Origin of the sequence: Amycolatopsis umgeniensis (genome assembly GCF_014205155.1) — a bacterium.
Classification (GTDB): Bacteria; Actinomycetota; Actinomycetes; order Mycobacteriales; family Pseudonocardiaceae; genus Amycolatopsis; species Amycolatopsis umgeniensis.
Genome location: NZ_JACHMX010000001.1, coordinates 8,699,503 through 8,814,845, shown reverse-complemented (window position 1 = coordinate 8,814,845; position 115,343 = coordinate 8,699,503). Strand labels below are relative to the sequence as shown.

At 68.8% G+C, this 115,343-nt stretch carries 92 protein-coding genes and 1 tRNA gene (2 of these 93 only partly in view); 43 read left to right on the top strand and 50 right to left on the bottom strand.

The genetic code is table 11. The features are described from left to right. Nucleotides 1–419: the 3' portion of a TetR/AcrR family transcriptional regulator gene (locus HDA45_RS40140; protein ID WP_184904492.1), read on the top strand. 196 nt of this gene lie to the left of the window's left edge; 419 of the gene's 615 nt are visible here — the last part of the coding sequence; its start codon lies off the left edge, out of view; the stop codon is at nt 417–419. A 206-nt stretch (nt 420–625) separates the two neighbouring features. On the opposite strand, the gene HDA45_RS40135 is transcribed toward HDA45_RS40140, so the two are convergent. The 7 genes from HDA45_RS40135 to HDA45_RS40105 form a co-directional block, all read right to left on the bottom strand. Further along, nucleotides 626–1,099 carry a bifunctional nuclease family protein gene (locus HDA45_RS40135; protein WP_005150031.1) on the bottom strand — a complete coding sequence of 158 codons (474 nt, stop codon included), beginning with the start codon at nt 1,097–1,099 and terminating at the stop codon, nt 626–628. Between the two features lie 218 nt (nt 1,100–1,317). Continuing rightward, nucleotides 1,318–2,079 (bottom strand): transcriptional regulator FtsR, encoded by a 762-nt coding sequence (ftsR, locus tag HDA45_RS40130; RefSeq protein ID WP_184904490.1) that lies wholly within the window; start codon nt 2,077–2,079, stop codon nt 1,318–1,320. Beyond that, complete coding sequence (garA, locus tag HDA45_RS40125; protein WP_016334077.1) at nt 2,076–2,543, bottom strand: glycogen accumulation regulator GarA; 468 nt, start codon at nt 2,541–2,543, stop codon at nt 2,076–2,078. Before garA ends, ftsR begins: the two co-directional genes overlap by 4 nt. Nucleotides 2,544–2,668: 125 nt before the next feature. After that, the gene (gene gcvH, locus HDA45_RS40120; RefSeq protein ID WP_184904488.1) at nt 2,669–3,052 is read right to left on the bottom strand and encodes a glycine cleavage system protein GcvH; all 384 of its coding nucleotides are present in this window, start codon (nt 3,050–3,052) and stop codon (nt 2,669–2,671) included. A gap of 88 nt (nt 3,053–3,140) precedes the next feature. Then, nucleotides 3,141–3,752 (bottom strand): cardiolipin synthase ClsA, encoded by a 612-nt coding sequence (gene clsA / locus HDA45_RS40115; RefSeq protein WP_378316648.1) that lies wholly within the window; start codon nt 3,750–3,752, stop codon nt 3,141–3,143. 37 nt (nt 3,753–3,789) lie between these two features. Continuing rightward, nucleotides 3,790–4,023, bottom strand: a complete 234-nt coding sequence (locus HDA45_RS40110; RefSeq protein ID WP_184904486.1) for a hypothetical protein — start codon at nt 4,021–4,023, stop codon at nt 3,790–3,792. A gap of 238 nt (nt 4,024–4,261) precedes the next feature. Then, complete coding sequence (locus tag HDA45_RS40105; RefSeq protein ID WP_246480944.1) at nt 4,262–4,552, bottom strand: hypothetical protein; 291 nt, start codon at nt 4,550–4,552, stop codon at nt 4,262–4,264. Nucleotides 4,553–4,592: 40 nt separating this feature from the next. Here HDA45_RS40105 and HDA45_RS40100 point away from each other — a divergent pair, with 40 nt between their 5' ends. Together HDA45_RS40100 and HDA45_RS40095 are read left to right on the top strand one after the other, a co-directional pair. Next, on the top strand, nt 4,593–4,841 hold the full coding sequence (locus HDA45_RS40100; RefSeq protein WP_005150008.1) for a hypothetical protein: 249 nt from the start codon (nt 4,593–4,595) through the stop codon (nt 4,839–4,841). A gap of 23 nt (nt 4,842–4,864) precedes the next feature. Continuing rightward, on the top strand, nt 4,865–5,242 hold the full coding sequence (locus HDA45_RS40095) for a hypothetical protein (protein WP_184904482.1): 378 nt from the start codon (nt 4,865–4,867) through the stop codon (nt 5,240–5,242). Between the two features lie 16 nt (nt 5,243–5,258). Here the strand turns inward: HDA45_RS40095 and HDA45_RS40090 are convergent, their stop codons facing one another. Both HDA45_RS40090 and HDA45_RS40085 read right to left on the bottom strand, forming a co-directional pair. Then, a complete protein-coding gene (locus HDA45_RS40090) occupies nt 5,259–5,654 on the bottom strand; it encodes a hypothetical protein (RefSeq protein WP_184904481.1) in 396 nt (131 codons plus the stop codon). A 57-nt stretch (nt 5,655–5,711) separates the two neighbouring features. Continuing rightward, nucleotides 5,712–6,599, bottom strand: a complete 888-nt coding sequence (locus HDA45_RS40085; protein ID WP_184904478.1) for a hypothetical protein — start codon at nt 6,597–6,599, stop codon at nt 5,712–5,714. 186 nt (nt 6,600–6,785) lie between these two features. On the opposite strand from HDA45_RS40085, the gene HDA45_RS40080 reads away from it, so the two are divergent. The 4 genes from HDA45_RS40080 to HDA45_RS40065 are packed head-to-tail and all read left to right on the top strand — an operon-like array spanning nt 6,786 to nt 10,550. Further along, complete coding sequence (locus HDA45_RS40080; RefSeq protein ID WP_184904476.1) at nt 6,786–7,754, top strand: adenylate cyclase; 969 nt, start codon at nt 6,786–6,788, stop codon at nt 7,752–7,754. 2 nt (nt 7,755–7,756) lie between these two features. Beyond that, on the top strand, nt 7,757–8,731 hold the full coding sequence (locus HDA45_RS40075) for a hypothetical protein (protein ID WP_184904474.1): 975 nt from the start codon (nt 7,757–7,759) through the stop codon (nt 8,729–8,731). Further along, nucleotides 8,728–9,921 carry an adenylosuccinate synthetase gene (locus HDA45_RS40070; RefSeq protein ID WP_184904472.1) on the top strand — a complete coding sequence of 398 codons (1,194 nt, stop codon included), beginning with the start codon at nt 8,728–8,730 and terminating at the stop codon, nt 9,919–9,921. The genes HDA45_RS40075 and HDA45_RS40070 overlap by 4 nt, the downstream gene beginning before the upstream one ends. Then, a complete protein-coding gene (locus tag HDA45_RS40065) occupies nt 9,918–10,550 on the top strand; it encodes an NUDIX hydrolase (protein ID WP_184904470.1) in 633 nt (210 codons plus the stop codon). Before HDA45_RS40070 ends, HDA45_RS40065 begins: the two co-directional genes overlap by 4 nt. Before the next feature lie 5 nt (nt 10,551–10,555). Here HDA45_RS40065 and HDA45_RS40060 read toward each other — a convergent pair whose 3' ends face one another. The 3 genes from HDA45_RS40060 to HDA45_RS40050 all read right to left on the bottom strand — a co-directional run bounded on the left by HDA45_RS40060 (nt 10,556) and on the right by HDA45_RS40050 (nt 14,134). Next, complete coding sequence (locus HDA45_RS40060; RefSeq protein WP_184904468.1) at nt 10,556–11,314, bottom strand: D-Ala-D-Ala carboxypeptidase family metallohydrolase; 759 nt, start codon at nt 11,312–11,314, stop codon at nt 10,556–10,558. Between the two features lie 234 nt (nt 11,315–11,548). After that, nucleotides 11,549–13,252, bottom strand: coding sequence for an AMP-binding protein (locus HDA45_RS40055; protein WP_184904466.1), 1,704 nt, complete (start codon nt 13,250–13,252; stop codon nt 11,549–11,551). Between the two features lie 39 nt (nt 13,253–13,291). Then, complete coding sequence (locus HDA45_RS40050; protein WP_184904464.1) at nt 13,292–14,134, bottom strand: crotonase/enoyl-CoA hydratase family protein; 843 nt, start codon at nt 14,132–14,134, stop codon at nt 13,292–13,294. A gap of 118 nt (nt 14,135–14,252) precedes the next feature. Here HDA45_RS40050 and HDA45_RS40045 point away from each other — a divergent pair, with 118 nt between their 5' ends. Next, nucleotides 14,253–15,143, top strand: a complete 891-nt coding sequence (locus HDA45_RS40045) for an alpha/beta fold hydrolase (protein WP_184904462.1) — start codon at nt 14,253–14,255, stop codon at nt 15,141–15,143. After that, nucleotides 15,133–15,681: a GNAT family N-acetyltransferase gene (locus HDA45_RS40040; protein ID WP_184904460.1), complete on the top strand. Its 549-nt coding sequence runs from the start codon at nt 15,133–15,135 to the stop codon at nt 15,679–15,681. Before HDA45_RS40045 ends, HDA45_RS40040 begins: the two co-directional genes overlap by 11 nt. Here the strand turns inward: HDA45_RS40040 and cobA are convergent. The 6 genes from cobA to rpmB form a co-directional block, all read right to left on the bottom strand. Further along, the gene (cobA, locus tag HDA45_RS40035; RefSeq protein ID WP_184904458.1) at nt 15,663–16,898 is read right to left on the bottom strand and encodes a uroporphyrinogen-III C-methyltransferase; all 1,236 of its coding nucleotides are present in this window, start codon (nt 16,896–16,898) and stop codon (nt 15,663–15,665) included. The two genes, HDA45_RS40040 and cobA, sit on opposite strands and share 19 nt — an antisense overlap. A gap of 54 nt (nt 16,899–16,952) precedes the next feature. Further along, nucleotides 16,953–17,360: an ankyrin repeat domain-containing protein gene (locus HDA45_RS40030; RefSeq protein WP_184904456.1), complete on the bottom strand. Its 408-nt coding sequence runs from the start codon at nt 17,358–17,360 to the stop codon at nt 16,953–16,955. A 65-nt stretch (nt 17,361–17,425) separates the two neighbouring features. Continuing rightward, nucleotides 17,426–17,674 carry a 30S ribosomal protein S18 gene (rpsR, locus tag HDA45_RS40025; RefSeq protein ID WP_184904454.1) on the bottom strand — a complete coding sequence of 83 codons (249 nt, stop codon included), beginning with the start codon at nt 17,672–17,674 and terminating at the stop codon, nt 17,426–17,428. Then, the gene (rpsN, locus tag HDA45_RS40020; protein WP_184904452.1) at nt 17,671–17,976 is read right to left on the bottom strand and encodes a 30S ribosomal protein S14; all 306 of its coding nucleotides are present in this window, start codon (nt 17,974–17,976) and stop codon (nt 17,671–17,673) included. Before rpsN ends, rpsR begins: the two co-directional genes overlap by 4 nt. Next, complete coding sequence (gene rpmG, locus HDA45_RS40015; RefSeq protein WP_221471368.1) at nt 17,976–18,143, bottom strand: 50S ribosomal protein L33; 168 nt, start codon at nt 18,141–18,143, stop codon at nt 17,976–17,978. The genes rpsN and rpmG overlap by 1 nt, the downstream gene beginning before the upstream one ends. Next, complete coding sequence (rpmB, locus tag HDA45_RS40010) at nt 18,143–18,379, bottom strand: 50S ribosomal protein L28 (protein ID WP_005149951.1); 237 nt, start codon at nt 18,377–18,379, stop codon at nt 18,143–18,145. Before rpmB ends, rpmG begins: the two co-directional genes overlap by 1 nt. 84 nt (nt 18,380–18,463) lie before the next feature. Between rpmB and mrf the strand changes: the two genes are divergently transcribed. The 4 genes from mrf to HDA45_RS39990 are packed head-to-tail and all read left to right on the top strand — an operon-like array spanning nt 18,464 to nt 21,199. Continuing rightward, complete coding sequence (mrf, locus tag HDA45_RS40005) at nt 18,464–19,717, top strand: ribosome hibernation factor-recruiting GTPase MRF (protein WP_184904450.1); 1,254 nt, start codon at nt 18,464–18,466, stop codon at nt 19,715–19,717. Continuing rightward, a complete protein-coding gene (locus HDA45_RS40000; RefSeq protein WP_101607577.1) occupies nt 19,714–19,971 on the top strand; it encodes a type B 50S ribosomal protein L31 in 258 nt (85 codons plus the stop codon). Before mrf ends, HDA45_RS40000 begins: the two co-directional genes overlap by 4 nt. Then, a complete protein-coding gene (gene rpmF, locus HDA45_RS39995) occupies nt 19,971–20,129 on the top strand; it encodes a 50S ribosomal protein L32 (protein ID WP_181774007.1) in 159 nt (52 codons plus the stop codon). The genes HDA45_RS40000 and rpmF overlap by 1 nt, the downstream gene beginning before the upstream one ends. Next, entirely contained in the window at nt 20,126–21,199 is a 1,074-nt protein-coding gene (locus HDA45_RS39990) for a GTP-binding protein (protein WP_184904448.1), read from the top strand. The genes rpmF and HDA45_RS39990 overlap by 4 nt, the downstream gene beginning before the upstream one ends. Before the next feature lie 203 nt (nt 21,200–21,402). Here HDA45_RS39990 and HDA45_RS39985 read toward each other — a convergent pair whose 3' ends face one another. From HDA45_RS39985 to HDA45_RS39940, 10 genes are all read right to left on the bottom strand, one after another. Next, on the bottom strand, nt 21,403–22,086 hold the full coding sequence (locus HDA45_RS39985; protein ID WP_184904446.1) for a DUF899 domain-containing protein: 684 nt from the start codon (nt 22,084–22,086) through the stop codon (nt 21,403–21,405). After that, on the bottom strand, nt 22,086–22,535 hold the full coding sequence (locus HDA45_RS39980) for an SRPBCC family protein (RefSeq protein WP_184904444.1): 450 nt from the start codon (nt 22,533–22,535) through the stop codon (nt 22,086–22,088). Before HDA45_RS39980 ends, HDA45_RS39985 begins: the two co-directional genes overlap by 1 nt. Further along, a complete protein-coding gene (locus HDA45_RS39975) occupies nt 22,532–22,864 on the bottom strand; it encodes an ArsR/SmtB family transcription factor (protein WP_184904442.1) in 333 nt (110 codons plus the stop codon). Before HDA45_RS39975 ends, HDA45_RS39980 begins: the two co-directional genes overlap by 4 nt. Further along, the gene (locus HDA45_RS39970; RefSeq protein WP_184904440.1) at nt 22,854–23,285 is read right to left on the bottom strand and encodes an SRPBCC domain-containing protein; all 432 of its coding nucleotides are present in this window, start codon (nt 23,283–23,285) and stop codon (nt 22,854–22,856) included. The genes HDA45_RS39975 and HDA45_RS39970 overlap by 11 nt, the downstream gene beginning before the upstream one ends. 75 nt (nt 23,286–23,360) lie before the next feature. Next, complete coding sequence (locus tag HDA45_RS39965) at nt 23,361–24,761, bottom strand: aminotransferase class V-fold PLP-dependent enzyme (RefSeq protein WP_184904438.1); 1,401 nt, start codon at nt 24,759–24,761, stop codon at nt 23,361–23,363. Continuing rightward, nucleotides 24,758–26,062 carry an MFS transporter gene (locus HDA45_RS39960; RefSeq protein ID WP_184904436.1) on the bottom strand — a complete coding sequence of 435 codons (1,305 nt, stop codon included), beginning with the start codon at nt 26,060–26,062 and terminating at the stop codon, nt 24,758–24,760. Before HDA45_RS39960 ends, HDA45_RS39965 begins: the two co-directional genes overlap by 4 nt. A 34-nt stretch (nt 26,063–26,096) precedes the next feature. Then, complete coding sequence (locus HDA45_RS39955; RefSeq protein ID WP_184904434.1) at nt 26,097–27,056, bottom strand: endonuclease/exonuclease/phosphatase family protein; 960 nt, start codon at nt 27,054–27,056, stop codon at nt 26,097–26,099. Between the two features lie 17 nt (nt 27,057–27,073). Further along, the gene (locus HDA45_RS39950; RefSeq protein ID WP_184904431.1) at nt 27,074–29,098 is read right to left on the bottom strand and encodes a neutral/alkaline ceramidase; all 2,025 of its coding nucleotides are present in this window, start codon (nt 29,096–29,098) and stop codon (nt 27,074–27,076) included. Between the two features lie 183 nt (nt 29,099–29,281). Then, the gene (locus HDA45_RS39945) at nt 29,282–30,307 is read right to left on the bottom strand and encodes an LLM class F420-dependent oxidoreductase (protein WP_184904429.1); all 1,026 of its coding nucleotides are present in this window, start codon (nt 30,305–30,307) and stop codon (nt 29,282–29,284) included. A gap of 12 nt (nt 30,308–30,319) precedes the next feature. Next, on the bottom strand, nt 30,320–31,240 hold the full coding sequence (locus HDA45_RS39940) for an oxygenase MpaB family protein (RefSeq protein WP_184904427.1): 921 nt from the start codon (nt 31,238–31,240) through the stop codon (nt 30,320–30,322). A gap of 90 nt (nt 31,241–31,330) precedes the next feature. Here HDA45_RS39940 and HDA45_RS39935 point away from each other — a divergent pair, with 90 nt between their 5' ends. After that, nucleotides 31,331–31,924, top strand: coding sequence for a TetR/AcrR family transcriptional regulator (locus HDA45_RS39935; protein ID WP_184904425.1), 594 nt, complete (start codon nt 31,331–31,333; stop codon nt 31,922–31,924). Here the strand turns inward: HDA45_RS39935 and dmpG are convergent. Both dmpG and HDA45_RS39925 read right to left on the bottom strand, forming a co-directional pair. Then, the gene (gene dmpG / locus HDA45_RS39930) at nt 31,915–32,949 is read right to left on the bottom strand and encodes a 4-hydroxy-2-oxovalerate aldolase (RefSeq protein WP_184904423.1); all 1,035 of its coding nucleotides are present in this window, start codon (nt 32,947–32,949) and stop codon (nt 31,915–31,917) included. The two genes, HDA45_RS39935 and dmpG, sit on opposite strands and share 10 nt — an antisense overlap. Beyond that, nucleotides 32,946–33,848 (bottom strand): acetaldehyde dehydrogenase (acetylating), encoded by a 903-nt coding sequence (locus HDA45_RS39925; RefSeq protein ID WP_184904421.1) that lies wholly within the window; start codon nt 33,846–33,848, stop codon nt 32,946–32,948. Before HDA45_RS39925 ends, dmpG begins: the two co-directional genes overlap by 4 nt. A gap of 41 nt (nt 33,849–33,889) precedes the next feature. On the opposite strand from HDA45_RS39925, the gene HDA45_RS39920 reads away from it, so the two are divergent. From HDA45_RS39920 to HDA45_RS39905, 4 genes are all read left to right on the top strand, one after another. Beyond that, nucleotides 33,890–34,657 carry an IclR family transcriptional regulator gene (locus HDA45_RS39920; protein WP_184904419.1) on the top strand — a complete coding sequence of 256 codons (768 nt, stop codon included), beginning with the start codon at nt 33,890–33,892 and terminating at the stop codon, nt 34,655–34,657. Between the two features lie 198 nt (nt 34,658–34,855). Continuing rightward, nucleotides 34,856–36,691 carry a glycosyl transferase gene (locus HDA45_RS39915; RefSeq protein ID WP_184904417.1) on the top strand — a complete coding sequence of 612 codons (1,836 nt, stop codon included), beginning with the start codon at nt 34,856–34,858 and terminating at the stop codon, nt 36,689–36,691. Nucleotides 36,692–36,715: 24 nt separating this feature from the next. Beyond that, entirely contained in the window at nt 36,716–37,558 is an 843-nt protein-coding gene (locus tag HDA45_RS39910) for a DUF4397 domain-containing protein (RefSeq protein ID WP_184904415.1), read from the top strand. Then, a complete protein-coding gene (locus HDA45_RS39905) occupies nt 37,548–38,135 on the top strand; it encodes a class F sortase (RefSeq protein ID WP_184904413.1) in 588 nt (195 codons plus the stop codon). The genes HDA45_RS39910 and HDA45_RS39905 overlap by 11 nt, the downstream gene beginning before the upstream one ends. On the opposite strand, the gene HDA45_RS39900 is transcribed toward HDA45_RS39905, so the two are convergent. From HDA45_RS39900 to HDA45_RS39890, 3 genes are all read right to left on the bottom strand, one after another. Continuing rightward, on the bottom strand, nt 38,118–39,227 hold the full coding sequence (locus tag HDA45_RS39900) for an LLM class flavin-dependent oxidoreductase (protein ID WP_184904410.1): 1,110 nt from the start codon (nt 39,225–39,227) through the stop codon (nt 38,118–38,120). The genes HDA45_RS39905 and HDA45_RS39900 overlap by 18 nt on opposite strands. A 185-nt stretch (nt 39,228–39,412) precedes the next feature. Next, on the bottom strand, nt 39,413–40,123 hold the full coding sequence (locus HDA45_RS39895) for an MBL fold metallo-hydrolase (RefSeq protein ID WP_184904409.1): 711 nt from the start codon (nt 40,121–40,123) through the stop codon (nt 39,413–39,415). A gap of 17 nt (nt 40,124–40,140) precedes the next feature. Further along, a complete protein-coding gene (locus HDA45_RS39890) occupies nt 40,141–40,665 on the bottom strand; it encodes a DinB family protein (protein ID WP_184904407.1) in 525 nt (174 codons plus the stop codon). A 41-nt stretch (nt 40,666–40,706) separates the two neighbouring features. Between HDA45_RS39890 and HDA45_RS39885 the strand changes: the two genes are divergently transcribed. Then, the gene (locus HDA45_RS39885; RefSeq protein WP_184904405.1) at nt 40,707–41,558 is read left to right on the top strand and encodes a DMT family transporter; all 852 of its coding nucleotides are present in this window, start codon (nt 40,707–40,709) and stop codon (nt 41,556–41,558) included. Here HDA45_RS39885 and HDA45_RS39880 read toward each other — a convergent pair. Next, nucleotides 41,539–42,576, bottom strand: coding sequence for a FecCD family ABC transporter permease (locus HDA45_RS39880; RefSeq protein ID WP_184904403.1), 1,038 nt, complete (start codon nt 42,574–42,576; stop codon nt 41,539–41,541). The genes HDA45_RS39885 and HDA45_RS39880 overlap by 20 nt on opposite strands. A gap of 35 nt (nt 42,577–42,611) precedes the next feature. Next, nucleotides 42,612–43,655 carry an iron chelate uptake ABC transporter family permease subunit gene (locus HDA45_RS39875; protein ID WP_184904401.1) on the bottom strand — a complete coding sequence of 348 codons (1,044 nt, stop codon included), beginning with the start codon at nt 43,653–43,655 and terminating at the stop codon, nt 42,612–42,614. A 103-nt stretch (nt 43,656–43,758) separates the two neighbouring features. On the opposite strand from HDA45_RS39875, the gene HDA45_RS39870 reads away from it, so the two are divergent. The 3 genes from HDA45_RS39870 to HDA45_RS39860 all read left to right on the top strand — a co-directional run bounded on the left by HDA45_RS39870 (nt 43,759) and on the right by HDA45_RS39860 (nt 48,388). Beyond that, entirely contained in the window at nt 43,759–45,435 is a 1,677-nt protein-coding gene (locus tag HDA45_RS39870; protein ID WP_184904399.1) for an ABC transporter transmembrane domain-containing protein, read from the top strand. Continuing rightward, nucleotides 45,432–47,189 (top strand): ABC transporter ATP-binding protein, encoded by a 1,758-nt coding sequence (locus HDA45_RS39865; protein WP_184904397.1) that lies wholly within the window; start codon nt 45,432–45,434, stop codon nt 47,187–47,189. Before HDA45_RS39870 ends, HDA45_RS39865 begins: the two co-directional genes overlap by 4 nt. Before the next feature lie 113 nt (nt 47,190–47,302). Next, the gene (locus HDA45_RS39860) at nt 47,303–48,388 is read left to right on the top strand and encodes an iron-siderophore ABC transporter substrate-binding protein (RefSeq protein WP_184904395.1); all 1,086 of its coding nucleotides are present in this window, start codon (nt 47,303–47,305) and stop codon (nt 48,386–48,388) included. Nucleotides 48,389–48,701: 313 nt separating this feature from the next. Here the strand turns inward: HDA45_RS39860 and HDA45_RS39855 are convergent, their stop codons facing one another. The 3 genes from HDA45_RS39855 to HDA45_RS39845 are packed head-to-tail and all read right to left on the bottom strand — an operon-like array spanning nt 48,702 to nt 72,556. After that, on the bottom strand, nt 48,702–48,911 hold the full coding sequence (locus HDA45_RS39855) for an MbtH family protein (RefSeq protein ID WP_125784230.1): 210 nt from the start codon (nt 48,909–48,911) through the stop codon (nt 48,702–48,704). Beyond that, a complete protein-coding gene (locus HDA45_RS39850) occupies nt 48,908–71,167 on the bottom strand; it encodes a non-ribosomal peptide synthase/polyketide synthase (protein WP_184904393.1) in 22,260 nt (7,419 codons plus the stop codon). The genes HDA45_RS39855 and HDA45_RS39850 overlap by 4 nt, the downstream gene beginning before the upstream one ends. Before the next feature lie 45 nt (nt 71,168–71,212). Then, nucleotides 71,213–72,556 carry a lysine N(6)-hydroxylase/L-ornithine N(5)-oxygenase family protein gene (locus HDA45_RS39845; RefSeq protein WP_184904391.1) on the bottom strand — a complete coding sequence of 448 codons (1,344 nt, stop codon included), beginning with the start codon at nt 72,554–72,556 and terminating at the stop codon, nt 71,213–71,215. Nucleotides 72,557–72,693: 137 nt separating this feature from the next. On the opposite strand from HDA45_RS39845, the gene HDA45_RS39840 reads away from it, so the two are divergent. The 7 genes from HDA45_RS39840 (at nt 72,694) to HDA45_RS39810 (ending at nt 80,580) form a co-directional block, all read left to right on the top strand. Further along, nucleotides 72,694–73,641 (top strand): methionyl-tRNA formyltransferase, encoded by a 948-nt coding sequence (locus tag HDA45_RS39840; protein WP_184904389.1) that lies wholly within the window; start codon nt 72,694–72,696, stop codon nt 73,639–73,641. Nucleotides 73,642–73,741: 100 nt separating this feature from the next. Beyond that, complete coding sequence (locus tag HDA45_RS39835) at nt 73,742–74,707, top strand: RNA polymerase subunit sigma-70 (RefSeq protein WP_184904387.1); 966 nt, start codon at nt 73,742–73,744, stop codon at nt 74,705–74,707. Next, entirely contained in the window at nt 74,707–75,144 is a 438-nt protein-coding gene (locus tag HDA45_RS39830; protein WP_184904385.1) for a PPOX class F420-dependent oxidoreductase, read from the top strand. Before HDA45_RS39835 ends, HDA45_RS39830 begins: the two co-directional genes overlap by 1 nt. Before the next feature lie 189 nt (nt 75,145–75,333). Beyond that, nucleotides 75,334–77,439 (top strand): alpha-galactosidase, encoded by a 2,106-nt coding sequence (locus HDA45_RS39825; protein ID WP_184904383.1) that lies wholly within the window; start codon nt 75,334–75,336, stop codon nt 77,437–77,439. 138 nt (nt 77,440–77,577) lie between these two features. After that, nucleotides 77,578–78,849: an ABC transporter substrate-binding protein gene (locus HDA45_RS39820; RefSeq protein ID WP_184904381.1), complete on the top strand. Its 1,272-nt coding sequence runs from the start codon at nt 77,578–77,580 to the stop codon at nt 78,847–78,849. A gap of 7 nt (nt 78,850–78,856) precedes the next feature. Continuing rightward, entirely contained in the window at nt 78,857–79,744 is an 888-nt protein-coding gene (locus HDA45_RS39815; RefSeq protein ID WP_221471367.1) for a carbohydrate ABC transporter permease, read from the top strand. Further along, nucleotides 79,741–80,580 (top strand): ABC transporter permease subunit, encoded by an 840-nt coding sequence (locus HDA45_RS39810; protein ID WP_184904379.1) that lies wholly within the window; start codon nt 79,741–79,743, stop codon nt 80,578–80,580. Before HDA45_RS39815 ends, HDA45_RS39810 begins: the two co-directional genes overlap by 4 nt. 92 nt (nt 80,581–80,672) lie before the next feature. Here HDA45_RS39810 and HDA45_RS39805 read toward each other — a convergent pair whose 3' ends face one another. Further along, the gene (locus HDA45_RS39805; protein WP_184904377.1) at nt 80,673–82,310 is read right to left on the bottom strand and encodes an ABC-F family ATP-binding cassette domain-containing protein; all 1,638 of its coding nucleotides are present in this window, start codon (nt 82,308–82,310) and stop codon (nt 80,673–80,675) included. A 146-nt stretch (nt 82,311–82,456) separates the two neighbouring features. Here HDA45_RS39805 and HDA45_RS39800 point away from each other — a divergent pair, with 146 nt between their 5' ends. Both HDA45_RS39800 and HDA45_RS39795 read left to right on the top strand, forming a co-directional pair. Next, nucleotides 82,457–83,347 (top strand): PaaX family transcriptional regulator, encoded by an 891-nt coding sequence (locus HDA45_RS39800; RefSeq protein ID WP_184904375.1) that lies wholly within the window; start codon nt 82,457–82,459, stop codon nt 83,345–83,347. A 35-nt stretch (nt 83,348–83,382) separates the two neighbouring features. Next, complete coding sequence (locus HDA45_RS39795) at nt 83,383–84,162, top strand: enoyl-CoA hydratase/isomerase family protein (RefSeq protein ID WP_184904372.1); 780 nt, start codon at nt 83,383–83,385, stop codon at nt 84,160–84,162. A gap of 4 nt (nt 84,163–84,166) precedes the next feature. Here HDA45_RS39795 and HDA45_RS39790 read toward each other — a convergent pair whose 3' ends face one another. Together HDA45_RS39790 and HDA45_RS39785 are read right to left on the bottom strand one after the other, a co-directional pair. Continuing rightward, nucleotides 84,167–85,066, bottom strand: a complete 900-nt coding sequence (locus HDA45_RS39790) for a CU044_5270 family protein (protein ID WP_184904370.1) — start codon at nt 85,064–85,066, stop codon at nt 84,167–84,169. After that, on the bottom strand, nt 85,059–85,661 hold the full coding sequence (locus tag HDA45_RS39785; protein WP_184904367.1) for an RNA polymerase sigma factor: 603 nt from the start codon (nt 85,659–85,661) through the stop codon (nt 85,059–85,061). The genes HDA45_RS39790 and HDA45_RS39785 overlap by 8 nt, the downstream gene beginning before the upstream one ends. Nucleotides 85,662–85,880: 219 nt before the next feature. Here HDA45_RS39785 and HDA45_RS39780 point away from each other — a divergent pair, with 219 nt between their 5' ends. Beyond that, nucleotides 85,881–88,100 (top strand): glycosyl hydrolase family 18 protein, encoded by a 2,220-nt coding sequence (locus HDA45_RS39780; RefSeq protein ID WP_184906521.1) that lies wholly within the window; start codon nt 85,881–85,883, stop codon nt 88,098–88,100. A gap of 68 nt (nt 88,101–88,168) precedes the next feature. Here HDA45_RS39780 and HDA45_RS39775 read toward each other — a convergent pair whose 3' ends face one another. Continuing rightward, the gene (locus HDA45_RS39775; RefSeq protein WP_184904365.1) at nt 88,169–88,876 is read right to left on the bottom strand and encodes an SDR family NAD(P)-dependent oxidoreductase; all 708 of its coding nucleotides are present in this window, start codon (nt 88,874–88,876) and stop codon (nt 88,169–88,171) included. Between the two features lie 42 nt (nt 88,877–88,918). Here HDA45_RS39775 and HDA45_RS39770 point away from each other — a divergent pair, with 42 nt between their 5' ends. The 3 genes from HDA45_RS39770 (at nt 88,919) to HDA45_RS39760 (ending at nt 91,446) form a co-directional block, all read left to right on the top strand. Continuing rightward, entirely contained in the window at nt 88,919–89,944 is a 1,026-nt protein-coding gene (locus HDA45_RS39770; RefSeq protein WP_184904363.1) for a beta-propeller fold lactonase family protein, read from the top strand. Nucleotides 89,945–90,063: 119 nt separating this feature from the next. Continuing rightward, a complete protein-coding gene (locus tag HDA45_RS39765; RefSeq protein WP_184904361.1) occupies nt 90,064–91,233 on the top strand; it encodes an alginate lyase family protein in 1,170 nt (389 codons plus the stop codon). 139 nt (nt 91,234–91,372) lie between these two features. Beyond that, nucleotides 91,373–91,446 (top strand) — tRNA-Pro (locus HDA45_RS39760). Nucleotides 91,447–91,578: 132 nt separating this feature from the next. On the opposite strand, the gene HDA45_RS39755 is transcribed toward HDA45_RS39760, so the two are convergent. Further along, a complete protein-coding gene (locus HDA45_RS39755; protein ID WP_184904359.1) occupies nt 91,579–92,985 on the bottom strand; it encodes a tyrosine-type recombinase/integrase in 1,407 nt (468 codons plus the stop codon). A gap of 645 nt (nt 92,986–93,630) precedes the next feature. On the opposite strand from HDA45_RS39755, the gene HDA45_RS39750 reads away from it, so the two are divergent. Further along, entirely contained in the window at nt 93,631–94,173 is a 543-nt protein-coding gene (locus tag HDA45_RS39750) for a DUF4145 domain-containing protein (RefSeq protein WP_184904357.1), read from the top strand. 614 nt (nt 94,174–94,787) lie between these two features. Here the strand turns inward: HDA45_RS39750 and HDA45_RS39745 are convergent. The 3 genes from HDA45_RS39745 to HDA45_RS39735 form a co-directional block, all read right to left on the bottom strand. After that, nucleotides 94,788–94,967, bottom strand: a complete 180-nt coding sequence (locus HDA45_RS39745) for a hypothetical protein (protein ID WP_184904355.1) — start codon at nt 94,965–94,967, stop codon at nt 94,788–94,790. A 490-nt stretch (nt 94,968–95,457) separates the two neighbouring features. Beyond that, complete coding sequence (locus HDA45_RS39740) at nt 95,458–97,233, bottom strand: DNA cytosine methyltransferase (protein WP_184904353.1); 1,776 nt, start codon at nt 97,231–97,233, stop codon at nt 95,458–95,460. 338 nt (nt 97,234–97,571) lie between these two features. Further along, nucleotides 97,572–101,384 carry a tetratricopeptide repeat protein gene (locus HDA45_RS39735; protein ID WP_221471365.1) on the bottom strand — a complete coding sequence of 1,271 codons (3,813 nt, stop codon included), beginning with the start codon at nt 101,382–101,384 and terminating at the stop codon, nt 97,572–97,574. 918 nt (nt 101,385–102,302) lie between these two features. Here HDA45_RS39735 and HDA45_RS39730 point away from each other — a divergent pair. After that, entirely contained in the window at nt 102,303–103,829 is a 1,527-nt protein-coding gene (locus HDA45_RS39730) for an alpha/beta fold hydrolase (RefSeq protein ID WP_184904349.1), read from the top strand. Between the two features lie 82 nt (nt 103,830–103,911). On the opposite strand, the gene HDA45_RS39725 is transcribed toward HDA45_RS39730, so the two are convergent. Both HDA45_RS39725 and HDA45_RS39720 read right to left on the bottom strand, forming a co-directional pair. After that, nucleotides 103,912–105,252, bottom strand: coding sequence for a lanthionine synthetase LanC family protein (locus HDA45_RS39725; RefSeq protein ID WP_343072264.1), 1,341 nt, complete (start codon nt 105,250–105,252; stop codon nt 103,912–103,914). Between the two features lie 100 nt (nt 105,253–105,352). Then, the gene (locus HDA45_RS39720; RefSeq protein ID WP_184904347.1) at nt 105,353–105,778 is read right to left on the bottom strand and encodes a VOC family protein; all 426 of its coding nucleotides are present in this window, start codon (nt 105,776–105,778) and stop codon (nt 105,353–105,355) included. Between the two features lie 192 nt (nt 105,779–105,970). Between HDA45_RS39720 and HDA45_RS39715 the strand changes: the two genes are divergently transcribed. Then, a complete protein-coding gene (locus HDA45_RS39715) occupies nt 105,971–106,933 on the top strand; it encodes a phosphotransferase family protein (RefSeq protein ID WP_184904344.1) in 963 nt (320 codons plus the stop codon). On the opposite strand, the gene HDA45_RS39710 is transcribed toward HDA45_RS39715, so the two are convergent. After that, nucleotides 106,917–107,831, bottom strand: a complete 915-nt coding sequence (locus HDA45_RS39710) for an RNA polymerase sigma-70 factor (RefSeq protein ID WP_184904342.1) — start codon at nt 107,829–107,831, stop codon at nt 106,917–106,919. The two genes, HDA45_RS39715 and HDA45_RS39710, sit on opposite strands and share 17 nt — an antisense overlap. Before the next feature lie 162 nt (nt 107,832–107,993). Here HDA45_RS39710 and HDA45_RS39705 point away from each other — a divergent pair, with 162 nt between their 5' ends. From HDA45_RS39705 to HDA45_RS39690, 4 genes are all read left to right on the top strand, one after another. Beyond that, complete coding sequence (locus HDA45_RS39705; RefSeq protein ID WP_184904340.1) at nt 107,994–108,488, top strand: carboxymuconolactone decarboxylase family protein; 495 nt, start codon at nt 107,994–107,996, stop codon at nt 108,486–108,488. A 26-nt stretch (nt 108,489–108,514) separates the two neighbouring features. Continuing rightward, nucleotides 108,515–109,273 carry an SDR family oxidoreductase gene (locus HDA45_RS39700; protein ID WP_184904338.1) on the top strand — a complete coding sequence of 253 codons (759 nt, stop codon included), beginning with the start codon at nt 108,515–108,517 and terminating at the stop codon, nt 109,271–109,273. An 18-nt stretch (nt 109,274–109,291) separates the two neighbouring features. Next, nucleotides 109,292–110,470, top strand: coding sequence for a cytochrome P450 (locus tag HDA45_RS39695; protein WP_184904335.1), 1,179 nt, complete (start codon nt 109,292–109,294; stop codon nt 110,468–110,470). Between the two features lie 101 nt (nt 110,471–110,571). Continuing rightward, complete coding sequence (locus HDA45_RS39690) at nt 110,572–111,132, top strand: dihydrofolate reductase family protein (protein ID WP_184904333.1); 561 nt, start codon at nt 110,572–110,574, stop codon at nt 111,130–111,132. 24 nt (nt 111,133–111,156) lie between these two features. Here the strand turns inward: HDA45_RS39690 and HDA45_RS42635 are convergent, their stop codons facing one another. Continuing rightward, a complete protein-coding gene (locus HDA45_RS42635; protein WP_343072263.1) occupies nt 111,157–113,397 on the bottom strand; it encodes a hypothetical protein in 2,241 nt (746 codons plus the stop codon). Nucleotides 113,398–113,714: 317 nt separating this feature from the next. Between HDA45_RS42635 and HDA45_RS39680 the strand changes: the two genes are divergently transcribed. Further along, a protein-coding gene (locus tag HDA45_RS39680; protein ID WP_184904331.1) for an AAA family ATPase crosses the window boundary here: on the top strand, nt 113,715–115,343 show its 5' portion. Its footprint extends 276 nt past the window's final position; 1,629 of the gene's 1,905 nt are visible here — the first part of the coding sequence; the start codon lies at nt 113,715–113,717; its stop codon lies off the right edge, out of view.

Genomic DNA, 115,343 nt, shown 5'->3' with positions numbered 1-115,343 from the left:
AGGCCGTGGTCACCACCGCGACCGGGATGAAGGACAAGTTCCTCGAGGAGCGGATCCAGGGCACGACCGACCGGGCCGGGCTGCTGCGCGGATATATCGAGGCGGAGATCGAGTTCCTCGGCTCGTACCCGGAACTGGTGCGGGTCATGGTCGAGATGGCCTCGAGCGGATCGGACGCCGAAGGCTGGTTCATGTCGGCGCCGATCGTCGAGGAGTTCCGCACCGGCCGGCTCGAACGCCAACTGCGACAGGGGCAGCAGGAAGGCGCTTTCGGCGACTTCGCGGCGGACGTGATGGCGCTGTCGATCGCACAGGCCATCGACGGCGTCGCCGCGAAGTTCGCCGCGGACCCGAAGCTGGACCTGGAGCGGTACGGGCGGGAACTGGCGGACCTGTTCACGCGGGCGACCGCCGCCTGAAGCGCCTGGGTGAACGCGCCTGGGGTCGACGTGGCTGAAGGGCGCTTTCCCCACATCGCATGAGGGAAAAGCGCCCTTCGCCGCGTGCCATGCGGCGAGGGGGCCCTTCAGTCCGACCCGCACCCACCGCGGCCGCGTTCACCGCACGCAAGAAGAAGGGGCGGCGCCACCGGCGCCGCCCCTTCGTTCGAGATCTCAGTATGTGATCACGTGTCCGCGCCGCGGAAGTCCTCCGGCGAGACGGAGTCGAGGAACTCGCGGAACTTCTCGACCTCGTCCTCCTGCTCGTCGGGGATGATGAGCCCCGCTTCCTCCAGCACCGCGTCCACGGCGTGGATCGGGACTCCCACCCGCAGCGCCAGCGCCACCGAGTCGCTCGGCCGCGCCGAAACCCTGATGTCGCCGTCGAAGACCAGTTCCGCGAAGAACGTGCCTTCCTTCAAGTCGGTGATGACGACCTGCTCCAGCTCGCGGCCCAGCGCCCCGATGACCTCCTTGAGCAGGTCATGGGTGAGCGGACGGGCCGGGCGGACTCCCTGCTGCTCCAACGCGATGGCGGTGGCCTCGACCGAGCCGATCCAGATCGGCAGGTAGCGCTCGCCCTCGGTTTCCCGCAGCAACAAGATCGGCTGATTCGCGGGCAGCTCCACCCGCACGCCGACGACGCGCATCTCGCTCATCGGGCTTCGCCTCCCTCTCGTGCGCACGGGCCGCAACGCTTGTCTCGACGATCAAGCGACGGTGATCCCGACGCTACCCGTCTTCCGAGCGCTGTGCTCGCTGTCCGGACATTCTCGGTTCGCCCTCGGCAAACCCAACTCTCACGGTACGGCATAGGGTCCCGAACATTCAGTCATTGACAAGTGGCCTCACAAGGGTTCCCGGACCCCGGAGCCGCTCAGCCGCCCGTGACGGCGCGTATTCCGGCCTTCACCAAGAGCGTATGTAACGCTACGGTCAGTGCGGCCAGCTCCCGGACGACCTCGTCGCCCCTCGCTTGCGCGTCCTCGTCACGGTGCCGATACACCGGAGTCACGATCTGCTCCAGCAGACCGACTTCGCGGTCGGCCGCGGCCCGGAAGGCACGCAGATGTCTCGGCTCGATACCGAATTCGGTCATCGCCTTCACGGTTTTCGCCACGAGGACGGCGTCCGGGTCGAAGAACCCCGCCGCGCCCGGGCGGACGAGACCGTATTGCCGCAGCTCAGCCAGGGTGGCGGCGTCGATGCCGGCCTGGCGGAGAAGATCTTCCTCGGTCAGCCTGATCTCGCGATCGGTCTCGAAGTCCCCGGGGGACGGCAGTCCGCCGTTCTCCCCCGGGGCGTCGAGCGAAACGAGTTTCCGCGGCGGTTTGGGGGCCGTCGCGGAAGGCGCGGCTCCCTGATCCGCCGCGTCCAGCTGTTCCTTGATGACCTTCAGCGGAAGGTAGTGATCCCGCTGGGCGGACAGGACGAATCGCAAGCGCTCCACGTCCGCCGGAGCGAACTGCCGGTACCCCGACGGGGTCCGGCCCGGCTGGACCAGACCTTCCGCCTCGAGGAACCGGATCTTGGAGATGGTGACGTCGGGGAAGTCGCCGCGCAGTTGTGCCAGCACGGCCCCGATGCTCAACCCATCGCGCTGCGACGCATCCCGATCAGGCCGCCCGGCCGCCGTCACCGTGCCCCCTGGCCCCCGGAACCCGGGCCGGTCAGGAAGACCAGGCGGAACTTGCCGATCTGCACCTCGTCGCCACCGGCGAGGACGGCCTGGTCGACCGGCTCGCGGTTGACGTAGGTGCCGTTGAGGCTGCCGACGTCGATGACGACGAACTCGCCGCCCTCACGGCGGAACTCGGCGTGCCGCCGGGAAACCGTGACGTCGTCGAGGAAGATGTCGCTGTCCGGGTGCCGTCCCGCACTGGTGGTGTCGCGGTCCAGCAGGAAGCGCGAACCCGCGTTGGGGCCGCGCTTGACGACCAGCAGCGCGGAACCCGCGGGCAGCGCGTCCACACCCTGGACGGGGGCCTCGGCAGCCGGAGGAGCCTCAGTGCCTTCGACGTCGGCCAGGAAGTCGGCCCGGAAGACAGAAGTCCGCTCCGGAGACTGCTCCGGGGGAACGCCGGGCCCGTCGTTCGTGCTCACCTGAGCTCTCCTAACGCATGTGTGTTGCCACTACTCAAGAACATGTGGAGGTCAAACGTACCGTGCCTGATCGAAACTCCGGTCCGCGGCTCCCCCTACTCTCACGGGAGGGCCGCGGCCTGCGGCTATTCCTTGATCAGTGCCTGGTACGCCTCGGCCTCGAGCAGGGATTCGACGCTGCTCGCGTCGTCGAGACGGAGTTCGATCAGCCAGCCCTCGCCGTAGGGGTCGCTGTTGATCAGCTCGGGCGATTCGGTCACCGCGTCGTTGACCGCGACCACCTCGCCGTCGAGCGGGGCGAACAGCTCCGAAACGCTCTTGGTCGACTCGACCTCGCCGAACGCGTCGCCCGAGCCGACCTGCTTGCCGACCTCGGGGAGGTCGACGAACACCACGTCACCGAGCTGGTCCTGGGCGTACTCCGTGATGCCCACGCGCACCAGACCGCCGTCGCGCACGGAGACCCACTCGTGCTCCTCGGTGTAACGCAGTTCTTCTGGAGTGGACAACGCCGCTCCCCTTTCTCATGCCCTCGCTCGAAACCGACGCGCGCAGTTTCGCATCCCGCCGGGGCACGCGCCCGGCGCCTCCCGCAAGCTAGCGGGGATCGGCCGTGCGCAGTGCCCGCACCGTCTGGACGACGTACAACACGCCCGAATAGACGTACAGGACCGCACCCCACGCCGTGAAGGCGTACCCGATCGGACGGGCGAACGCGGCGATGTCGGAGCCGCCCTGCGTGAGCAGCAGGAACGGGAAGGCGTACATCAGCACGAAGGTGGCGCCCTTGCCGATGTAGGTGACCTCCGGCGGGGCGAACCCGCGGTGCCTCAGCAGCAGTACGCAGACGCCCAGCACCGCCTCGCGGACGACCAGCGGGACCACCACCCACCACGGGACGATGTCGCGGATCAGGAAGGCGATGAGGGTCGCGAGGATGTAGAGCCTGTCGGCGGCCGGGTCGAGCAGCTGACCGAGCCGCGACATCTGGTTGAGCCAGCGGGCGAGTTTGCCGTCGAGCCAGTCGGTGAGCGCGCTGAACACGAGCAGCGCGAGCGCCCAGCCGTCTTCCTTGGGGCCGAGCAGCAGCCACAGGAAGACCGGCACCCCGGCGAGCCGGAGGATCGAAAGCATGTTGGGAACGTTCAGGGCCTGCCGCAGCAAAGAAGGCTCTTCGCTGGTCACGCTCGGTTCGGGGGGCGTACTCACCCGCTCAGCCTATCCAGCGGCGGCAGGTCCTCCCGCGTCAGCTCGCCCGGGTGTGGCTCCAGCCGCGGCGTTGCAGGTCCGCGCTGGTCAGCGCCACGGGCCTGCCCCGATGGTCGGTACCCATCCACCGGGTGTGCCCGGCGGAACTCTCCAGGACGTACGGGCGGCCGCCGCACCAGACGACGGTGCACGGTGCCGTGGGTGGCAGCTCCGTACTCGCCGGTGCGGTGGCCTCGAATGACGCGGGGTCGTTCTGTTCGTCGGTCTTCATCGCTCTCACGGTTTCGGTGACGGGGACTGGGACACGCCGGAGCGCTACCTTTGTTTTCGGCAGAACAGGGCCTGGCGTTAACGGCCGGGCGCCGGATTCGTCCGATCGGTTCGCGACGACAGCAGGGTGTCGCCACGCCGTGAACGGCATGTTAATTGTCCACAATGGACAGTGATTGGGCGGTCCTCGCGTACTCCCTCGCCGTCGGCGCGATAACCTCCCGCGAATCGAACGTGGCTCAATGCCACGGCTTCGGGACCGGCCGGGTCAGAATGGGCCGGCCACGACCGGCCGACGAAAGGATCGCCTTGCCCGTCTCGACGACCACGGGAACGTGGCGGCGCCTGTTCGCGGCCTGCGCCGTCGCCGGAACGCTCGCCGCCTGTTCGGGCGAAGACCCGCCACCGCCTGTCACCGCCACGCCGGCCTCGTCGTCCGCGATCCCTTCGAGCACGTCCAGCGCGTCGGTACCGCCGATCCCGTCGCAGACCGCGCCGAGTTCGTCCGCTGCCCCGAATCCCGCCCCCAAACCGAAACCAGCTGAACCGGTACAGGGTTCGTGCGGGACGGTGACCGCGGCGAGCGGGCTGACCCTGCAGGTGCTCAACGGGCCCGGCGTCTCTTGCGCGGACGCGACCGGGATCGTCGGCTCGTTCCACAAGAGGATCGCCGGACGCCAGTCCGCGGGCTCGGACGAGCCGGTCAGCGAGACCGTCGACGGATGGCTCTGCGTCTCCGGCGCCCCCGCCGCGCAAGGCGGCACCAGTTGCAGCAAGGGCGAGCAGAACGTGTTCGCCGCCGTCGTCCCCGTCGAATGAACCACCCCCGAGAAGAAGGGCCCATGAAGAGCCTCGCCGTACTTCCCGCCGCGCTCGCCGTCGTCCTGGTGAGCGGCTGCGGCGCCGATCCCGCCCCGTCGGCCGCGCAGACCCCGTCGTCCCCCGCCGTCACCCCGGCGCCCGCCGGAACACCGTGCGGCGAGGTCGCCGGACTCCAGGGCGCGAAGAACAAGGTCGTCGCCCACGGCAAGACCGACTGCGCCGAGGCGACACAGGTCTTCACGGACTACTTCACCAAGCTGACGCCCGCCGAAGCCGCTTCCCCGCAGGGTCCGGGACCGGTGGTGATCGGATCCTGGACCTGCGGGAGCGGGCCGAACGATCCGGTGACGAGTTGTTCCACCGAGGACGAGCGGCAGATCGAAGCGACCCGGCTCTGACGGCCGCCCGGCGGCGTCAGTTCTTCTGACGCCGCCGGACCGTGTCCAGCCGGTACAGGACGCCGAGGGCGATCGCCGCGGCCAGCAGCCCCACGCCGAACAGGCCGCCCACGGACATCGTCCAGATCAGCGAGGACCTCGACCGGTAGACGAATCCGTCGCCGGCGAAGATCCTGTCGCCCTCAGCGGCCTTGTCTCCCTCGATGCTCCCGCGATCGGTGCGCCCGTCGTCGAACCGCCACTCCCCCGAGCAGTAGGGAATCACCCCGCTCATCGGCGCCCCTCCCTCGGCGCACCCCGAGATCTCCGTGACCGTGACCTCCTCGCCGGTGTTCAATTCACGCACGTGGGCGCCGAAGTATCCCCAGGCGACACACAGCAGGAAGATGTACGGGACACCGGCCAGCAACACTCGAAAGAGAGTTCTCGAATTCCGCGGTTTGCCCGGCACTGAATTCCTTTCCTCGATTCACTGGAGCGCCAGCAGGACTTCCCGGTCGAGTTCGCCGACGACCAGGTACTTCGGCTGATACCCGGGCGGGACCACGAAACAGACGAGCCCCGTGGTGCCGTCGAAGGCGCCGGGAGCGCCCGCGCACTGCTCGACCCGCCGCGGAGAGCCGTGTTCGTCGGCTGACAGCTCGAGCGCCGTGTCCCCCAGGCGGGACGCCTCGATCCGCAGGGCGAGGACATGGAATCCGCTCAGCCACGCCTCGGCGCCTTCGGGCGACTCAGGCCTGCTGTCGAGCACACGCACGGCCGAATCACCGGAAGCGGCGGTCTGCCCCTTGCCGATCACCGGCGGCGGCCCCCACGCGTCGCGGCGATGCTCCCACAGGTTCGGCACGGGATCGGCCGCGTCGCGGTACGCCGTTCCGCCGAAACCGACCGGCGCCAGCACGACGTACGCGGCGAAGACGAACCCCGCCAGGAACGACAGCGACTTCCGCACGGTCACCGGCCTCGCCACCGAGTACACCACGACGGCACCGAGCACCAAGAGCGCTCCGCCGATCGACATCACCGTGATCCTCTCCCACGGATGGTGGGCTTCCACGACCTCATCGGCCCCGCGCACGGACAACACCCGGTCCGTCAGCGAAGAAATCCGGACGACCACCGGCTCCGCGAGACCGAAGGCCCGACCCGTCGGCAGTTCGATCGCGCGGCCGTCTTCGGTGACCGCCAGGGTCTCGTAGGTGGTGTGCGGACCGCTCTGTCCTTCGGTCGTCGTGGAATCCGATACGGAGATCACGGCGCGCGAGTCATAGGTTTCGGCCATTCCCTCGGCGGCCCATCGCCCGGCGAAAGCGGCGATGAATCCCAGGACGATTCCGAGCGCGAGCAGAACGGCCACCCACTGGTTTTTTCGCGACTGTTCCGGAAAGGTCACCACCCCCTGTTCGACCGTTCCAGTCTATTTTTCGAATCGTCCGAACGGCACGGGATTTGTACCTACACCACCATTCCCGCGGTCATTCCAGGCTCCCGGCCCGCCCGGGGCCCCTTGCGGGGCGAGGTAAGAGTCGTCTAGACTCAAACTATGCTCACCAGGGACGAAGCCGTGACGACGGTCGAGAACACGGTCGACGCGGCCACGCTGTTCGCCCGTCACCGCTATCGCGAATTGGCGGCCGCGCTCCACCCCGATCGCAATCCCGGCGACCCGAGGGCCCATCGGGCGGCCGCCGTCCTCAATCGCCTTCACACCGATTGGAAAAATGCCCGGCGCCAGACGGTCACCACCGCGACGTCGGCCTATACCCTCACCACTCCGCACGCGGTGGGCAGTATCGCGACGACCTACCGCACCACCGGCCCCCATCTGGTCAAACTCGTCCGCGATCCGGCGCTCAACCCGCTGATCCACGCCGAATGGACGGCGTTGCGCGCACTCGACGGCTTCACCGAACGGCACCGCTGGCTGCGCCCTTACTATCCGCGACTGCTCGACACCTCGGGGCCGGTGGCGCGGGGTGATCGCGCGTTCAGCGTCCTCGATCCGCTCGTCGACGGGTTCACCACGCTCGCCGACATCAGGAAAGCCTTCCCGGACGGTCTCGACGGCCGCGACTACGCGTGGATGCACCGGCGCCTCCTGCGTGCCGTGGCGGGCGCGCACCGCGCGGGTGTCGTCCACGGTCATCTCACCGCGGACAACGTGCTGGTCCACCCGGGACAGCACGGCATCGTCCTGGCCGGCTGGTCCTTCGCCGTCGAAGCAGCAACGCTCCCCCTGGCCACGGACAACACGGTCGGCTACCCGCCCGAAGTCCACAAGGGACGGTCGATGTCCGCGGCCACCGACGTCCACATGCTCCACAGCCTGATGCTTTCGCTGCTGGCGCCCGGGGAAACCCGTCAACGCGAGTTCGCCACGTGGTGCACGCAGGACGACCCGGCACAGCGCCCCGACGCCGCCGACCTGCTCGACGAGTACGACGGACTGCTCGCCGAGCTGTACGGCCCCCGCACCTTCCGCCCTTTCATCATCCCCGAGACAGGAGCCTGACCATGGGACACGGACACTGGGACGACAACGCCTACGCCGCCGCGAAGACCTTCCGCGCGGCCAAGGGTGAGGACGATTTCGGCTACAGCGCCGATCTCCGCGCCAAACCCGCGAAAGACTGGAAGGCCGCGGCCGCGCTCGACCCGAAGAACGCCGTCCGGGAATGCCGGGATTCGGCCGACCACACCGATTCGACGCCGATCGCGGTGCTGTTCGACGTCACCGGCTCGATGCGCCGGGTGCCGCGGATCATGCAGGGAAAGCTCGGCAAACTGCACGGCCTGCTGAAGCGCCGCGGCTACCTGGCCGACCCCCAGGTGCTGTTCGGCGCGATCGGTGACGCCGACAGCGACCGGGTGCCGTTGCAGATCGGGCAGTTCGAATCGGACAACCGGATGGACGAGCAGCTGCGCACGATCTTCCTCGAAGGCGGTGGCGGCGGGCAGAAGAGCGAGTCCTACGAACTGGCCGCCTACTTCATGGCCCGGCACGTGGTCACCGACGCGTGGCGCGAACGCGGCCGCAAAGGATACCTGTTCCTCATCGGCGACGAGCTGAACAAGCCCGCGCTGGAAGCCCGCCACATCCGCCGGGTGATCGGAGACGACGTGCGGGAGGACATCGACCCCGCGTCGGTGTACCGGGAGCTGGCCCGCAAGTGGAACGTCTACTTCGTCCTGCCGAACCAGTCCTCGTACTACAACGACCCGGAGATCGGCGAGCACTGGAGCGGTCTGCTCGGCCAGAACTTCCTCAAACTCGACGACCCCGGCGCGGTATGCGAACTGATCGCCGCCACGATCGGGCTGGAGGAGCAGGTCGTCGACGTGGACAGGGCACTCGCCGACCTCGCGGACGTCGGCTCGGTCGCCGAGAGCGCGGCCGTCGGCAAGGCGCTGGCGAAACTCGGCACCAAGACGGTCGTCACCTCGGCGGTGCCCGAACCGGGTGGCCCGAGTGACGTGGTGCTGCGATGAGCCTTCTGGACGGGCACGTGGTGGTGGTCGGGCTCGGCTTCGGGGACGAAGGCAAGGGAGCCGTGGTCGACGCGCTCTGCGCCGACCGGCCGACCACCGCCGTCGTCCGCTTCAACGGGGGCGCGCAGGCCGCGCACAACGTCGTCGCGCACGGGCGGCACCACACGTTCAGCCAGTTCGGGGCGGGCACGTTCGCCGGCGTGCCCACCCACCTGTCACGGTTCGTTCTGGTCGAGCCGTTCGCGCTGGCGGCCGAAGCCCGGCGGCTCGAAACGGCCGGCGTGCGGAATCCGCTCTCCCTGCTGAGCGTGGACGGGCGGGCCCTGCTCACGACCCCGTTCCACATCCACGCCAACCGGGCCAGGGAGGAGGCCCGCGGCGCGGAACGGCATGGCTCGTGCGGGAAGGGCATCGGCGAGACCGTCTGGTACTCGCTGCTTTCCGGCGCCCTGCCGGGTGAGGTGGTGGAGAACCAGGAGGTGATCGGGACGCCGGGGGAAGCGCCCACGGTCGCCGACTGCGCGCGGCCGTCGGTGCTGCGGCGCAAGCTCGACACGCTCGCGCGGTTCTACGCGCCGCTCGCCGTCCCGCGGCACGGCGTGGACGAACTGGTGACGCTGTACCGCGCTTTCGCGGACGCGGTGCGGATCACCGACGGGGACGAAACGGGACGGCTCGCGGCGGCCGGGCGGCTGGTTTTCGAGGGAGCGCAGGGGGTTCTCCTCGACCAACACCACGGGTTCCATCCGCATACGACCTGGTCCACCACCACTCCGCACAACGCCCGCGACCTACTGGGCGGGCGCCCGCACGCGGTCCTGGGTGTCACGCGGACCTATCTCACCCGGCACGGCGCGGGGCCGCTTCCCACCGAGTCCGCCTCAGTGCTCGCCCGCTTTCCCGAGGCGCACAACGACACCGGCGAGTTCCAGGGCGCGTGGCGGGCGGGCCATCTCGACGAAGCGCTGCTGGACTACGCGATCGCGGCCTGCGACGGCGTGGACGCGCTCGCGGTGACCCACCTCGACGCGGCCGGCCTACGGGTGGTGCCCGGCGACGGCTCCCCCGCCGTCGACCTGCCGGATCCACTGGCGTGGTTCGCTGCCCGGCTGCCGGTGGCCGTCACCGGATCCGGCCCGGACAGGGCCGGTTACCGGGTCGCGGAGGCAAGGTCGAGAATCAACGCGTGATCGAGTCGACGCCGGTGTCCGTTGACGTGCTGGTGGTGAGGTTCGCCCCCGGCACCAGGACCGTGCTGCTGGGAATCGCGGCGCGGGCCGCCGAACCGTTCGAAGGGGAACTCGCGTTGCCGGGGGTGCTGCTCGGGCGCGGGGAACGGTTGCGGGACGCGGCGGGCCGGGCGGTGGTCACCAAACTGGGGCTGCCGCCGGACGCGCTCTCGGCGACGGGGCAGCTCACCACCTTCGACGAGCCGAATCGCGATCCCCGGGGCCCGACGCTCTCCATCGCCTTGTGGGCCACCACGGATCCCGCGCTCGACGAGCCGGGGAACGTGGTGTGGACTCCGCTGGACGAGGTCCCCCCGCTGGCGTTCGATCACGATCGGATCGTGGCGGACTGCCGCCCGCTGCTGGCCGAGCGGCTGTGGCGGGACGTCGCCTTCACCGCCGGACTCCTGGGTCCGATCTTCACCACGGCACAGGCGCTGGACGCCACCGAGGCGCTGACCGGGGACCGCCCCTATCCGGCCAATCTGGGCCGGACCATGGAGCGGGTCCCCGGGTTGCGGCGCACCACCGAGCAAGCGGCCGCCCTGCCCAAGGGAGGACGGCCGCCTTCGTTGTGGCGCTGGGAGTGACGAGGTCAGATCCCGCAGGAGGACGCCGACCAGAACCGGTTGGCGCGGTGAGCCACATGCGTGTGATCGCTGTGGCCGGGGTAGCCCGGGCCGAGGATTTCACTGAACCCGTGGTTGCGGGCCTGCTGCGCCAGTCCGCAGAAGCCCTGCGAGCCGGCCCCGAGGTCGACGGCGTCGCCGTACAGATGACGGCTGGCGGCCGCCCCACCGACCGCGTTGTTGCACGCGACGCTGCGGAAGCCGCCGTTCACGGTGATCGGCCGGTCGCCCATGGCGTGCCGCATCGCCTGCAGCTTCCACATCGACACCAGCGCGTTGGCCTTCGCCGTCGCGGCCGAGACGTTGCCACCGGACCAGTCCGCATTGCACCGGTTCAGTTCGGCGAAGGTGAAGTTGACCGGCGAGCAGTCGTCGTCCTGCAACGCGTAGATCTTCGTGAACGTGGCCGATCCGGCGACGCCGTCCGCGCCCAGCCCGTACGCCTGCTGGAACCGGGTGACCGCGGCCTTGGTGCCCGCGCCGAACTGGCCGTCGATGGCCAGCACGCCGCCGTAACCGGGGTAGCCGGCCACGCGGATCTGCAATTGCCGGACGTCCTCGCCGGACGCTCCTTCGGACAGTGTGCGTCCCCAGGAGTAACAGGCGTCGGCGACGGAAACGTCTCCCGACGTCACCGGGCCGGGATCGGCGGCGGCCGGAGCGGCCACCGCGGTACCGAGCCCGGCCACCAGGGCGAGCATCGGCAGTAAAAGACGAATGCGCATGACAGGGACACCTTTCGAGGCAGGGAAGGTGAGAGACCCGTGACCCCCACGGGTTGTCAACGATTCACTGCCTCGGATGCTAACGCGGTTCCGGGCACCGCGCTGTGGGTCGTTCGACCCACACGCGTGATCGGGGACGGATCTCGTGAGTTCCGGCTCTGATCACGCGAGTTACGTGATCAAGCACGCGAGTTCCGGCCCTGATCACATGGGTGCGGTGTGGCGTGCCGGCCGTCAGGCCTTCAGTTGTGGGAAGTCTTCTTCGCGGAACTCCCCCGCCGGCCGCTCGCCGGCGTCGTTCTCGCGTCCCCGCAGCTCGACCCGCCGGATCTTGCCGGAGATCGTCTTCGGCAGCTCCGCGAACTCCAGCCGCCGGATCCGCTTGTACGGCGCCAGATGCTCGCGGCAGAAAGCCAGGATGGACAAAGCGGTCTCGGCGGTCGGCTCATGGCCGTTCGTGAGGACGACGTACGCCTTCGGGACGGCGAGCCGGATCGGGTCGGGCGCCGGGACGACGGCCGCTTCGGCGACGGCGTCGTGTTCCAGCAGGACACTTTCCAGTTCGAACGGCGAGATCCGGTAGTCCGACGCCTTGAAGACGTCGTCCGTCCGGCCGACGTAGGTGATGTAGCCGCGTTCGTCGACCGAGCCGACGTCCCCGGTGTGGTAGAAGCCACCTCCGAAGGCCGCGGCGGAACGCTCGTCGTCGTCGGCGTACCCGGTCATCAGGCCGACCGGTCGCTTGTCGAGGTCGAGGCAGATCTCGCCCTCCTGCGCGCGCTCACCGGTGACGGGATCCACGAGCGCGACGGTGAAGCCGGGCAGCGGGCGGCCCATCGAGCCCGGCACGACGTCCTGCCCGGGGGTGTTGGCGATCTGGACGCTGCTCTCGGTCTGCCCGAAACCGTCGCGAATCGTGACGCCCCAAGCCTTTTCGACCTGGTCGATCACTTCGGGGTTGAGCGGTTCGCCCGCGCCGACCACCTTCGACGGCGGGGTCTTCAGCACGGTCAGATCCGCCTGGATGAGCATGCGCCACACCGTCGGCGGGGCGCAGAAGCTGGTGATGCCGCATCGTTCCATCTGCGCCATCAGGGAGACCGCGTCGAAGCGCGCGTAGTTGTAGAGGAACACCGTCGCCTCGGCGTTCCACGGCGCGAAGACATTGCTCCACGCGTGTTTCGCCCAGCCCGGTGAGGAGATGTTGAGGTGGACGTCGCCCGGCTCGAGACCGATCCAGTACATCGTGGACAGATGCCCGACCGGATAGGAGACCTGCGTGTGCTGCACCAGTTTCGGCTTCGCTGTCGTGCCCGAGGTGAAGTACAGCAAGAGCGGGTCGTCCGCCGCCGTCGCGCCCTCGGGCGTGAAGGCGTCCGTTTCCTCGTAGGCGTCCACGAAGGACTGCCAGCCCTCGACCGGTTCACCGACGGCGATCCGGGTGTAGTCGCCCTCGACGTTCTCGAACTTGTGCGCATCGACGGAGCGGATCACCACGTGTTTCGCCGCGCCCCGCTCGACCCGGTCGGTGAGATCGGCCGGGCCGAGCAGGGTCGAGGCCGGGATGATGACCGCGCCCAGTTTGATCGCGGCGAGGATGGTCTGCCACAGCTCGCCCTGGTTGCCCAGCATCAGGATCAACCTGTCGCCCCTGGCGACGCCGAGTGAACGCAGCCAGTTCGCGACCTGGTTGGACCGGCGCGCCATCTCCGGGTACGTCCAGCGGTTCTCGATGCCGTCCTCTTCGACGATCCACAGCGCGTAGCGGTCCTGATTGGCCGGATCGGCCGCGACGACGTCGAACCAGTCCAGCGCCCAGTTGAACTCGGCGGGCCGGGGCCAGGTGAAGTCGCGATACGCGGTTTCGTAGTCCTCGCGATGGGTCTGCAGATAGTCCCGTGCCTCGCGGAACGTGCGGTGTGCCTCCGAAACGCTCACGATCGTCCTCCTGGTCCGCTGGTTGGCCGCCGGTTCTTTCTACTCTCCCTTGAACTCGGGCGCGCGGCGCTCGAGGAAGGCCTGCACCGCCTCGCCGAGGTCCTTGCTGGGCAGGAACGCCGCGTTCCAGGCGGAGACGTAGCGCAGGCCGTCGGCGACCTGGCGTTCGGTGTTGGCCGACAGGACGTTCTTCGTGCCCTGCACGACCAGCGGCGGGTTCGTGGCGATCTCTCCCGCGAGCTTGCGGGCCTCGGCCAGCAGCGTTTCCTGGTCCGCGTAGACGTCGTTGACCAGGCCGATCTTCTCCGCGCGGGCCGCGTCGACGTCCTTGCCGGTCAACGCCAGCTCCCGCAGGTGTCCCTCACCGATGATCGGCGCGAGCCGCTGCAGGCTGCCGAGGTCGGCCACGATCGCGACCTTGACCTCGCGCACGCTGAACTTCGCGTCCGCGCTCGCCAAGCGGATGTCCGCGGCCGCGACCACGTCGACACCGCCGCCGATGCACCAGCCGGAAATGGCCGCGATGACCGGTTTACGGCATTCGGCGATCGAGGACACGCTCGCCTGGAGGGTCTTGACCTCGTCGAGGAACTTCGTCCGCGGGCCCGCGAGCGCGTCGCCGCCGAGCATTTCGCCCCAGCTGGGCATCATCGCGGGCAGGTCGAGCCCGTAGGAGAAGTGCTTGCCGCTGCCGGTCAGCACGACCGCCCTGACCTGCGGGTCCGCGTCGAGCGCGCGGAAGACGATCGGCAGCTCACGCCAGAAATCGGGGCCCATCGCGTTGCCCTTGGACGGACCGAGCAGCGTCACTTCGGCGACGTGCCCGTCGATCTCCACCTCGAGCGAAACGAGATCGGGAAGACTGTCAGCTGTAGCGGTCATGAGGTCATCTTGACTCATGTGATTGGCAGACTGCCAACGGCCACTGTGCCACGGTGGTCACAAGATGCTTTCCTGGTACTACCGGCGAGTACCGACGATCGACGAAGGACGGTGGGATATGAGCCCGGCCAGCAGCGCCACCGCGGTCGCCGACCTGCCCGCACTGATCCCCGGACGACGGGCGCGAGAACGCTCCTCACGGCCGATCGAGCTCTCGGGATCCTTCACCCACGAAGGGCATCGGCTCGCCTATACCGAGTTCGGCTCCGGCGACCGGGTGGTCGTGCTCACCCACGGCATCATGCTGACCAGGAGGATGCACGCCCCGCTCGCCCGCAAGCTGGCGCGCGCGGGATTCCGGGCCATCACACTCGACCTGCTCGGCCACGGCGACTCGGACCGGCCCACCGATTCGTGGCTGTACTCCATGCCCGCGTTCGCGGAACAGACCGTGGCGCTGCTGGATCACCTGGACATCGACGCCGCCGTCATCGGCGGGACGTCGCTGGGCGCCAACGTCGCGCTCGAGGTCGGTGTCGCCGCTCCCGAACGCGCGCTCGGGCTCATCGTCGAGATGCCGGTGCTGGACAACGCGATCGTCTCCGGCCTGATCACCTTCGCGCCGTTGCTCCTGGCCGCCCGGTTCCTGCCGGTGACCGTGCAAGGCGTGGCACTGGCCGCGCGACTCGTCCCGCACGGCAACCAATGGGTCGACGTCGTCACCGACACGCTGTCCCAGCAGCCCGCGCCGATGGCCGCGCTCCTGCACGGCGTGCTCTTCGGCCGGATCGCGCCGCCCAAGTCGATCCGGCGGAGCATCGAGACCCCGGCCCTGGTCATCGGGCACGAACGCGACCCGATCCACCCGTTCGGCGACGCCGACACACTGGCCGCGGACATGCCGGAGGCCGAGTTCGTCCAGGCCCGCAGCCCGGTCGAACTGCGTTTCGACCCGAGCCGCCTGACAGCGGCCATCACCGACTTCTCGGCGCGCTGTCATGACCGTTGAACCGGCGCCGACCCGGGGCACGGGCGCCGAGGAAATACGGACCGGACGGCTGGTGCTGCGCCGCCCCGGACCCGAAGACCTCGACGCGATCTTCGCGCTGCACACCGATCCGGAGGCCTGCGCGCACAACCCGTCGGATCTCCTGGAGACACGCGAGGAGGCGGAACTTCTGCTGCTCCGCTGGTCACGCTGGTGGGACCAGTACGGGTTCGGGTACTGGACGATCCGGCGGCAGGACTCACCGGAACCGCTGGGGTTCTGCGGGGTGAAGGTCGTCGGTTATCGGCGACGGACGGTCCTGAACCTCTTCTACCGGCTCTTCCCGTCCGCCTGGGGCGCCGGGTACGCGAGTGAGGCCGCCGCCGCGGCGGTGGACTGGGCGCGCACCCACCGGCCGGACGACCTCGTGATCGCCCGTGTCCGGCCGGAGAACGTCGCTTCGCAGCGAGTCGCCCTCCGGGCCGGCCTCGTCCGGGCGGAGGAATTCGACATCCCCGGCGAGGACGGGGCCGACTGGTTCTACGTCTCGGACGGCTGAGCGGAAGGCTGGGCCAGCCCCGCCACCGGGCCGAAGACGATCACCGCGGGCGGGCGCACCCCGGCCGCGGCGGCGTCCTCGACCACACTGTCCAAAGTAGAGCGGAGAACCCGCTGGGTGCGCATCGTGCCGTCCTCGACGATCGCCACCGGCGTGTCCCCGGGCCGCCCTTCCAAAAGCGCCTTCGTGAACAGCGGCAGTCGTTCGACGCCCATCATCAGCACGATCGTGCCGCGCATCTTCGCCAGCAGATCCCAGTCCACCAGTGACTTCTCGTCGCCCGGCGAGACGTGACCGGACACCACCACGACCTCGTGGGCGACGCCGCGATGGGTCACCGGGACGTCCGCGGCGGCGGGCACGGAGAAGGCGCTCGTGATGCCGGGGACCATCGTCACCGGGATGCCCGCTTCGGCGCACGCGAGGACCTCCTCGAAACCGCGGCCGAACAGGTACGGGTCGCCGCCCTTGAGTCGCACGACGAACTTGCCCGCCTTGGCCCTGTCGATCAGGGTGGAGTTGATCACATCCTGGCTGGCGGCGCGGCCGTACGGGATCTTCGCGGCGTCGACGATCTCGACGTCGGGCGAGAGTTCGTCGAGCAGCTCGCGCGGGGCCAGCCTGTCGGCGACGACGACGTCGGCCCTGGCGAGGAGACGGCGGCCGCGGACGGTGATCAGTTCCGGATCGCCGGGGCCGCCACCCACCAGCGCGACGCCGGGAAGCTCGTCACGGGCGTCCGGCACGCGGCCGTCGGCGACAGTACCGGCGCGGAGGCCGTCGAGGATGCTGTCCCGGACCGTGGCCGACCTCAGGGGCTCGCCACCGGAGAGGACGCCGACCAGCAGCCCGCCGTGCCTGCCCGAGGCCGGGGTGACCGCGCTGCCGCGCTCTCCGTCGTCGGCGCGGACGCAGAACACCCGCGCACGTTCGGCTTCGGCGCAGACGGCGGCGTTGACCTCGGGATCGTTGGTGCACGCCAGCGCGTACCAGGCGTCGGCGAGGTCGCCCTCGGTGTAGCGGCGCTCGTGCCAGACGATCTCCCCTGCGTCGGCCATCGCGCTCACCGAAGGTGTCGTGTGCGGCGAGACCAGTTCGACCCGCGCGCCGGCGCCGATCAACCGCGGCAGACGGCGCTGGGCGACCGTCCCGCCGCCGATCATCACGACGCGACGGCCTGCCAGGTCGAGGCCGGAGAGGTAATGCGGGTCATCCATGCGGGGCAGTGTAAGGATCCAGCGGCCCCGGCCGCGATCCGAGTGAGAACCGCCTCAGCTCTCCAGCAGCGTGAGGAGTTCGGTGTTGCCGAACATCCTGGCCGCGTCGATCGCTGACGGCTCCCCCGCCGTCGCGTCCGCGCCGCCTTTGAGGAGCGCCTTCACGACCTCGGGCTCGTTCTTGAAGACCGCGCCGGCGAGCGGGCTCTGGCCGCGGTCGTTCTCACGGTTCGGATCGGCTCCGCGCTCGATCAGCGCCGAGACGGTTTCCGCGTGACCGTGGTACGCGGCGAGCATGACCAGGGTGTCGCCCCGGTCGTTCGTCAGATTCGCCGAGACGCCCGCGTCGACGTACGCGGTGAGATCGGCTGTCGCGCCGGAACGGGCGAAGGCGAAGACCTTCGCCCACAGTGCCAGCAGTTCGGGATCGAATTCCTCGGCCTGTCCGGGGTTCTCCGTCATACGGCCGATTCTTCCACGCCGAGCCGCGGTCCGGGCGGCGTGTCGCACCGCCCGGACCGGTGGCGTCAGCGGCCCGCGTTGGGGTAAGGCAGCAACGCCATCTCGCGGGCGTTCTTGATCGCCGTGGCGACCTGTTTCTGCTGCTGGGGCGTCAGCCCGGTGACCCGGCGGGCGCGGATCTTGCCGCGGTCGGAGATGAACTTCCGCAGCAGATCGGCGTCCTTCCAGTCGACCTCGGTGATCTTGTTGGCGTGCAACAGATTCGTCTTGCGCTTGAAGGGGCGGTCCCGGTTCGGCTTGCCCATCGCGCTCACCAGCTCGACTTCGTGACGCCCGGCAGTTCGCCGTTGTGCGCCATCTGCCGCATCCGGACCCGTGAGAGGCCGAATTTCCGCAGGTAGCCGCGCGGGCGGCCGTCGGCGGTGTCGCGGTTGCGGTTCCGGGTCGCGCTGGCGTCGCGCGGCATCGCCTGCAGGGCCGACACCGCGACCGCCTTCTCCTCGGGCGAGGCCGACGGCGAGGCGATGACGGCCTTCAGCTCACGCCGCCGTTCGACGTAGCGGGCGGCGACCACCTTGCGCTGCTCGTTCCTGGCGATCTTCGACTTCTTGGCCATCAGCGCTCCTCCTTGAACTCGACGTGCTTGCGGGCGACCGGGTCGTACTTGCGCAGCACCATGCGGTTCGGGTCGTTCCGGCGGTTCTTCTTCGTGACGTAGGTGTAGCCGGTGCCCGCGGTCGAGCGGAGCTTGATGACCGGCCGGATGTCGGTGCTCTTGGCCATCAGAGCTTCACCCCTTTCGCGCGGAGTTCGGCCACGACGGCCTCGATCCCCCGCTTGTCGATGGTCTTCATGCCCTTCACCGAGACCCGCAGCCGGACCCAGCGCCCTTCGCTCGGCACGAAGTACCGCTTGGCCTGCAGGTTCGGCTCCCAGCGCCGGGACGTGCGCCGATGCGAATGCGACACCTGCTTCCCGTAGCCCGGTTTCCGGCCGGTGACCTGGCACACGGCTGACATACGCCCTCCCGAGTTGATATCAATAGTCGTTTTCATTTACTGTACACAGCCGAACCAGCCCGCAATCGACGCCCCGGAGCTTCAGTGACCGAAAACCCGCGCGTGCCCCTCGTCCTGATCAGTGGCCTCGCACCGGGACCGACCGCCGACCTCGCCGAGCGGCTGCGCTCGGCCGAACCCGGCACCGCCGTCGTGCACCACGACCTGAGGCAGATTCACTCCGGAGTGGTCAAGCGGCGGATCTTGCTCGGCGACCGCGACCAGCTGACGGTCCTCGAACTCGCGCACGGCTGCGTCTCGTGCACGCTGCGCGAAGACCTGCTGCCGTTGCTGCGCAAGCTTTCGCAAATGCCACAGGTGCAGCGCATCGTGGTCCGGCTCGACGAGGCCATGGAGCCCGAACCGGTCAGCTGGGCGCTCCACAACGTCCTCGTCGGCGAGCGGCCGGTGATCGAGGACGTCGACCTCCGGGCCGTGCTCGCCGTCGTCGACTGCGCCGGCTGGCTGGCCGACAGCACCGGCGACGACACGCTGGCCGAACGGAACCTGCAGGCCAGCCCGGAGGACGAGCGCACCGTCGCCCAGGTCTCGCTGGCCCAGGTCGAGTTCGCCGATCTGGTCGTCCTCGCGGGCGCGGCGACCGACGCCTGGTCCGCGGCGAAGGCGTCGGCCGTACTCGACAGGGTCGCCCCGTCGATCCCTCGCGTCGAACTGTCCGCCGTGGACGGGAAGACCGTGCTCGACGCGGTCCCGTCCGACGCCCGCCGCGGCGAGGTCACCGACATGCACGGCCCGCTGCTGCGGGGCGAACCGCCGGTGCACACCGACTGCGGGATCGGGCTGCTCACCTTCACCTCGCAACGCCCGTTCCACCCGGAACGCCTCCACGACGCGATCGACGTCCTGCTCGACGGCGTCGTCCGCACCCGGGGACGGCTCTGGGTGGCGAGCCAGCCCGACATGGCGCTGTGGATCGAATCCGCGGGCGGCGGTCTCGGCATCGGGCACGCCGGGGCGTGGCTCGCCGCGCCCGACGGGCCGGACTGGGCCGACGTCTCCCCGGAACGCCGCACGCTCGCCTCCCTGCGCTGGGACCCGCTGTTCGGCGACCGCGCGCAGGAACTGGTCGTCGTCACCGATCAGGCCACGCCCGACGAGGTCGAGGCCGCCCTGCGCGGGGCACTGCTGACCGACGAGGAACTCGCCGCCGGGGAGCAGGAATGGCTCCGCTATCCGGATCCGTTCGGCGAGTGGCACGAAGAACCGTGTGAGGACACGGAAACCGACCCCGAAAAGCATGACGCGAACGTGTCGAACCGAAAGGACGAAACGCAGTGAAACCGGGAATCCACCCCGACTACCACCCCGTGGTGTTCAAGGACCTCTCCACCGGGGACGCCTTCCTGACGCGGTCCACCGCGACGTCGGAGCAGACCATCGAGTGGAGCGACGGCAACACCTATCCGGTGGTGAACGTCGAGATCAGCTCGTGGTCGCATCCGTTCTGGACCGGCAACCAGCGCATCATGGACAGCGCCGGCCAGGTCGAGAAGTTCCACCGCCGCTACGGCCGCCGCGGAGGTGCGAAGTAATGGCCGTCCCGAAGCGGAAGATGTCGCGCAGCAACACCCGCTCCCGACGCTCGCAGTGGAAGGCGGCCGTGCCGGATCTCGTGCCGATCAAGGTGAACGGTGAGACGAAACTCGTGCCGCGCAAGCTGATGAAGCACTTTCATGAGGGTGGAGAGTGACGACGCCGGTCACGGTGCTGTCCGGGTTCCTCGGTGCGGGCAAGACGACCGTGCTCAACCACGTCCTCGCCAACCGTGACGGATTGCGGGTGGCGGTGATCGTCAACGACATGAGCGAGGTCAACATCGACGCCGCGCTGGTGCGGGACGGGAACAGCCTGTCCCGCACCGAGGAACGGCTCGTCGAGATGACCAACGGATGCATCTGCTGCACCCTGCGCGACGACCTGCTGGACGAGGTCTCGCGGCTCTGCGCGGACGACCGGTTCGACTACCTGCTCATCGAGTCGAGCGGGATCTCCGAGCCGATGCCTGTGGCGGCGACGTTCTCCTTCCTGGATTCCGCGCGGCTGGACACGATGGTGACCGTGGTCGACGCGGTGAACTTCGAGCGGGAACTGGCGTCCGGCGACGCGCTGACCGAACGCGGGCTGGACCAGTACGAAGACGACGAGCGGACGATCAGCGACCTGCTGATGGACCAGATCGAGTTCGCGGACGTCCTCATGCTGAACAAAGCGGATCTCGTACCGGCCGGGTCTCTCGACCGGCTGACGGCGGTGCTGCGGCGGCTCAACCCGGCCGCGGAGGTACTCGTCTCCACCCATGGCCAGGTCCCGCTCGAGCGGCTGCTCGGCACCGGGCGCTACGACGCCGAACGGGCACAAGAGGCACCCGGGTGGGTGGCCGAGCTCAACGGTGACCACGTTCCGGAGACCGAGGAATACGGGATCTCGAGCGTGGTCTTCCGCGCTTCGCTCGCGTTCGACCCGGAACACTTGTGGGACTTCGTCGGGAGGCTCGATTCCGGGGAGTTCGGGACGGTGCTGCGGTCGAAGGGGTTCTTCTCGCTGGCGTCGCGGCCCGGGGTGACCGGGCTGTGGTCGCAGGCCGGGTCGGTCGCGCGGTTCGAGCCGCAGGGTGTCGAGGAGACACCTCGGCAGGAACTCGTGTTCATCGGGGTGGGGCTGGAAAAGGACGCCCTGCTGGACTCGCTCCGGTCCTGCCTCGCGACCGGTTCAGGCAGCGCGGATCCGTTTCCGGAGTGGGAAGCGGTGCACGTTCACTGAGGGTCCAGTGCCGTTCTATCGAGGGGTCGTGCCGTTGAAGTGTGCGCCCAATGTGGCATTGGGGACGGTGAGTGTCCCCAATGCCACATTGGGGGCGACCGGGATCGGGTGGCTGGCGCCGGAACCTCGGCGTGGCCTGACGCGACCCGACACGCAGGGCTTTCCCCTCAATAACCGTCCTTACCACACACGAGGCCGGACGCTCACACGCAGCAGCCACCCGCGGGTGCGGCGCCGTCGTAGGAGTCGTGCCAGTTCCACCACTCGTAAGGCGGACTCTGCGGGTACCCCTCCGGCGAGTCCTCCCACTCCTCCTGCCGCCCCAGCGCGGTGATGTCGAGGTAGCTCCACGTGCCGCCCATCACCTCGTCACCACGGTCGTTGACGAAGTACGTCCGGAACACTTGATCACCCTCGCGGATGAAAGCGTTGGTGCCGTGCCATTCGCCGACACCGAAGTCGGTGTCGAAGTCGCCGGTGATCGTGTACCACGGCATCGTCCAGCCCATCCGGACCTTCATCCGCGCGATGTCGGGCTGCGGGCCCCGCGAGGCGAACGCCAGAGTGGTGTCACGAGCGTTCAGATGGGCGACGTGCGCGACCTGATCGGCCACCAGCGAGCATCCTTGGCAGGCGTGATCGGGAAACCCTTCGACACCGGATTCGAAGAAGGCCCGGTAGACGATCAGCTGCCGTCGCCCCTCGAACAGGTCGAGCAGGCTCACCGTTCCGGACGGGCCTTCGAACTCGTAGGGCTTTTCGACAGCGACCCAAGGCATCCGCCGCCGCTCGGCCGCGAGGGCGTCGCGGGCGCGGGTGAGCTCCTTTTCCTTGACCAGCAGGCGAAGCCGCGCCTCTTCCCATTCCGCCGGGGAAACCGTGTTCATCACGCGGCCTCCGAGGGCACGGCGCTCCGCCGGTTCGGCTGCCCCTCGCCGGTGACGATCAGGTCCCGGAGACTGGTACCGATGTAGAAGGTCCACGCCTTGCGGCAGACCTCGAAACACTCGTACTCCGGGACCAGCCCGTGATGGGTGAAGTGCGCTTCGGTCTTGCCGTCCTTCTCGCCGATCTCGAACGTGATCGTGGTGCCGACCCATTCGGTCTCGTCGCTGATGAAGTCGAAGTGGTTCTCGAGGACCAGCCACGAGATCTTGCGCCCTGGCACGGACTCCGTGATCCGCATCCGGCAGCGATGGATCTCTTCGTTGTGGTACTCGAACTCGTCGCCGTCGCTCTCGATCTCCTCCGACCACCACCGGCGGACGTCGGTGAAGGCGTCGAAGACCTCTTGCGGCGTCTGGTCAACGGTGAAACTCGTCGTGAAGCTCGTCATGATCTCTCCAATTGCTCTTTCAGAGCCGCGAGTGGCCCGTCCCAATCACGGGCGAGCGCGGCGAGGAACTGCTGGGCGACCCGCATCGGGGCCGAGCGCAGCGCGTAGCGGACGCGGCGCCGCTCCCCCTGCTCCGGGGTCACCAGCCCGGCGTCGGTGAGCAGTGCCAGATGTTTCGCGATGGCTTGCCGCGTGATGGGCAGCCGCTCGGCCAGGTCCGTCGCCGTGGCGGGACCGCTCGAAGCGAGGGTGGCGAGGATGCTCCGCCTGCTCGGGTCGGCCAGTGCGGCGAAGACCTGTTCGGCGGTCGCTTCGATATCAGACGGCATCGAGGTATTCGATCAGTTCGCCCAGCTCGGCCGCCCACCCCTTCGTGTTCCCGTCGAACGCGACGCTGTGGGCGTCTTCCGGAAGCTGGGAGAAACCGGACTCGACGACGGTGAGCCGCGTGCCGCCGCCGACCGGTTCGAGGGTGAACTCGACATAGGTGCGACGGGGGTCGTCGTCGGGCAGACCGTAGATGTTCCAGGTGAAGCCGAAGACCGACGGCTCTTCCACGCGCTCGACGCGCATGTTCGCCTTGTGCCCCTCGTCCCACTTCATCTCGGCGTCGCCACCGGGCCGCAGGTCGATGCTCGCCTGGTTCCCGAACCAGGTGCCCAGGCCCTCGGCCGTGGTCAGCGCGGCCCACACCTTCGCGGGCGAATGGGCGATCTCGACGGTGCGTTCGATGCGGTCGGGGAATCCCATGACTTCCTCCTCAAGTAGCAATCAATCGGTTGCTATAACTTTGTATAGCAACCGACCGATTGCGTCAAGGTCGGATCAGGAAGCCGTGTACAACGCGCCGAGGAACTCCAGCAGTAGCCGTTCCCGCAACGGACCGGGTGCCGCGGCCAGCAGGGCGTTGATCTCCGCCATCCGGGTGGGCAGGCCCGTGTCGCCGCCGAGCCCGGCGGCTGCCAGCAGTCCGGCGAACTGCTCCGGAGTCAAGGTCGCGGGGTCCAGTGCGGCGACGAACTCCGCCACCTGCGGGTCGACGACGACCGGGCCGGACTCGCGAGCGGCCACGACCGAAGCGGCGAGATCGACCAGGAACTCATTTTCACTCCCTCGATTCGCGGCCGTCACGGTCAGGTGCAGGTTCGCGGGCGAAGTTTCGTGGGCGAACTGGGGCTGGACGTACCAGCCGCGCTCCCGCATCTCGTCCGCGACGGTGAACAGGTCGAACCCCGCACCGGGCTCGACGGTGAACGCGAGCAGGGTCGACACCGGGTCGCCGAGGACGCGTAGTCCTTCCAGTGCCTCGATTCCGGCACGGATCTCCACGGCGGCCGCACGCGCGGCCGAAGCCAGCTTCACGTAACCCTCGTCGCCGACATGACGCACAACCGCCCACGCCGCCGCGAGCGGACCACCCGATCGAGTGCTCTGGAGTGTGGTGTTCAGCATCGTGTAGCCGGGCCAGTCGGCGCTGGCGAAGTACTGCGGCCGGCGCAGTCCGGCGTCGGCGTGCAAGAGGACCGACACGCCTTTCGGGCAGTAGGCGTACTTGTGCAGGTCCACCGAGACGCTGGTGACACCGGGGACGTCGAAGCCGAAGGGGCCGAGCTCCAGGTACGGCAGCACCCAGCCGCCGATGCAGGCGTCGACATGGAACCGGACGCCGTCCAGCTGCGCGGCGATCTCCGGGATCGGGTCGAGGACGCCGTGGGCGTAGGACGGCGCGCTCGCGACGACGAGCACCGTGGTGTCGTCGACCGCCGCGGCCATCGCCTCGGGAACGGCGCGGAAGGTCACCGGGTCGACCGGCACCGAAACCACGCGGACACCGAAGAAATGCGCCGCCTTGTGGAACGCGGCGTGCGCGGTCGTGGGCAGCACGATGCTCGGCGACGCCACGTCCGGGCGCGCGTCGCGGGCGGCCAGGACGGCGAGCATGCACGACTCGGTGCCGCCCGAGGTCACCGAACCGACCGTCTCCGCCGTGCCGCCCAGCAGCCGCGCCGCGGTGCCGACGAGGTCGTTCTCCATGCGCAACAGGCTGGGGAACGCCGTCGGGTCGAGACCGTTGGCCGACGACGCCAGCGCGTGCGCCGCCGCGCCGAGTTCGTCCACTTCGGACAGACCGCTGTCGTAGACATAAGCGAGGGTGCGGCCGCCGTGCGTCGGCAGGTCGCCCGCGCGCAGTTCCCGGAGCTCCCGCAGGACGTCCTCGGCGGTCACGACCGACGCTCCAGTACGGACTTCCTCAGCAGCGGGATACCGAACAGGATCAGCACCGCCGGGAGGATCGACGCGCCGAGCAGGATCGCCGTGAGCGCGCTGTCCGGCTGCGCGGTGTTCGCGTCGAGACCGGACTGGTAGCCGCCGAATTGGAGCACCAGCCCCCAGATACCCGGGCCGAGCGCGAGCCCCAGCGTCTCCGACGCCGTCCACACCCCGGCGGCGACCCCGGCCCTGGTCTCACCGGTCCGCTCCTCCTCGTCGCTGATCAGATCCGGCAGGATCGCCAGCGGGAACACCGAGATCCCCGCGTAGCCGACGCCGCAGAAGGCGACGAACACCATCGTGACGGGCAACGAGAACACCTTGGCGCCGAGCAGCCCGAACAGACCGACACCGAACGCGGCGGTGGCGAGCCGGAACCCGGCCAGCTTCCCCACGCTCGCGCCGAGTTTGGGCCACAGCGGCATGGTCAGCAGCGCCGGGCCGACGAAGCCGACGAACAGGAGCGTCGAGTAGCCGGAGCTGCCGAGGATCCGCTCGGCGAAGAACGGGATCGCCGCCAGCACCGTGCCGATGCCGAGCGCCTGGACGAAGTAGACCCCGAGCAGCCAGCGGAACGGCCGCCACTGCGCGAGCGTCCGGAGCAGTTCGCGCGGGCTCACCGTGTTCGGCCGCAGCGCGCCGACCGGGGCGTCCTTCAGTCCGAAGTACACGCCGAGGGTCGCGAGCAGGATGATCACGGCGATGAACACGCCCATGACGCGGTAGCCCGCGACGCCACCGATGACTTCGGTGATCGCGGGCGCGCCGCCGCCGCAGATCAGGATGGCGACCGCGAGGAAACCGATCCGGATGCTGGTCAGCTTGGTGCGTTCCTCGGCCGAGTCCGTCAGTTCGGCGGGCAGCGCGTTGAACGGCACTTGGAAGAACGCGTACGCGGTGGCGCACAACAGGAACACGACGACGACGTAGATCGCGTCGGGCACCGGTCCGCCGAAGCCCGGGTGCGCGAACAGCGCCGCGAAGAGGATCGAGACGCCGATGCCGCCGAAGAGCAGGAACCGGCGGCGGCTGCCGGTGCGGACCATGTCCGCGTCCGACAGCCTGCCCGCGATCGGGTTGAAGAGCACGTCCCAGGCTTTGGGAACGAACACGATCAAACCCGCCACGCCGGCCGCGACGCCCATCGTGTCGGTGAGGTACTTCAGGAGGAGCAGGCCGGGAACCGTGCCGAACGGGCCGGTGACGAACGAGCCGAGCGAGTAGCGGTACCTCGTCCGTGCTGGCAGCGATGCCATGATCCTCCTCGAGGCGATTCTCCCGATGAAGGCCTCAGTATTGGATCTTGGCCACCACCGGGTAGTGGTCGGAGGGAATCGTGCCACCGTCGTAATGCACGAGCTGTACCGGGCCGACAGCGGCGAGTGGACGGCCGCCCGCGCGCACGGCGCCGACGTAGTCCAGCGAGTCGCGGTAGGTCGCCGGAACGGACTTCGCGGCGTTCGGGTTCGTCGCCGCGTCGAAGGTGTACGCGCCTTCGCCGGTCGTGCGGAGGACCCCGTCGAGGGCGGCTTCACCCTGCTGGACCTGGGTCCGGCCGGAGCCGTCCTTGCGCCCCTGTCCCGCCCAGTACTCGATGTTCAGATCGCCGGCGATCACGACCGGCTCGCCCGCGGGCGCGTATTTCGTGACCAGGTCCCGGATCTCGCCGAGTTGCGCCATCCGGATCCCGTGCGCCTTCGGCAGCGTCTCCGGTCCCTCGTCGGCCTGCATGTGGGTGCCCGCGATCCAGAGCGGCTTGCCGTTCACGACCAGCCGGGCGAGCGCGGCGCCCTTGTTGGACAGGTAGTCCGCCGTACCCGAGTAGGAATTGCGGAAGACCAGCTGGTGCTGTTCGGTCACCGGCGCCTTGCTCAGCACGGTGACCCCGCCGTTGACCACGATCGGGGAATTCGAGCAGTTCCCGTTCACCGTGGTCCAGCCCGGCGAGGTCTTGCAGTACTGGCCGACGAGTGGCGTCTGGTGCGGCCAGACGTCCTTCAGCCGGTTCCGCATTTCCTCCGCCTGCGCGCTGAACGCCTCGTCCAGGACGACGACGTCGGCGTCGTTCGCGCGGATGACGGCCTCGGCCGCGCGGGCCCTCGCCTGCTTGTCCGAGGTGTTCGGGCTGGCGATCCACGGCAGCTGCCAGATGTTGAAGGCCATGACCTTCACCGAGACGGCGGCTTGGGCGGGGACCGCGGTTCCGGCGAACATGGCGGCGGCGATGGCGAGTAGGGCGAGCTTCCGCACGAAAGACCCTTCCGGTGTCAGGAGACGACGAACGTCCGGGAAGTCCCGCTGAACGCGGAGATCGTCCCGTTCCAGCCGTTCTTCCAGTTGCCGAAGTGGACCACGCGGTATTTGCCGATCGGGGCGTTCGCGGGGATCTTCCAGTGGACGACGGCTTTCGATTCGGCGACGAAAGTCCGCGCCCAGTGATACTTGGTGTCCCAGTCTCCGTCGTCGGCGTGGCGGACCCACTTGCCGTCGACGAGCCGCTGGATCTCGAGGAACGTGCCGCCGCGCCGGAGGTCGTTCTTCGGATGTCCGGTGACGAATTCGACGGCGACCTGTTCGCCGCGCGCATAGGTGCTCTTCGCGTCGGCCAAGACGTCGCCGAAGGACTTGAACGCGGGCGCGCTGTCGAAGACGACCCCGGGCTGGAAGTTGATCAGCTTGCCGCGCAGATCGCGCGGCGTCGGCCCGTGCGGCACCGGCCTGCCTGCCTTCATCGCGGCCGCGAGCTTGGCGAATTCCTGCTGGTACGCGGGAAGCGTGTACCGGCCGTAGAGGGTCGACGCGCCTTCGTACTGCTGCGAGTCGTACTCCTCGGGCGTGGTGACGTATTGGCTGTAGGCGTTGGAGTAGCCCTGGACGAGCACGTTCTCCAGCGGGACGCCGAGTTCGGCGGCGACGGTGCGGCGCAGGCGCAGCCCGGAGACGATCGTCAGCTCGGCGGGCACGGCCACGAGGTGCAGCTGTCCGATCCGGACGATCTGCAGCGGCAGGACCTCCGGCGTCCACGGGTACGGCTTCATCGCGCCGAACGGGACGGCGACCACCTTCGGCGCCTGCGCGTCGGCGAGCGCCTGCGGGATCGGCGCGTCGATGCCGCCGAGCCAGTCGATGAACGGGTTCTTCACGCCTTCCGGGAGCGGCAGGCCGGGGCCGTCCTCGCGGCTTCCCGCCAGCATCGACACCCCGATCGCGGCGGTGCAGGTGTGCTGCGGCCGTCCGTTCGGCGTGTACTTCGCGTCGACCTCGACGTCGGACATGTCGACGTAGCACATCCGGTGGTCGACGCCGCCGGTCACGGCTTCGGCGGCCGCGTCGAAAGCGCTCTTCGCCGCGCGGAACTGGAGGTCGCCGATGGTGCGGGTGTTCTCGAACTCCGTCTCCGGCGTTCCCGGCGTCAGGTTCAGGTTCGGGCTCATGTCGCCGGTGTTGGTCTGCGGGAACGCGGCGACGAACCGCGGATTCCCGTCGAGGTAGCGCACGCCGGCGTGGTCGTGCTCCCACTCGTAGGCGGCGTACCCCTTGTTGTCGCCGCTGATCAGGTGGTTGCCGTTGCTCATCGACGTCCCGTGCGTGGCGAACCAGCTGATCGCGCCGACGTCGGCGCCGTTCTGGCTGAACCGCAGCACCGTGACGGCCGGGTCGATCGCCTGCGGGAAGTGGTCCTTGTCCGCCTTCGGGTTCAGGTCGAAGGCCTTGCGGGAGCGGTTGACGCTCGCCTTGGTCAGTTCCGCGCGGCCGAGCCGGATGGACCCGGGCGCGAGGCTCGCGTGCGCCCGGCTGATGGCCTCGAAGATCCCGTCGACGACAGCGTCGTAGACCTCCTGCTGGAACCCGAGGATCGCCAGATCGTAGGCGGCGTAGTGGGAATCGCCGCCGCACGCGGAGTGGGTGTGCGTCGCGTTGAGGAGCACGTTCTGCTCGGAGTAGAGCTCGCCGTACGCGGCTTTGAGCTTGCGCATCACGCCCTGATGGACGGACTGGAACAGCGCACCGAGATCGGCCGTCACGAACGCGATCCGCTTGGCGCCGTCGTCGACCACGAAGGCCCGTGCCCGGGTGCGGAGATGGATGCCGGCGGTCTGCTGCTGCGGCATCGAGTAGCCCATCATGCCGTTCTCGGCGGCGGGACCGGTGACGTCGGAGATGCCGACGCCGACGCGGAAACCCTGCTGGGCCCCGGTTTGCGCCGCCTGTGCGCTCGTCGTGCCGAGCACGCCGGCCGCGACCGGCAAGGCCGCCGCACCCGCAAGAACCCGCCTCCGGCTCACCGCCATGAGTAGCACCTCCCGGCCACGAACATGAACCGACTTCATGTTCGTGGCCGGGACGCTACGTGATGGGGCTCACCGTCGCAACCCACGGAAGGCCCGGGGGCTGAAGGGGCCTTTCCCCGCATAAGACGCGGCGAAGGGCGCTTTCCCTGCATGCGATGCGGGGAAAGCGCCCTTCAGCTCCGGCTACGAAAGGGTCTCCGCGACCTTCGCGAGCGTGGCGGCATCGCCCCGCAGGAGCAGCGTGGTCACCACGGTCTCCTCCCAGGCGGCGAGCTCGTCACGGATCTTTTCCGCGGGCCCGATCAGCGACGTGTCCTCGACCAGCGACGTCGGGATCGCGGCAACCGCCTCGTCCTTGCGACCGGCCAGGTACAGCTCCTGGACCTTGTCCGCGACGTCCTCGTACCCCATCCTGGCGAACACGTCGTGATGGAAGTTGACCGATTTCGCGCCCATACCGCCGATGTAGAGCGCCAGCGACGGTTTGATCCAGCTCGCGGCCTCCTCGACGTCGTCGTGGACGAGCACCGGGACGGACGCGGCGACCTCGAAATCGTCGAAACCGTGCCTGGCGCCGGGGCGCGAGAAGCCCTCCTGCAGCGCCGTCCGGTAGAAGTCGTCGCTCTTGGGCGAGAAGAACAGCGGGAGCCAGCCGTCGCAGATCTCCGCCGACAGCGCCACGTTCTTCGGCCCCTCGGCGGCGAGGAAGATCGGGATCTCCTTGCGGAACGGGTGCACTGTGGACTTCAGCGCCTTGCCGAGCCCCGTTCCGCCCTGCAGCGGCAACTGGAAGTGCTGCCCGTCATGGGTCACCGGCGCCTCACGCGCGACGACCTTCCGCACGATGTCGACGTACTCGCGGGTGCGGGCCAGCGGCTTCGGATAGGGCTGCCCGTACCAGCCCTCGACCACCTGCGGCCCGGACGCGCCGAGCCCTAGTACGAACCGGCCGCCGGACAGATGGTCCAGGGTCAGCGCGTGCATGGCCGTCGCGGTCGGGGTGCGCGCCGACATCTGGACGATGTTGGTGCCGAGCTTGATCCGGCTGGTCGACGCGCCCCACCAGGCGAGCGGGGTGAAGGCGTCCGAACCGTAGCCCTCGGCGGTCCACACGGAATCGAAGCCGAGCTCTTCGGCCTTCAGCACCGCGTCCAGCGCGCCCTCGGGCGGGCCGGAGGACCAGTAACCGAGGTGGTAACCCAGCTTCATCGAGGCTCCTAATCAGACGTTCGGCGAGTAGTGCTCGGGTTTGCCCCGCTCCGAAAGCGGCGGAAGGTTCCTCGCGGGAGTCTCGACCAAGGGCGCGTCCGTGGCCAGTTCGCCACGCTCCCGGCGCCAGCCCGCCCTGGCGCGCGGGTGGTAGCGACGGTCCCGCGGAACCAGCTTGAACGCCGCGTTGATCAGTTTCCCGATCCGCCGGTGCCGACGCTCGTCGCGTTCGGTCCAGGTGTACCCGAGCCGCTCGCGGATCGGCGGGTCGTACAACCCGACGGTCAGCCAGACGAAGTTCCGCGCGACCTGCCCGCGCACCAGCTTCCACGCGAAATCCGGCAGCCAAGGCAGGAAATGCGGTTTCGGGAGGTCTTTGATGTCGAGGACGTCGCGCGTGGCCTTGTTGTCCTCCAGGACGTCCTCGCACATGCGCTTCCAGTACAGCTGGAAGTCCTCCCAAGACTCCGGCACCGGGCGCATGCTCATGCCGTACATCTCGTACCACTGCACGTGCTCGTCGAACAGCTTCCGCTTCTCGGCCTCGCCGATGCCGCCGACGAAGTTGTCGGCGATGAGGATCGCGCTCATGAAGAACGTCGAGTGCGCCCAGTAGAAGGTGTCCGGGTTGAGCGCGTGATAGCGCCGCCCCTGCTTGTCCACGCCCTTGATCCGGTCGTGGTAACCGCGCACCTCCAGCGCCGTCTGCCGAGCGCGCGGGCCGTCGTAGATCACTCCCCCGATCGGGTACAACGAGCGGAACAGCCGCTGCCAGCGCTCCTCGAAGAACCGCGAGTGCTCCTCGACCCCCGCGCCCAGCTCGGGGTGCATGTTCTGCATGGATCCGGCCCAGAGCGCGATGAGCAGCCCACGCCAGTCGCCGAAGTACTTCCAGGTCAGCGAATCCGGTCCCAGCGGCCGCGGCTGTGTCATCCCCGGTCTCCTCAATGAGCTGGTTAAATTGACCACAACTGTTGTCAGGTTAAAGTTGACAACGGCCGTAGTCAACAAGAGGAGCCGATCATGGCCGGCCGCAGCTGGGCAGGCACGACCCTGGACGACCGCAAGGCCGCGAGACGGGAGCAACTCGTCGACGCGGGCCTCGACCTGCTCGGCACCCAGGGCAGCGCCGGGGTGAGCGTCCGCGCGGTGTGCCGTCACGCCAAGCTGACGGAGCGGTACTTCTACGAGAGCTTCGCCGACCGCGAGGAACTGGTCGTCGCGGTCTACGAGCACATCGGCGAGCAGGCCCGGCAGGCCCTGGTCGACGCCGTCAGCGATACGGCCGAGCCCGCGGAACGGGCGAAGGCCGCCGTCCGCGCGTTCGTCGGCTTGATGCTCGACGACCCGCGCAAGGGCCGCGTGCTCCTGCTCGCGCCGATCACCGATCCCGCGCTGACCACCCGCGGGATCGCGCTCCTCCCCTCGTTCGCGGAACTGGTCAGCGGGCAGTTGTCCCACGGCGACGCGGCCGAACGGCAGATGACGTCGATCGGCCTGGTCGGCGCGCTGAGCAACGTGTTCATCGCCTACCTCGACGGCTCGCTCAAAGTGAGCCGCGAGCGCCTGATCGACCATTGCGTCCGCCTCGTGCTCGGCGCCGACCGTCAGCCCTGATCCCGTTCGGCGGCCAGCTGCAGGGCGATGTCGATGATCATGTCCTCCTGCCCGCCCACGTATTTCGCGGCGCCGACGCGGTAAAGGATCTCGTGCGCCGGGACGTCGTAGCGTTCGGCGGCGCGCTCCGCGTGCAGCAGGAAACTCGAGTACACGCCCGCGAAACCCTGCACGATCGACGACCGGTCCATCACCGGCAGCCGCGTGATGTACGGCTTCACGACGTTCTCGGCCGCGTCCATCAGCACGTCCTTGTCGACGCCGGTGCGGATCCCGAGCCGCTCGAACGTCGCCGCGAGGACCTCGGTCGGCGAGTTGCCGGCACCGGCGCCGAGCGCCACGAGCGAGCCGTCGATCTGGCGGGCGCCGGCGCGGTAGGCGAGCACCGAGTTCGCGACGCCGAAGCTCAGGTTCTGGTGCCCGTGGTACCCGACCTGCGCCTGGTCCCCGAATTCCGCCACCAGCGCGGCGACGCGTTCGCTCGCGTCCTCCAGGATCAACGCGCCCGCGGAGTCGACGACGTACACGCACTGGCAACCGGCGTCGACCATGATCCGGCCCTGTTTCGCCAGCGCTTCGGGCGTGGACATATGGGACAGCATCAGGAAACCGACCGTCTCCAGCCCGAGATCCCGAGCCGCGCCGAAATGCTGGACGGAGACGTCGGCCTCGGTGCAGTGTGTCGCGATCCGGACAGCGCCCGCGCCGAGGTCGGCCGCCGCGCGCAGATCGCCGACCGTGCCGAGCCCCGGCAGGAGCAGCACCGCGATCTTCGCGTGACGGGCCTCGTCGACCGCCGCGGCGATCAGTTTCCGCTCGTCGACCAGGGAGAAGCCGTAGTTGAACGTCGAGCCGCCGAGTCCGTCGCCGTGGCTGACCTCGATCAGCGACACCCCGGCGTCGTCCAGCGCCCGGACGGTGTCGCGCACGTTCTTTTCGGTGAACTGGTGCGCCATGGCGTGGCTGCCGTCGCGCAGGCTCGTGTCGACGAGCCGGACCGCGCGGTCGCTCTCGTCCCACTTCACGCCGCCACCCCCTGAGTGGCCAGCAGGTCGCCGACGCGGGCGGCCGCGGCCGTCATGATGTCGAGGTTCCCGGCGTACTTCGGCAGGAAGTCCCCGTTCCCGGCGACCTCCAGGAACACCGCGACCCTCGCCTGCCCGCTCCAGCCCTGCCGGGGTGGGTCGTACTGCGGATCCGCCTTGAGCGTGTAGCCCGGCACGTACCCCTGCACGGTCTCGACCATCCGGTGGATGGATTCGGTCACCGCGTCGAAGTCCGCGTCCGGGTCGATCGCGCAGAACACCGTGTCGCGCATGATCATCGGCGGTTCGACCGGATTGATGATGATGATCGCCTTGCCCCGGCTCGCTCCCCCGACGATTTCGATCCCGCGCGCCGTGGTCGCGGTGAACTCGTCGATGTTGGCCCGGGTGCCGGGTCCGGCCGAGCGCGACGAGACCGACGCGACGATCTCGGCGTAGGGCACCGGGGTCACCCGGGACACCGCTCGCACGATCGGGATGGTGGCCTGGCCGCCGCAGGTGATGAGGTTGACGTTCGGCACGTCCAGCCGTTCGGGCAGGCCGACCGCCGGGCAGGTGAACGGGCCGACCGCGGCCGGGGTCAGATCGATCGCGCGGATCCCGGCGGTGGCGTAGCGCGGCGCGTTGGCCAGATGCGCCTTCGCCGAGGTCGCTTCGAAGACCAGGTCCGGCAGCTCGTCGCGGGACAGCAGCCAGTCGACGCCCCCGGCGGAGGTCTCCACTCCCAGCTCGGCGGCCTTGGCCAACCCGTCCGAGTCCGGATCCACGCCGACCATGTACCGCACCTCGACGTGGTCGCTGCGCCTCAGCTTCGCGAGCAGGTCGGTTCCGATGTTCCCGGGACCGACGATCGCGGCCACCGCTTTCCGTTGCGCCATGTCAGGTGACGCTCCCCGAGCGGATAGGGCACACTCAACCCATGCGTGCCGCTGGGCGGAACGACGACCCGGAACGAACCGGAGCGGACGGCCTCGTCGCCGCCCGCGTCACCGCGCTGCTCTCGGCCTTCCGTCCCGGCGACGACGCCCTCGGCGTTTCCGAGCTGGCGCGGCGGACCGGGCTGGCGAAATCGACCGTCCACCGGCTCACCGGTCATCTGGTCGCGACAGGGCTTCTCGAACGCGAGGACGCGGCACTGAGGCTCGGGCTCAAGCTGTTCGAGATAGGCCAACTGGCGGTACGGCGCCGTGGACTGGTCGAGGCGGCGCGCCCGTATCTCGCCGATCTCCGCGAGGCGACCCGCAACACCGTGCATCTCGCGGTCCTGGAGGGCACCGAGGTCGTCTATCTCGACATCCTGCGCGGCCCCGACGCGCCGTCGCTGCCGTCCCGGATCGGTGGCCGTTTTCCCGCGCACGCCACCGGCGTCGGGAAGGCGATCCTCGCCTTCTCCCCGGAATCCGTTGTGACGCAAGTGATCGACGCCGGTTTGCCCAGGGTCAGCGTCCGCACGATCACCGCGGCAGGACTGCTGCGCCGTCAGCTCGCCAAGATCCGCGGCGAGGGCATCGCGTTCGAACGGGAGGAGTCCGGCGTCGGCGTCGTCTGCGCCGCGAGCCCGCTGCTCGACGCGAAAGGTGTTGCGGTGGCGGCGTTGTCGATCTCCGGCTGGGCGAATCGCATGCACACCAACCGCGTCGCGCCCGCCGTCCGGACCGCGGCTTTGGCCCTGTCTCGCACTTTGTAGTTTATCGCGCGATCGGGATCGCGCTACCAGGGCGCAACTCCGAAAATCACTTACCGAACGCGAAAAGGCGCCCTGCCATCGCGATCCCGAGGCCTGTCGGCCAAAACGCGCGACTTCAAGTGATCAAAAGACTTTCGTCCTTCAGCCATGGTCACTTCGGCTGTGGTCATGTCGGGATTCCAAGGCTAGGCTTCCCGGGTGGCCCAGCACCGGGGGAACGCGCCACCGGGCCGAATCCCCGTCAGTATCGACGGCCGTCGCCGGGTGGAGACGGCCGCACGGCGGTTGCTGTCCATCGACGTCGTCCTCACCCTCCTCGTGGTCACCGGCGGCGTGCGTGTGCTCAATCTGGCGTCGCCGTCCCCGTCCCCCGCCAGCGAACCGGCGACCGTCGCGCAGGTCTTCGCCTTGAGCCACCTCACTTCCTTCACCGGCACCGGCGAAACCGGGACGTCGCCGTTCGGCTGGATCCAGCTCGCCGGGTACGCGCTGATCTCGCGCGCGTTCGACCGGAACACCGTCCCGGTCACGGCGGTCCGCGAAACAATGGTCTTCGCGGCCGTGCTGTGCGCGGTCCTGTTGTGGATCCTCGCGCGACGGCTGGGCTTGCCGTTCTGGGCGGCGACCACGGCCGTCGTGCTGATGGCCGTTTCGCCGCTCGCGATCGGCCTGCAACGGGTGGCGATCGTCGAGCACCTCGCCGTCACCTGGGTGCTGGCCGCTCTCGTCCTCGCCGCGACACCCCGCGAGCGGGCGCGACCGTGGCACGACGTCCTGGCCGCGCTGTGCCTGCTGGCGGCGGTGCTCACGTCACCGCTGTCCCTACTGGCGTTGCCCGCGGCGGGCTGGCTGCTCGCCCGGCGGCGCGAGGACTCCCGGGTCGCGTTCACCGCCGTGGTGTTCACGCTCGGCCTCGGCGTCGCTTTCGGACCGGCGGGTCCGGCGCTGCGCCCGGAGCTGCCCACCCCGGGACCGCCGGGTATCGCCACCTGGGTCGCGCTGGATCCGGTGCTCGTCGTGCTGTCGATGGTCGCGATCGTCGCCGGGATGGTCCTGCCCCGCACCCGGCCGCTCGCCGTGTCGGCGTTGCTGATCGCCGCTGTCCTCGCCTGGCCCGCGATCCCCGTCGAACTCCCTCTCGCCCTCCTGATCCCGCTGACGCCGCTGCTCATCGCCGAAGTCGCGGCGACGGTCGCGGCGGGCAGGCGGCCCGCCGGGCATCGCCTGGTCCCGATCCGCCGTCCGGTGTCCGCCGTCGTGCTGGCCGTGGTGCTGGCCCTCGTCTCCGTCGCGGGCTGGGTGCACGGTTTCGGCAGGCTGAGACCGGAGCCGTCCGCCGGTCTCGCGCTCACCCAGGCACGGGAATGGTTGCGGGACAACGCTTCCGGCGCCGTCGTCCTGGTCGACGACGCGAGCTGGACCGCACTCGCCGCCGGCGGCTGGCCGACCGGTTCCCTGATCCCGATCGGCTCTTGTCCGTCGACCTGCGCGGCCCCGGAATGGGCCGTGCTGACCGCGTCCGGGCAACGCGACCGGCCGCGTTTCCCGGCCGCGTCGGCGTTTCTCGACGGCACCGACAAGGTCGCGGTCTTCGGCTCCGGACCGGACACGGTCACCGTCTCGCGCTTCGGCGAGCCCTCGGATCCGGCAGGCGAGACCGACGAATCAGGGGCGCGCTCTCGCGCCGGGGCGGCGTTGGCGTCCTCGCAGCGGATCGGCTGTGAAGGGCGCACCCGGGACGCGCTGAACGCGGGCGAGGTCGACCCCCGGCTCATCGCCACCGTGGCCGCGCTCGCCACCCTCCAGCCCGTGCGCCTGGTCGACTTCCCTTCCGCGCCAAGCGAAGCCGCCGCAGGTCAGCCGCTACGCCGTCTGGTCGTCTCCGGTAACGACGAAGGTGCCATCGCCGACTTCTACACCGGTCAGCGCACCACGTTCGAACCCGCGTCCGTCACCCGTGTGCCGGGCGGGGTGCTCGTGACGTACCCGCTGTTCCCGCCGTCCGGGCTGCTCACGCCGTTCTCCGCACCCTGATCCCCGGCAAGAAAGGTCCCCGCCATGCGTCCTCTCAAGGCCCTGCTGAGACCCGCCGGCCTGCTTGCCGCTGCACTACTCCTGCTCGGGGGCCTGCCGCTCCCGGCGAACGCGGCCCCCGGTCCCGGGGTCGGCTGGATCCGCGTCGGTCACCTCTCCCCCAAGGTCCCGCCGGTCGACGTCTATTTCGCCGCTTTCGGCAAGGCCGAGAAGGTCGTGATCCGCAAGGCGGGCTACGGCGCGGTGACGCCGTACTCCTCGGTGGCTCCCGGCGCGTACACGATTTCGATGCGGCCCGCCGACGCGGCCGCGTCCTCACCTCCCGCGCTGAGCGCGACGATCGAGATCAAGGAAACGAGCGCGTACTCCCTGCTGGTGTTCGCGAACGGACCCGGCGGCGGCCTGCAGGGCGATCTGGTCCAGGACGATCTGACCGCGCCCGCGGCGGGCAACGGCCGGGTGCGCGTCGTGCAGGGTTCGGCCGCGCTGGCCCCGGTGACCGTCACCGGACCGGACGGGAAGGCCGTGGCGAGCGACGCCGCGTACGGTGTCACGACGCCTTACACCAACCTTCCCGAAGGACGCTGGCCGCTGAAGCTGACCTCCGGCGGCGCGTCGTCCGAGTCCACGGTGGACGTCAAGGCCGGGTCGACGACCAGCCTGCTGGTGACGGAGAACGGCGCCGGATTGAAGACCGAGCCGATCGCCGATGGCGCCACTCTGCCGGATCCGCCGAAGCTCGGTGTCGAGACCGGCGGTGGCGGGACGGCGGAGAATTCCCTGCCATGGTGGCCTTTCGCAGCTCTTCCGGTGCTGGCCGCGCTGACCGTCCTGGCGATCCGGCGGCGCCCGGTACATGACCGCTGACCGCGCCGCCTTTGTCCTCTTAGGACTCATCGCACTGGCCGGTTGCGCACCTGCCGAGGCCCCTTCGCTCCCGGCGGGGACGGTGGCGCCCGCCGTGTCCGGCCCGCTCCCGCTCCCCGCCAGGGCCGAGGTTTCGCCGGTCCGGCTGACCATCCCGGCGATCGGTTTCGACCAGACCGGCCTGATCCCGCTCGCGCTCGGTGCGGCGGGTGAACTCCAGGCACCCGAACGGTTTTCCGACGTCGGCTGGTACGAGGACGGCCCGGTGCCCGGCGACCCCGGCCCCGCCGTCCTCGCGGCGCACGTCGATTCGCGCTCCGGACCGGCGCCGTTCCACCGGCTGCGCGAACTGCGCTCCGGCGACGAGGTGCGGGTCGCGCGGTCCGACGGCGGCGAGGTCGTGTTCCGGGTCGACTCGGTGCAGCGCTACCCGAAGAACGAGTTCCCGACGCAGGCCGTCTACGGCCCCGCGCCGGGGAGCGCGCTCCGGTTGATCACCTGCGGCGGCAGCTTCGATGCGGCGAAACGGTCCTATCGGGACAACGTCGTCGTGTACGCCTCACAGCGCTGGGACTAACCCTCGGCGGACCAGCTCCGGCCGCACCCCTTCGCCGAACCAGTACGCCTCCTCCAGATGCGGGTATCCGGAGAGGACGAACTCCTCGATGCCGTGCGAGTGGTACTCCTCGATGAGGTCGGCGACCTCACGGTGGCTGCCGACGAGCGCGGTGCCCGCACCGCCGCGCACCAGGCCGATCCCGGCCCACAGGTTCGGATGGATCTCCAGACCGCGGACGCCGCCTTCGGTGTTTCCCTTGTTCAGCGCCGCCATGCGCTGCTGGCCGACGGACTCGCTGGCGGACAGCTGCTTCTGGGTGTGGGCGATCCGCTCGGGGTCGATCGCGTCGAGCAGTTTGCCCGCCTCCGCCCACGCTTCCGCCGCCGTGTCACGGGAGAGGGTGTGCAGCCGGATGCCGAAGCGGAGTTTCCGGCCCTGTTCCTCCGCGAGCTCGCGGACCTTCGCGATCTTCTCGGCGACCTGTGCGGGCGGCTCGCCCCACGTCAGGTAGACGTCGGCGTGCCTCGCCGCGATCGGCAGCGCCGCCGCGGACGAGCCGCCGAAGTAGATCGGCGGCACCGGGTCCGGCGCCGCGCGCGTGGTCGCGCCCTCGACCTTCAAGTGTTCGCCGTCGAAGTCGAACGGCTTGCCGCTCCACACCCCGCGCACGATCTCGAGGAACTCGCCGGTCCGGGCGTAGCGCTGGTCGTGGTCGTGCCAGTCACCGAAGCGGCGCTGCTCGACCGCGTCTCCGCCGGTGACGACGTTGAGCAGCACGCGTCCTTGCGAGATCCGCTGGAACGTTCCGGCCATCTGCGCGGCCAGTGTCGGCGAGACCGTCCCCGGCCGGAACGCGACGAGGAACTTGAGGCTTCTCGTCTCGCGGATGAGCGCGGCCGTCGTCAGCCAGGCGTCCTCGCACCAGGTCCCGGTCGGGGTCAGCACGCCTTCGAACCCGCTGGCCTCGGCGGCGCGGGCGACCTGCGCGAGATAGTCGAGGCTCGGCTCGCGGGCGGCGGACGCCCCGGCGGCGCGACTGGCGTGGAAGTGCTCCACGATCGTCCGGCCGTCACCGGTGGTGGGCAGGAACCAATGCAGCTTGAGCGTCACGGTTCCGAGCTTCGGCTTCCGGGACGGGCCGGGTCAATCGGCACGCCCTCGCGTCCCGCGATCTGGACGCCTGCCGCCCCTGGGCCCGGTCCGTGAAGGGCCCCTTGCCTACCCTGAAGGTAGTGAAGGAGTCCTTCACGGAACTCGAGCGACCAGGGTCCCCACAGTGGTGGGTCAGGAGTGCCTCAGCCGCCGAACATCCGCCGCCATTCGGCCGGCGACTTCGGCTGGAACACGAAGTTCGTGTCCTTCACCCGCGAAAGGTTCGCCGACGGTTCGGCCGAATACTGGTGTCCCGGGTAGACGACCGGATCCCCGTCCAGCCCGGCGAGCCACTGCAGGCTCCGGTAGATCGCTTCCGCGTCACCGCCGGGGAAATCGGTCCGGCCGCAGCCTTCGAGGAACAGCGTGTCGCCCGAGACGAGCCGTCCGTCGACGAGGAAGCACTGACTGCCCGGTGTGTGCCCCGGCGTGTGCAGCAGCCGGATCGGCACCGCGCCGACCTCGAGGACCTCGTCGTGCTCGTGCGAGCGAAGATCGGTTTCCGAGACGCCGGTGGTGCGGCGGACCCACTCGGCTTCGGCGCCGTTGACGTGGATCGGCACCTGGACGCGTTCCAGCAGCTCCGCGATCCCGGGCAGTGAGAAGCCCATCATCTCGCCGCCGACGTGGTCGGGGTGGTGATGCGTGGCGAGCACCCCGGTGAGCCGCATGCCGTCGGCTTCCAGCAGGTCGAGCAGGTCGCCCACGGCGTACGCCGGATCGACGAGGACCGCTTCGTTCGTCTCCCTGTCACCGATCAGGTAGGCGAAGTTGACCATCTGCGTCGCGACCGGATCCCCCACCGCGAAGTCACGGCCCGCGAGCAATTGCCGGAAGTACAGCCTGTCAGCCATGCGCACACCTTACGGCGCTATTCGCCGACCGTTCCGTCGGCCAGCTCCCGCAAGATGTCCAGGTGCCCGACGTGCCGCGCCGTCTCCTGCACGACATGGGCCAGCACCCAGCGGACGGTGAACTTCCCCGACCGGCGCGCCCGCTCGTCCGGCGAGACCCCGGCCAGCGACGACTCCGAAAACGCCCACTCGGCGCGGTATGCCTCGACGACCGAGCGCGGGTCGTCGCCCTCTGCCAGGTCCCAGCTCGGATCCGGTGAGCCTTCCCACAGCGACGGCAGATCCGCGCCGCCCGCCTCGATCGAGAGCCACCAGCGCTCCACCGCGGTCAGGTGTTTGAGCACGCCCAGCGCGCTCATCCGAGGGGACACGGGCAGCGGCGTCGCGGCCGCTTGCTCCCTGGTCAGCCCGGCGACCTTGTTCACCGCGGTGGCACGGAGGAAGCGCAGGAAGTCCCACTGGATCCCGGCCTCGTCCTCGGCGATCGCGTCCGGCCAGGACCGGTCCACTGGTTCTGCAGCACTCGAACTCGTGTTCGACATCCGGCCACTCTACACATCGGACAGGACTAGGCTGACGCTCCATGTGGTGGGGATTGATCTGCGCGTTCTTCGCGGCCTGTGCGTACGGCGTCGCTTCGGTGATGCAGGCGATCGCCGCGAAGGCGACTTCAGGCGACGAAGACCGCGTCGATCCCAAGCTCCTCGTGCGGGTGCTTCGGCAGTGGAAGTTCGTCGCGGGGCTCGCGCTCGACGTCATCGGCTTCGTCGCCCAGCTCGTCGCCCTGCGCGTGCTGCCGCTGTTCGTGGTCCAGGCGGCGCTGCCGGGAAGCCTCGCCGTGACAGCGGTCGCGGCGCGGGCGCTCGGTGTCCGGTTGGGACGTCGCGAGTGGACGGCGGTGGCGGTCGTCTGCGCCGGGCTCGCGCTGCTCGGGATGTCGGCCGAGAGCGAAGGCTCGGCGGCGACCGGGCTGGGCTTCCGGCTCGTGCTGATCGGCGCGGTGGTCGTACTCGGCACGGCCGGGATGCTCGCCGGCCGCGCGTCGCGGCGGATCCGGACACCGGCGCTGGGCCTGATCGCCGGACTGTGCTTCGGCGTGGTCGCCCTCTCCGGCCGTGTGCTCACCAGTCTCACCCCGCTGGACCTGCTGACCGACCCGGCCACGTACACGCTCGCCGTGGCGGGCGCGCTGGCGATGTTGTTCTACGCCACCGCGTTGCAGCGCGGCAGCGTCACCACCTCGACCGCGATGATGGTGATCGGCGAGACCGTCTTGCCTTCCCTCATCGGGGTTCTCGTACTCGGCGACACCACGAGACCCGGGTTCGCGGCGGTGGCGGTGGTCGGATTCGCGCTCGCGGTTTCGGCGGCGCTGGCGCTGGCCCGCTTCGGCGAGCCCGCGCCGATCGAGCCGGTCAGCGCGCAGGTCGGCTGACCCCGCGCCGGGACACCAGCAGCCAGGCCAGGTACAGCCCGCCGATCGCCCCGGTCACGAGACCGACGGGCAGGCCGGCGAACAACTGCTGGGTGATCAGGTCGCTCGTCACCAGCAGGAGCATGCCCATCAGCGCGGACGCGGCGAGCCCGGGCCCCGAGGATCGCGTGAGCCGCTTCGCCAGCTGAGGCGCCGCGAGGGCGAGGAACGCGATCGGACCGGCGGCAGCCGTCGCGATCGAGCACAACCCGACGCTGACGCCGAGGAGCACCAGCCGGCTCCGCTCGACGGGCACGCCGAGCCCCTTGGCCGAGTCGTCGCCCATCTCCAGCAGGGAAAGCCTTCTGCCGTAGACGAAGCCGGGCGGCAGCAGGACGGCGATCGCGATCGCCACCGGGACGACGTGTTCCCAGCCGCGTCCGTTGAGCCCGCCGACCAGCCAGGCCTGCGCCGCGAGGCCGTCCTGCTGGGCGGCCCTGGTGATCAGATAGGAGTTGAACGCGATGAGCATCGCGTTCACGCCGATCCCGACGAGGATCAGCCGGAAGGCGTGCACACCGCGTTTGAACGCGAGCAAAGCGATCAACGCCGCCGTCGTGACGCCGCCGACCAGCGCGCCGAACGAGACCTGGAGCATCCCGCCGTGCACCACGATGATCGTCAGCAGCGCCCCGGCGGCCGCGCCTTCGGTGAAGCCGATGAAGTCGGGGCTGCCCAAGGGGTTCCCGGAGAGGCTCTGCAGGATCGCGCCGCTGACCGCGAGCGCACCGCCGACCAGCAGCGCGGTCAGCAGCCGAGGCAGCCGCAAGGTCGTCACGATGAACTCGGTGCTCCGGTCGCCGAAGCCGAACAGCGTCTGGATGACCTCGCCGACCGACAGCGGGTAATCGCCGGTGGTCATGCTGACGGCGCCGACGAAGAACACGGCGATGGCCAGCAGAGCGACGACGATCGCCGCCCTCGGGGTGACCCGCAGGGAAAGTCCGCCGCCCAGGGTGCGCAGGACACGGGTGCTCATCGGTGGCTCCTTGATCGCGGTCCCCTTGCCTGGTGTCACAGCCGGGCCAGCTTCCTGCGACGGCAGAGCGCGATGAACACCGGCGCGCCGAGGAACGCGACCACGATGCCCGCCTGCAGTTCCTCCGGCGGGTTCAGCACGCGGCCGACGACGTCGGCGCCGATCAGCGCGATCGGCGCGAGCAGCATCGAGTACGGAAGGACCCATCGCTGATCCGGGCCGACCAGCATGCGCGCGGCGTGCGGCACGGCGAGCCCGAGGAACAGGACCGGCCCGATGGCGGCGGTACCCGCGCCGCAGAGCAGCATCACCACGATCGCGCCGAACACGCGGGTGCGGCCCACGTGGGCACCCAGCGCCTTGCCGGTCTGGTCTCCGAGCGCGAGGATGTTGAGCGGCCGGGCGAGCAGCAGCGCGATGATCGCGCCGATCACGACGAACGGCGAGATCTGCCAGAACACGTCCCATTTCCGGCCGCTGAGCGAACCGACGTTCCAGAACCGGAACTGGTTGAACGTCTCGGGCATCAGCAGCAGGACACCGACGATGTAGGCCTGGAGCACCGCCATGACCGCCGAACCGGCGAGCACGAGGCGGTCCGGCGTGGCGCTGCGCCCGGCCGAGCCGAGGACGTACACCACGACCGAGGCGATCGCCGCCCCGGCGAAAGCGAACCAGATGTAGCCGAGCACGCTGGTGACACCGACGAAAGCGATACCGGAGACGACCGCGGCGGCAGCGCCGGTGTTGACCCCGAGAAGGCCGGGATCGGCGAGCGGATTCCGGGTCAGCGCCTGCATCACCGCGCCCGCCAGACCGAACGCCGCGCCGACGACCACGCCCAGCAGGGTCCGCGGGATGCGGAGGTCGTGGATGATCACCGCGTCGGTCGAGCCGTCGTTGTGCCACAGCACCGACCAGGTGGACGTGAACGGGATGCTCTTCGATCCCACCCAGATGCTGAGCAGGAACACGAGCGCCAGCAGGGCGAGCCCGAGCACCAGACCGCCCGCGCGGAACGTCCGTGCCACCGTGCTCGGCGGGGACGTCTCGGCGGGCGCGCGTTCGGCGACGACCACGGAACCTCCTTCGAATGAGGCGAGGCTAACCGAACGCCGGAGTTCACCTCAACGAGCTGTCTACTTAGACTAGCCTTACCTACCCCAGAGAACGGAGGCGCCGGTGTCCGCAACGGCCACCACCAGCCGGAGCGTCCTGCGCCAGGCGATTTCCGGGCAGCGACGACAAGTCACGCTCGCATCCGTGCTCGCCGCGTGCCATCAAGGCGGCGAAGCACTCGTCCCGGTGATCATCGGCGTGGTGATCGACCAGGCCGTCGCCGGCCGCTCGGTGGGCACGCTCGTGTTCTGGCTCGCCGTACTCGGCGTGGTCTTCGCGGCGCTGTCCTATAGCTACCGGTTCGCCGCGCGCGCGGCCGAGGGCGCCTCGCTCCGGGCGGCGCACGACATCCGCCTCGCGATCAGCAGACGCGTCCTGCATCCCGGTGGCGGTGCCGAAAGCGGCAAGCTGGCCGGCGAACTGGTCAACATCGGCACCAGTGACGCGCAACGGGTCGGGGTCGTGAACGCGGCGCTGCCGTTCGGGATCGCCGCGCTCGCCGGGGTCCTGGTCAGCGCCGTCGCGCTGCTGCGCATCTCGCTGCCGCTGGGCCTCCTCGTCCTCCTGGGCACGCCGCCGCTGCTGTACCTCGCGCATCTCATCGGCAAACCGCTGGAGCGCCGCAGCGAAGCCGAACAGGAACGGTCCGCGCACGCTTCGGGCGTCGCCACGGATCTGGTGTCCGGCCTGCGGGTGCTCAAGGGCATCGGCGCCGAACCCGCCGCCGTCGCCCGCTACCGCGACACGAGTCAGAACTCGCTCAGGGCAACCCTGCGCGCCGCGCGGGCCAAGGCCTGGCACGACGGCGCCGTACTCGCGCTGACCGGGATCTTCATCGCGATCGTCGCCCTCGTCGGCGGGCACCTCGCGTCGTCGGGTTCGATCAGCGTCGGCGAACTCGTCGCGGCGGTCGGGCTCGCCCAGTTCCTGCTCACCCCGTTCCTGATCTTCGCGTGGGTCAACGGCGAACTGGCTCAGGGCCGCGCATCGGCGTCCCGGGTCGCCGATCTGCTGACCACGCCGACGGTGGTCGGGGCGGGCGATGGCGAACTCCCCTCCCCCGCCGCCGGGAACGTCCGGTTCACCGACGTCTCGTACGGCAGCCTCCGCGGAGTCGACCTCGAGATCCCCTCCGGGCAGCTGGTCGGTGTCGTCGCCACCGATCCGGCCGCCGCGACCGACCTGCTCGATTGCCTCGGCAGGGCGGGTGATCCCACCGGGGGCAAGGTCCACGTCGACGGCGTCGATCTGTCCACTGTGGACCCCGAACGTGTCCGCGAAGTCGTCCTGGTCGCCGCGCACGACGCGGACCTGTTCGAAGGAACGCTGGCGGAGAACGTGGGCACCGCCCCGGACGAGGCACTGGCCGCGTCGGCGGCGGACGAGGTCGCGGCGGCGTTGCCGGACGGCACCGCGACCGCGGTCACCGAACGCGGGCGTTCCCTTTCCGGCGGCCAGCGGCAGCGCGTCGCCCTCGCCCGCGCCCTCGCCGCGGACGCGCCGGTGCTCGTCGTCCACGATCCGACGACGGCGGTCGACACCGTGACCGAGGCGAAGATCGCCACCGGACTCGCCCGGCTACGACAAGGACGGACCACGATCCTGGTAACCACGAGTCCCGCCCTCCTCGCCGTCGCCGACCGCGTCGTCGTCCTCGACGGCGGCCGGGTCACGGGTGAAGGCGGCCACGCCGACCTCGCGCGCGATCGCGCCGACTACCGCGCGGCGGTGCTGTCATGACCCGCGAACTCCTCCCGACCGCGGACGGCAAGCGGATCCGCGCGGTCCTCGGCGAACTGCTCCGCACCTCGAAAGCCCGGGCCGCCGGAGCGCTCCTGATGCTCGTCGGCGCGACCGCGATCGGGCTGCTCACCGCTCGGCTGCTCGGCCACATCGTCGATCTCGTCATCGAGAAACGCCCCGCGACCGAACTGACCACCCCGGTGGTGGCGCTGGTCCTGGTCGCCATCGCCCAGGCGATCGCGACGGCGCTGGGTGTCTCGCTGACCGCGAGGCTCGGCGAGACTTTGCTGGCGGAACTGCGCGAAAGGTTCGTCGACAGGGCACTGAGCCTCCCGCTCGAGCAGGTCGAACGCGCGGGTTCCGGCGACCTGACCGCGCGGGTCACCAACGACGTCACGGTGGTCGCGAGGGCGGTGCGCGACGCCTTGCCCGAACTGGGCCGCTCGGCGCTCACCATCGTGCTGACGCTCGGCGCCCTCGCCGTCCTCGACTGGCGGTTCCTCCTGGCCGCGCTGCTGGCGACGCCGATCCAGCTGCACACTGTGCGCTGGTACGTCCGCAACGCCGTCCCGTTGTACGCGAAGCAGCGGATCGCGACGGGATCGCAACAGCAGCAACTACTCGACACGATCGGCGGCGCGAAGACCGTCCGCGCGTTCCGTCTCGCCGACGCCCACGTGGAGCGGGTCCGGCAGCGGTCCGAAGGCGCGATGGAGCTGATGCTGCGCGGTGTCCGGCTGATGACGACGTTCTTCGCCCGGCTCAACCTCGCCGAGTTCGTCGGCCTCTCGGCCGTGCTCGCGGCCGGTTTCCTGCTGGTGGGCGCCGACGCGGTGACCATCGGCGCGGCGACCGCGGCGGCGTTGTACTTCCACAGCCTGTTCGGCCCGATCAACACCGCGCTCGCGCTGGTGGACGACGCGCAGGCGGCCGCCGCGAGCCTCGCCCGGCTGATCGGCGTCGCCGACCTCCCCGCGCCGCGCGAGCCCGAGCGGCCCGCGAAACCCGTTGACGCGTCGGTGAAGGCTGCCGGGATCTTCCACTCCTATGTGGACGGACACCCGGTGCTGCGCGACGTCGACCTGAGTCTCGCACCCGGTGAGCGGGTCGCGCTGGTCGGCGCGAGCGGCGCCGGGAAGACGACGCTGGCCAAGCTGATCGCCGGGATCCACACCCCGGGCTCGGGCACGGTGTCCGTCGGCGGGGTCCCGCTCGACGAACTCGGGCCGTCCGCCACCCGGCAGGCTGTCGCGCTGATCAGCCAGGAGGTGCACGTGTTCGCCGGTTCGCTGTCGGACGACCTCCGGCTGGCCCGGCCCGACGCGTCCGACACGGAACTGTTGGCGGCACTGGACAAAGTCGGCGCGCGCGGCTGGGCAGAGGCGCTGGGCGACGGTCTGGCGACCGTGGTCGGCGAGGGCGGGCACCAGCTGACGGTCACCCAATCCCAGCAGCTGGCGCTGGCAAGACTGGTCCTCGCGAACCCGCCGATCGCGATCCTCGACGAGGCCACCGCCGAGGCCGGGAGCGCGGGCGCGAAGACCCTCGAAGCCGCCGCGGCGGCCGCGCTCGAAGGCAGGACCGGTCTCGTCGTCGCGCACCGGTTGACGCAGGCGGCTGCCTCGGATCGCGTCGTCGTGCTCGACGCGGGCGTGGTCGTCGAAAGCGGGACGCACGACGAACTCGTGGCCTCCGGTGGTCAGTACGCAACGCTTTGGGCGGCCTGGTCGGACAACCGTTCACGGACGTGACCCGGGACGCAGCGCCGCCGGTTGCAATCGGACGGTCAGCGTCTTAGGTTAGCCAAACCTGAATTTCGATTAATCCGGCATTTCGCCGGATTGCCGATCAAGAAGGACGGATGATGGCCCGAATCCCCACCCTCTCCGCCGCGCGGGGGCGCCTGAAGACCGCCGGCGTGCTGGCGTCCACCCTGGTGCTGGCCGCCTCGCTCACCGCGTGCGGAGGTGGCGGCGAGTCGGCCAACCCGGCCGCGCAGAACTCCGCGGGCTCGGCGGTCGACGCGAACGCGTTCCCGACCACGATCGAGCACAAGTACGGCAGCACCACCATCACCCAGGAGCCCAAGCGCGTCGTCACGGTCGGGCTGACCGAACAGGACGCGCTGCTCGCCCTCGGCGTGGTCCCGGTCGGCGTCACCGAGTGGCTCGGCAAGTTCCCCGGCACCATCGCCCCGTGGGCGACCGACAAACTCGGCGGCGCCGCGCTGCCCGAGGTCCTCAAGGACGTCGACGGTCCGCAGTACGAGAAGATCGCCGCGCTCAAGCCGGATCTGATCATCGCGCTGTACTCCGGCCTCACCAAGGAGCAGTACGACAAGCTGGGCCAGATCGGCGTCCCGGTCGTCGCGCAGCCCAAGGAGTACAACGACTACGGCATCCCGTGGCAGGAGGCGACCAAGAAGGTCGGCCAGGCCGTCGGGCGCGCGACCAAGGCCAACGAGCTGGTCAAGGGCGTCGAGGACAAGTTCGCCCAGGTCCGCAAGGAGCACCCGGAATTCGCGGGCAAGTCGGCCCTGATGGCCTCGACCTACGAGGGCTACTTCGTCTACGGCAGCCAGGACCCGCGCTCGCGCATCCTCGAATCCCTCGGCTTCAAGCTGCCCGCCGACCTCGACGCCGCGATCGGCGACAAGTTCGGCAAGAGCATCAGCGCCGAACGGACCGACCTGCTCGACCGCGACGCGCTCGTGTGGCTCATCGACACCCCGGCGAAGGCGCAGGAGATCCTCGGCAAGGACGCCCTCTACACCGGCCTGAAGGTGGCGAAGGAAAAGCGTGAGATCTTCGTCGAGAACGAAGGAACCTACGGCAGCGCTGTCTCCTTCGTGACCGTGCTGAGCGTGCCGTACGTGGTCGACCGGATCGTCCCGCAGCTCACCGCCGCGGTCGACGGCGACCCGAAGACCGAGGTCAAACCGGCTTCCTGAGCCCTTTCGGGAAGGAACAGGGCCGCGAGCTTTCCGCTCGCGGCCCTGTTTCGCGTTACGGGGCTCGCATTTAGTCCTCTAAACGCGAGGGTTCGCGTGAGTGGGCAGCCAACTCGCGGTGAGGCCCCTACCGCACGCGTGTCGCCCGTCCAGTCACGCGTGTCGTCCGTCCGATCACGTGAAGTACCGAGTCGGCGGATGGGTCACGAGTGGCGACTGGGTTCTGGCTGCGGTTGCTCGTGGGTGCGGTCCGTGAAGGGCCCCTTGCCTACCCTGAAGGTAGGGAAGGAGTCCTTCACGGACTTCAAGCGGCTCAGGACTCCATGGCCTTGACGAGCGAAGCGGGCCGCAGGTCCGTCCAGTTGGTCTCGACGTACTCGAGGCACGCGGGACGCGAGGCCGGGCCGAACTTCGTGGTCCAGCCCGCCGGGACCTCGACGAACTCGGGCCACAGGCTGTGCTGTCCCTCGTCGTTGACCAGCACCAGGTACGTGCCGTCGGGGTTCTCGAACGGGTTCGTCATGCCTTGTTCTCCTTTGGTGTATCCGGTGAATCAGCCCGGCGGATGAGCGCGTCCAGTGCGGCGAACCAGTCCTCCGCCAGTGCCCGCACCGATCCTTCGGTCAGCACGGCCTCCGGCCAGGTCCAGTGTGCCCCCAACTCGGGGCCGCCAGGGCGGTCCTCGGTCAGGGCGTTGATCGTCAAAGCATGCGAGACCGGCATCCCGTCGTCCGCCCCGAGTTCGGCCGACTCGGCCTCCGCCGCGTACGACCAGTCGGTCTCCTCGGGGACGCCGATCCGGCCCAGGTAGTTGAACTCGATCTGCGGCTTCGCGAATTTCGCGAGTTCGGGGCCGGTGCGCGGGTTGAGGTATCGGAGCACGCCGTGCCCGATCCCCGCGTCCGGCAGGCCGTCGAGGTGTGCCCGAACCCGCTCGAGCGCGACGACGGCGGCGGCCCCGCCCGCGAAGGCGTCGTCCAGATCGAGGTCGCCCAAGTCGAGGCAGACCGGCACGACGCTGGTGAACCAGCCGACCGTCCGCGAAAGATCCGCGCCACCGGCCAGTTCCTCTTCGCGGCCGTGTCCCTCGACGTCGACCAGCACCGCCCGTCCCCCGTCCCGGCGCCACCGGGCGACGGCGAGCGCGAGACCGGTGAGCAGGACGTCGTTGACCGTGGCCCGCAACGCCGACGGAACGCGGGACAGCAGCGGGGCCGTCCGCTCGGCGGGCAGCGTCAGCGACACCTTCCGCACGGTGCCCAGCACGTCCCGCGCGGGGTCGAGCACCCGGTCCAGCGGGATCGGCTCCCCGCCGCCCAGCACCGACTTCCACCGGTCCAGTTCGCCCTCGCGGTCCTGTATGGACAGAGCGCGCGACCACCGCCGGAACGAAGTGTCCACCGAGGACAGCTCCGGCTCACGACCGTCGGCGACCGCGTCCCAGGCGGAGGTGAGGTCCGGCAGCAGGATCCGCCACGAGACCCCGTCGACGGCCAGGTGATGGATCATCAGCAGCAACCGTCCTGGCCCGGCCGATCCCGCGTCGAACCACGTCGCGCTCAGCATCACGCCCGCGTCCGGGTCGAGCCGGGCCCGGGTCGGTTCCGCGTGCCGTTCGATCAGCGCCGGCAGATCGCCCACGACCTCGACACGTTCGACGACGACGTCGACCGATCCGGCCACCCGGAGCGCCCAGCCCGGCACCGACCGGTCGAGCCGCGCCCGCAGCATGTCGTGCCGCGCGACGACCGCGCCGAGAACGGTCTCCAGCTGCTCGGCGGTCATCCCGGACGGCGTGCGCAGCAGGGCCGCCTGGTGGTAGCCGTCGATCGGCCCACCGAGTTCGCGCAGCGCGTGCATGATCGGCGTCGGCGTGATCACGTCGTCGTCCGCCAGGCTCTCGGCGACCTCGGCCAGCGCCGCGACCGTCCGGCGCGCGAACACCTCGTGCGGCGTGATCTTCAGCCCGGCCGCGCGAGCCCGGCTGACCAGCCGCATGGCGACGATACTGTCCCCGCCGAGGGCGAAGAAGTCGTCGTCGGCGCCGAGTTCCGGTACGTCGAGCACCTCCGCGAAGAGTGCGCACAGCGCCTTCTCTCGCGCGGTCTCGGGCGCCCGGCCGCCGGTCAGCTCCGCGTAGTCCGGCGCGGGCAGCGCCTTGCGGTCCAGTTTCCCGTTGGACAACACCGGAAGCGCGTCGAGCGCCACGAACGCCGCCGGGACCATGTACTCCGGAAGCCTTTCGGCGGCGAATCGCCGCAGGTCCGCGCGATCCACAGTGGACACCACGTAGGCCACCAGCTGCTTGACCCGCGGACGGTCCTCCCGCACCAGCACGACAGCCTGTGCGACGTCGTCGTGCCGCTCGAGCACCGCTTCGATCTCGCCCGGTTCGACCCGGAACCCGCGGATCTTCGCCTGGTCGTCGGCGCGCCCGCCGAAGTCCAGCCTGCCGTCCGAGGTCCAGCGGGCGAGGTCACCGGTGCGGTACATCCGTGCGCCCGCCGGGCCGAACGGATCCGCCACGAACCGCTCCGACGTCAGCGCCGCACGCCCGAGGTAGCCCCGGGCGAGACCGGAACCGGCGAGGTACAGCTCACCGGTGACGCCGGGCGGGACCGGTCGCAGCGACGCGTCCAGCACGTAGGCGCGGGTGTTCGCGACAGGACGCCCGACCAGCGGATTCTCACTGTCGCCGATCCGCGCGACCAAAGCGTCCACTGTGGACTCCGTTGGACCGTACAGGTTGAAGGCGTCGGTTCCGTCCAAAGTGGCCAGACGGCGCCACAGGTTCTCGGGCACCGCCTCGCCACCGACTCCGATCACGGCCAGCGGGCACCGGTCTCCGTCGAGCAGGCCCGCCTCCGCCATCTGCGCGAAGAACGACGGCGTGACCTCGATGAAGTCGAAACCGTCCCGGTCGATCATCGCGGCCAGCAGTTCCGGGTCGCGACGGGTCTCTTCGTCCACGATGTGCACGGCATGCCCGTCGAGCAGCCACAGCTGTGGCTGCCAGGAGGCGTCGAACGAGAAGGACCACGCGTGCCCCACCCGCAGATGCGGCTTGCCGGTGGCCTCGACCGCGGGCCGGTGCAACGTGGCGCGGTGGCTGTGGAACAGGTTCACCACACCGCGATGCGGGACGACGACCCCCTTCGGCGTCCCCGTCGAACCGGACGTGTAGATCACGTACGCCGGATGTTCCGGATCGAGCGGGCGAACGCGATCCCGATCGGTCAGATCGTGCGCCGACCGATCTTCGATGACGAGCGCGCACAACACCAGCGTCTCGATCTCGTTCCTGGGCAGCGACTCCAGCAGTTCGGGCTCGGTCAGGATCAGCTTCGGCCGCGCGTCGGCCAGCATCGCGGCCAGCCGATCCGCCGGATACTCCGGGTCGAGCGGCAGGTACGCCGCCCCCGCCTTGTGGACCGCGAGGATCGCCAGCAGCACGTCCGCCGAACGCGGCAGTGCCAAGGCGACGAAGTCCTCGGGACCCACACCGTGGGCGACCAGTGCCCTGGCGAGCCGGTTGGCGCGCTCGTTCAGCTCGGCGAACGACCAGGCGACCGCTCCGGACACCACCGCCGTCTCGCCGGGCGAACGCCGGGCCTGTTCCTCGAACAGACCGGCCACGGTGGACGGTTCGACGGCGAGCGCCGTGCCGTTCCACTCGTGGACGATCCGGTCGAGGTCGGCCTCGGCCAGGATGCCGACCCTGCCGACCGGAGTGTCCACATCGGACACCATCGCGGCGAGCACCCGCTCCATCGCGACCGGAAGCCGCTCCGGCAGACCTGCGTCGAACAGATCGGAGCGGTACTCGGCGGTGAGCTTCAGCCGCGCGCCGGGTTCCACCGCCCAGGTGAGCGGATAGTGCGTGGAGTCCTCGTGGCGCACGATCTCCCCGCGCAACCCGGCTCCGGTCTCGTCCTCCGCCGCGCCCGGATAGCTCTCGAACACCATCAGCGTGTCGAACAGCTCCCCCAGCCCGGCACCGCGCTGGATGTCGGTAAGCCCGAGGTGCTGGTGCGCGAGCAGACCGGACTGCTCGTCCTGGACCCGGTCCAGCAGCGCGCCCAGCTTCTCGGCGGGGTCGATCGTGATACGTACCGGGATCGTGTTGATGAACAGGCCGATCATCGTCTCGACCCCGGCCAGCTCGGGCGGGCGCCCGGCGACCGTCGCGCCGAACACGACGTCGGAACGGCCGGTCAGCTTGCCGAGCACGATGCTCCACGCCGTCCGGACGAGGGTGTTCAGCGTCAGCCCCCGCGAACGGGCGAGTCCGGCCAGCGCCTGTGTCGCCTGCTCCGGCAGTTCCAGGGACGAGCGGTCCGGCAGCGCCGGAGTCCGCTGCGGGTCGTGCGGGACGACGTGGGTCGGCTCTTCCACCCCGTCGAGCGCCCGCCGCCAAGCGGCTTCCGCCGCGTCCCGATCCTGGTCGCCGAGCCAGCCGAGATGGTCGCGGTACTGGCGGGCCGGTGCCACGTCGGCGCCGGCGTACTGCCGGGACAACTCCGCGAACAGCCGCGGAACCGACCAGCCGTCGAGCAGGACATGCTGATGGGTGAACACCAGCCGGTGCCCTCCCGACGGCAGAGCCAGCAGCAGGAAGCGCAGCACCGGCGCGGCCGCCGGATCGAAGCGGCGCCGGTCATGGGCCATTTCCGCCTCGACGTCGCCCGCCGACTCCACGAAACGCCAGGGAACCGTGACCGAGCGCGCCACCAGAGCGACAGGACGCCCCGAGGCGAGGTAGCGGTATCCGGTGCGCAGGACGGCGTGCCTGTCGACGAGTGCCTGAGCGGCATCGCGCAGCCGGGCGGGCTCGAGTGGTCCGTCGAGATCGAAGGACACCTGCACGGTGTAGACGTCGGGCCCGTCGCCGTCCATCGTCGCGTGGAAGAGCAGCCCCGCCTGCAACGGCGTCAGCGGCCACACCTCCGCGGTATCCGGTGCGACGTCGAGGATCTCGGTGCGTTCGACGGGATCGAGATCCACCAACGGCTTCCCGCTCGCCGACCCGGGCGCGTCGAGCCGCACCGAACTGACCTCGGCCAAGCCGGCGACGGTCCGGTGCCGGAAGACGTCACGCGGGCTGAGCAGCAACCCGGCGCTCCGCACGCGGCCGACCAGTTGCATCGCGACGATGCTGTCACCGCCGAGGCGGAAGAAGTCGTCGTGGACGCCGACCTTCTCCAGCCCGAGGACACCGGCGACGAGCGACGCGAGCAGTTCCTCGCGCGGCGTGCGCGGGGCGTCGCCGGAGACCGCACCGGCGAAGTCCGGGGCGGGGAGCGCCTTGCGATCGAGCTTCCCGTTGGGCGTCAACGGGAATTCGTCCAGCACCACGAACGCCGACGGCACCATGTACTCCGGCAGCGAAGTTTCCGCCAGCCGCCGGGTGGCCTCGATGTCGGCCGCACCGGTCAGGTAGGCGACGAGCCTGCCTTCTCGCAGGACCACCCTGGCGGACAGCACGGACTCGATCTCGCCGAGCTCGATCCGGAAGCCGCGCAGCTTGACCTGGTCGTCGGCGCGGCCGAGGTACTCGAGCGCCCCGTCGGCACGCCACCGCGCGAGATCGCCCGTGCGGTACATCCGCTCCCCCGCCTCGAACAGGTTCGCCACGAACCGTTCGGCGGTCAGCCCCGGCCTGCCGAGGTAACCGCGCGCGAGTTGCGCCCCGGCCAGGTACAGCTCGCCCGCCACCCCCGGCGGTACGGGCTGGAGCCGGGCGTCCAGGACGTGGACCCGCGTGTTCCACACAGGACGTCCGATGGGGACGGTGTCGTCGGAGACCTCCCAGGAGGTGACGTCCACCGAAGCCTCTGTCGGCCCGTAGAGGTTGTACAGCGGGACCTCGACGCGCGCGGCCACTTCCGGCGGCAGTGCCTCGCCGCTGCACAGGACCCGGCGGACGCCGTGCCACCGCGGGGTCTCGGCGAGGAACGCCTCCAGCATCGACGGGACGAAGTGCAGGGTCGTGATCCGCTGGTCGCGGATCAGTTCCGCCAGATAGACCGGATCCTTGTGCCCCTCGGGTTTGGCGACCACGAGCGTCGCACCAGTCAGGAGCGGCCAGAAGAACTCCCACACCGACACATCGAAACTCGACGGCGTCTTCTGCAAAACACGATCATCGGCCACGAGACCGTACTCCGCCTGCATCCACAACAGACGGTTCACGATGCCCTCGTGAGGCACGACAACACCCTTCGGGCGCCCCGTCGAGCCCGACGTGTAGATCACGTACGCCGGAGACGACGGATCCACGACCCGCCCCAGGTTCTCCCCGGAGAAGCCGTCCACAACGGGCAACTCGTCGAGAACGACCGCCGGAGCGGCGTCTTCGAGCATGAAGGCCAACCGATCGGCCGGGTAGTCCGTGTCGAGTGGCAGATAGGCGCCACCCGCCTTGTGGATCGCATACAGCGCGACGACCAGGTCGAGCGAGCGTGGCAGTGACACCGCCACCACCGACTCCGCGCAGACTCCCTGCTCCACCAGCCACCGCGCCAGGCGATTCGCCCGCGCGTTGAACTCGGCATATGAAAGCTCAGCACCCTCGCACACCACAGCGGTTGCCCCCGGAGTGCGCGAAACCTGCGCCTCGAACAACTCCGGCAGCGTCACCGCCGGGACGTCGTGCGAGGTCTCGTTCCACCGCGTGAGCAGCGCGTGTTCGTTTTCGTCGACGACATCGAGCGCGCCGACCGGGACAGTGGAGTCGTCGGCCACCTGCTCCAGGACGGCGACCAGCCGCCGTGCGAATCCTTCGGCCGTCGCGTGATCGAACAGGTCTGCGCTGTATTCGATGGCGCCCGAGATCCCGTCGGTGTTCTCCAGGAAGCCGAATTCGAGGTCGAACTTGGCGACGCCCTGCGCGAAGTCCTCCTGGTGCGCGCGGAGGCCGGGCAGCCTCAGCTCTTCCCCTGGTTCCGGCAGGTACACCACCATCACCTGGAACAACGGGTGCCGGGCCAGCGAACGTTCCGGGTTGACGGCGTCGACCAGGCGCTCGAAGGGCAGGTCCTGGTGTTCGAAGGCGGCCAGATCCGTCGCGCGCACGCGCGAGAGCAGGTCACCGAAAGCCGGATCGCCGGAGAGGTCGGTGCGCAGGACGAGCGAGTTGACGAAGAAGCCGACCAGTGGCTCCAGCCGCTCGTCGGTGCGGCCGGAACTCGGCGCGCCCAGCGGGATGTCGTCCCCGGCGCCCAGCCGGTGCAGCAGCACCGCGACCGCGGCCTGCGCCAGCATGAACATGCTGACGTCGTGCCGCCGGGCGACCTCGCGCAGACGTCCGGTGAGCGCGGAGCCGATCGGGAAGGTGACGAGGCCGCCCCGGTGACTCGACTCGGCAGGACGCGGCCGGTCCGTGGGCAGGGCCAGCTCGTCCGGCAGGCCCGTCAACGCTTGCCGCCAGAACTCGAGGTGCCCGGAGGCCGTCGAGTCGAGCAGTTCCCGTTGCCACAGGGCGTAGTCCGCGTACTGGACCGGCAGATCCGTCCACTGTGGCCTGTCGCCGGTCAGGCGAGCCTCGTATGCCGTGGCGAGGTCGGCCATCAGCGGCCCTTGGGAACCTTCGTCCGTCGCCACGTGGTGCAGCACCAGCAGCAGGACATGTTCGCGCGGCGACACGGCGAAGACCGTGACCCGGATCGGGAGGTCCTCGTCGAGAGCGAATCCACGACCGGCTTCGGCGGACATCTGCGCCGACAGATCGACGGCCTCGGCGAACACGACGTCCGGCCGCGCGCCGGTGAGGATCCGCTGCGAGACGGCGTCTTCCTCCTCCACGAACACGGTCCGGAGCGTTTCGTGCCGCTCGGCGAGGTCGCCGATCGCCGCACGCAGCGCGTCCGCGTCCAGCTCGCCGTGCAGGCGCCAGGCGAGCGGGATGTTGTAGGTGGGGGTGACCCCTTCGAGCCGGTACAGGAACCACAACCGTTGCTGCGCGGGCGAAAGCGGCAGCACGTCCGGCCGGGTTCCCGCGCTCAGGACCGGCTGCGCCGACGGTCCCGCGAGCCGTTCCGCCAGTGCGGCGACCGTGGGGGCGTCGAAGACGTCGCGGACCGACACCGTGGCGTCCAGGCTCGCCGAGATCCGGCTGACCAGGCGCATCACCAGCAGCGAATGCCCGCCGAGTGTGAAGAAACCGTCATCGATGCCGACCCGCTCGACGCCGAGCACCTCGGCGAACAGGGCGCACAAGGCCTCTTCCCGCGAGTTCCGCGGCTCGCGCCCTTCCGCGGCCGCGAACTCGGGTGCGGGGAGCGCCTTGCGGTCGAGTTTGCCGTTGGGTGTCAACGGGATCTCGTCGAGCACGACGAACGCCGACGGCACCATGTGCTCGGGCAGCTTCGCGGCCACCGCGTCACGCAGTCCGGTTTCGGAGCCGACGACGTAGGCCACCAATCGGTCTTCGCGAGCGACCACCACGGCACGCGTGATGGATTCGACAGAGGTCAGGGCAGCCTCGACTTCACCGAGTTCGACCCGGAAGCCGCGGATCTTGACCTGGTCGTCGACGCGGCCCAGGAACTCCAGGACACCGTCGGTGGACCAGCGCGCGAGGTCGCCCGTGCGGTACATCCTCTCGCCCGCGCCGCCGAACGGGTCGGCGATGAAGCGCTCGGCGGTCAGCCCGGGCCGGGCCAGGTACCCGCGTGCGAGCTGCACCCCGGCGAGGTAGAGCTCCCCGGGGGCACCCGGCGGGACCGGGTTCAACCGCGCGTCCAGCACGTACGTCCGCGTGTTCCACACCGGACGCCCGATCGGGACGGACGGCGTCTTTTCGGCTCCGGCTTGCCAAGCCGTCACGTCGACCGAAGCTTCTGTCGGGCCGTACAGGTTGTGCAGCGGGACATCCACGCGCGCGGCCAGCTCCGAGGGGAGCGCCTCGCCACTGCAGATCACGCGCCGCAGCCCGTCGCAGTCCGCCGTCTCCAAGAACAGCGCGAGCATCGACGGGACGAAGTGGACGGTGGTGATCCCGGCGGTGCGGATCAGCTCCGCCAAGTAGACTGGATCCTTGTGCCCCTCCGGCTTGGCGACGACCAGCGTCGCGCCGGTGAGGAGCGGCCAGAAGAACTCCCACACCGACACATCGAAACTCGACGGCGTCTTCTGCAAAACACGATCATCGGCCGTGAGCCCGTATTCGTCCTGCATCCAGAGCAACCGGTTCACGATGCCCTCATGGGGCACCACAACACCCTTGGGACGACCTGTCGAACCGGACGTGTAGATCACGTACGCCGGAGACGACGGATCCACGACCCGTCCCAGGTTCTCCCCGGAGAAGCCGTCCACAACGGGCAACTCGTCGAGAACGACCGCCGGAGCGGCGTCTTCGAGCATGAACGCGACGCGATCCGCGGGATAGTCGCGGTCGACGGGCAGGTAAGCGCCGCCGGCCTTGTGCACCGCGTACAACGCGACGACCAGATCGAGCGACCTCGGCAGCGACACCGCCACCACCGACTCGGCGCCCACCCCCTGTTCGACCAGCCACCGCGCCAGGCGATTCACCCGCGCGTTGAACTCGGCATACGAAAGCTCAGCACCCTCGAACACCACAGCGATCGCACCCGGCGTCCGCGAAACCTGCGCCTCGAACAACTCCGGCAGGGTCGCCGCCGGGACTTCCTGAGCCGTGCGGTTCCACTCGGTCACCCGGGCGAGCTCGTCGCCGAGGAGGACGTCGAGCGTGCCGACCGGACGGGCCGGATCCACCGTGACCTGCGCGAGTACCGAAGTGAGCCGGGCCAGCAGCCGCTCGGCCGTCTCCTCGTCCGCGAGGTCTTCGGCGTACTCCAGCATGAGCGTGGCGGTGTTCTCGGCGTCGACCATCGTGAAATGCAGGTCGAACTTCGCCATCCCGGTGTCCATCTCGAACCACTCGGCGGGCAGGCCGAGCACGTCGTGGGCGCCGGTCTGCCGGTGGTAGCCCACCATCACCTGGAACAGCGGGTTACGCCCCGGCACCCGGGGCGGGTTCAGCTCCTCGACGACGTGCTCGAACGGCAGGTCACCGTGCGAGAACGCGGCGAGATCCGCCTCACGCACCCTGTCGAGCAATGCGGCGAACGTCGGCTCGCCGGAGAGATCGGTGCGCAGTACCAGCGTGTTCACGAAGAACCCGACGAGATCGTCGAGCGCCGCGTCGGTGCGCCCGGCGATCGGGGCACCGAGCGAGATGTCGTCTCCCGCGCCGGTCCGGTGCAGTAGGGCGGCAACCGCCGCCTGGAGCACCATGAACGGGCTCGCCCCCGCTTTCGCCGCGAGGTCACGCACGGCGGCCGACAGCTCCCCGGACAGCGGGGATTTCACCTTTCCGCCCTTGCCGGTCGGCCGGAGCGGACGCGGGCGGTCCAGCGGCAGCGTCACCTCGTCCGGCGCGCCGCGCAGGGATTCGGCCCAGTAGGCGACCTGTGCGGCGCCGCGCTGGTCGAGGAAATCTCGCTGCCACAGCGCGAAGTCCGCGTATTGCACCGGGAGGTCCGTCCACAAGGGACTTCGGCCTTCGAGCCGGGCCTGATAGGCCGACGTCAGATCGCCCAGGAACGGACGGTCGGACCACTCGTCGGTCGCGCTGTGGTGCAGGACCAGTGAGATCACCTGGTCGCCGTCGCCGAGCCGCAAGACCCGCAGCCGGACCGGGATCTCGCGGGCCAAATCGAACGGCGTCCGCGAAAGCTCGGCGATCCGGGCATCCAGCCCGGCCTCGTCACAGTCCTCGACGGCGAACGGGAGCTCCGGCGCGTCGAGAACGCGCTGATAGGGCTCCCCGTCCTGCTCGGCGAACACGGTCCGCAGGACTTCGTGCCTGCCGAGAACGTCGCCGAGCGCGGCACGCAGGGCTTCGAGGTCGAGACTTCCCCGGAGCCGGAAGGTCAGCGGGAAGTTGTAGGCGACCGCGTTCGCTTCCATCCGGTCGACGAGCCAAAGGCTTCGCTGGGCGGACGACAACGGGATCCGCTCGGGGCGCTCGGCGCGGACGACCGGCGGCCGCGCCGGTTCGCCATCACCCGCGCGAGCGGCCAGTTCCGCGACCGTCGGTGCCTCGAACAGGTCACGGATGGCCAGTTCGGCCCCGAGTTCGGTCCTTGCCCGGCTGATGAGCCGGGTGGCGAGCAGCGAATGGCCGCCGAGGTCGAAGAAGTTGTCCTCGACGCCGACCTCGTCCAGACCGAGGACCTCGGCGAAGAGCGCGCACAGCGTCTCCTCCCCGGCTGTTTCGGCGGGGCGGCTTTCGGCGAGCCGCACCGCCTGATCGGCCTCCGGCAGCGCCCGGACGTTGAGCTTGCCGTTGTCGGTCAACGGCAGGGCGCCCAGCGTGACGAACGCGGCCGGGACCATGTAGTCCGGCAGTTCCGTCTTGAGCCTGTCCCGCAGGCGTTGCACCAGTTCGCCGCCGCCGCGGGCCGCGGTCGGGCTCGTGGCGTACTTGGCGAGGTTCGTACCGATCGAAACCGGCTGGTGGACACCGGTGACCAGCGCGTCCGGCTGTCCCTTGTGGACGAACACCGCTTCGAAGGTGCCCTCGGCCGACCAAGTGGCGTACACCCCGAACCCGAGCCTGTGCCCGAGTTCGTGCACGTCCTCGGGCTCGACCCCGCCGCGGGCACGGAACAAGTCCAGGACGTCGACGAGCGGGGCGCCGGCGTCGAGCGCGTGCGTCGCGTCGACCTCCGGCGCCTGCCGGGCGTCCGGGATCCGGCTCACGCGCAGCGTTTCCGCGTCGGTGAGGCGCTCTTCCAACACAGCGAGCGAGCCCACCTCGTCCCAGGACAGCCGGGGCGCCTGCGCGACCGGCAGGGTCCCGGCCGGTTCCTTGACCAGGACGGCGTCGTAGCGGTACCGGCTCAGCTCGTTGTGCAGCCGGGCCCGTTTGATCCGGACCTGCGCGACGACCTCCGGCAGCCGCCGCGCGAGCGCGGTGAAGTAGTCCGGGTCGATCAGCAGTTCCTTCTCCAGCGCGACACCGCGTTCGATCGCCCGCCGCACCTGGGCGACGTCGGACGTCGCGTCGGCACGGGTGAGCTGGATGGCGGTGTGGAAGGCGCGGGCGAGGCGCAGGTTCCGGACGTCGCCGACGAACAGCGCGCCGCCGGGAGCGAGCAGGCCGATCGCCTTCGTGATGACGTCGGTCAGGTAGTCGACGCTCGGGAAGTACTGGATGACGGAGTTGATCACGATCGTGTCGAACCGCCCGGCGGGCAGGCCGTCGAACACGTGCGCCGGCTGGGCACGCAGGTTCACCTTCGCCGCCAGCGCCGGATCCCGTTCCAGCTCCCGGTTCAGCTTCGCGATCACCGGCGCGGCGAGGTCGGTGCCCCAGTACTCCCGCGCGAGCGGCGCGATCTGCCCCATCAGCAGGCCGGTGCCGACACCGATCTCGAGCACCCGTTCCGGCTTGAGCTCGGCGATCCGCTCCACGGTCGCCCGCCGCCATTCCCGCATGTGCTCCAGCGGGATCGGGTCACCGTCGTAGCTGGAGTCCCAGCCCGCGAAGTCCTCGGTGAACAGGGCCGTCGGGATCTCGGTGTACTCGTCGGAGTAGATCTGCCGCCATTCGCCGACCTGGTCGGCCTCCGCCTCGGCCCGCGCGTCCCCACTCAGCTCGGCGGGCACGACGTACCCGATGAGCCGCTGCAGACCGGGCGCCGACGGATCGGGCCGCGCGAGGACGGCGGCCTGCGCGACCTCCGGGTAGCGGCTGAGCGCGGTCTCGATCTCGCCGAGTTCGACGCGATAGCCGCGGATCTTCACCTGGTCGTCGGTCCGGCCGAGGAAGTCGAGGTTCCCGTCCGCGCGGCGGCGCACCAGGTCGCCGGTGCGATACATCCGCCCGCCACCAGGGACGAACGGGTCGGCGACGAACCGTTCGGCGGTCAGGCCGGGGCGGCCGAGGTAGCCCCGGGCCAGGCCCTCGCCCGCGATGTAGAGCTCACCGGCGACCCCGTCCCGGACCGGCCGGAGCCAGGCGTCCACGATGTAGGCGCGGGTGTTCCAGATCGGCTTGCCGACGGTCGGGGTGTCGCTGTCGGTGGTCCCGCCGCCGAGCGTGTTGATGGTGTACTCGGTGGGGCCGTACAGGTTGTAGCCGTAGGTGCCGTCGGTGTCCCGCAGCCGGTTCCAGACCGACTCCGAAACCGCCTCGCCGCCGAGCAGCACGAGCGCGGGCCGGTGCCCGTCCAGGAGCCCTTCTTCGATGAGCAGGTGCGCGTACGTCGGGGTCACGTTGACGACGTCGACCTCGTGCTCGTCGCAGTACGCCACGAGCGCCCGCGCGTCCCGCCGCAGTTCCTCGTCACAGACATGGACCTCGTGCCCCTCGACCAGCCACAGCAGCTCTTCCCAGGACATGTCGAAGGCGAACGACACGGTGTGCGCGATCCGCAGCCGCCGTCCCCCCGCCGACGCGATGGCCGGGGCGAAGATCGCGCCCTGGTGGTTGAGCTGCATGTTCGTCAGGCCGCGATACGGCGTGACGACGCCCTTGGGTTTGCCCGTCGAGCCCGACGTGTAGATGACGTAGGCCGGATGCTCCAGGCGATCCGCGCGGCCCCGGGCGAACGACGGGCGTTCGGCGTCGGAGATCGGGCCGCCGCCGAACACCCTGTCCTCGTGCTCGTCCACGAGAACCCGGGGCGTGGCGTCGGGCAGCGTCGCCGAGACGTCCTTTGTGGACACCAGGCACAGCGGTGCCGCGTCCTCCAGCATCACCGCCAGCCGGTCGGCCGGGTAGTCGAGCTCCAGCGGCAGGTACGCCGCGCCGGTCCGCAGCACTGCGAACAGTGCGACGACCATGTCGATCGACCGCGGCAGGCCGAGCGCGATCACCTGTTCCGGCGCGGCGCCCTTCGCCAGCAGCAACCGGGCCATCCGGTTGATGCGGGCGTCGAGTTCCGCGTAGGTCAGCTGTTCCGCGCCGAACACGAGGGCCGTCGCGTCCGGGGTCCGCTCGGCCTGAACGGCAAGCAGGTCCGCGATCGTGTCCTCGATCACCGGGTGCGCGGCCTCGGCCCAGCCCGCCTCCAGCGCGGCACGGTCCTCAGTGGACACCGTCGCGAGCGCGGCGACCGGTTTCGCGGGATCGTCGACGATCTGCGCCACGAGCGAGGTGAACCGCCCCAGCACCGACGCTGCCTCGGCGGCGTCGATCACGTCGTCCCGGTAGGACAGCGTGATCCGGATTTCCTCGCCCGGCGTCACCACCAGGGTCAGCGGATAGTGCGTCGCGTCGATGTTGAGCAGGTCGGTGATGCCGTGCCGGTGGCGGAGGCCGTCGCGCCGCTCGTCACCGTCGGCGTTGCGCAGCACGAAGAGCGTGTCGAACAGGACGCGATGCCCGGCCTCCCTTTGCAGGACACCGAGGCTCATGAATTCGTACGGGGTCAGATCCATCCGCTCGGACTGCACACGCCGCACCAGGTCCAGGACGGACTCGCCCGCGTCGAGCCGCACCCGGGTGGGCACGGTGTTGAGGAACAGGCCGATGGTGTTCTCGATCTCGGGCACGGCGGCGGGCCTACCCGCCACGGCGGCGCCGAAGACGACGTCGTGCCGTCCGGTCATGGTCGACAGGACCAGGCCCCAGACGGCGTTGAGCACGGAGTTGACGGTCAGGCCGTGCCGCCGGGCCTGTTCACGCAGCCCCCGGCTGAGGTCGCCGGGCAGCACGGTGTCCAGGTTGACCGGGGTCGCCGGGACCAGGTCACGGCCCTCCGGTCCGATGACGGTCGGCTCCGCGAGCCCGGAGAGTGCCTCGCGCCACGCCCCGGTGGCTGTCTCGATGTCCTGCCGGTCCAGCCAGCGCAGGAAGTCCACATAGGACCCCGCCGCGGGCAGCGTCCGGTCGTCCCCGCCGAGTTCGTACAGCGCGAACAGCTGCTCGATGAAGAGCCAGGCGGACCAGCCGTCCCAGAGCAGCAGGTGCCGGTTCAGCACCACACGATCGCGTCCGTCCCCGAGCCGCACCAGCTTCAGGCGGAACAACGGCGGGGCACCGAGGTCGAACCGCGTCGCGCGGTCCTCGGCCATCAGTTCGTCGAGCCTTGCCCGTTGCTCGTCCTCGGGCAGCGCCGAAAGATCCACTTCGGACAGCGGGGGTTCGACGTCGGCCGCCACGAACTGGACCGGCCCCCGCAGCCCCTCGCTGGTGAAACCGGCGCCGAGACTCGGGATCCGGCGGAGCAGCGCGGACACCGCCGACCGCAGCCGATCGGCGTCCAGGCGGTGGTCGAAGTCGATCGCCTCCTGGATCGTGTAGATGTCGACCCGGTCGGAGTTGTAGCTGGAGTGGAAGAACAGGCCTTCCTGGAGCGGCGACAACGGCCAGACGTCGGCGACCGGCACCGGGCTGAACCGCTCGACGCGGGCGATCTCCTCCTGGGTCAGCGACACCAGTTCGAGGTCGGACGGCGTGAGCCCCACCGGCGCGTTCGTGTCCACCGACGCCAGATCGGCCAATGCGGCCGCCCAGCGATCGGCGAGCGTTCCCGCCGGCCCCGCGAACTTCGCCGTCAGCCGTGGCCCGTCCTCGGTGTCCTCGCAGGCGACCCCGATCCGCAAGACGTGGTCTCCGGGCGGGGGCACCGCCGCGTACCCGGCGACCTGCCACTCCCCCGGCCCGGCCGGGATCCGCCCGTCGTACCGCAGGGCGATCCGCGGTTTCGCCAGCCCGGCGAGGAGCGGCCCCGCCTGAGCATCGAGGTAACGCAGCGGACCGTAGCCCTCGGGCGTCTTCCGGACGGTCTCTTTGACCGCCTTGAGCATCGCGAGCGGTTCGCCGGTCGCGGTGATCCGCACCGGGCGGGCCGACGTCAGCGCGCCGACGGTGTCCGAGTCGTCCACCCGGCCATGGAGGTCGACGAGGAGGTCGCCATCGACAGCGGCTTTCAGCGCCGTCAAGAGGACATCGGTGACGTCGCCGTGCACGGCGGACGGCAGCGACCCGACGAGCGTCCGAGTGTCCTCGATGGACAGAGTGATCCGGCGTTCGACGACTTCGCCGTCGGCGGGAAGCTCGTAGGCGCCAGGCGCCAAAGTTCCGGCCCAGTGCTCGATTTCGCCGAGCAGCGCGGGGTCCTGCGCCGCCTCGGAGATCCCGCGGGCGATCGCCCGCAGCGACGTCCGCACCGGCGTGAACACCGGAGCGTGGCCGCCGGTCGCGGCTTGCCAGGCGATCGCGAGATCGGCCGCCAGTGTCGTCAGGCTCCGCGCGTCCACCAGGACCGGATGCGCGACCAGCAGAAGCCGGCCCGGCTCCTCGAACCACACGGCCTGCAGCAGGTTGTCTGCCAGCCTGTCCTTGGCGCCCTGGTATTCGGCATCGAGAGAGTCGCCCGCGCGGCGGAGCAGATCCGTCGCCTGAACCGTCCCTTGTGGACGGATCTCGAGCGACCACAGCACCGACGCGACCCGTGACAGCTCGAGCCGCAGGCCGTCGTGGTGGTCGAGCACGAGCTGCAGGGCAGCGGCGAGCGTCTCGACATCGGTCCCGGACGGCACGGTCAGCAGCACGGACTCCGGCTGTACGGCGGAGCCCAGTTCCCGCAACCGCAGCACTTCGGGCAGGAGAGGCAGCGCGCCGACACCGTCGACGTCGGCGACCGGCTCGGACCGCGCACCGGAAGCGGCGAGCGCCGCCGGGGTCCGGAGTTCGAAGACGTCCTTGGGGCTCAGTTCGAACCCCGCCCGCCGGGCACGGCTCGACACGGCGATCGAGGAGATGCTGTCGCCGCCCAGCAGGAAGAAGTCACCGTCGGCGCCGACGGCGTCCAGCCCGAGGACGTCCGCGAAGATCCGCGCGAGGGCGCGTTCCCGCTCGTTCTCCGGTGTGGCCGCGGGCTGCCCGATCTCGTGCGCGGGCAGCGCGCGGACATCCAGTTTTCCGCTGGGAGTCAAGGGGAACTCGTCGACGACCACGAACGAGTGCGGGACCATCGGAGCGGGCAACGCCTCACTCACCGCGGCACGCAGCCGCTCCGGATCCGCGCCACCGGCCGCATAGCCGATGAGCTTGCCGTCGTTCACCACGACCGCGGCGGCCGTGACCTCCGGCTGCGCGGCGAGGACGGCTTCGATCTCACCGAGTTCGATCCGGTTGCCGCGGATCTTCACCTGCCGGTCGGTGCGGCCGAGGTACTCGATCTCACCGTCCGCGCGGCGCCGGACCAGGTCCCCGGTCCGGTACAGCCGCTGCCCCGGCTCGCCGAACGGGTCGGCGACGAAACGTTCGGCGGTCAGCCCGGGCCTTCCGTGGTAGCCGCGCGCCAGCTGGACACCGGCGAGATACAGCTCGCCCGCGACGCCGTCGGGCACCGGGCGGAGGCAGCCGTCGAGGACGTGCGTCCGCGTGTTCCACACCGGACGTCCGATCGGGACGGTGGCGCCCTGGGCGCCGTCGGCGGCGAAGAAGGTCACGTCGACGGCGGCCTCGGTGGGGCCGTAGAGGTTGTGCAGCGGGACACCGGTGAGCGAGCGCCAGCGCACGGCGGTCTCGCCGGTCAGCGCCTCGCCGCTGGAGAACACGCGGCGCAGGGGTCGGGCCCAGCGGAGGTCTTCGACGACGTCCTCGCTGCCGAGGAACGCGGTGAGCATGGACGGGACGAAATGCAGGGTGGTGATCTCCCGGTCCCGGATCACCCGCGCGAGATAGGCCGGATCGCGGTGGCCGTCCGGTTCGGCCAGCACCACCGTGGCGCCTTCGCACAGTGCCCAGAAGAACTCCCACACGGACACGTCGAAACTCGACGGCGTCTTCTGCAGCACACGGTCCGACGCCGTGAGCCGGTACTCGTGCTGCATCCACGCCAGCCGGTTGACGATCGCGCGATGCGTGACCGCCACGCCCTTCGGCCGTCCTGTCGATCCCGACGTGTAGATCAGGTACGCGGTGTCGTCCGGTCCGGCGGCCGCGCCCTGGACGTCCTCGGCGCCGGGCTCGCCGGTCACGGAAACCTGGGTCAGCCCGGCGACGACCGGGATCCGAGCGGCCGTCCCGGGTTCGGAGAGCACGAGACGGGCACCGGAATCCGCGAGCATGTACTCGAGCCGGTCGGCCGGGTAGTCGAGGTCGATCGGCAGATAGGCGGCCCCGGCCTTGAGGACACCGAGGAGGGCGACCATCAGCTCGGCCGACCTCGGCACGGCGACGGCCACGACCTCGTCGGGACCGGCGCCCAGGGAACGCAGCTCGCGCGCCAAGCCCTCCGCGCGCGCGTCGAGGTCCGCATAGGACAGTTCGGTGTCCTTGAACATCACGGCCGTCGCGGACGGTGTCTTCGTGACCTGTTCGGCGAAAGCACCGGCTAGCGTGCGCTCGGGAACCGGATGTGAGGTCGCGTTGAGTTCGGCCAGACGGCCGCGCTCGGCGGGCGACAGCAGGTCGACGGCGGCGACCGGCAGACCGGGAGCCGCGGTCAGCGTTTGCAGCAGCCGGGCGAACCGTTCCGCGAGCTGCCCGGCCGCGACGGCGTCGATCCGGGCGGCGTCGAACTTGAAGCCGAACCCGAGGTCTTCGCCCGGAGTCGCGATCACCGCGACCGGGAAGTGCACCGCGTCGGTGACTTCGACGCCGGTGAGGCGCACGGTTCCGGAGGGATCGGCGCGCTCGTCGTCACGTGGGAAGTTCTCGACGACGACGAGGGTGTCGAACAGTTCTTCCTGCCCGGCACCGGCGATGCGCTGCAGTTCAGCCAGGCCGAGGTGCTGGTGGTCCAGCAGGGCCGCTTGCTCGTCCTGCAGCCGCCGCAGCACGGCGGCGACGGTTTCGGACCCGGACCAGCGCAATCGCACCGGCACCGTGTTGATGTACAGGCCGACCGCCGACTCGAGGCCGGCGGCACCCGTGTCCCGGCCGGAAACCGTGCTGCCGAACAGCACGTCGTCCCGGCCGGTCAGCCCGCCGAGCAGGAGGCCCCAAGCGCCGTGCAGGACGGTGCCGAGGGTGAGCCCGTGCGCGCGGGCCATGGCGGACAACTCCGCCGTCGCCCGCTCGCCGAGGTTCAGATGCACCCGGGACGACCGCCTCTCGGCGGCCGGTGTGTCGATCAGCCGCGTGGGTTCGTCCACTCCGGACAGTGCCATCCGCCAGGCTTCCCGCGAGACCTCGTGATCGCGCGACGCGAGCCGCCGCAGGTGGTCGGTGCGGGAGTCCTGCTCCGGGAGAGGAGCGTCCACACCTGCGTATCCCGCCAGCAGTTCGCGGAGCAGCACCACGACCGACCAGCCGTCGGCGATGATGTGATGGAACGTGAGCGCCAGCTTCGCACGGTCTTCGCCGAGCCGGGTGAAGGTCGCTCGCAGCAGAGGCGGCCGGGCGAAGTCGAACCGGCGCGCGCGATCGGACTCGAAGGCTTCCTCGGCGTCCTCGGCGGTCACTTCACGCCAAGGCAGTTCCGCGCGCCGGGTCACCGTCTGGACGACCTGGCCGCCGTCGAGTTGCCGGAAACCGGACCGCAGCGACGAATAGCGGTCCAGCAGCGCTTGGGTCGACCGCCGCAGCGCGTCGGCGTCGACCGGTCCTTCGAGGTCCAGCACTTCCTGGACCGTGTAGATGTCGGCGGCCGCACCGCCTTCGAACTCCGCGTGGAAGAAGAATCCTTCCTGCAACGGCGTCACGGGCAGGACGTCGGCGTACTCGGCGAGCGACGCGCGTTCCGCGTCGGTCAGCTCCAGCAGTGGCCTCTCGTCCACAGTGGACTCGACCGGCACGGCGCCCGCGCATTCGGCGAGAGCCTCGGGAGTCCGGTGCTGGAACACCTGGCGCGGGGTGATGGCGAGGCCGCGCTCCGCGGCGCCGAGCACCAGCCGGATGGACAGGATGCTGTCCCCGCCGAGGGTGAAGAAGTCGTCATCGGCACCGGCCGAGGCCAGCCCGAGGACCCGCGCGGCGACGTCGCACAGGATCCGCTCCCGCTCGGTGCGCGGCGCGCGGCCGGTGGCGGCGGCGCCGAAATCCGGCAGGGGCAGCGAAGTACGGTCCAGTTTGCCGTTCGGCATGATCGGCAGCCGGTCGAGCACCACGAACGCCGAAGGCACCATGTAGTGCGGCAGCGCCGTTTCCGCGTGGGTGCGCAGATCCTTCAGCAGCGACGGCGATCCGCCCGCCTCCGGGACGACGTAGGCGACGAGGCGCCGGTCCCCCGGTTTCACCTCGCGCGGCACGACGGCGATCCGCTCGACACCGGCGTACGCGGCGAGCGCGGATTCGATCTCCCCCGGCTCGATCCGGAACCCGCGGATCTTGACCTGGTGATCGGTCCGGCCGAGGAAGTCCAGGTCGCCGTCCGCGCGCCAGCGGACCCTGTCACCGGTGCGGTACATCCGCGCGCCGCCACCGGCGAACGGGTCGGCGACGAAACGTTCCGCCGACAGCTCCGGACGTCCGGCGTAACCCCGCGCGAGACCGCGACCGCCGACGTACAGTTCACCTTCGACGCCGACCGGGACCGGCCGCAGCGACGTGTCGAGGACGTAGCAACGGGTGTTCGGATCCGGCCTGCCGATCGGGATGGGCCCGCTCCAGCCGGGTTCGGCCGCCCACAGCGTCGAGTTCACCGTGGCCTCGGTGAGCCCGTACGCGGCGACGACCTTCAGGTCCTCCGCCCAGCGCGCGATCAGTTCGGGCGGGACGGTCTCGGTGCCGACGATCAGCACCGCGCCCTTCGGCAGTTCGCAGTCCGGCGGCAAGGCCGCGACCAGCGACGGCGGCAGGATCATGTGCGTCGCCGCGTTGGCGGCGATGTAACCGGTCAGTTCGACGCCCGCGACCCGGCGGTGCGACGGCACCACGATCAGCGTCCCGCCGACGCACAGGGACATCACCAGATCCCAGACCGTCACGTCGAATCCGGTCGAGGCGAACTGCACCACCCGGCTGTCCTCGCCGATGCCGATCCGTTCGGTCGCCGTGCTGATCAGGCTGCCGATCCCGTCGTGGGACAGGATCACGCCCTTCGGCCTCCCCGTCGAACCCGACGTGTAGATGACGTACGCGGCCTGGTTCAGCGCGATCCCGCTCACGTCCACGGCGGACGGGTCCAGCGCCGCGAGTTCGGCGGCGATCCCCGGATCGTCGAGGAGTACCCGTTCGACGTCCACATCGGACGGGAGCTGTGCGGACTCGTCCTCCGTGGACACCACGATCCGGGCGCCCGCGTGGGACAGCATGTACGAGAGGCGATCCTCGGGATGGTCGAGGTCGAGCGGGAGGTAGGCCGCCCCGGCCTTCATGACGCCCAGGAGCGCGATGACGAGCTCGGCCGAACGCGGCATCGCCACGGCGACGACGTCCTCGTCACCGACACCCCGTTGCCGCAGCAGACGGGCGAGCCGGTTGGCGGCGGCGTCGACCTCGGCGTAGGTCAGCCGGACGTCCTCGCAGACAACGGCCTCCGCGTCCGGTTTCCGCGCCGCGATCCGGGCGAACGCCTCGGGCCAGGACACTTCCGGCGATTCCGCCACGGCGGTCCCGAGCTCCAGCACCTTGGCCCGTTCCTCGGCCGAGAGGAGGTCGATCGCGGCAAGCGGCCGCTCCGGCCGCTGGACCAGGGCGTCCAGCACCGCGGCGAACCGGCGACGGTGTTCGGCGAGCTCCTCGTCGGTGGAGACGGCGCCGTCGGCGTCGAAGTCGAACCTGAGGCCCCGGCCCTCACCCGCGTCGTACACGGCGATGGCGATGTCGCTGATCGGCCCGAGTTCGAGGTTGTGCACCGTGGCGCTCGCGTCGCCGAACGCGAGTTCGCCGTCCACGGCCATGAAGTTGACACTCAGCCCGACGAGTTCGTGGATCCCGCCGCTCGCGCCGAGTTCGCGGGCGAGGTCCTCGCCGCGATACCGGCTGTGGTCCAGCAGCGCGGAGACCTTTCCCGCCACCTGGGCGACGAGCTGCTCCGCCGTCATCTCGGGGCGAACGTCGAGCCGCAGCGGCAGGACGTTGGAGACCATGCCCGGCCGCTCCCGCAGGGCGCGGGTGGTGCGCGCGGTGACCGGCAGGCCGAGGACGAGGTCTTCGGCGCCGGTCACGCGATGGGCGTACGCCGCCACGGCGGCGATCGCGACGCGCGACAGCCTCGTCCCCGTGTCCAAAGCGAACTTCCGCAGCCTGCCGGTCTCCGCCGCGGGCAGCTCCCACGAGTGCCGCCGCAGCTTGATCGGGCCGGACGACGCGCGTCCGAGCAGCCGCACCGGACTCGGCCTGCCCGCGAGTTCACCGAGCCAGTACTCGCGGCCGGCTTCCCCGTCTTCGGCGGCCTCGGCCGGCTCCGAGAGCTGCCAGTCGACCTCCTCCGCGGTACCCGAGTACAGGGCCGCCGCGCGGCGGGTCAGGACGGCCTGCCCGTACGCGTCCATCACCAGATGGTGGTAGCGCTGGAACCAGCGGACCCGGTCCTCGGCCAGAATCAGCAGGGCGTGCCCGGTGAGCGGGCCCCGGCCGAGGTCGGCCACCACGCCCAGTTCGGCCCGCGCCCACTCGTCGGCCGCCCGCTCCGGATCCGGCTCGCGGGTGAAGTCGAGGACGGCGACGTCGCCGGGAGTGCCCGGACGCTGGACCGGCGTGCCGTCCTCCAGCCCGATCGTGACGTGCAGGCACTCCGCTTCCGCGACCGCCCGACGAACGGCGTCACCCAGCCGGGTGAGGTCCAGCTCGCCTCGGAGCTCCGCGACCCAGCCGATCGTGTAGACCGGATCGGCCGGGTCGAGCTGCTGGGCGAGCCAGATCCCCCGCTGTGCCGGGGTCAAGGGAATACCGCGGTTCATCGGGGTCTGCCTCCACCGTTCAAAGCTCGAAACGTCGTACGCCGGTCAGGCGGGCCCGGTGCCGCTCACCGCGTACTCGGGCCGGGACGCGTCAGCGGCGCGCCGGTCCACAATGGACTCCAGGATCTCGCCGACCCGGACGGCGGTGTTGGACAGCAGCGACGACGTGATGCCGTGCGAGTGTTCGGTGCCGCCCTGAAGGTAGATCCCGCCGTCCAGCGGTGGTTCGGTGACGATCCGGTAGTCGCGTTCGACGCGGAGCCTGCCCTCGTCGTCGCGCAGGCAGGCGGAGGCGAGTTCGCCGAGCAGCGGCGTCGGGTCCGCCGGGCTGTACCCGGTGGCGTACACCACGAAATCGGCGTCGAGCCTGGTCAGCTCCCCGGTCTCCAGCGCCTCGATGGTGACCCGGACCTCGGATCCGGTGTCGATGACCTCGGTGGGACGGGAGACGTTGATCAGCTTGAGCCGCTCGATCCCCTGCACCTTCTCGCGGTAGACGCGGCGGTACAGCTCGTCGATCAGCTCGATGTCCACGGCCGAATAGTTGGTCGCGCCGTGATAACGCATCAAGCGTTCCTTGACCGCTTCCGGTGCCTCGTAGAACCGCCCGACCGCTTCGGGATCGAAGATCCGGTTGGCGAACGCGCTGTCGTCGGCCGGGCTGTAGCCGTAGCGCGCGAACACCGCGCACACCTCGGCCTGGGGGAATTGGTCGTGCAGCAGCGCGCTGACCTCCGCCGCGCTCTGGCCGGCGCCGACGACGACGAACCGGCGCGGCTCCTCGGCGGCCATGCCCTCGAGGCGGTGCAGCATCTCGCTGTTGTGCCAGATACGAGTGCCCGGCGTCACACCTTCGGGGAGATTCGGCCGCAGCCCGGTGCCCATCACCAGATTGCGGGCACGCAGATTCACCAGTTCACCGCCGGTGCGGGCGTGAACGTCGAAGAACACGATCTCGTCGCCGTCGAAGACCGGCGTGACCGAAAGCACTTCGGTGCCATAGGAAACCAGGTCGTCGACCTTTTCCGCCGCCCATTCGAAGTAGTCGTGGAACTCGATCCGCAACGGGAACAGGTTCTTGTGGTTGATGAAATCGACCAGCCGGTCCTTGCTGTGCAGATACGAAAGGAAGCTGAACGAACTCGTCGGGTTCCGCATCGTCGCCAGGTCCTTGAGGAAGGAGACCTGCATGGTGGCGTTGTCGATCAACATCCCGCGGTGCCAGCCGAAACGCACCTGACGCTCGAGGAAGTGGGCCGTGACGGTCTCGGCCCCGGGCAGCGCGTTGTGTTCGGTGACGGCGATGGCGAGCGCCAGGTTCGACGGTCCGAACCCGACCCCGACCACGTCGTAGACCGGAACCCGTTCGCCGACCACTGCTCGTGCCATCTTGAACCCCTTGCGCGGCTCAGCCGCATCTCGGTACTTCGTTACAAAGACCAGGGAACCCTAACCTAAGTTAGGTGAGGCTCAACTAGTACTTTCAGTGGTGATGTTCATCCCTCGACCAGGAGGAGGCCGGTCCCATGCGGGTCGCCATGTTCGGATACCAGACCTGGGGACACCGCACCCTGCGGGCGTTGATCGACGCGGGCCACGATGTCGCCCTCGTCGTCACCCACCCGAAGAGTGACCACGCCTACGAGAAGATCTGGGCCGACTCCGTCGCGGACCTCGCCGAGGCCAACGGGATCCGCACCCTGCTGCGTCAGCGTCCCGACGACGCGGAACTGCTGGCGGAGCTGAAAGAAGCCGACCTCGACCTGATCGTCGCCAACAACTGGCGCACCTGGCTGCCGCCCGAGATCTTCGAGATGCCGCGCCACGGCACGCTGAACGTCCACGACTCGCTGCTGCCCGCCTACGCCGGCTTCTCGCCGCTGATCTGGGCGCTCATCAACGGCGAGCCGGAAGTGGGGCTCACCGCCCACATGATGGACGCCGACCTCGACGCGGGCGACATCGTGCTGCAGCGTTCCGTCCCGGTGGGATCGAAGGACACGACCACCGATCTCTTCCACCGGACGGTCGATCTCATCGCGCCGATCACCACCGACGCCATCGAGCTCATCGAGAAGGGGGACTTCACCCCGGTCAAACAGGACCGGTCGAAGGCCAGCTTCTTCCACAAGCGCGCCCTCGAAGACAGTCTCATCGACTGGTCCTGGCCCGCCGACGAGATCGAGCGGCTGGTGCGCGCGCAGTCCGACCCGTATCCCAACGCCTTCACCTACCACCGCGGCAAGCAACTGCGTGTGGTCCGCTCCTCGGTGTCGACGGGTCTTTACGGCGGCACCCCGGGCCGGATCTTCATCCGTGAGGGTGAAGGCGTCGTGATCGTCGCCGGTCCCGAGTCGCGGCGCGGGCGGTCTCACGGGCTCCTCATCGAGCGTGTCCGGACCGAGGACGGCACCGAGCTGGCCGCGAACGAGTACTTCCGCACCATGGGCGGCTACCTCACCACTCGCCCCTGACCGGCGGTTTCGAGGTCCCGGGAAAAAAGTCATCGCGGGACCGATGAGTTCGGCCGAAAGGCGCCGTTACATCGGGTAAGAACACTCGATGGGAGGCGCCATGACCGAAACGATCGCCGCGGCGAAGGCGGGGGACGAAACCGCCTTCGCCGCGCTCACCGGCAGGCACCGGCGGGAACTGCACGTCCACTGCTACCGGATGCTCGGCTCGTTCGACGAGGCGGAGGACGTCGTCCAGGAGGCGCTGCTCAACGCCTGGCGTGGGCTGGACACGTTCGACGGCGGGAACTTCCGCGCGTGGCTGTACCGGATCGCGACCAACGCCTGCCTCGACGCGATCCGCAAGAGCGAGCGGCGGGTGCCGTCGCTGCGCTCGTTCGCCGAAGTCCCTTGGATCCAGCCGTATCCGGACCGGCTGCTGGACGAGATCGCCCCGCCCGAAGCCGAGCCGGACGCGCTCGCCGTCGCCAGGGAGACCATCGAACTCGCCTTCCTCGCGGTCCTGCAGATGCTGCCGCCGCAGCAACGCGCGGTGCTGATCCTGCGCGACGTACTCGGCTGGCACGCCAGTGAAACCGCGGCCCTGCTGGACCTCTCGGTCCCCGCCGCGAACAGCGCGCTGCAGCGTGGCCGGGCGACCCTGCGCGAACGCCTTCCGCAGCAGCGCGGCGACTGGTCCGCCGCGGCACCGTCCGAAGAGGAACGCGCACTGGTCCGGCGGCTCATCGAAGCCCACGACAGCGGCGATTTCAGCACGTTGAGCAGCCTGGTCCGCGACGACGTCCGCGTCACCATGCCGCCGGAGCCGAACTGCTACATCGGGCTCGAACACCTCGCCAGGCACGGCAGGATCGCCGAATCGATGGGCGAATGGCGTGCCGTCGCCGTCGACGCGAACCGGATGCCCGCGTTCGCCTCGTATCTGCGGCGCCCCGGCGACACCGAGTTCCGCGCCTTCAAACTCGACCTCGTCCGCGTCGTGGACGGCAAGGCCGCCGAGTTCACCACGTTCGACAGTCACCTGTTCCCGGCCTTCGGCCTGGACGCCACCCTGGAGGGAAAGTAATGCCGGAGAAGATGACCGACGAGCAGCGCCGCGCCTTCCTCGCCGAGGGCACCCGTACCGCCGTCTTCGCGACGGCCCGCCCGGACGGCAGGCCGCACGCCGTCCCGGTCTGGTTCGCCCTCGACGGGGACGACATCCTGGTCAACCTGGGCACGGACACCGTCAAAGGCAAGGCGCTCAAGGAGAATCCGCGGGTTTCGGTGGTCGCCGACGATCCGCGCCCACCGTACTCGTTCGTGAGTGTCGAGGGGATCGCGGAGATCGTTTCGGATCCCGAGGGGGTCCGCGCCGGTTCGGCGTTGATCGCCGAGCGCTACCTCGGGGAGGCCGGGCCGGAGGCGATCGACGGGTGGCTGGCTTACGCGACGTCACCGGGGAAGGTGATCGTGCGGGTGCGGCCCGAGAACATCGTGGCGATCGCGAAGGTCGGCGGCTGAGCGAGACGTGATTCGCGTGATTGAACCCGGGACTCGCGTGATCAGAGGCGGATCTCACGTGACGGGGCGCCGCACACGCGAGTTCCGGGTTCAATCACGCGAGTTCCGGTTCTGATCACGCGAGTTCCGGGTGTACCGCCGAGCGGGAGTCACCTGGCCCCGGCCCTCATCCGGGGCCAGGATGGCCACGTGGCCGAGATCGTTTTCGACGAGAGCACCCGTTCCTGGCTCATCCGCACGGCAGCCACGAGCTACGCGCTCAGGCTGACCGAGGACGACACGCCCTCCCACGTCTACTGGGGTCCGCCGCTCACCAGTGAGCAACTCACCGACGTCATCCCCGAGACCAAAGCGCGCTGGGACGCCTTCAACGATCCCAACGAGGGATTGGACGAACTCGCCGCCGACGGCGGGACCCGCTACTGGACTCCCGCCCTCCAGGTCCGGTTCGCCGACGGGACCCGCGCCCTCGAGTGGCGGTATCTCTCCCACGACATCGACGACGGGCAGCTGCGCGTCCACTTCCGCGATCGTCACTACCCCCTGCGCGTCACGCTCGGCTACCGCGTCCCGGCGGGCACCGACGTCATCGAGCGCTGGACCGAGCTGATGCACGACGGCAAGGAAGGCCCGATCGAAGTCATCCGGGCCGATTCGGCGACCTGGGTCGTGCCGGTCCGGCCGGACTACCGGATCAGCCACGTCACCGGCCGTTGGGCCGCCGAGAGCCAGCTGCTCCGGGAGCCGGTGCCGCACGGCGAAACCACCTTCGGCAGCAGGCGCGGCATAACCAGCCATCACGCCAATCCGTGGGTGATGCTCGACGACGGTGAAGCGACCGAGCGGCACGGCGAGGTCTACGGCGCCGCACTCGCGTGGAGCGGTTCGTGGCGGATCACCACCACCCGCTCGTCCACCGGGCGTCTCACCGTGACCGGCGGCTTCGGCCAAGACGGCGTCGTCCCCCGGCTCGCCCCCGGCGAAACGCTCACCACACCGGTCTTCGCCGGGTTGTACACCGACGGCGGATTCGGCGCCGCGAGCCGCGCATGGCACGCGTACACGATCGGTCACGTCCTCCCGCATCCGGACGAGCTCCGGCCGGTGCTCTACAACTCTTGGGAGGCAACGGGTTTCGATGTCACCGAAGCCGGGCAGCGCGCGCTGGCGAAACAGGCGGCGGCGCTCGGAGTCGAATTGTTCGTGATGGACGACGGCTGGTTCGGCGCCCGGAACCACGACCACGCCGGCCTCGGCGACTGGCACGTCAACCCCGCCAAGTTCCCCGACGGCCTCGGACCACTCGTCGGCGAAGTGCACCGGCTCGGCATGAAGTTCGGCCTTTGGGTCGAGCCCGAGATGGTCAACCCGGACAGTGATCTCCACCGCGCGCATCCGGACTGGGTCCTGCACTATCCACAAAGGACGCGGTCCGAGCTCCGGCAGCAGCTGGTGCTCAATTTCGCCCGTTCCGACGTCGCCGAGTGGGCCTTCGACAGCCTCGACTCCCTCGTCGGCGAACACGGGATCGACTTCCTGAAATGGGACATGAACCGCCCGTTCAGTGAAGCGGGCTGGCCCGCCGACGGTGATCCGGACAGGCTGTGGGTGGAGCACACCCGCGCCGTCTACGGGATCATGGACCGTCTGCGCGCCGGACATCCCGGCCTGCGGATCGAGGCGTGCAGCGGCGGCGGCGGGCGGATCGATCTCGGGATCATGGCCAGGACGGACCAGGTCTGGACCTCCGACAACACCGACGCGCTCGACAGGCTCGTCATCCAGCACGGCTACGGGCAGGTGTACCCGGCACGCGCGATGTCGGCGTGGGTCACCGACGATCCCAATTTCGTCACGCACCGCTCCACCCCGCTGCGGTTCCGGTTCCACGTCGCAATGGCGGGGGTGCTCGGCGTCGGCGGCGACATCGTCGAATGGTTCGAGGAGGACCTGGCTTACGCCCGCGAACAGATCGCTGTGTACAAGGAGATCCGGCCGATCGTCCAGCACGGCAGGCTCTACCGGCTGGTGCCACCGTCCACCGACGGTGTCTCCGCGCTGCAGTACGTCTCAGCCGATGGCGGACGCTCTGTCGTGTTCGTGTTCCGGCAAGCGGCACATTTTCCCACTCCCGAACGACCGGTCCGGCTCGACGGCCTCGACCCCGCCGCGCGTTACCGCGACGAGGACACCGGGAAGGTGCGGCACGGCGCCGCGCTCCTGGCACACGGCCTGTTCGCGGGTCTGCCGGCCGGCGATTTCGCCAGTGCGGTGATCCGGCTAAGCAAGGTCTGAGTGCCGCGATAGATCAGATGTATCGCCCATTTCGAGCGACAAAAGAGGCATCCGGCCGCTTGACAACCCTCTAGACATCCGATCGAATGCCGTCGTATATGAGACGCCGTGCATCGCTTTGAGAAGGGTGACTGGGGTATGAGAAGGTCCTTCGCGTGGGGAGCGGCACTACTCATCGCCGCGAGCCTCACCGGCTGCACGGTCGGCGGCGGGACGAGCACTTCCGGCGGCGAGATCTCCTTCCTGACTTTCGAAACCCCGAACCTGCCTCCGTTCTATTGGGACTCGGCCATCAAACGCGTGACGGACCGCAATCCCGGTCTCAGCGTGAAAAAACTGGTCGCCCCGTCGACCGATCGCACCGGGTACGCCAAGCAGCTGCTGCAGTCCGGGCAGTTCCCCGACGTCGCGATCGCCGTCGACTCGGCCGGTTTCGCCGAATCGGGCAACCTCTACGCGTGGACGCCCGAGGAGCTCAAGGACTTCCAGTTCCCCGCCGCCAACCCGATCAAGGGCGGGCACCACCAGCTGCCCGCCAACACCCAGACCATCCCGCCGATCTACTACAACAAGAAGCTCTTCGCCGACGCCGGCATCACGTCGGCACCGGCGACCTGGGGAGAACTCCTTGCCGCGTCGGAGAAACTGAAGGCGAAGGGCATCACGCCGTTCACCATCGGCGGCGGCAAGGAGGGGTTCCCGTCCGCGATGCTGCTGGACGGCCTGGTCAGTGTCGAGGTCTACGGCAAGACCCCGGACTGGCTTTCCCAGCGGCGGGCCGACAAGGTCAAGTTCACCGACCCGGCCTTCCAGCAGGCGTTCGGCAAGTTCGCCGATCTGGTGGCCAAGGGCTACCTCGACAAGACGCAGGTCTCGCGGGACTACTCGGCGACCGAGGCGGCCTTCCTCAACGGCGAAGGCGCCATGTACCCGATGGGCAACTGGTTCGCCGCCAGCGCCGATGCCAAGAAGCCGTCGTTCGACATCGGTGTCTTCAACTTCCCTTCCGAAGACGGGAAACTCGTCGTTCCCGCGTATACCGGTGGCGGCATCGTCGTCAACGCGAAGTCCCCGAAGCTCGACGCGGCGCGGAAGTTCGCGCTCGCGTTCCAGCTCGACAAGGAGCAGATCGACGCCTCGGTCAAGGCCGACGGCCTGTTCCCCGCGATCAAGGGCTACACGCCGCCGTCCGACGCCGGCCCGGTCTTCAAAGCGGGCTACGAACTCTACAAGGAAGCCGTGGCGAAGAACGCTGTCGTGAACGCCTTCAGCTGGGAGACCGCGGATGACGGGCTCCTGCCGGGTATGAAGGACAAGGTCTACCAGGCAGCCCAGGACGTCATCACCGGCCGCAAGCCGGTGGCCGACGCGTGCGCGTTCCTGGACGCCGAGTGGGCGAAGGCGCGCTGACCCCACGATGCGGAGAAAACCGATCTTGCCGAGGGTGTGGCATTTCGCCTCGTTCGGTGCACCCGGTGTCGTCATCTATCTCTGCTTCGTCATGGCACCGATCCTCATCAGCTTCGGCTACAGCCTGACGAACCACAATCCGTTCAACCCGCCCTCGGAGTTCGTGGGTCTCGAGAACTACAAGCTCCTCTTCCAGGACGAACAGTTCCTGACCGCGCTCCGGGTCACCACGATCCTGACCGTGATCGTGGTGGTCGTGCCGAACCTGCTCGGCCTCGGCGTCGCGGTGCTGCTCGACCGGAAAGGCTGGCTGTACCACGCTTTGCGGAGCGTGTTCTTCACGCCCGTGATCCTCAGCTCGGTCGTGGTCAGCATCATCTGGACGAAACTGCTCGACGACCGGGGACCGGTCAACGACCTCCTCCGCGCGGTCGGCGTCGAGCAGCCTCCGGGCTGGCTGTCTGATCCGGATCTCGCGTTGTTCTCGGTCGCGTCGATCGTGTGCTGGCAGATGCTGGGGTTCTGCGTGGTCGTGTACCTCGCGGGCCTGCAGGGCGTCCCGGCCGAACTGCTGGAGGCGGCGGAGATCGACGGCGCCGGCCCGGTCCGGCGGTTCCGCGCGGTGACCTGGCCGCTGCTCGCGCCGTCGTTGACGATCAACACCGTCGTCCTGCTGATCTCGGCGTTCAAGACCTACGACTACGTCAAGGTCGTCACCAACGGCGGGCCGGGTTCGGGAACCACCGCCACCATCGCGTTCGACGTCCTCGCCACCGGCCTCGACGCGAACCATGTCGGCTACGCGTCCGCGATGGCCGTGGTGATGCTGGTGATCGTGGCGACGCTGACCACGATCGTGCTGCGGTTCCTGCGGCGGCGGGAGGTAGACCTGTGACCACGGTGGACGGCTCACGACGGTCATGGCTCCGCCCCGCCGTGGCGATCCTGGTGAGCGCGATCTTCTTCGTGCCGTTGTACTACGTGCTCGTCAACGTCTTCAAACCCGGCGATCTGATCGCCCGGGAACCGGCGTCGGTCCCGCTGCCACCGACGCTGACCAACATCCACGCCGTGCTCACCCGGCCCGACGGCCTGTTCTGGGTGAGCCTCGCGAACAGCATGCTCGTCACCCTGCTGTCGATCATGGTGCTGACGGTGCTTTCGGCCATGCTCGGGCATTATCTGGCGCGCTCGACCCGGCGCTGGACCAAGGTGCTCGCGGTGATCCTGCTGGCGGGCTTGATGATCCCGCCGCAGGTGATCCTGATCCCGGTCACCGAGGTGCTGCGGCTGACCGGGATGATGGCGACGCTGCAAGGCCTGGTGCTGTTCAACGTGGGGTACTACGTGCCGTTCGGCGTCTTCGTGTTCACCGGGTTCATCCGCGGGGTGCCGGTGGAACTCGAGGAGGCCGCCCTGCTCGACGGCGCGAGCAGGGGGCAGGCGTTCTGGCGGATCGTGTTCCCGCTGCTGCGCCCGGCCACGGCGAGCGTCCTGATCTTCCTCGGGGTGTGGATCTGGAACGATTTCATCGACCCGCTGATCATCCTCGGCCCCAGTCAGGGGACCACGATCACCACCGGCATCTACCGCTCGATCGGCCAGTACCAGGCCGATCTCGGCAGCGTGTTCGCGCTGATGTTCCTGGCGACGCTGCCGGTGCTGATCTTCTACCTGGCATTGCAGAAGCAGTTCGTGAAGGGGCTCACCGGCGGCGCGACCAAAGGCTGACCGACGGCAGATACCAAGGCCGTGAAGGACTCCTTGCCTACCCTGAAGGTAGTGAAGGAGGCCTTCACGGACCTGCGGATCGCCTCGCAGGCTCAGGCCTCGGTGACTTTCCCGTCAGCCACTTCCAGCCGCCGCGTCGTGGCGACCGCGTCCAGCATCCGCCGGTCGTGCGTCACCAGCAGGAGCGTCCCCGGATACTCCGACAGCGCCGACTCCAGCTGCTCGATCGCGGGCAGGTCGAGGTGGTTCGTCGGCTCGTCGAGCACCAGCAGGTTGACCCCGCGCGCCTGCAACAGCGCCAGCGCCGCCCGCGTCCGCTCCCCCGGCGACAACGTGGCCGCCGACCGCAGGACGTGCGCGGCCTTCAGCCCGAACTTCGCCAGCAGTGTCCGCACGTCGGCGTCGGCGAGTTCGGGGACCTCTCGGGCGAACGCCTCGACGAGCGGAAGGTCGCCGAGGAACAGTTTCCGCGCCTGGTCGACCTCGCCGACCACGACACCGGAGCCGAGCGACGCGCCGCCCTCGTCGACCCCGACCCGGCCGAGCAGAGCGGCGAGCAGCGTCGACTTCCCGGCGCCGTTGGCCCCGGTGATCGCGACCTTGTCCGCCCAGTCGATCTGCAGGTCCACCGGCCCGAGGGTGAACCCGCCCCGCCGCACCACCGCGCCGCGCAGGGTCGCCACGACCGCTCCCGCCCGGGGCGCCGCGGCGATCTCCATCCGCAGTTCCCATTCCTTGCGCGGCTCCTCGACGACGTCGAGCCGTTCGATCATGCGATCGGTCTGGCGGGCCTTCGACGCCTGCTTCTCCGTCGCCTCGCTCCGGAACTTGCGGCCGACCTTGTCGTTGTCGGTGGCCTTGCGCCGGGCGTTCTTGACGCCCTTCTCCATCCACGAACGCTGCATCGCGCCACGGGCCTCTAGCGAGGCCTTCGTGTTCGCGTATTCGTCGTACTCCTCGCGGGCGTGCCGCCGCGCGACGGCGCGTTCCTCCAAATAGGACTCGTAACCGCCGCCGTAGGTCCGCACCTGCTGCTGGGCGAAGTCGAGTTCGACGACGCGGTCCACGGTGCGCGCCAGGAACTCCCGGTCGTGACTGACCAGCACCGTCCCGGCGCGCAGCCCGGTCACGAACCGCTCGAGCCGTTCCAGGCCGTCGAGATCGAGGTCGTTGGTCGGCTCGTCGAGCAGGAAGATGTCGTACCGGCTCAGCAGCAGCGACGCCATCCCCGCCCGCGCCGCCTGCCCGCCGGACAGCGACAGCATCGGCTGGTCGAGGTTGACCGTGAGCCCGAGGTCGGCGACGACCTCGCCCGCCCGGTCGTCCAGATCGGCCCCGCCGAGCGCGAGCCAGCGATCGAGGGCCACCCCGTAGGTGTCGTCCGAGCCGGGTTCGCCCGCTGTCAGCGCCTCGGTGGCGGCGTCGAGCGCGGCTTGCGCGGCCGTGACACCGGTGCGTCGCGAAAGGAACGCGCGAACGGATTCCCCTTCGCGGCGTTCCGGCTCCTGCGGGAGGTGACCGACGGTGGCCGTCGGCGGGTTCAGCCGGACGCTTCCCTCTTCCGGCGGCACGAGGCCGCCGAGAGTCTTCAGCAAAGTCGACTTGCCCGCGCCGTTGACACCGACGAGACCGATCACTTCGCCCGGGGCGACGACCAGGTCGAGACCGGAGAACAGAACACGGTCGCCGTGGCCGGCGGCGAGATCCTTGGCAACGAGTGTGGCGCTCATGAGATCAGTAAGTCTACGGGGACCGATTGAACGACTCGTGGTCCCTCGGAAGAGTGGCAAGTATCCAAGCGATCACGGAACGTGGGTAACCTGGACGTTCTTCTGGACCCGAACGAACCCCCGAGCATTGAGGTCGGTGACAGCAAATGGCGGACTCCGCCACCCCGGTCCCCGTCGTCCACCAGCAGAAAGGCGGTGCCCGAAGGCCGACGATGAGCAGGCGGCGGGAAGTCAGTCATGCCAGCGCGCGATCGCTGCTGATGACGATCCTCGGCGAGTACGTCCTGCCGCGTGACCAGGCGATCTGGACGTCCACACTGGTCGAGGCGCTGCGCGTGCTGGACATCGAAGAGAAGTCCGCGCGGCAGGCGCTGGCCCGTTCCTCCGCCGAGGGCTGGGTCGTGTCGGAACGCGTCGGACGAAGAGTGCGCTGGTCGCTCACGCCGCCGGGCAGGCGCCTGCTGACCGAGGGCGCGGAGCGGATCTACGCCTTCGGCAACGAGGAGAAGGCCTGGGACGGCCGCTGGCTGATGCTGATCGTCTCGGTCCCCGAAGCGAAGCGGGACCTCCGGCACCGTCTCCGCACCCGCCTGACGTGGGCCGGGTTCGGTTCGCCGGTGGCGGGCGTCTGGGTCAGCCCGGACCTCAGCCGCCAGCGGGAGGCCCAGCAGATCGTGCAGGAACTCGGCCTCGACGCGCAGGCGATGTCGTTCACCGCCGCCTACGGTGACGTCGGCGATCAGGAGACGATGGTCGCGCGGTCCTGGGATCTCAGTGACCTCAAAGACCGCTACGAGGACTTCATCGACCGCTTCACCGGTTCCCGCCCCTCCGGGGAGCACGGCGTCCTGCGCGCGCAGACCGAACTGGTACACGAATGGCGCAGCTTCCCGTTCCTCGATCCACGTCTTCCGCTAAAACTGCTCCCCGACGGCTGGAGCGGCGTGCGCGCGGCGGACCTGTTCCACCGCAAGCACGTCGAATGGCGACCAGAAGCACAGGCCCAATGGGACGAACTCGCGGACACCTCCGGCTAGGGTCACGGAAAACGATCTAGCGGAGGGACCCCGTCTTGGCCACCTCGATCCGCCTCGACCGCGAGGACGACGTCGCAGTCCTGACCATCGCTTCGCCGCCACTGAACCTCTACACCGCGGAACTCCAGCGGGAGCTGGGCGAGGCGATCGGCGAGCTGGAGGCCACGCCGCCGCGAGCGGCGATCATCCGGGCCGAGGGCAAGATCGTCAGCGGCGGAGTCGACGTCTCGCTGTTCGACGCCCAGTCCTCCGCGGCCGAGGCGAAGCTGCTCTTCGACGAGATGCTGGCCGTTCCCGACAGGATCGCCGCACTCCCGTTCCCCACCGTGTTCGCCGCCCACGGTCTGTGCCTGACCTGGGCCTTCGAGGTCGCCGTCGCCTGCGACATCATCCTGGCGACCGAAAGGGCCAAGTTCGGGCTCGTCGAACGGGTCGTCGGCCTGACACCGACCATGGGCGGGACCCAGCGGCTCGCCGCGCGCGCCGGCGTCGGCCGCGCGAAGGAGTTCGTGATGACCGGCGCGACCTACGACGCCGCGACCCTCGAACGCTGGAACGTGGTGAACCGCGTGCTCCCGGCGGACGGTTTCGACGAGGCCGTCCGCGCTTTCACGAACGACCTCGCGCAGGGGCCGACCAAGGCGCACGCGGCCACCAAGAAGGTTCTCGAACACTACGAGCACGGCGGCGTCGCCGAGGCGAACGAGCACATCACGACGATCGCCGCCGGGCTCTTCGACACCGAGGACCTGCGCGGCGCGGTGAAGTCCTTCCTCGCCGACGGTCCCGGCAAGGCGACCTTCACCGGCCGCTGACCCGCTACGGCCGCTGACCGACCGCGTCCACCACGCCGGACGCGGTCACCGCCGTCCCGCTCTCGCCCAGGTACAGGAACGTGTCCGCGGCGAAGACGATCACGACCGGTTTCGCCACCTTGGGGTCATCCTCCGGCCCGAGCGGCCAGGTGATGCCCACACCGGGCCTGCCGGCCGCGTCCTTGACGTGGTCGACGGCGCGCAGGCCGGGCACCTTGGCCGCCGCGCGGTACAGGGCCGCCCGGACGGCGGGCGGAAGGTAAGTCTCGTTGGCCAGCGCGACGATGTCCTTGCCCATCGCGTTGTAGTCGCCCTTTTCACCACTGCGGTCGGCGGTGAGGTAGGCGAACATCGCGTCCGCGTCGGTGGGGAGATCCACCCGGTAGGAGGGCCTCGGCGTGCATGGCTCCGTGACGCCCTTCAGCGGCTCTTCGCCCTTGTACACCTGCGCCCGCCCGTCTCGGCAACCTGGAAGCGGGAAGTTCCCGCCACCCGCCAGCTTGATCAACCCGTCGTGGGTGCCGTCCGCCGAATGCCACGATTCGCGCTCGCCGCCGGGCTGCTTGGTCTTGGTGTAGATGAACTGGTCCGGTTTCGGTGGGGTGTCCGTCGCTTTCAGCGCGGCCGCTGCGGCGCTGCGCAGAACGGCCACGGGATCCGCGGCCGCCGCCGGCGGTTCCAGGCCCGCCGGGGCGAGCGCCACGACGGCGGTGACGGCCGCCGCGATGCCCGCCGCACCCACCCCGGTCCAGACCCAGCGCCGTCGGTTCCTCAGCGGCACCACGTTTTCCGTTCCCGCGGCGGCGATCTCGGTCATCAATCGCGCACGCGCCGCGTCGAGCGCGCCGGATTCCGCGAGGGGCACCGCTGCGGTCCGCTCGGCGATCAGCTGAAGCTCATCCATGGTTGACGATTTCCTTCCCAGTCGTGGTGTCCGAACGCCCCAGCGCCTCGCGCACCTTCCGGCGGGCACGATTGAGCCGCGAGCGGACGGTGCCGAGCGGGATGTCCAGCGCCGCGGCCACTTCCTCGTAGCTCAAGCCTTCCCCCGCGAACAGCGTGAGCGTGTCGCGGTCGCCGTCGGCCAGCTCCGCCAGCGCGGAGTCCAGCGACTTCCCCATCGCCTCGGCGGTGACCTGATCGGCGACGCGTTGCGCGTGTCCTTCTTCGTCGGGCGGCGGGCCGAGGGCCTCGCGTAGTTTCAGCTCTCTGGCCTCGTCGCGGCGCCGCTGCGCCACGAGGTTGGTCGCGATGCCGTAGAGCCACGGCCGCGCCTCGCGGCGCGAGGTGTCGTACCCCTCGCGTTTGCGGAACGCCACCAGGAACGTCTCCCCCAGCGCGTCCTCGGCCGCGGCCGGGCCGAGGCGTCTGACCAGGTAGCGGTGGATATGCGCGGCGTGCCGGTCGAAGATCGCGGAGAACCAGTCCGGCCTGGTCACCGATCTCGCGATCAGCTCCGCGTCTTCCAGATCTCCCGGATCCGCCTCGGATGAGCTCATGGACCGCCCTTCGCCGTTCAACAGTGTCACTTGTTGTCCGCATCCGGGGCCGAATGGGTTCACGACCGACGAATCGGTCTAGACCTTTTATGCGAGCCGCGCTACATTCAACTGTGGTCTAGACCACACGCGCCATTTCAGAGCAGGTCAGTCTCGCCGCCTCTTTTGGAGAGAACCGCCATGAGACGCACCAGAAAACGACTACTCAGCGCATTCACCGTGACACTCCTCGCCGCCGGGCTCCTCGTGGCCGCGGGCTCTCCGGCGTTGGCAGCGGCGGGCCGCCTCCGCGCCGCCTTCACCCTGACCGGGACCACCGGTGAGTACACCGTCACGAACCCCAGCAGCGAAACCGTCGCCGACTGGTCCATCACCTTCACCGTCCCCGCGGGCGTGACCGCCACGAGCGGTTCCAACGCCACGGTTTCCCAGGCGGGCAACCAAGTCACCCTCGTCCCGGCGTATTACATCAAATCCCTCGCGCCGGGCCGTTCGACCTACCCGTACAGCCCGTCGTTCCGGCTCAGTTCCGCGGTCAACCCGACCACGTGCCGGATCGACGACGCCAACTGTGACGGATCGGGCGACCTCCCGCCGTCGACCCCGGCCAACCTGCGCCTCGTGGCCAAGACGACCACGACCGCCGCGCTGGCCTGGAACGCGGCGGCACCGGGTTCCCTGCCCGTCACCGGTTACGACGTCTACCAGGGCACCACCCTGGCGGCCTCGGTCACCGGCACCGAAGCACGGATCACCGGGCTGACGCCGAACACGGCCTACCGCTTCACCGTCGTCGCCAAGGACCGGAAGGACGCCAAGTCCCCGCCCACCCCGGCGTTGGCGGTCACCACCAACAACCCGGGCGACGACACCCAGGCGCCGACAGCGCCGTCGAACCTCCGCTCGACAGCGGTCACGTCGAGCACCGTCGCCCTGGCGTGGAACGCGTCCACCGACAACACCGGCGTCGTCTCCTACGACGTCTACCGCGGCGCGGACCTCGCCACCACGGTGACCGGGACGACCGCGACGGTGAGCGGGCTTTCACCGTCCACTTCGTACTCTTTCACGGTCAAAGCCCGTGATGGATACGACAATGTCTCCGCGGCGAGCGCCGCCGTCAGCGCTCGCACCGGCGACATCGTGAACGGGTACGCCCGGGTCGGCTACTTCGTCCAGTGGGGCATCTACGGCCGCCAGTTCTTCGTCAAGAACCTGGTGACCAACGGATCCGCGAGCAAGCTGACGCATCTGCTGTACGCCTTCGGGAACATCGACCCGGTCAACCACACCTGCCTTTCGGGTGTCACCAAGGGAACGACGTCGAATCCCCAGGACCCGAACCAGGGCGACGGCGCGGGCGACGCGGAAGCCGACTACTCGCGCCCGATGTCCGCGGCCCAATCCGTCGACGGTGTCGGCGACACCGGCTGGGAAACGTTGCGCGGCAACTTCAACCAGCTGAAGAAGCTCAAGGTCAAGAACCCGAACCTGAAGGTTCTCATCTCCTTGGGCGGCTGGACCTACTCGAAGTACTTCTCCGACGTCGCGGCCACGCCCGCGTCCCGGCAGAAGTTCGTCGCGTCGTGCATCGACACGTACCTGAAGGGGAACGTCAAGGCGTACGGCGGGGCCGGCGGACCGGGAACGGCCGCGGGCATCTTCGACGGCATCGACATCGACTGGGAGTGGCCGGGAAGTCCGGACGGGCACCCCGGGAACCACTGGAGCGCCAACGACAAGACGAACCTGACCGCCCTGCTGGCCGAGTTCCGCACGCAGATGGACGCCTACGGCGCGACCACCGGCAAGCGGTACGAACTGCAGGCGTTCACCCCCGCCGACCCGGCGAAGGTGAGCGGTGGCTGGGAAATCCCGAAGATCTTCGACTACCTCGACGTCGCCAACGTGCAGGGTTACGACTTCCACGGCTCGGGCAGCGACAACTCGTGGGAGCCGAACCGTACCGGCCACCAGGGGAACCTCTACGCCGACGCGGACGATCCGTACAACTTCAAGTTCAGCGTGGAGTCGGCGATCAACGCCTATACCAACGCCGGGGCCAATCCACGGAAGCTGACCCTCGGGCTCGCCTTCTACGGGCGAGGATGGCAAGGGGTAGCGGAAGGCGGCAAGAAGGGCGAATGGCAGAGCGCCACCGGCGCCGCGCCAGGCCAGTTCGCCGAGGAAGCAGGTACTCGTGGCTACGCGAATCTCTTGGCCAGTGTCCCGAACTGCACCGTCCAGCACGACACCGCGGCCGTGGCCACGGCGTGCTACACGGGCAACGGCGGGCAATGGTGGACCTTCGACGACGCCTGGTCCATCCAGCAGAAGGTCGCCTGGCTCAAGACCCGAGGACTGCTCGGAGTCATGGCATGGGAGATGTCGGGTGACACCGGATCCCTCATGACCACAGTGGACAACTCGCTGAAGTAAAAGTTCCCGGGGTGCCGGTGTTCGTCACCGGCACCCCGGTTCTTTCCTGCCGGTTCCAGGCGTGCCTCCTAGATCGAGTCCTTGGTGGCGGACCAGCCGCCGTCCACCACCACCTGCGTCCCGGTGACGAAGGAGGCCGCGGGCGAGGCCAGGAAGGCGATCACCTCGGCGACCTCGGCCGGGTCCCCGAGCCGCCCCGCGGGGGTGGCGCGAACGGTGCGGGCGTGATCTTCCTCGGACACGCGATCCCACACCGGGGTGAGGATCGGACCGGGGAGCACCGAGTTCACGCGGACGTCGGGCGCGTACTCCACGGCAAGCTGACGGCCGAGCGCGACCAAAGCTCCCTTGCTCGCCGCGTAGGCGGGCCTCCCTGGCAAGCCGATCAGGGCGTGCACCGAGGAGACCAGCACGATCGATCCCCTGCGTTCCCGCAAAGACGGCAGACAGGCCTTGGCACCGAGGTAGGCGCCCGCGAGATTGACGTCCAGCTGACGGTCCCAGTCCTTCCGTCCGAGCTCGTGCAGCGGCGCCGTCACGGCGGTGAACGCGTTGCTGACCAGGACATCGACCCCGCCACAGAGCTGCCCGGCGAGATCCACCGCGCGCTGCCAAGTGTCTTCCTCGGACACATCGCCGACGATGCTGTGTCCAGACCCGGGTCGCTCGCCGGGGTCGACGCCGACGACGGTGTGGCCGGTCGCCGTCAGGCGGGCCACGGTCGCCGCGCCGATACCGGACGCCGCACCCGAAACGATCGCACAGGATGTGGTCAAAAGGGATTCACCTCCACGTCGGCTTGCTGCACAGTGTGCCTCGTGACTCCTGCGAACGACGACCGGACTCTGCTCATCGTCGGCTCCTACACCGCCGCGAGCAACGGTAACGGTGAAGGCATCGGCACCTTCTGGCGTGAGGGGCGGACCGGGGAACTGACCCCGGCGGGCTCGCTCGAGCTGGACTCGCCGAGCTGGCTGACCCCGCATCCCACGTTGCCGGTGCTCTACGCCGTCAACGAGACGGCCGAAGGCGCCATCACCGCCGTGGCCGTCGCCGAGAACGGCACGCTGGAGGTGCTGAACTCGCTCCCGACCGGCGGGGCGGATCCGTGCCATCTGGCGATCACTCCCGATGGCCGGTACCTGTTGTGCGCGAACTACAGCGGCGGGAGCCTCGCCGCGTTCGCGCTGGGCCCGGACGGGGTGCCGACCGTGCGCACGGCACTGGTCCAGCACGAGGGCAGCGGGCCCGACAAGGAGCGGCAGGAAGCGGCACACGTGCACATGGCCGTTGTCGACGAGACCGGAACGCTGGTCAGCGCGGTGGACCTGGGCACCGACGAGATCCGCAGCTACCGGCTCGGTGAGGAAGGCGAGCTGATCCCGCTTTCGGTGTCGACGCTGCCGGCCGGGACAGGCCCTCGGCAACTGGTCCGGCGCCCGGGTACGAACCACGCCTACGTCGTCGGGGAACTGGCCGCCTCGCTGGTGACGGTGCACGAAGAGCCGCCGGGCACGTTCGCCGTCGAGAACTCCACTCCCACGACGCTCACCCCTGGCGGGGAGAACCTCCCAGCGCAGCTCACCCTGCACAGGGAGCGGCTGTTCCTGTCGAACCGGGGCCCCGAAAAGATCACGGAATTCGCTTTCGACGGCGTCCTCCCGAAGGCGATCGCCGATCATCGGACCGGCGAATGGCCACGGCATTTCTCCGTCGTCGGCGAGCATTGTTATGTCGCCTCACAGAGCGATGACGTGATCCAAGCCTACGAACTCGCGACCTGGCGGCTGATCGGCAGCTATCCGATCGGGAGTCCGGCCTTCGTCGCCCCTTGGCGGCAGTGATTCGCTCAGCGGGACTCTTTCTTTTGGAGGCGAATTAAGGTCTTGACGCAACTGGTTCAGACCATGACACTGAACCCTGCGCCGCCGGTGACCTGGCTCACACCCGCCCGAGGAGAACCATGTCCCTACCGAAGAAACTGCTCGCCCTGACCACACTCGTCCCTTTGGCACTGGGCCTTCTCAGCGCCCCCGCCCAAGCGGCGCCCGCCACCTTCACCCACCCTGGCGTGCTGGTCAGCCGCCCGCAACTGGACTTCGTGCGCACCAAGGTCCAAGCCGGCGCACAACCGTGGAAACAAGCCTATGACGCGATGATGTCGAGCTCGTACGCCTCGCTGTCCCGTTCACCGAAACCGCGCGCCGTCGTCGAATGCGGGCCCTATTCGAAACCGAATATCGGCTGTACCGATGAACGGCAAGACGCGATCGCCGCCTATTCCCTTTCGCTCGCCTGGTACATCACGCGCGACGCGAAATACGCGACCAAGGCGATCGAGATCATGGACGCCTGGTCCGCGGTGTTGAAGGATCACACGAACAGCAACGCTCCCCTGCAATCGGCGTGGTCGGCCTCCTCATGGCCACGCGCGGCGGAGATCATCAAACACACCTACACCAGCTGGCCGAATTCCGGCCGCTTCGGCACCATGCTCCGGACCGTGTACCTGCCCGAGGTGATCAACGGCAGTCACAGCAACGGAAACTGGGAACTCAGCATGACCGAGGCCGCGATCGGCATCTCGGTGTTCCTCGACGACAAGGCGAGCTACGACAAGGCCGTCGCGAAGTTCCGCACCCGCGTTCCCGCCTACCTCTACCTGACCAGCGACGGCGCGCTCCCGAAGACCGCGCCCGGCAGCGGCCTGGACACCCGCGACAAGATCGTGAAGTACTGGCAAGGCCAGACGACGTTCGTCAACGGCCTCTCGCAGGAGACCTGCCGCGACTTCACCCACACCGGCTACGGCCTCGCCGCCATCGCGAACTTCGCCGAGACCACCCGCATCCAGGGCCAGGACCTCTACCCGGAGATCGCCGACCGCCTCCGCGAAGGCCTCGGCTTCCACGCGAAGTACCAAATGGGCGCCGCCGTCCCCTCGTGGCTCTGCGGCGGCAGCCTGAAGCTCGGCCTCGGCCCGATCACCGAAGTCGGCTACAACCACCTCCACACGCGCCTCGGGAACACCATGAGCAACACAGAGGCCCTCACCCTGCGCCAACGCCCGGCGGGCACCAACAGCCTGTTCGTCTCCTGGCAGACCCTCACGCACGCCGACAACCCACAGTGACTCCGTGAGGGCCGCCCGATTGCGGCAGGGCGGCCCTCACGGTCCGTTTTCCCAGCTCAGACACACAGTGACCCCTGGTTGCAGGGCGGGTTTCAGGACCCGCTAAAGTACTCACATCGCACTCCACGGAGTACGGGTCCGGGCTGTGGCGCAGTTTGGTAGCGCACTTGACTGGGGGTCAAGGGGTCGCAGGTTCGAATCCTGTCAGCCCGACCGGAAGACGAAGCCCCTGACTTGTACCTCAGGTACAGGTCGGGGGCTCTTTCGTGTTCAGCTCAGTCGTCGCGCCGATGATCTTGAGCCGGACTCCCGGTGGACCAAATTTGGTCCACCGGGCCGTTCCTCTCACATCGCAGGTCGCTCGCGAACTTCCCTCAGTGCAGTAAAGGCAGTGCCGCGCGAGACCTTCGCCAGCTCGACAAGTTCAGGCACGTTCGGAAGCTGACCAGTCCGCCGGAGGTGCCCCCTGGCGACGGCGCGGGCCCGCTCCCCCGGGCGTGCCGATGCCAAATCGAACAGCTCAGCGGACGGCTCGAGCTTCGACCTCGCGAGGACCGCCGACTTCTCCGTTTCCTGGACCTGGAGGTAGTTCGACAGCAGAGCGCCGGCGTCCGTCACGGTCTGACGGCTCGGATGCAGGTACCGCTGGGTCGTGGAGATCTGGCCATGACCGGCGATCTTCTGGAGGTGATGGATCGGAACTTTGGCGTCAGCGAACCACGTGAACGCCGTATGCCGGAGATCGTGTCGCCGTAGATGCTCGAAGCCGAGCTTGGTCACGACCTGATCCCATGAGGTGGCGTCACGGAGAACCGCGGTCGTGATCCGCCCGCCTTTCGGCCCGGTAAACAGCCGCGCTTCCTTGGTCCCGTCGGTCAATGCGATGCGGCGCTCGACGAGTTCGCGGATCTCCTCGATCACGGGCACATCCCGGGCACGCTTACCCTTTGTGGCCTTATCCATCAGGCCGCCTGGGCTCGGCGTGGTCTGGCGTCGCAGCTTCCAGATCCATTCCTTTCGGTCAATGTCGCCGACCCGGCAACCGGAGATCTCGCCGATTCGCGCTCCGGTACACCCCGCGAAGAGGACCACCTCACCCCAGCCGATGTACTGCCCATGGGATGCTTCGACGAGCGCGTCAGCAAGTCGGGAGAGCGTGGTCCAGTCCGGGAGTGCGAGCGCGCGCGGGTCGTCGAGTTCGTCCTCGGCCTGATGGAACTGACGCTGCCAGCCGGTGATCTGGGCAGGGTTTCGCTGGATGAGGTCGTCCCGTCGCGCTTGGTCCATGACGCGCACCAGGACCGAGATGCTGTTCTTGATAACGGACTTCCCCAACCCGTCACTGATCCAGCCCAGGACGGCGCGATCGACAACGCCGTAGGTGACCATGCGTACGGGAATGTGCCCCAGGGTGGGGACCACCCGTTTGCGCCATCCCGCGAGGTAGGGATCGAGCGTCTTGGGTTCCAGCCCTCGCAGGGCGAGCTTCATGTTGGAGTCGCCGTACTCAGCGAGGCTCATGTCCGCCACGGCAGGATCGAGTCCTCCGGCCGCCGCGCGGCGCATGTCCGCGATCCATTCGACGGCAGCTTCGTACGTGATGTGCGATTTCGACAGTGACGGACGCTTACGAGTCGCTGGATCTTTCCAGCGAACCCGAGCACGGAACGGCTGTCGACCACCGGAGAGTTCCTCGATGTCTTCTTTCAGCTCGACACCGAGCGGTGGCTGTTTAGTCTTCTTCGCAGTCATGACGAATCCAGTCCGTATCAAACTCGGCGCTTAGAAGGCCGAGACTGAGCAGTGTCCTTCGGAATCGCGGCAGCGGGCCAAGGTTTCCGCAAGGCTGCCTGTTAGATCCACTTGAGGTCCACCGTACTCGAAAATGACCAGATTGAATCCGCAAACTTTGAGGAACCGTTTTCCATAATTGCAGGATTCGCACAAGTTGCATGCGTCGCACATTTCTCATAAGAGCAAAGTAGGTTCGAGACTCAGTTGCGGACATATGCGAGTTCGCAGACCTGACCGTGAACCACGATCGCGAGCCGTCGCGACGGCGAGCATGGGCTTGCCGGGGTCCAGCCCTTGCGTTCGCCGCTCACACCTTGCGAAGTAACGACTAGATCGTGTCGCGCGACTTCTACTTACCTCGAACCGCCGAACAAGGAGCCTCCGATAGCTGACGAACCTAGCGGCCTCGAACCGGCCGACACTCAACCCGGGCTGCACAAGGACGGCTTCGATTGCCCCCGCTGTGGCCACTTCGCGCATCAGAACTGGGAACAGTTGCCAACCATCGGCGAGTCCAGGGAGACGTCTATAGGTGCCTTTCCCCGCTGGACCCGAGCACAATGCGCCCGTTGCCGTCTACCCTCGGTGTGGCGCGAGGATCAGATGGTCTTCCCGCTCGCGCGGGCCGGGGCGCCAGCCCACGCGGACATGCCTCCCGAGGTACGGGACCTGTACGAGGAGGCCGCGGCAGTCACACCCATATCCCGACGTGCAGGCGCAGCATTGGCGCGTGCGACCGTCGAACGTCTGATCAAGCATCTCGACGCCGGGGCGCCGGCCAACGCACGGTTGGATGACCGGATAGCGCTACTGCACGGACGCATCAGCACACCACTCCAGCAGCTTCTCGATATCGTCCGCGTCCTCGGCAACGACATGCTCCACGTCGATGAGCAGCCCGGCGACCTGGCTGTCATCGCCCTTGACGAAGACCAGGGCCCCGGGGTCATTGAGCTCGTACTCCGCGCCGCGAACGATCTCGTTGACGAGCTGGTCACCCGCCCCAGAACCACCAGTTCACTCTGGGCCCATCTGTCCCCCGGCACCCAACAGAACATTCGAGCCAAGCAGACCAGGCTTGGGGTGGAGGTCCCCGCGCCGACAGACGAGTCAACGCCAGTGCCACCCTCACCTTCCGCAAACTAAGTCAGAGCCGCCCATTCTCGGTCGCATAGGGCCCTGACGCTGTCGCCTTGGGTTCTGCCCGCACCCAGCGGCGGACCTCTGAAGTGCCCTTCCACGGGTCCCCTGCGGAACCAGGCGGCAGGTTGGTTACCCACCGTAGTCAGCTCGTAATCGCGGGCCGAGCAAAATAAGCGAGCGGTCCAAACGGGAGTGGGGTGCTCCGCAAACAGTCGGCGACGTCGTGCACAATGGGCTTGACGGGTGGAGTGTGCCCAAATGTAGCCGGTCAGGCCTTACCCGTCCGAGCGCGTGGGGAACGTGGACCAAGGCGCCACCCGGCGTGTCGTGCACCACGTTCCGGGGAACTTGATACGTACCGCCAGCACGCATCAAGCGGGGCTGACCTGCGACTTTTGGTCATCAGCGGTAGCTAAGTGCTCATCTAAGACTGAGAACTTCGTCGAGAACTCTTTCCTTCTCTTCGCCCTCATGTCTAAAGTGACGCGTCTCGTCTTACCAGTCTTACCGGTCTGGTAAACGATGATGTAACGCAGGGCTTGACTGCTGCGACTGACGTGGAGAAGTCGATAAAGGGGGCTCGCCCCTAGGGTGCGACCTAGAGACGAGCCCAACGCTCACTGCTTGTTCAGCATCGTGAGCACCTTGTCGGCGATGTCGACCAGGTCGACCATCAGCACGACAACCTGCACTACTGCAGTGGAGCGCCGGGTCCCGTAAGGGGTCCGGCGTTCCGCGTGTTCAAGCTTTTGCGGCTTGCGCCGCGCCTTGAACCACGCCTTCCACTTCTTGACCACCTTGCATCTCCTTCGCGCTACCCCCTCGCCGCTTCCCGACCTGGGAAGGGTGCGGAGCAACTGGTGTGCAAGGAGAGTGGGATCCACAAGTGGAGATCGTGGAGCTTGAACACTTCAGCCGAACCTCGCGGTCCGACTGGAGCAAAACGATAGATCTCCACACAGGGTGATCGGAAATTATTCGAGCTGTTACCTACATCACAGTAACGGCGCGCAACTTGTCACGATTCGACTGTTTGCGCAGGCCAGAGGGCCGTTACTTGACCGTGTTGTACGCGAGATAATTCACAGATCGTGAGGCTTGCATCACGTGGATTAAGGGATGACTGGCCTATTTGTGCGCCTTCGCGCGCGTGTGGCGGCGGCATATTACACCAACTTTTCGTCCTCGCCTGTGAGGCTGAGTCAGCGTGTCGCCCCGTGCTACGCAAGTCGAGGGGGCGCCCGACTGCGGGCACCCCTCTCGCGGCGCAAACTCCCGATTCGCTGGTCAGGCGATCGCTTCCGGGACGTTGAGAACGGCTCGCAGCCGGGCGCCGATCCACGCTCCGACGGCCGGGGAGACTGCGTTGCCGAACCCGTCAGTCTGGGCGCGGGCTGTGCCCCAGACGACGAACGTTCCCTGGTAGCCCGGGAAGTCCACATCGAAACCACAGCCGCGGCCGATCTCGTGCTTGCTTAGCATCCGGAAATAGCAGTCCTCAAGCGAGAGGTCAGTCAGCATGGCGCGCCACCCGGCGGCCAGCAGTGCGGTGGTGTCGCGGGAGGTGAGGGTGCCGAGCGGGTCGGTCAGCGGGTGCGGCGCGGTGGCGTCTGATTCGGTGCCGTTCTGCTTGTACCAGCCGGAGAACAGCAGCGCCTGGCTGGCCGCCGACGAGACAACGGTGCCGAGTGGGTTGCTGACCGGGTGTGTGCGGTATCCGGCCTCGCTGGCGCCGTTGTTCTTGATCGTCCCGGCGGCGGTGAGCAGGCCGGGGATCTGGTCGGAGGTGACGGTGGGCATGGCTTCGGCGTGGGTGGTGGGGATCGTGTTCTGCCGGAACGGCACGACCCCGGCCGACACCATGCCGAGCGTCTCCGATCCCGCCTGGGTCGGCAATGGCTCGCCCGCGCCACGGGGCGCACCTTGGAAGTTGGCGACCGCGAGCAGCATCGCTTTCTCGTGTGTGGAGGTCATGGTGTCCATCGGCCGGGTGATGTGCTGGCCGTCGCCGTTGTGGCGGTGCGCGGCGATCACCGCGCCGGTGGACAGGATCGCGGTCTCCTGCTGGCTGGTCTGGGTCGCCATCGGCTGGCCGAGGTGCTTCTCCGTGCCGTGGATGGCTTTCGCGGGCATCAGGACGGCGGGGAAGTCGGCGAACTTCTGGCGGCAGCGTTCCGCGCGGGCCATGGTCGCCGCGGCGAGCGGCCCGACCGAGCCGTCCCGCTGCTTCTTGTGCGGCTTGTCCCCGATGCGGGTACCGAGGTTGGACAGGTCGAGCGCGGCCAGTGACGGTGTCATCGGCGGGAACACCTCGGCGCGGCAGCGTGGGCAGGTGTAGTTGTACTGCTTGCCGTAGCGCACGGACCCGGTGGGCGGGACCCCGGTTTTCCAGGACCACACCGCTTCGACGGTCGTGTCGCAGCGCGCGCACCACGATTCCGGCCGGTGCTCCAGGTCCGGGGCGGGAAGGGTCTTGTCCCAGAACGCGGCGTAGTAGCGGTCGCGGGACTGCGGCACGCCGAAGAACATGCTGTTCAAGTACATGATCTTGTGGTCGTAGCCGAGCGTGTCGAACTGCTTGAGCCACCACCGGTACGTGGAGCCGTCGCCGACCCTCTGCTTCCCGGGGATCGCCGGTCCCCACGAGGTCAGCTCGGTCGTGCACTCGACCAGGATCAGCCGGGGGTGGTGCACCGCGGCGTAGTGCAGCACACAGTTCGCGGTCGCCCGGTCCCGCTCCGATCTGGTCACCCGCTCCTCGAACTCCGGATCGGTCATCGAGAACAACGTCAGGCCCTGCCCATACGCCTTCATCGTGTTCGCGTGGCTGTGGTTGACGCAGCTCACCCCGGCCGAGAGGAGATCACCGGCGGGCAGGTCACGGGCGTCGTGGTAGTCCCCCGACTCGGGGTCGACCAGGTCCGCGATCCAGTGCTCGGCCTCCGGATGGTTCGCCTCGTGCACCTCGACCTTGAACTCGTTGTGGTTCGCCGCCATGATCGTCTCGAACCCTGCCAGCTTGATCCCCTGCGTCAGGCCCCCGAACCCGGAGAACAACTCCACCGCGACCGGGTCGTCATGGCGGGAACGCCGTCGGCGCTTCGGTCAAGCGGATTTTTCGTTTAGCGTAAACAATTTTCGGCACGCACCCGAAGCAAGTGCTTGGGACTGGATCGCGCTGGAATTCGGCGACGCCGGCCGCGCACCGCGTGTCGGCGACGCCCTCGACGCGTCCGGGCTGCCGGCCGAACGACAAGCGCGGCAGACGTCCTCGCGGCCGACGAACCGGCGTCACAGCAGGTCCGCGCCCATCCCCGCGTACGGACACCGCTCGACGATCTCAGCGAGACCTCCGCCGCGGACCACCCTGAGTTCACAGACCTCAGGGAACGCCTGCTCGGCTAGGAGCCGGGCTGCTCGTGGTCATCGGTCGGGCGGAGCTTCTGCGAAGTCTCGCCGAAGCGAGCCTGGGTGGCTCGATCCAACCAGGTGTCCCGCCCATCGGTGCCCTTGCCGAGGGCCCACAAGCTGACCATCGCGTCGGCGTGGCCGTTTTCGGCGGCACGCCGGAACCACAGTTCAGCGTGGCGTCCGCTCTTCGATCGGGTCAAGAGCATCCCCATCCTGTACATGGCGTGCGCGTTGCCGGCCTCGGCGGCCAGCTGGTAGCAGCGCTCGGCCTGATCGACGTCGCCACGTTCCTGGATCAAGACCCCGAGCCCGACCAACGCGTGATAATGCCCGGACGCCGCAGTTCGATCGCACCACCGCTTGATGTCGTCGTCCGAGTGTCGGGAGAGATGAGCGATGAGGTCACGGCTCCGGTCGGAGTCGCTCGCGCCCGTGACCTGGGACAACCAGTATTCGGCTTCTGCGGACTGCCCTCGGTACGCGAGCAGCAGGCCGACACCGTTCGCCGCGGCGGTGTCTCCGGCCCTGGCCGCCGCTCGATACCACCGGACTGCCTCGTCGTAGTCGCGTCTGTCGACGAGCAGCAAGGCGAGGCTTCTCATCGCGTCGCTGTCGCCGCTGTCGGCGGCACGGCGATACCACTGCTCGGCCTCGGTAAGGTCGTTGCGTTCTTGGGCGAGGCCGCCCAGCTGCAGCATGAAATACGGTCTACCGGTGACCTCGGCCGCCTTCCGGTACCAGTGCTCGACCTGGTTGAGCTGACCTTTCATCTTCATGACGGAGCCGAGCGCGGCGAAGGCCTGGCCGTTGCCCGCTTCGGCGGCGCGGCGGTACCACTTCTCGCCGTCCTCGCGATCCTCCCTCGACGAGTGCGCGGACCAGAGCAGCTCCGCCAGCTGGAACATGGCCTCGGCGTCACCGCCGTCGGCCGCTTTGCGGTACCAGCGCTTGGCTTCCTCGACCCGGCCCTCCCGCTGCTTCAGCCTTCCCATGCCTCGCATCGCGAGTGTCTCGCCCGCCTTGGCGGCGCGGGTGTACCAACGCTCCGCTTGCTCGGCGTCGGCTCTCAACTCGTGGACCAACCCTTGGTTGAACTGGGTCATACCGGTGCTGCCGGCACGCTCGAGCCAGTGTTCCGCTTCGCGCGTCTCCCCCCGTCTGGCCAACAGAAGGCCGAGGAGGTTGATCGCGTCGCTGTTGCCGTTGTTGGCGGCCGCGCGATACCAGTGTTCAGCCTGCGAGGTCTCGTTCCGGCGGGCTAACAGCAGACCGAGCCGGACCATCGAATCGACGTGCCCGTCCCTGGCCGCCAGCAGGTACCACCGCTCCGCCTCGTCGAGATTCCCTTCGGTGGCGGACAACGCACCGGACAGCTCCATCGCGGCAGCATGGCCCGTTCGAGCCGCTTTCTCGATCCACTGCCCGGCCTCTTCGGTCTTGCCTTGGCGGGTGAGCAGCAGTCCGAGCCGGACCATCGAATCGGCCAGGCCCTTCTCCGCGGCCGACCGATACCACTGTTCGGCGTCGGCGGCATCGCCTCTTTCCGAGGAGATCAGCCCCAGGAGATCCATGCCTTCGAGGTCGCCCTTGTTCGCTGCCTCGCGATACCAATGTTCGGCTTGGGCGGCATCATCTTTCCGCGCGGCGGCGATGCCGAGGCGAACCATCGCCGCCGTGTCACCGTTGTCGGCGGCTTGACGGAACCACTGTTCGGCTCGGGTGGTGTCGCCTGTCTCGGAGAGAAGTCCGCCGAGGATGAGCATCGCGCCGGTGTCACCACTGTCGGCGGCCCGCTGAAACCACTGCTCGGCTCCAGTCGCTTCTCCGCGCTCAGTCAGCAACCCACCGAGAACGACCATCGCATCGGTGTCATTGTTGCCGGCCGCGCGACGAAACCATTGCTCGGCCTGAGTGCTGTCGCCCGCTTCTTTCCGCAGGAGCCCCAGATACTTCATCGCCGCCGTGTTGCCGTCGTCGGCGGCTCGGCGGAACCACTGTTCGGCTCGGGTGGTGTCGCCTGCCTCGGAAAGGAGACCGCCGAGAATGAGCATCGCGCCGGTGTCACCACTGTCGGCAGCCCGCTGAAACCACCGCTCAGCTCCAGTGACTTCTCCGCGCTCAGTCAGCAACCCACCGAGAACGACCATCGCATCGGTGTCATTGTTATCGGCCGCACGACGAAACCATTGCTCGGCCTGAGTCGCGTCGCCAGCCTCTTTCCGCAGGAGCCCCAGATACTTCATCGCCGCGGCGTTCTTGGCATGCACGGCCATGCGAAAAGCGTCTTCGGCGACATCCGGCCGGCCCGACAGGTAAGCACGGATGCCGATGGTCATCGCCTGGCGCGGCGTCGCGATGAGCTGCAGGGCCTGCCATACGCGGTCGGAAACGCGCCCGGAACCCAGGGGCGAATCACCTGCTTCGGCTCGGTCCACCAGGTAGTCCGACGCGATGTACCTGTCTTCGCCCCGTGGCTGGAGGCAGGAACTGGCCTGGAGCACCGGTCGGCACGCCCAGACGACAGCGTCTTCGCAAGAGGCCAAGTCGGCCCGATTCAGCCAGCCCGGATCGACATACTCGGGCTGCAACCGGGCGAGGACCTGATGCGGAACCGGATCGTGGAATCCGGCGCGTCTGCAATCGACCGCCGCGCTGATGATCGCCTGACCGGACTGGAACAGCGGACCGTCACCCACGGTCCAGTACTCCATCATCGCCACCCCGGCGGCCAGATGCTCCGCGAACCCCTCTTCGGCTTTCAACGCCCTCGCGACGCGGTCGTCTTCGCTGGCCTGCGTGGCGGTGGAATTCCGTTCCTGCTCGGTGAGGCGGCGCAGAAGGTGCTTGCGACGGCTTCCCTGGACTGTCCGCAGCAAGTCCGTACCGATACCCAGGGAATCATCACGGCCGGCGGTGGTGGCGTAGTTGAAACGAGCGAGTTCTTCGTCCCGGATCGTCGCCATCACCAGCACGGCGGTGGCCTTCGGGCGGCACAATCTCTGGAGCAGAGCCAAATCCAGACCGTCCGGGGACAGGAAGCGTTCGAGGTCGTCGAGCCACACCACGACCTCACCGAAATCGTGCCCGGTTTCGATCAGCTCCCGCAACGCCGTGCCGTCGCGAGGGATCAGGAGCCGGTTGTTTCGCCGCACCCGGCGGATCGCCTCGGCCGCGGTCCGGGTCTTCCCGGCCGCCGCCGGGCCGTGCAGCAGGACCATGCCGCCGCCCGCGACAGCCTGCAGAAGGTCTTCGTCCACCGAGCGAGCCACATACGGGGGCAGATCGCGGTCAGCCTCCGATCCGGACTCGATCGCCCGTTTCACTCTCAGGTCGGCCAGGGTGACTTCGGAAACGCGCGGAAGCCGCCCCTTGACCAAATGCAAAGCGCGAGTCTGAAGGAGCGACGGTAAACCGCGTGCCCTGGCGCCTCGCGCGCCGGCACCGGCCCAGAGCACCAAGACACGTCCGCCGCCTGCCAACCCAATGGTGATCGCGACGGCCCAGCTCCAGAATTCCACGGCCTCCCGGACCGCGGCGTGCCAAGTCGCGATCTGCGGAGAGAGCAAGGCGACGACTGCGGCGAGCAGCGCCACCGCCGCACCGGCCGCGACCCATCGCAGACGTCGCATCAACAGCTTCCTCCCCGCCCACCGATGGTGATCCTCCCGCATCGGTGAGCCAGGAGCCACAGCTCGAACGAAACGACTCTTCTTGACCATTCCGCACAGGCACGGCTCTTCCACACTGAAGCAGACGGACACACCGCCATCAGAGGGAAAGCCATCCGAAATCTTGACGGTCATCGCCGCGGCGAGTACTCCGGCTTTTGGCGGGTAGCGCCCAGGAGCGTTTGGACGGCGGCATCGAACAGGCGGTCCGACGCGATCACCGCCGGCACTCCGGGCGGGGAGGCGAGCGTGTCGTGTGCCTGGCGGAGGCGTCGAGCCTCCGCAAGGGCTGCATTCGGGTGAAACAGGTCGGCAGGTAGCAACCTCGGCGTTGCGTCGGACGTGCAGGGCTGCGAGCCCGGAGTCACCGGGTTCCGACTTGAACACGCAGGAGGAGACTTCCTTGGTCTCGATGCTGAGGTCCACATCGCATCCCGAGCCGACGGCCGGGAGCCGCACCAGGCGACTCCGCGGAACCGCGGCGGCCAGTGCGGCCACTGTCGTACTCGTTCTCGCAGGTGCGCCGGCCGCCACGGCCGCACTGGAATCCGTCACAAAGGAGTTGCACGTCGAGTATGGCGCTAGCGTCCTCCACGGCACCGTCACCTTCAGCAACAGGACTGTGACCATCGACGGAACCCTGCACGCCGTCGGGTGCCGATTTGTCTGGGGCGACTCCTACGCGAAGTCCACCTATCTCGGCAGCGGAAGTTCGAAGCAGCACTGCGACAAGAACCATTCGATCCATGTCCCGGTTTCCGCGGACGTCGCAGGTGGCGCCACCCTCATCAAGGTTTCCTGGACGCCCCGGGGGCAGGCCAAGGACACACGGAGAAGTGGGTGTACCGCGACTTCTGACCGAACCCCGGATCCCGGCGTCGACCATGCCCGGGCAACGGCGAAGCATCCGACCGTGGACAGAGGGCACCGCGGCCAACCGATGGTGGTTGTCCGACTACAGACTGATTCGGACTGCTACCTCAGACGGTTGTCACCGTCACTCGATCGTGGAAGTTTTCTCCTTTCAGCCATGGGGACCTAGGGAGGAAATCCATGCAGCAGGTGGTGCGCGTCCTTGCGACCGCGCTCGCGAGTTCTGCGTTGGTACTGGGTGGGAGTTCCGTCGCGACCGCGGCTCCGGAAGGGCAGCCGGAGTACGCGGTCGGGGCGATCGGGTGGAAGCCGTGCGCGGAGGCGCCGCATGTCGAATGTGGCACCCTCACGCTGCCGATCGACTACACCAAGCCGAACGGGGAGAAGTTCGGTCTCGCCGTCGCTCGTCGAAAGGCCACCGATCCGTCGAAGCGGATCGGTGCGATGGTGATCAACCCGGGCGGCCCGGGTGGTTCGGGCGTCGACTTCGCGTTCGCGGCCGACGGGTACTTCAGCAAGGAGATTTCGGAGAAGTTCGACGTCGTGGGCTTCGACCCGCGTGGCGTCGCGCGCAGCCAGCCGATCAAGTGCTCGGCCGAGGTGCTCGCCAAGCAGCCGTCGAACTACCCGAAGAACGCGGCCGAATACGATCGGCTGGTCGCGTCGAACAAGGAGCTGCGTGCGGACTGCCGCAAGCAGTCCGGTCCGATCTTCGATCACGCGTCGACCGCCGACGTGGCGCACGACATCGATTCGATCCGCCGGGCCCTCGGCGAGAAGAAGATCAACTACTACGGCATCTCGTACGGCACGATCATGGGACAGCACTACGCGGAGCGGTACGGCAAGAACATCCGCGCCATGATCATCGACTCCAACATGGACCACAGCCTCGGCACGAAGCGGTTCGTCGCCTCGGAGGCGCGTGGTGCGGAGGACTCGTTCCAGGAATGGGTGAAGTGGAACGACCGCACTCCGGCGTCGCCGTTCCACGGCCAGGATCTCCGCAAGATCTGGAAGGACCTGCTGGCGAAGGCGGAGCGCGGTGAGGTGCCCGCGCCCTGGGATCCGAACGTCAAGCTGACGCCGGAGGATCTCGGCAGCGGAGTGGTCGGCATGGCCTACGGCCCGGACTGGCAGGCCTTCGCCGAACAGGTCAAGACGATCGTGGACGGCCGACCGGCGCCGAGGTCGGCGTTCACCGCGAAAGAGACGATACCCAACCCGTTCCCGGGCATCTTCTGCAACGACTACGACCTTCGGATCGACTCCTATCGCGAGTACAAGTCGCTGGTGAACTTGGAGAACAGCATCGCGCCGAACACCCGCGGCTCGTCGATCGGCCACAGCGCCGTGATGGGGTGCATCGGCTTCCCCAAGGCCACCAACCCGCAGAGGCCGCTCCACCTCCGCAACGCGCCGAAGATCCTGCTGACCAACGCCATGCACGACCCGGCGACGGTGTACGAGTGGGCGGTCAACGCGCACCGGCAGTCCCGTGACACCACCGTCTTCGTCACCTACGAAGGCTGGGGCCACGGCGTTTACGACCGCAGCCAGTGCACCCGCACAATCAACGACCAGTACCTCGTGTCGCTGAAGCTGCCACCGAACGGCACCACCTGTGCCGCCGTCGAGCCCACGCCTCAGTCGCAGTCGTCGCAGGCCAAGCCGAAGGTGCCTGTCGGCCCGTTCACTGTCCGGTAGGGCGGTACTGAAGCCGGTCTGTCCCTTCGGTGTACACGCCGAGGGGACAGACCGCTCACCGGCAAACGCCCCCGCTGCCGGCTCAGCCCCGAGGCCCTCGACCGGTGTCCGGGGTGGGGAGTGCCCACCAGCTGTCCATGCGTGTGACAGGGGTGGCGTCGCGCCCGTCGCGCAGGACGCGGCTGATCCGGAAGAGGAACGCCGCGATGCCGGCCGCTCCTTGCATCCAGCCGACCCCCGGTGGCAGCAGCGGCTCTGGACCGAGGTGTTCGATGAACCGCCAGTAGGCGTGCGGTCCGTCCCGCACCGCGCGCTCGACCAGGGTGTCGGCCAGGTGCACGGCGAACTCGAGATCGTCGGTGCGGCCGAAGCGCTGCCAGGAGTCCAGAAACACCTCACCAACGCCGGTCGTCCCGCAGCAACGTCCGTCGTTGTCCCAGAAGCCGGGGTGCCGTCTGGCGGGCAGGCCGGAACTACGAGTGCTGTGCAGGCATCGGCGATGCCACGCCAGTGGCGGTTCACCCGCCACGTCCTCGACTCCGGCGAGATCGAGGGCGAGGAAGAGCAGCGAGGTCCCGGCGGGGCCGTGGCACCAGTTGTAGGTGTAGACGTCCTGGCCCGGTTTGCTGGGGATAGTGCGCGGCACGACGAATCCCCCGCCGTCGGTGCGGCCCAGCGTCACCAGATGTTCCGCGCCGAGAACGGCCGCGCCGGTCAGGTCAGGCCGGTCGAGCTCGGTGCCGGCCAGAGCTAGCGACGCCGCGATTCCTGCGAGGCCGTGCGAGAAGTTGGGCATCTCCCTGGCAGGCTCGGCATGGAACCGGTGCGGTACCCAGTGCCAGTTGACCCCGGTCGGCACCTGCTCCCGGTCCGCCATCAGCACATCGGCAGCCTGTGCACCGAGGTCGCCGGCGTTGGCCACCCCCGCGCGTCGGGCCCACAACGCGCCGAGCAGGATCCCGGCCGTGCCGAGAGTGGCGTCGTTGACCAGGGTGTCCGGCAGGAAACCTGGTGGCCCAATGGCCGTTTGTGGCCAACCGTCCCGGGTGCGCAGCGCGATCAGCCTGTCGACGGCCGCCTGTGCCCCGGGAACCTCGAGCGCGGTCAGCACGCCGATGGAGCTGACCAGCCCGCCGAAGAGGCTGCAGTCGATCTCGTCCTCGATTCGACCGGTGAGCCGGTTGACGATCGCCTCCGCGACACCCCGCTCCTCGGCCGTCCAACCCCGGGCGAACCGGATCTCAGCCAGCACGTAGGCCAGCCCGCCCACCCCGCTGTACATGGTGTCGCGGTACTCCGAGATTTCCGAAATTCCCGCCGATTCGGGAATCCACGGCCCGTCGTCCCACCGCACCTGATCCAGCACCCACCGCCAGGCGGCTTCGGCCACATCGCGATAACCCTGCGCGTTACCCGAGGTCACCCGCCGATCATCGCATCCAAACGGCGGAACGCGGCCTCGGCGGGTAGCGCTCATCCCGGATCGACGGGTTCCCCGGTGTCGAGCGGGCATGCCGGACGACCTACAGGTCGAACTCTCCCGGCGCGAGGCTGCGTGCCAGGCAGAACTCGTTCCCTTCCGGGTCTGCCAGTACCACCCAGGACCGACCGTCTCCCTGTCCCACGTCCGCCTTGGACGCGCCGAGCGCGAGCAACCGCTTCAGTTCGGTCTGCTGGTCACTGTCGATCGGACAAATCTCGACGTGCAGCCGATTCTTGACGATGGACTTGGCTTCGGGAACACGGACGAAAACCATACTCGGCACAGCGGGCCCGCCGCGCAACGCGGCCAACCGTTGTTCGTCCGGCTCCTCCGGATCGGGCCCGATCTCGACCGTGGCGCCGTTCTTGTCCCCGTAAACGACGTAACCCAGAACGTCGCACCAGAAATCCGCCAGCCGCCGTGGGTCCACGCTGTCGATGGTCAACCATTCGAACCGGCTCGTCATGCACAATGCCTTTCCATTTCGAGATAGTCCGGATTCACTCTATTCCATGGACCCGGCCCGGCGGGCGTTCAAAGGAAACAGGAAACGGCGTTCGACCGGTTAGGCCTCGAAGCCATCGACTCGCCAGTTCATCGTGCGCGGTTTTCAAGGCTCGGGACCGCTTCCAGCGCCAACGCGTGTCAGGATTCTCAGATGTCACCTCGCTCGCAGGCCGTCGATCCGGCTCGTCTTGCCCAGTGGTGCGCGAAGCATCTGGGTAGCCCGCCGTCGGAGGAGATCTTCAGTTCCGGGCACCTCTCGACCGTCATCGGGCTTCGGCTGGCCGACGGCCAGGACGTCGTGGTCAAGGTGCGTCCGGACTCGCCGCGGATGGCGGCCTGCGTCGAAGTCCAGCGCCGCTTGTTCAAGGCCGGTTATCCGTGCCCTCAGCCGCTCACCCGTGCCGAGGCTTTCGGCGAGGACGTCGCCACCGCGGAGGCTTACGTCCCCGGCGGCGCTCCACTCCCGAGCGAAGACCATGCCGGGCGGGCCTTCGCTGAAGCATTCGCACGGCTGATCCGGCTCGCTCCGAGTCCTGCTGAGGTGTCCACGCTCGACCCGGCGCCGTCGTGGGCCGCGTGGGACCACGCGGAAGGCGGACTTTGGCCGTGCCCCGAGGGTTCTGACGTCGACCTCAACGGGGTGGCCGGTCCGGAGTGGATCGACGATGCCGGGCGCCGCGCCCGTAACCGGCTGCGAGCCGGCGAGTCCGAAGCCGTGATCGGTCACTGTGACTGGATTGCCGGCAATCTGCGCTGGAGCGGAAACGCGTTGCTGGTGGTGCACGATTGGGACAGCACGATCGTCGACAGCGAAGCCGTCCTCGTCGGCTTTGCCGCCGCGCTGTATTCGACCGTCGACGTGGACGAGTTGGCCACGGTCGAGGACACGGAGCGGTTCCTCGACGCGTACAGCCACGCTCGCGGCCGGGAGCTCAGCGCCGACGAACTCGAGCTGTCGTGGGCGGCCGGAGTGTGGACCAGGGCCTACGACGCCAAGTATCAGCACACGGTCGGGAAACCCGTCACCTCGTTGTCCGAGAGTGAGGCCCGCGAGCGCCTCCGTCGTAGTGGGAAGACGGAGCCTGATCACGACGAGTTCAGCGGCTCACGGTGATCTCGCGCTCCACGCCAGCCAGTTTCTCGGGATTGCGCACGTGGTACGCGCCGGTGACGTGGCCGTTCCCCACGCGCACCGCCAGCACGCCGTCGATCTCGCCGTCGACACGGATGAGCAGTCCCGGTCCGCCGTTGATCTGCACCGGCTCGACCGACCTTTCCGCCTCGCGTTTCCACCAGCCGCCCGCCAGCAGCCGGGCCACCTTGTCCGCGCCGACGATCGGCCGCAGCAGCGCGTGTTTGACGCCGCCGCCGTCGCTGAGGGCGACGACATCCGGCGCGAGGATGTCCAGCAGGCCCTGGAGGTCGCCGGTTTCGAGGGCCGCCTGGAAGGCCTGGAGCGCGGCCCGATGTTCGGCGGGGGTACCGGTGCCTCGGGGACGGCGGGCCGCGACGTGCGCTCGTGCCCGGTGCGCGATCTGGCGCACGGTGCCGGAAGTCTTGCCGACGGCTTCGGCGATCTCGTCGTAGTCGAGGGCGAAGACCTCGCGCAGCACGAAGACCGCTCGTTCGGTGGGCGCGAGTGTCTCCAGGACCAGCAGCATCGCCATCGAAACGCTGTCCGCCAACTCCACGTCCTCGGCCACGTCCGGCGCGGTCAGCAGCGGCTCCGGCAGCCACGGACCGACATAGGACTCCTTGCGCCTGCCGAGTGTGCGCAACCGTTTGAGCGCCTGCCTGGTGGTGATCCGGACCAGGAACGCGCGCGGCGACAGCACGGTTTCGAAGTCCACACCTACCCACCGCAACCAGGCCTCCTGCAGGACGTCCTCCGCGTCGGTGGCCGAACCGAGCATCTCGTAGGCCACGGTGAAGAGCAGGTTGCGATGGGTCACGAACGCCTCGGTGGCCGACTCCATGGCGGTGTCCGCCTCGTGTTCGTCCCGTTCCCTCATCGCCGATCCCCGTCTCCTCGTTCGCGAGCGTGCCAGGTCCATACGACCCCGGACACCCTCCCTTTGTGACACCCCTTGCTCGTGGCCTGTGTCACAAGGCCTGCCTGTCACGTCGAGCGGATCGCCGGGATCTCTTGGGCACAACGAAAGGAAGTCCCACCCATGTCCATGACTACGACGGGCCCGCGGTCGCGCATGCCGAACCCGATCCCCTTCGTCCCCGAGATGGCCGAAGTCGCCGACGGTCTGCACAAGGTACTCAGGAACGGCGCGATCCCCCTGACGACCGTCAGCCTGCTGCAGCTGCGTGCCGGGCAGATCCTCGGCAGCACGTACTTCACCATTCGCGAAACCCGCAACCTTCGCCAGGCCGGCGAGCCCGAGGACCGCATCACCGGCGTGGCGACCTGGCAGGACGCCACCTGCTTCACCGACGCGGAACGGGTCGCACTGGAGCTGACGGAGGCCGTCCTCACTCCGAACCCGTCCGGCGAGCGTGTCCCCGATTCGTTGTACGCCAACGCATCCGCGTGCTACGACGCCAAGGCGCTCTGGACGCTCGTCATGGCGATCGCCCACATCGGCTTCTTCGCCCCCGCCGCACTCATCGCCAAGCCGATCCCCGGAATGCCTCCCGGCCAGAACTACACCGACTGACAACCCCCTGCAGAAAGGCAAAGAACATGAGTACCGGCAAGATCGCGGTGGCGGGCGCCACCGGACGACTGGGACGCCCTGTCGTCGACGTCCTCACCGAACGAGGCCACCGAGTCGTGCCCGTTTCCCGGGCAACCGGCGTGGACATCATCACCGGTGAAGGTCTCGCCGAGGCCCTCACCGGTGTCGAGGTCATCATCGACGTCGCTTCATGGCACGGCTCCGAACAAGAAGCGGCGACGGAGTTCTTCCGGACGTCGGCCCGCAATCTGCATGAGGTAGGCCGCCGGGCGGGGGTGGTCATGATCGCCGCGGCGTCCATCATCGGCGCGGACAAGGCCACCGCCGGTTTCGTCGCCGCGAAGAAGGTGCACGAGGAACTCCTCCTGGCCGGGCCTCTTCCTGTCCGCATCTTGCGGGCCGCGCAGTTCCACGAGTTCGTCGGCCAGCTGCTGGACTGGCGGCAGGGCGATGTCGCCCACGTGCCGTCTCTGCCCACTCAGCTCGTGGCCTGCCGTACCGTCGCGGAAGTATTGGTCGACCTCGCCATGGCCTCCGGCACGTCGGCGCCGGGAACACCGATCCCCGAAATCGCGGGGCCCCGCAAAGAAAACATGGCCGAAGCGGCCAGGCTTCTCGGCGCGCGCCGGGGCATCGAGGTCATCGGCATCGACGGTGGCGGCATTCCGGACGCCGAGATCGCCGCCGCCGGCGCTTTCCTGCCCGGCCCGCACGCCAAGCTCGCGGGCCCCGCGTTCTCAGAGTGGCTCGACACCCGCCCCTGACCCGAAGAGAAGGCAAAGATGACTGAAACCTGGGAAGTGCCGCTTCATCTGCGGCGGACCGGTATCGATCCGGTCGAGGAACTGGCGAAGGCACGCGACAGCGAGCGTGTGGTGCGGGTGGAGACGCCGTCCGGACAGCCGGCGTACCTGGTCTTCCGGCACGACGACGTTCGCCGGGTACTGGCGGATCCGGCTCGGTTCAGCAGCGCTTTGACGCCGTTGTCCGGTGCAGGGCAAGGAAGAGCCAGCGTACCCGGGCAGCTGATCACGCTCGACCCTCCCGAGCACACGCGGTTGCGACGGCTGCTCACCCCGGAGTTCACCGTCCGGCGGATGAGCAGGCTCCGGCCGCGGATCGCCGAGATCGTCGAAACGGCTCTGGACGATTTGGAGCGCGCAGGTAAGCCGGCCGACCTGGTGGAGCACTTCGCGTTGCCTGTTCCCTCGCTGGTGATCTGCGAACTGCTGGGAGTTCCCTACGCCGATCGCTCCGGATTCCACGAGCGCGCCGTGCGCATTCTGGACACCTCCTTGCCGGTGAACGATCGAATGGAGGCACAGCGGGAGGACCACGACTACATGGCGGGGCTCGTGGCCCGGGCCCAGGCGGATCCGGGCGAGGATCTGCTGGGCATGCTGGTTCGCGAGCACGGCCGGGATCTCACTTCCGCCGAGCTGACCGGTATCGCGGGACTTCTGCTGCTGGCCGGGCACGATACGACCTCGAACATGCTCGGTCTCGGCACGCTGGCCCTGTTGTGGCACCCGGACCAGTTGGCGATGCTTCGCGACGATCCGGGACTGGTCGAACCCGCCGTCGAGGAGCTGTTGCGCTGGTTGTCCATCGTGCAGACGCCGCCACCGCGGACGACCACGACGGAGGTGGAGATCGCCGGGCACACCATCCCCGCGGGATCGCTCGTGATCTGTTCTCTTCCGGCCGCCAACCGTGACCCCGCCCTGATCAGCGACCCGGAGATCCTCGACATCACCCGGGGAAGCACCGGACACGTCGCCTTCGGGCATGGCGCACACCATTGTCTCGGGGCGCCGCTGGCGCGGATGGAACTGCGCATCGCGCTCCCGGCGCTGCTGCGGCGCTTCCCCGGTCTCGCGATGGCGGGTCCTGACGACCGAGTGGACTTCCGCGTCTTCAGCCTCGTGTACGGCGTGCGCGCGTTGCGGGTGACCTGGTGAGCGGAGATTGACCTTCTGCACAGGCATGGCCGTTGTCCGCACCCCGGTGATTGTGGATCTCTGTCGAAACATCCTCGCGTCCTTTGCGGAAGGATGGCGCCATGCGGAAACTGATCTACGGCATGAACCTGAGCCTGGACGGCTACATCGCCACGGCCGGCGGTGACATCGGCTGGGGCGTGCCGAGTGACGAGCTGTTCCAGTGGTGGCTCGAGCGGGAGCAGGCGATCGAGGTGTTCCTGTACGGGCGCAAGCTGTGGGAGACGATGAGTTCCCACTGGCCGACGGGTGACCAGCAGCCGGGCGCCACTCAGGCGGAGATCGAGTTCGCGCGGAACTGGCGGGACACGCCGAAAGTGCTGTTCTCCAAGGCCATCGACAAGGCCGACTGGAACACCCGCGTGGTGACCGGCGACGCGATCGCCGAGATCACCCGGCTCAAGGCCGAGGACGGCGGGCCGATGAGGGTCGGCGGTGCGACGCTGGCCGGGGCGGCCATGCGGGCCGGGCTGGTCGACGAGTACGAGATCGTCACCCATCCGGTCCTGGTGGGCGGCGGCACGCCGTTCTTCGCCACGCTGGACGGCCGGGTGAACCTGAACCTGGTGGAGACGCGGGCGTTCCCCGGCGGGCCGGTCGTGACCAGGTACGAGAGGCGTTGACCGAACTCGCTGAGCACCACGCCGTCAGGCCCAGGTCAGCACGCCGTCCTCGCGGATGATCGGTCGCCCCGGTTGTGCCGCGCACGTGGGGTCGTGGATTTCGAGGCGGTCGGCGATGTCGGTGAGCAGGGCGCTCACGTTGCGCCACACGGTGCGGTGGGTGCCTGCCGCCGCCACCCAGTCCATGACACGCCCGCGTTCCGCGCCGGGACGCAGATCGACGACGAGGACGGAACCGTCGAGAGCGCGGAAGATGGGGATGAAGGCGGTGCAGAAAAGGACTGTGGGTTCGCCGGCGGGCTGACGGTGGCCGCCATCGGCGTGGCAACAGCGCACGTCGTGATGAACGCTCAAGCCGGCCCAGGTCGTCCGCACCCGGGCCACCGACAGCGGAAAGTACACGCCGGGGACGGTGAACGCGGTGTGGTGGTCCCGCTCGTCGTCGACACCGTCCATCAGCCGCCACCACGCGAGCAGATCATCCGGGAACACTTGTCCCGTCGCGCGCTGGACGGCTCGGACGTCATCGGCGGGCGCGGGAGGCCGCAGGGTGGCGGCCGTGGCAGGCGTGTTGGTGCGCAGCCAGGCCGTGATCCGCTGCCACGCCGGGCCGACACCGTTCACCGGTCCCCTGCCGGGCCGGGCCGTGACGCGGCGTGGGGCCGACGGGGTGGCGGGTACGGTCGCGTGCAGTCCCAGCGCCTGCAGGATGTCGTGGGGCGAGGTGAGCAGGTCGGGTTTGTGGTTCAAGTGGAATTGCTGGGCGGCGGTGAGCTGGTGCACGGCGAGGATGTCGCCGTTCTTCACGATCAGCAGTGCTCCGACCCGCACGACCGCTGAAGGGGTGTTCTGCAGGGCCGTCAACATCGGCGCGAGGTTCTGCATCAGGGTCGCGGTGTTGGTGGCGTCTTGTGCCTGCACCAAACGCGCTTCGACCGCGTGCGCCGCTGTCACGGCGGCATCCCGCCCGGTAGGGGTTTCGGCGGCGTCCTTCAACCGGCCCACGAGGCGGCGCATCCAGGACCCGATTTCGGGATCGCCCAGTTCGATGATCTCCGCCCCGGCCGTACGCACCAGGTCCTCGACCGCCCCCTGGACCACCTCGTGCCCGGCCGCGGCGGACAGATAGATCGCGATGGGAAATCCCGATGCCTCGTGCCGCAGCGTGTCGGGAGGCAGGGGTTCCGACGGCGCGGGCTCGAACAGGCTGGCCAGATCCGGTCCCTCATACGCGAGGAACTCATCGAGATCGTCACTGTGAAACTTGAGGTGAAAGGTCGGCTCGGGACGAGCTGATGACCGCCGCGCCAACGCGGGGCCCAGCCGCAGCCCACGCGCCTGGTCACCGACCCAGCGGGCGATCAGGGCACCGAGCTCGTCATCGACTTGTTCGGCCAGCAAGAGGAGAAAGGAGATCGCGGGCGGAATGCCATCCGGACCGGCGTTGAAGTCGGACAGGAGCATGAAGGCGCCCCACGCGTCGGTGACGCCCGCGAGCGGAGGCAACGGGATGCTCGGGCCGAGCGCGCGGCTCACCATGACCGCCAGGTAGCGGACCTCCACCTGAGTGAGGTGGAGACGCAAGGACGTCAGATCCTTGCCGGGGATCATGTCGAGGACGGCGCCGCTCAGCTCGAGAGTGGTGTGCTCACTCGACAGGGCCGCCGGTGCGGTAGCCGGTGAGTCAAGCTTTCCATGTGACCGGAGGTAGGCCGTTCCGGTGAAAGTCTTCACCGAAACCGGTATCGGTGTGTACGACTCCGGTAAGAGGCCCGGATCGGGCGCGATGACCTCGTCGAAGAAGCGTTGCGAGGAAATCATGACCATCGCGCTGGATTCGGCTGGCTCTTCCTCGGTCGCTTGCGCGTCCAAGATGCGGAAAGCGGTGTCGATCGCTTCACCGACCCACCCGATTCCGTCGTTGAGCACGTCGCCGGAGTTGAGGCAGACCCGCAGCCGGATCCGCGACCGCGGGGCGCGGGTGTGGTTGTAGCGGCGGAGCGCGACCACGATGCGATCCGGCAGACGGTCGGCGACGACGGTTTTGGCCGTTCCCGGCGGCAACAAGATCAGCACGCCGTCGCCGCGGTCCTCGCTCGCGCACGCGTCGAAGTCGACGTCGCTGTCGGAGAACGCGGCCTTCAGCACCTCGTACAGGCCTTGGCGCATGGCCAACCGATCGAACGGGCTCCGTTGTGGGGCTGTGAATCCCACGGCGCCGACCACGAGAATGGTGCGGTCGAGGGTCTGCGACGAGCGTGTCACCAGCCCTCCCTCCCTTGGTGTCGTTCCCGCGCCGCCTTGGCGGTAAAGACTCGATTATGGCGCCTACACGGGTTCGGCCCAAAGATTGTCCGGTACCGGACTTTTCCCCCAGAGGACTTCGAGGCCGATACGCGTTCGTCACGGAAACGAGTAGCTTGGGAAAGCGACGAGTGGTGCTGCCGTATCGACAGGTGGGCACGGGTGCGACTGCTCAGAGAGCGGAATTCACGGAAATGCCGGGGATGAGGGCGTCGAATCAGGTGCGGAGCGTGCCGGTGTCGAAGGTATTCGCAGTTCACACCCCCGATCGGATCGCCATGGATGTGGTGTTCGTCCATGGTCTGGACGGGGACGCGTTCGGGACGTGGTCACGAAAGGACACGGAATCCTCTTGGCCACTCTGGCTGGGCGGAGAATTCGCGGACGTCGCCGTCTGGACCGTCGGCTATGACGCCTGGTCGAGTGGGTGGCGCGGGCAGGCGATGCCCTTGCAGGACAGGGCCGTCAATCTGATGACGGCGTTGCAGAATCACGGGATCGGGGAACGGCCGCTCTGTTTCGTCACGCACAGCATGGGCGGGTTGCTCGCCAAGGAGATGCTGCTGTACGCGGCCGACGGATGTACCGAGTTCGCCTCGTTCGCGGGTGCCGTCAAAGGAGTGGTCTTCCTGGCCACACCGCACACCGGGGCTGGTCTCGCGAAAGCCGTCGATGCGCTGGGAGTTCTCTATCGAGGCACCCCCGCCGTGAAGGATCTCAAGCGCAACCAGACTTACCTGTTGCATCTGGGTGACCGCTACCGGAACTGGGCCGACGAGGCGAAAGTCCACAGCTTGGTCTTTTTCGAAACCCACGCCACCAGGGGCCTGCGTGTCGTCGACCAGGCGTCGGCGAATCCGGGTTTGGCGCGGGTCACGCCGATCGGCGTGGACGCCGACCATGTCGACATCTGCAAACCCGCTGATCGCGAATCACTCGTCTACGGCCGGGTCAAGCGTTTCCTCGCGACGGTGCGGTCGGACTCGCTGAAGGTAGGCGGCCCCGGGGAGGGTGGCTCGGTCGCCGAGATCGTGCCACCCGCCACGGCGAAGCTCATCGCCGACAAGACCGCGTCCTTTGTCGGCCGCGACAACGTCTTCCGGGAGATCGACGACTTCGTCGCGAGTGCGCCCAGCGGATACCTGACGATCAAGGGGGATCCCGGCGCGGGCAAGACCACCATTCTCGCCGAGTACGCGCGGCGTCACGGATGCGTCGCGCATTTCAATGTCCGCAGTCAGAGCCTCAACACCAGCCGGCATTTCATCCAGAGCTTCGGCAACCATCTGGCCGTCCGCTACGGTCTCGCGCCCGCCGCGCAAAGCACCGATCCGGAGAGGTACGGCGAAGTCCTTTCCCGACTGCTCGTCGAGGCGAGATCGAGCCTCGCCGCGGAGAAATCACTGGTGCTCGTCGTGGACGCTCTCGACGAGGTGAACACCGCCGGCGATCCGCCCGGCGCCAACGTGTTCTTCCTGCCCCAGCAGTTGCCGACCGGCGTGTACTTCGTGCTGAGCAGCCGCCGGACCGGCGTCCCCTTGCGGACCGATGGGCCGAGCCGGAGCTTCGACCTCCGCCAGCATCACGAGGACACCTTGAACGACGCCCGCGAGTATCTGCGACAGGAAGCCGGACGTCCACCGCTCCGCGACTGGCTCGACCGCCGGGAGATACAGTTGCCCTACTTCGTCGACGAGCTCGTCGAGAAGAGCGGCGGGAACTTCATGTACCTGCAGCACGTACTGCCTGAACTGGCCACCGGCGGCTACCGGGATCTCGACATCAAGCGCCTGCCACAAGGGCTTGAGCAGTACTACGAGTCGCATTGGCGCCTCATGGGCATGGCCGCGGGAGCTTCTTCCCGCCTCAAGGTCTGGGTCATCTATCTGCTCTCCGAGATCGCCCTC

Bases quoted from the DNA above. Each gene is read 5' to 3' on its own strand.
- HDA45_RS40135 (WP_005150031.1), bottom strand. From the start codon at position 1,099: ATGAGCGAGATGCGCGTCGTCGGCGTGCGGGTGGAGCTGCCCGCGAAT.
- HDA45_RS40110 (WP_184904486.1), bottom strand. From the start codon at position 4,023: ATGAAGACCGACGAACAGAACGACCCCGCGTCATTCGAGGCCACCGCA.
- HDA45_RS40095 (WP_184904482.1), top strand. From the start codon at position 4,865: ATGAAGAGCCTCGCCGTACTTCCCGCCGCGCTCGCCGTCGTCCTGGTG.
- HDA45_RS40080 (WP_184904476.1), top strand. From the start codon at position 6,786: ATGCTCACCAGGGACGAAGCCGTGACGACGGTCGAGAACACGGTCGAC.
- HDA45_RS40075 (WP_184904474.1), top strand. From the start codon at position 7,757: ATGGGACACGGACACTGGGACGACAACGCCTACGCCGCCGCGAAGACC.
- HDA45_RS40070 (WP_184904472.1), top strand. From the start codon at position 8,728: ATGAGCCTTCTGGACGGGCACGTGGTGGTGGTCGGGCTCGGCTTCGGG.
- HDA45_RS40060 (WP_184904468.1), bottom strand. From the start codon at position 11,314: ATGCGCATTCGTCTTTTACTGCCGATGCTCGCCCTGGTGGCCGGGCTC.
- HDA45_RS40050 (WP_184904464.1), bottom strand. From the start codon at position 14,134: ATGACCGCTACAGCTGACAGTCTTCCCGATCTCGTTTCGCTCGAGGTG.
- HDA45_RS40045 (WP_184904462.1), top strand. From the start codon at position 14,253: ATGAGCCCGGCCAGCAGCGCCACCGCGGTCGCCGACCTGCCCGCACTG.
- HDA45_RS40040 (WP_184904460.1), top strand. From the start codon at position 15,133: ATGACCGTTGAACCGGCGCCGACCCGGGGCACGGGCGCCGAGGAAATA.
- cobA (WP_184904458.1), bottom strand. From the start codon at position 16,898: ATGGATGACCCGCATTACCTCTCCGGCCTCGACCTGGCAGGCCGTCGC.
- HDA45_RS40030 (WP_184904456.1), bottom strand. From the start codon at position 17,360: ATGACGGAGAACCCCGGACAGGCCGAGGAATTCGATCCCGAACTGCTG.
- rpsN (WP_184904452.1), bottom strand. From the start codon at position 17,976: ATGGCCAAGAAGTCGAAGATCGCCAGGAACGAGCAGCGCAAGGTGGTC.
- rpmG (WP_221471368.1), bottom strand. From the start codon at position 18,143: ATGGCCAAGAGCACCGACATCCGGCCGGTCATCAAGCTCCGCTCGACC.
- rpmB (WP_005149951.1), bottom strand. From the start codon at position 18,379: ATGTCAGCCGTGTGCCAGGTCACCGGCCGGAAACCGGGCTACGGGAAG.
- rpmF (WP_181774007.1), top strand. From the start codon at position 19,971: ATGGCCGTCCCGAAGCGGAAGATGTCGCGCAGCAACACCCGCTCCCGA.
- HDA45_RS39985 (WP_184904446.1), bottom strand. From the start codon at position 22,086: ATGAACACGGTTTCCCCGGCGGAATGGGAAGAGGCGCGGCTTCGCCTG.
- HDA45_RS39980 (WP_184904444.1), bottom strand. From the start codon at position 22,535: ATGACGAGCTTCACGACGAGTTTCACCGTTGACCAGACGCCGCAAGAG.
- HDA45_RS39975 (WP_184904442.1), bottom strand. From the start codon at position 22,864: ATGCCGTCTGATATCGAAGCGACCGCCGAACAGGTCTTCGCCGCACTG.
- HDA45_RS39970 (WP_184904440.1), bottom strand. From the start codon at position 23,285: ATGGGATTCCCCGACCGCATCGAACGCACCGTCGAGATCGCCCATTCG.
- HDA45_RS39960 (WP_184904436.1), bottom strand. From the start codon at position 26,062: ATGGCATCGCTGCCAGCACGGACGAGGTACCGCTACTCGCTCGGCTCG.
- HDA45_RS39950 (WP_184904431.1), bottom strand. From the start codon at position 29,098: ATGGCGGTGAGCCGGAGGCGGGTTCTTGCGGGTGCGGCGGCCTTGCCG.
- HDA45_RS39945 (WP_184904429.1), bottom strand. From the start codon at position 30,307: ATGAAGCTGGGTTACCACCTCGGTTACTGGTCCTCCGGCCCGCCCGAG.
- HDA45_RS39940 (WP_184904427.1), bottom strand. From the start codon at position 31,240: ATGACACAGCCGCGGCCGCTGGGACCGGATTCGCTGACCTGGAAGTAC.
- HDA45_RS39935 (WP_184904425.1), top strand. From the start codon at position 31,331: ATGGCCGGCCGCAGCTGGGCAGGCACGACCCTGGACGACCGCAAGGCC.
- HDA45_RS39925 (WP_184904421.1), bottom strand. From the start codon at position 33,848: ATGGCGCAACGGAAAGCGGTGGCCGCGATCGTCGGTCCCGGGAACATC.
- HDA45_RS39920 (WP_184904419.1), top strand. From the start codon at position 33,890: ATGCGTGCCGCTGGGCGGAACGACGACCCGGAACGAACCGGAGCGGAC.
- HDA45_RS39910 (WP_184904415.1), top strand. From the start codon at position 36,716: ATGCGTCCTCTCAAGGCCCTGCTGAGACCCGCCGGCCTGCTTGCCGCT.
- HDA45_RS39905 (WP_184904413.1), top strand. From the start codon at position 37,548: ATGACCGCTGACCGCGCCGCCTTTGTCCTCTTAGGACTCATCGCACTG.
- HDA45_RS39895 (WP_184904409.1), bottom strand. From the start codon at position 40,123: ATGGCTGACAGGCTGTACTTCCGGCAATTGCTCGCGGGCCGTGACTTC.
- HDA45_RS39890 (WP_184904407.1), bottom strand. From the start codon at position 40,665: ATGTCGAACACGAGTTCGAGTGCTGCAGAACCAGTGGACCGGTCCTGG.
- HDA45_RS39885 (WP_184904405.1), top strand. From the start codon at position 40,707: ATGTGGTGGGGATTGATCTGCGCGTTCTTCGCGGCCTGTGCGTACGGC.
- HDA45_RS39880 (WP_184904403.1), bottom strand. From the start codon at position 42,576: ATGAGCACCCGTGTCCTGCGCACCCTGGGCGGCGGACTTTCCCTGCGG.
- HDA45_RS39865 (WP_184904397.1), top strand. From the start codon at position 45,432: ATGACCCGCGAACTCCTCCCGACCGCGGACGGCAAGCGGATCCGCGCG.
- HDA45_RS39860 (WP_184904395.1), top strand. From the start codon at position 47,303: ATGGCCCGAATCCCCACCCTCTCCGCCGCGCGGGGGCGCCTGAAGACC.
- HDA45_RS39855 (WP_125784230.1), bottom strand. From the start codon at position 48,911: ATGACGAACCCGTTCGAGAACCCCGACGGCACGTACCTGGTGCTGGTC.
- HDA45_RS39850 (WP_184904393.1), bottom strand. From the start codon at position 71,167: ATGAACCGCGGTATTCCCTTGACCCCGGCACAGCGGGGGATCTGGCTC.
- HDA45_RS39845 (WP_184904391.1), bottom strand. From the start codon at position 72,556: ATGGCACGAGCAGTGGTCGGCGAACGGGTTCCGGTCTACGACGTGGTC.
- HDA45_RS39840 (WP_184904389.1), top strand. From the start codon at position 72,694: ATGCGGGTCGCCATGTTCGGATACCAGACCTGGGGACACCGCACCCTG.
- HDA45_RS39835 (WP_184904387.1), top strand. From the start codon at position 73,742: ATGACCGAAACGATCGCCGCGGCGAAGGCGGGGGACGAAACCGCCTTC.
- HDA45_RS39830 (WP_184904385.1), top strand. From the start codon at position 74,707: ATGCCGGAGAAGATGACCGACGAGCAGCGCCGCGCCTTCCTCGCCGAG.
- HDA45_RS39820 (WP_184904381.1), top strand. From the start codon at position 77,578: ATGAGAAGGTCCTTCGCGTGGGGAGCGGCACTACTCATCGCCGCGAGC.
- HDA45_RS39815 (WP_221471367.1), top strand. From the start codon at position 78,857: ATGCGGAGAAAACCGATCTTGCCGAGGGTGTGGCATTTCGCCTCGTTC.
- HDA45_RS39805 (WP_184904377.1), bottom strand. From the start codon at position 82,310: ATGAGCGCCACACTCGTTGCCAAGGATCTCGCCGCCGGCCACGGCGAC.
- HDA45_RS39800 (WP_184904375.1), top strand. From the start codon at position 82,457: ATGGCGGACTCCGCCACCCCGGTCCCCGTCGTCCACCAGCAGAAAGGC.
- HDA45_RS39790 (WP_184904370.1), bottom strand. From the start codon at position 85,066: ATGGATGAGCTTCAGCTGATCGCCGAGCGGACCGCAGCGGTGCCCCTC.
- HDA45_RS39785 (WP_184904367.1), bottom strand. From the start codon at position 85,661: ATGAGCTCATCCGAGGCGGATCCGGGAGATCTGGAAGACGCGGAGCTG.
- HDA45_RS39765 (WP_184904361.1), top strand. From the start codon at position 90,064: ATGTCCCTACCGAAGAAACTGCTCGCCCTGACCACACTCGTCCCTTTG.
- HDA45_RS39755 (WP_184904359.1), bottom strand. From the start codon at position 92,985: ATGACTGCGAAGAAGACTAAACAGCCACCGCTCGGTGTCGAGCTGAAA.
- HDA45_RS39750 (WP_184904357.1), top strand. From the start codon at position 93,631: ATGGTCTTCCCGCTCGCGCGGGCCGGGGCGCCAGCCCACGCGGACATG.
- HDA45_RS39735 (WP_221471365.1), bottom strand. From the start codon at position 101,384: ATGACCGTCAAGATTTCGGATGGCTTTCCCTCTGATGGCGGTGTGTCC.
- HDA45_RS39730 (WP_184904349.1), top strand. From the start codon at position 102,303: ATGCAGCAGGTGGTGCGCGTCCTTGCGACCGCGCTCGCGAGTTCTGCG.
- HDA45_RS39720 (WP_184904347.1), bottom strand. From the start codon at position 105,778: ATGACGAGCCGGTTCGAATGGTTGACCATCGACAGCGTGGACCCACGG.
- HDA45_RS39715 (WP_184904344.1), top strand. From the start codon at position 105,971: ATGTCACCTCGCTCGCAGGCCGTCGATCCGGCTCGTCTTGCCCAGTGG.
- HDA45_RS39710 (WP_184904342.1), bottom strand. From the start codon at position 107,831: ATGAGGGAACGGGACGAACACGAGGCGGACACCGCCATGGAGTCGGCC.
- HDA45_RS39705 (WP_184904340.1), top strand. From the start codon at position 107,994: ATGTCCATGACTACGACGGGCCCGCGGTCGCGCATGCCGAACCCGATC.
- HDA45_RS39700 (WP_184904338.1), top strand. From the start codon at position 108,515: ATGAGTACCGGCAAGATCGCGGTGGCGGGCGCCACCGGACGACTGGGA.
- HDA45_RS39695 (WP_184904335.1), top strand. From the start codon at position 109,292: ATGACTGAAACCTGGGAAGTGCCGCTTCATCTGCGGCGGACCGGTATC.
- HDA45_RS39690 (WP_184904333.1), top strand. From the start codon at position 110,572: ATGCGGAAACTGATCTACGGCATGAACCTGAGCCTGGACGGCTACATC.